This window comes from Paenibacillus terricola, assembly GCF_014779765.1.
Taxonomy (GTDB): Bacteria; Bacillota; Bacilli; order Paenibacillales; family Paenibacillaceae; genus Paenibacillus_T; species Paenibacillus_T terricola.
The window spans coordinates 403,701-519,043 of record NZ_JACXZA010000001.1 but is presented as its reverse complement, the minus strand read 5'-3'; the positions used below and the strand labels follow the sequence as shown (position 1 = coordinate 519,043).

The window sequence follows — 115,343 nt, the reverse complement described above, 5'->3', positions numbered from 1 at the left end:
TGCCAAGCGCCTGAATTAGCCCTTTCTGGCCATTCTTAAGCTCATAGAGACACGCAAGATCAAGATCGACGCCTTGACTTCCTCCGCCCCAGCTGCTCGACTTCTTCGGCTGTTGGTTCCAGTTCAGGTTGATCAGAATTTCACCGAGACCGCCGGATCTTTTCTGAAGATTGATTTTATCGCCTTTCTTCTTGAGCTCGATCTTGGTCAAGTTCAACTGAATCGGCTGTGACGGCACAACCGGCGGCGAGACTGGCACTGGAGATGGCGTCACAGGCTGCGCATTCACTGGCGGTGCTGCAGGTGCTTTCTCCTGCGTCTCGATGCCATAGGAAGCACACAATGCGCTCAAACCTCCTGAATAACCCGCTCCAATCGAGTTAAACTTCCATTCACCGTTATAACGGTATAGCTCACCAACGACAATGGCTGTCTCGACAGAGAATGAATTGCCAAGCTCATAGCGCAGCAGCCCTTGACCTGTCGCAGCATTCGCGAATAGAATGTATGCGCCATTCACTTGGCTGAAGTTCTGGCGGCGCTGCTCGCCTTCGTATATCGTAAGGGTGAACGCGATTTTATCCACTTGCGGGTTGATTTTATCAAGACCAATCATGAGCTGCCTCTCCGTCGCCCCTACCTCTGAGTAAGAGATAAAGGTGTTAGAGGGATTGCCGTAGAAGATCAAATCGCTGTCTCCGGTCACTTTGCCTCCAGGCGCAAGCAGGAATGCGGAGCAATCAAGTTCAATATTCGCGGACGATGCCCAGCCTATCGTAACCTTGAGATTAGATAGATTAGGATTGCCCTTCGTAATGTCAGCCTTTTGACCCTTCACCACAGAAATAGACAACAAGGTTCATCCTTTCTTTATATGCTGGATCGAGCAAAGACAGATCTTCGCAGCTCTAGCTATTTCAAATACTCTTGTTCAATTACACATATTGTAATATCGGTCAAACGATTATTCCACTATAGTTTCTATTACAAAACGATGATCACAACAAATAAGCTTCCACTAAGAGAATCATTTCTCTCCATGGAAGCTTTATTCGTACATCTAGATAAACTTTTCTCGCAGCACCAGAATCGTCTGCTCATCCACTCCGCAAGCCTGTATGAGGTACCCTTCGATCGATCCGTATTGTGCGAGCAATTCGTCCAATACTTCCTCCAAATATTCGCTCCGTACTTCTAACAGTGGCAGCAGCCGTTCCCTTGATATACGGAAACCGCTTAGAAGCCTTAACAGTCTGATGGCTCTCTCGGTCTCACTCTTGTTCAGAGGATTCGAGAGCAAATAATCGGATACGACCTCTTTACGAGGCACACCGGCAATCAACTGCACAATAGCAACGATCATCCCTGTCCGATCCTTGCCGCTTGCGCAATGAATGAGGGTTGGCGCAGCTTCCTGCTCCGCGAGCAGCGTTAGAACATTCCGGATCTGATCCGTACTTTCGAATAACACCTTCCTATAGAAGTCCTTCATGATCTGATAAAAGTCAACCGTCCGGATATTACTCATGATTTGCCTATAGATCTGGAACCTCGTGAAATCCTCATCATTCTGATAGAACGGCACATTCACCGTCATCGTCTTCCCGCTTTCAACGAAACGCGGAAGTCTCGACTTTCTCTCGTTAGGCGTACGAAGATCGCAGATTAACTTCAGGTTCAGCCCATTAAACTTGTCGAGATCTTTCAAACTCAGCTTATGCGGTTCATTCGAACGATACACGATCCCTGTCTTCATCACGCGTCCATCCGTTACCGGCAAACCGCCGATGTCTCGAAAATTGATAAGGCTCCCCATCTTCCCAATACCCCGACCCACATGAACTGCAGCCACACTATTCAAATTCATACCTCCCCGACGACTCCGCCTGACTCCCTCTATCAATCTATTATTATCAATTACACATCATGTAAAACAGGCGAAACCATTTAAACATCGAATCTTCTCACTCCACAGACAAATTCAATGTCTATTTTCCCCATAGCCTTCAGATTGTAGAATCCTAACCCTTCCTGTATTGGTACAGGTTATCTTGTTTCTCCAATTGTGTCTATTCTATTATTATGAAAAAAGATCATCGGATACAACAACTGGAGGAGGAACCCGCAATGTCTGGGCAACACGACAATTTCGAGACAGCTATCGCGCCTTATTATGATCGGATTCGAAGATACCTTTCGCTCCGTGTCGACAGTCAGACGGCTGAGGACTTAACCCAGGTCACCTTCATCCGGGCATTCGAGCATTATGAATCATTTCGAGGCGAATCCAGTCCCCTGACATGGCTTATGCGCATCGCGAACAATACATTGAAGAACGAATATCGGCGTAAACATCGAATCAAGGAATCGGCTGTACCATTGGATCGGCTGGACAGCCGGTTTATAGCAGCAGAGTTTACGAAGAATGTTGAGATTCGAGTCGATATCTCGCAAGCACTTGCAAGTCTGAACGACATCGACCGCGAAATCATTGCGCTTCATTATGATGTAGGCTGTACATTGCTTGAGGTATCGGAGATCGTCGGCAAGAAATTAAGCGCGGTGAAAAATCGGCTGTACCGAGCATTAGACACAATGAGAACGGTGCTTCGCGAGGCCGGTGAAACAAATAGCGACGTTCTGACGTTTATTGAACATATCATCCTTCGCCATGCAGGCGGCCTGAGCAGCAAGAGCAGTACACATTCCGATGCTAAGATCCGCCGAGATATTGTGGATCATTTGAACGCACACATTACTCGGGTATGCACGCTTGTCCGCCATGAACCGTCTACGAGAATCTCGATCGAGATCTATCCGGACCTCCCAACGTTTCACGAGGCAGTTGGCGAGCACGATGCACCTGATTGGTTCATGGGCACAATCGAAAGCAACACGATTAAGATTGCTTCCCCGCTGCATCCTGGACCGGCGCATACCTACGAATCGATTCTGAAATCGACGGTTCACCTGTTTACGATGTGGCTGGTGCAAGATCGCAACCCCGCAGCGCCGAAGTGGCTCTATCAAGGGGTTGGCGGATATGCAGCCGAACTGATGACGCGTAGTTATATTAATGCGATGATCACTGATCCGGTACAGCGCGGGCAGTTTCCAACCTTCGCTGACTTTGAAGATCACTCATGGGATTTCGAAACGAAACGAGGGTTCGAATTCAGCTGCACGCTCGCAGAGTTCATTCTGGAGCGCTACGGCACGGGGGCGCTGCATGCGATTATAGCGAATCCGCAATCATTCGAGCGGACATTCCGATGTTCAGCGGAGGAGCTGCATCGGCAGTGGAGGGACATGCTCGCAGCTAGAATTAGCGAGATATCGTAGTTATTTTACACAAGATAAGAACAAGGACAAGCAGATGCTGATGCATAACTTCAACCAATGGGAGTGTAGTTCACTCATGCGATATCTGATTCTATGGTTTGTATCTGTCATCCTGTTCAATGGAGCCTTCCTTGGGCTAGAGCTGCTGGAGGGTAACAAAATTACGACAACGGAATATTACGGACTGCGCAACATCGGTGTGACTTTCTTGTTCATCACCTTCTTCTTATCCATTATCGTCTCAGCAGTATTCCTGATTATTACAGCCGTGCTGCATCGATGGGCTCGCCGCATCTGGCCTCTTCACTACGCGCTTTACTGTGGTTTGGGGATATACGCGGGGTGGCGATTCTTCTACACGTTGTACAATGAATCCTTCGTCAGTGAGTTTCATCTCAACATGAGCACTGCTTATATGGTATTCGGAGCAGCCGGACTGCTGTACAGCATTATGGATACGGTATTGGGGAGGGTACAGCCGAGGCCGGCACATTAACCCCCCGACCGCAATTATCGCAGCCCCACATCATGGAACCGGTTATCTAATGTCTCACGAACAAGCAGCCGAAGCGCTTCGACCGCCTGCGTCTCGGCTTGCTTGGCCTCTCGGAAAAACCCGCATAACTCATCCACTTGATCAACACCAACAGCTGCAACAGACCCGAACAGCTCAGCGACACGTACATAATGCTTAGCAGCCTCGCCTGCCGCAGGCCAGCGGCGTTCTGCTTCGGCCATGTACACGGCAAGATCCTGCTTCGCAGCCGCCATGCACTTGAAAGTCTCACTTGCCCCCACTCGATCATAATCACCGCTGCTGAGCGCATGAACAATGGCATCGTACACCGCTTCTCCACATGCATAGTCCGTTACGGGCAGCGTGCCGTCATGCATCTCCCATTTGAAGATCGCCTGCAGGAACGACTCTTTCATCACAGCCGCCTCATCCATCGGAATGTATCCTTCAAAAATCTGATAGTACCAATGCGGAGAAGGGTTCGCGCGATCTTCGCCGATTCCGAAATCCATATAGTCGAAAGATTGAACCTCGTCAGACCGTCCGTCCACATAGTACAACCTGCCAGAGCACGAACCATTATCGACCTGTTCATAACCAACAATCGCAACGAACTGTCCATTATGCCAGCAGATAGCAGCGACACCACGGTCTATCGAAGCACATATATCTGCTAGCGCCTCTTTGCGATACAGCGGGAACGTTCGTCTGAAGGTGAATTCAGCCTTGGAGCTGACCAATATCCCAATGAAATCCGCCGCGAGAAAATGCTCCGCATGCCAGTTATACGCGGTCACAGACTCCGCCGTCAGTCTGCGATGGACCGCCATGCGGAATCCGTTCACCGTCATCCCTGCCAGCATCGGCTTGAACAGCGTTGTCCAGCCTGCATGTGTCAGTACCGCATGCATCGCATCGAGATAAGGCCTCGACTCGGCTTTCATCTGAATTCCTTGAAGTGTGTTAACCATAAGAGATGTCATAGATCTCCTGCTCCTCCGATCCGCTACCTTGCTGAATGAGTGATCCATCTGGTTACAGTCGTCCGCGACGGATCGGCATAACGCGCCGACAGCTTGTTAAACTGCTGAATCGCCTGATCTTCCAGCTGTGCCGCTGCGGTAAGCTTGTCTATCATCTCTGGAATACCGCCGCTATAATCAAAGCTCAGCTCCGCGATATGATGGCCAAGCTCCTCATAATACAGGTGAGCCTCTGCAAGCTCAGGCCACAGACCCTTTACGTCTGACAAGTAATCGCGAATTTCATGACGGGCATAACGATATGAATCGAGTATGTACCTCCCTCCGTTCTCGTCGTATATGCCGCTGCGCAGCGCTTGAATGAAGAAGTCATACGCAAGCTTACCGGATGCAATCTCTTTGTCTGGCAGCAGTTTGAATGGCGTCTGCCAATCATGTACGGCTGACCGCACGGATTCCAGCACTTGCTCTTCCAGCGGCACATCGACTTTCTGCCCAATCATTTGCACATTCCAGAAAGGTGTAAAATTCAGACCCAGATTGTCATACAGCACAATATGATCCTCGCGCGACCAGCCATCCTGGATGAAGAAGACGCCATCTTCATCATCGTAGCCATGAATGACGCCAAACTCTGGAATCCAATAGATAAGGCCTACTCCTCGATCAAGGCTCTGCTTAATCCAGCGAATGGCTTCTTGTTGGTAACGTCGGAACGTCAGATGGCGGGTGCGGCCCCCGTCAGATATGGATAAATAGCCAAGGTTGTCTATTGCAGCTGCGTGTTCGAGACCCCATTGACCGTACGCTGTTACCGACAGTGGCAGCAGTCGTTCATGCACTGCGAATTTGAAAGCCATGCCTGATAAACCCGATAGCCGATATTTCGGTCCTTCGAACAGATCCGCTGCCGTTAGAATGGCATATAAGCTGTCCGTGAACGATTGGGATTCCCGCTTCATGCGAATATTGTCCAGGTATACGCTCGACATCGTTACCGCTCCTTATCCAATCGCGTCAGCACATCCGAGCAGTGGAGACGCAGCTTCTCCCGCAGCCACTTCGGCCCGAGCAGTTCTTCCCAGTCGGACATCATCAAGTGCCGCAGAAACGTATTCGTATCGTAAAAATCAACCCCATACAGCAGCGAATCATCGCCTATGCATGTCGCTGCAAACCCGTTCCAAGTTCCGCCGTGCTCAAGCGGCTGCGTTAGACGCACCTTCGCCGTGTATGGCTTCCGTGCGGGCGCCCCGCTCTCATCTTGAAAGGCAGCTGGATTACCTGTCGCCGCTAACGTTGCCGTCTGTTCAACAATCGCAGCATGTGCAATCGATAACAATCGGAATTGACACTGCTCCTGTCCGTTATCACAAGAAGCCGCTACGTAATCATCGTTATAGCGGGTTAGCAGACGAGTTGGGTGAATCGTGAGCTGCTCACCTTCATAAACGATTTGAACGGCTTTCCAATGCTTGATCGCCTCAGTGAGCAGCAGCACCAGTTGCATCAATCGCGGATCAGCATTGAACATCGGCAGACGATCATACAGCTCCGATTCCGTATCATCGGTAAATCGGTCAAGCAATCGCGCCACGCGATGCGCCGTTTCCGCGTTATCGTAGTCGTATTGGCTGTACCGATGGACGAGATACCGCAGCACTCGCTTCTCGTCCTCGGACATGAATAGATGCGGCAGCACATAAGCCGAATCATCGTAACCATATCCGCGGCGCTTCGCATCATACACCAGCGGTGCGCGTAACGAAGCAACCATATATTCAATATCGCGCTGCGCCTGTCGCTTCGATATTTCAAACCGCTCCGCCAGATGGTTGCTGTTCGGATAGCGGGCTTCTCTTATTTGCTGATCGAACCATTGAATCCGGTGCGTGTTGCTCATTCCGTCACCTCATCGCATAAGCTGTTCTTTATTCTATTAAGCGTAACGGAAGCTAGAAAAGCTTGGCAACTATTTTTCCAGCAGAGAAAAGAGCCCTTCCTCCTATGAATCCGAAGAAGGACTCCTTACTGGTTAGCGGTCGTTCAGACCGGAATGCGATCGATTGCTTCAACCGCTGCGTTCTGGCATCTCTTGCATACTTTCACGGATTTACCGTTCGTTTGAGAACGTGTATACAGCAGCTTAGTGCGCGTCGCTTGGCATACCGGGCAAGTACCGCGACCGCGTGATGGCAAGCTCCAGAGAACGCGGCCTCTTTTTGTTTTGACCATTGTGTTTGACAACCCCTTGTTCGATGTGATGTGCGTCATAGGTGTAGGTCGTGGTGTACATCCTCATCATAAGGGAGTTGGTACGACATAGAATGTCGTACCAGTTTGAAGTCACTTATAAATGCTCAGAACAAATAAAATGAGGGAGATCGCTCTCCCTCATTCCCAATCTACGGCTTCAATACAACCTTCACGCAGCCGTCCTCATGATTATTAAAGATGCGGTAAGCATGTGCGGCCTCTTCAAGCGGAAGCCGGTGGGTGATAATCGCTTTCGGGTCGAATTCACCATTCACGATTCGCTTATACAGCTCGGGCATATAATGAATGACCGGCGCTTGTCCCATCTTCAACGTAATATTACGTGCGAAGAAGGCGCCAAGCGGGAACAAATTATAGTTACCTCCGTATACGCCAGTCAACTGTACCGTCCCACACTTACGGGCGGCTTTCGTTGCAATCTGGATTGGACCAAGCGTTCCTCCCTGCAGCTTAATCTTCTGCTCCAGCCATTCGAGCGGCGACTTCTTCCCATCCATCCCCACGCAATCAATAACAACGTCCGCTCCGCCATGCGTAATCTCTTTGAGGTACTCGCCCATATCCGCATCTTTCGTGAAATCATACGTTTCAACCTTATTGATCTCCTTCGCATGTTTCAGCCGATAATCCAAATGATCGACGGCAATGACGCGTTTCGCCCCTTTCATCCAGGCAAACTTCTGCGCCATCAAGCCAACCGGGCCACAGCCGAGCACGATGACGGTATCGCCGGACTTCACCCCAGCGTTGTCCACGCTCCAATAGGCTGTCGGGAGCACATCCGATAAGAAGAGCAGCGACTCGTCCTCCAGCTCGCAATCCTTCGGAATGACGAAGGGAGCATAATTACCGAACGGCACCCGCAAATATTGCGCCTGCCCGCCTGGATAATTGCCGAATTTCTCCGAGTAACCCAGATAACCGCCCGAATCATAATGAGGGTTGCTGTTATCGCATTGACTCTCCATCTGATGCTGACAGTAATGGCATTGACCGCATGACACGTTGAATGGGATAACGACACGGTCGCCTTTTGAAACCTTCGTTACGCCTGATCCTACTTCCTCGACGATTCCCATCGGCTCGTGCCCAATAACATAACCCGGCGGAAGCGGGATGCTTCCTTCGTACAAATGCAGGTCCGAACCGCAAATCGCTGTACTTGTGATGCGAACAACAATATCTTCTTTGTCTTCAATGGCGGCATCCCGCACTTCTTGTACTTCAACCCGCTGCACCTCTTGGAACGTGACGGCTTTCATTGATACACCTCGCTTTGATGGTTAACATCAGTAGTATCAGAATAATGAGATGCGTTATGCTCAAGCCTGTCATAAGATTATGGATCGAATGGCATGATATAGAAAAAACAATGAACTAGGAGACTGCATCTCAATGACGAATGATCAATCCCTATCCTATGCTGGACTGCCCGAGGCGCCAAGCTCCTATTGGCTTGAGTCGACTGAACGCAAGCAATTTGATTCCCTCAAAGAAGATATAGAAGTTGATGTTGCCGTCGTCGGCGGCGGCATTACCGGAATCACACTCGCCTGCTTGCTCGCAGAGGAAGGCAAGCGTGTAGCGCTGCTCGAAGCAGGGCGGCTTGTTACGGGCACTACAGGGCATACGACGGCCAAAATCTCCGCCCAACACGATCTCATCTACGACGAGCTCATCCACCATATCGGCGAAGAGAAAGCCCGCCTATATTATGAGGCGAATAGCGAGGCGCTCGCCTTCATCCGGGAGCGGGTCAGCAAGCATCATATCGAATGCGATCTGGTTAGGGAGGATGCTTACGTCTACACGACAACGGTAGACAATATCGAGAAGATCGATAAGGAGTGGGCAGCTTATCAGCAGCTTGGCATTCCAGGCGAACGTGTCGAGCGAATTCCTTTTGCTATTGATACGAAAGCCGCAATCGTCATGCGCGATCAAGCGCGTTTTCACCCTGTCGCGTACCTACAGCACCTGCTCACATCATTCGTCGAACGTGGCGGTATCGTATTCGAGAACACGACTGCGCTAAGTGTTGATCACGGCGATCCGACCAGCATAGTGAAAACAGCCGCAGGACATACCGTAACTTGCCGCAATGTCGTGTCCTGCTCGCATTTTCCTTTTTACAGTGTGCAAGGGTTCTACTTCGCCCGTATGTATGCAGAACGGTCTTATGTGCTCGCGCTGCGCATGAAGGATGAATATCCCGGCGGCGTATATCTAAGCTGCGATGACCCGCCACGTTCGATCCGGGAGGTTACTTATAACGGAGAAAAATTGCTCATAGTGGGCGGCGAGAAGCACAAAACAGGCCAAGGGATTTGCACGATTAAACACTATGAGGCGCTGGAGCAGTTCGCGCGGGAGACGTTCGGCGATCTGGAAATTGCCTACCGTTGGTCTGCACAGGATTTGACGACACTGGACAACATCCCCTACATCGGGCATGTCACCCAGAACGATCCGCATGCTTTAATCGCTACCGGTTATCGCAAATGGGGGATGTCCACCGGTACAGCTGCAGCCCTTCTGTTGAAAGACATGATTCTAGGCGCGGAGAACCGATATGAAGAACTTTACTCGCCATCGCGTTTCTACTCCGACCCTTCATTCCGCAACTTCCTGTCGACCAATGCCGATGTCGCCAAGCATCTGCTTGCTGGCAAGTTGGAGATGGTTCGCCGCCATCCGGATACGGTTGAACCTGGCGAGGGCAGCGTCGTGCAGGTCAACGGCAAGCGCGCAGGCGCTTATCGCGAGGATGATGGAACGCTCCATCTAGTCGACACAACTTGCACCCATATGGGCTGCGAGGTGGAATGGAACGAAGGTGACCGAACTTGGGACTGCCCATGCCACGGCTCCCGCTTCTCCTTCAAGGGCGAGGTACTCGATGGCCCGGCGAAGAAACCGTTGAAGTCTTATACGGAGTAACTAAGCAGGGTGTTTTTGTGCAAAAATGATGCTCCGTACGCTTCATGCGACGTGGGAACCACATGCGTAGGTGCAGATATGCACCTTCAACATACATGGCGTACATCGATACCGATTGCAGGTGCAATACAACACCTTCAGTCGGTCCATGTACGCCGCTTTTGCGTTTGTAGGTAATATCTACACCTTCATTGCGTGAATCAAACGAGTGGGCAACTCAAACACGAACAAACCCCGCCCCACACGAGCAACTTTCGTGTAGGACGGAGCTTCATATTCCCTTACTTCTCCTTCGCAGCAGCTTCGCCCATCTGCTTCGGCCGGATCGAGAACAGCGCGAGGGCACAGCTGACGATGCTGACCCCGGCGAAGATCCAGAACATCAGCCGCTCGCGATCAAGCATGACCGAGGCGATCAGCGGTCCGGCCGCAACTCCAATAAACCGCATGCTGCTGTAGAGTGACGTGATGGTCCCCCGCTGCTTTTTGTCGATCCCTTCAGTAATGAGGGCATCCAGACTCGGCAGCACGAGCCCTATGCCCGCTCCGGCAATCGAGATCAGCAGCATCAGCATGAACAAGCCCTTCGGGGCGATCATCGCAATCGCCGCCATGGCAGCAGCCGCTGCAGCTGTACCGATTACCGTCAGCCATTTCATTGCGGTCTTATTGTTCCCGATCTTCTTGCCGACAATAAACGAGGCGAGACATATAGCGCCAAGCGGAATCGCCAGCAGAAGGCCTTTAATTACTCCATCGATATGATGTTTCTTCTCCAGCACCGACGACAAATCGTACAAGAAGCCGAACATGATGTACATGCCAAGGCAGCCAATCGCGAATATCGCATACAGCCATCGGCCGTTCTTAGACAGTATTGCTCGTACGCCTTTAATGAATTCCCGCACAGATACAGGCGGTTGCTGCTGACCCTTCGGCTTATTCACGAATACGGCAACCGCTATGATGGAGATTAGACAAATAAACGGAATAACGATCAACGGCAGAAACCACACAATTAATGCCAACGCCGAGCCGGCAATCGGACTAACGACCTTCCCTAGTGTGTTCGAGCTCTCGATCATGCCGAGCCCACTGCTCACCTGCTCCTCGTCCTTCAACATATCGCCGACGAGCGGGAGTACGATCGGGAAAGCGCCAGCCGCGCCAATGCCTTGAATGAATCGCCCCGCAATGATCCACCAGTATGCAGCATGTCCTTCCATCAGCCAAGCCGCACATCCTGATACGACACCTCCGGCCGCTGCGATAGAAAGCCCGATAATAATAATCAGCTTCCGGCCGAAACGATCAGACAGAAACCCTGCAATAGGAATACAAATTATCGACACAGCGGCATACACGGTAATGATAAGGCTTGACTGAAGCGACGTAATGCTCAGCTTGCGCTGCATTAACGGCAGGACAGGAATGAGCATTGAATTGGCCAATGTCATAATTAACGGAATCGTTGCCAGTGCGGCCAAATCCCGTTTTTTCTTCTCGTGCAAGGAGGTCCACCTTCTGCCTTCATATGCTGCATACTCCGTTTAGACTGCCACCAATCTAACATCCCAATACGCTTCGGGCACAAGGTAACTTCTATAGGTTTTGGTTCACTTCGGCAGCACCTGCGCTAACTCGTCCATTAGGCGATTAACCCAGCTTCTTATAATCCCCTGGCGTCATCCCATAGGCTTTCTTGAACATGCGAGTGAAGTAAGTCAAACTCTTATAGCCGACCAGATCCGCTACTTCATAAATCTTGAAACGCTGAGTCGCAAGCATCTCCTTCGCCCGCTTCATGCGCATATCAACAAGGAAATCATTAAAGCTAACCCCTACCTGATCCCTGAACAATACGCCAAAATAATTCGGGGAATACGCGAATCGGTTCGCCAGTTCCTTCAATGTTATGTCCCGCGACAGATGCTCGCTTACATACCGTTCAATATCCGTATATAATCGCCATGTCGGTTGTTGGCAGCATGGACAAGCTAAATCAGACAACTCTACAGCGCACATGATTGCACCTTCTCCTTTCTTACGCGACCCCTCATTCCTGATCTGCTATGCAAAAGGGCACTGACACTCGATTTCCCATCGATCGTCAATGCCCGTTCAACTATTCCACTACGATCGACAAGGCATCGCCGCTGCTCGCGTTCGGACCTACCCATATCGTGAAGCGTCCAGGTTCAACTGCCCGCTTCATATCTTTATCAAGGATCGCCAGCTGCTGCTCGCCGATTACGAACGTCGCGCAGCCGGATTCGCCTGGTGCCAGCTGCAAACGGCTGAAGCCGATCAGCTTCTTCAATGGCTGTGTAACGCTCGCGACCTCGTCACGTATGTAGCATTGCACGACCTCAGTCCCTGCAGCATCACCCGTATTGGTCACCGTAACAGACACAGTCAATTGACCGTCTGCGCTAATCGAACCCACCGAAGCCGTAACCGCGCTATATTGGAAATTGGTGTAGCTCAAGCCATAGCCGAACGGATACAGCGGTTCAGTTGTTGAATCGATATAGTATGAAGAGTAGACGCCACCCGGAGGTCTGCCCGTCTTCTTGCGGTAGTAATAGATCGGCACTTGCCCGACGCTGCGCGGAACCGTTACAGGCAGACGACCGCTCGGATTATAGTCCCCGAACAGCACATCTGCAACTGCGTTCCCGCTCTGGACACCAAGGTGCCATGCTTGCACAATGGCCGACGCATATTGCTCCAGCCAAGGCAGCGCAAGCGGGCGACCGCTCATGAGCACAGCGACGATCGGCTTACCCAGCGCTGCGACAGCTTCAACCAACTGGCGCTGTGCGCCTGGCAGATCAAGCGATGTACGAGAACGCGACTCTCCGCTCATCTCAAGCGATTCGCCGAGCGCCAGCACAACAACATCAGACTGATGTACAGCTGCCATTACTTGTTCAATATCCGCTTCGGACAACTCATCGAAAGCCATATTATCGACGCTTACGCCACAGCCTTCCGCATAGTGAACGGCTGCGACTTCGCCTACTGCCTGACGGATGCCGGCTAACAGGCTGACAACGTCCTCTGGCTTGCCATCGAACGCCCAGCAGCCCAGCGGATCCTTCTGATTGTCCGCGAGCGGACCAATAACCGCAATTGCACCGCCCTTGCGAAGCGGCAGCACTTGCGCCTCGTTGCGCAGCAGCACGATCGACTGCTGGGCAGCCTCGCGAGCGAGCGCTGTGTACGAAGCGCGTGCAGTTGCGGCAGTCTCGGCCGATGGCACTTTCACGAATGGCTGCTCCAGCAAGCCAAGCTTGATTTTTACCGCAAGAATACGAAGAACAGACAAATCGACTACCGATTCCGGCACGCGTCCTTCTCGAACAAGCTTCGGCAGATGGCGCATGTAGAAGCCCGAATGCATATCCATGTCGCAGCCCGCTAACACAGCACGCTCGCACGCTTCTTCTTCGCTGCCGGCAACGCCATGAACAATGAGCTCCTGCAGCGCGTTATAGTCGCTTGCTACGATTCCCTCGAAGCCCCACTCATCTCGCAAAATGGTCTTCAGCAGGTATTCGTTCGCACAAGCCGGAATCCCATTAATTTCGTTAAAGGATGCCATGATGCTAAGCGCGCCCGCTTCAACAGCCTCACGGAATGGCGGCAGGATGACATCGCGAAGCTCGCGGTCAGATAGGTCGACCGTATTATAGTCGCGTCCTGCCTCGGCCAGCCCATATCCTGCGTAATGCTTCGGACAGCTTGCCGTTGCTTGACCTGGCGCATCTGCAATCTGCGCACCTTCAACCCATGCTCTGCTGTACTGCGACGTCAGCAGCGGATCTTCGCCGATGCTCTCTGCAATCCGTCCCCAACGCGGATCACGGCTTACGTCGATCATCGGTGCGAATACCCAAGCGACGCCATCAGCCATCGACTCACGCGAAGCTGCTTCGGCCGTACGATAAGCAAGCGCCGGATTCCAAGCAGATGCTTGTGCCAGCGGAATCGGGAACACGGTCTTGTAGCCATGAATGACATCACGGCCGATAAGCAGCGGGATGCGATGCTCCGTATGCTCAGCAATAAGCTGCTGCAGCTCATTGGCTTCCTCTGCTCCCGACAAGTTGAAGATTGAACCGACTCGTCCTTGACGGATCTCATCGCGCAGCAAGTCCCTTACCGATACGCCCGTTTCCGGGTTGATCGGATTAAAGCCCCAATCGTATTGCGTCATCTGCCCAACCTTCTCTTCAAGCGACATGCTGGCAATGATCTGCTTCGCCTGATGCCTGATCTCAGGCGTCAGCCATGCTTGAGACATACGTTCTGTCATCGCTATCGCCTCCTCTTATAGACTTGGGAACAGCAGCGTCTGGATGCCGTGCGCCGGGATGCTGCCTTCTGCTACTTGCTCACGGTTGCGCAGCACATAGGGTTGCTGCTCGTCCGTACGGTTAAGAATAACAACAACGATCTGGCCGTCTGGATTACGGAATGCGGATGTCTGAAGATGCTCCGTATATTTCGTGCAGCCTATACGAACGGCACCCGGACGAATATATTTGCTGAAATGTCCGATGTAATAGTACGACGACTGGAACGTCAGCGAATCATTCTTCGTGTCCGCAATGATCGGTGCATCGCAGTAGTTCGCAACATGGTTCGGTCCGCCCTGCTCATCAAGTACGATGTTCCAGTCCGTCCAGCCTTCCATGCCATTATTCAGATTGCCGATAATGTCATGCGCATAACGTTCGCCGCTCTTCCAAGAGCCGATCTGTACGCCGCCTTCATGACAGCCTTCCGTGAAAATAAGACCCTTCGTCGGATAGCGGTGTTTAACTGCCTGCAGCGCTTCAAAGTGATCGCCGGAGTACCAGTGGAAGCCAAGGCCCCAGATGTACTTGGACGCTTCTGCATCCTCGAATGCCGTTCTTGCACGATCATAGACGCGCTCTTTGTTATGATCCCAGATCATCACTTTCACATCTGCACGACCTGCGCGGTGCAGTTCAGGTCCGAGGTAGTCACGAACGAAATCACGCTCTTCTTCTGCCGTGTAGATGCACGAATCCCAGATCTGAACCGCTTTTGCTTCATTCTGAACCGTAAGCCCCCATACCGGCAGACCTTCTGCTTCGTATGCTTCAATGAATTTGACATAGTAACGCGCCCAAGCATTGCGATACTCCGGCTTCAGCTTGCCGCCGTTGTTCATCTCCCCGTTCGTCTTCATCCAAGCCGGCGGGCTCCATGGCGAGGCATAGAACGTAAAGCTGTCCCCCGCTAGCTCCTTGGCTTGTTGAATGTATGGAATCATCAGCTCGCGGTCATGGCTGATATCGAAGGTTTCCAGCTCTGCATCGTTACCCTGTACATACGTGTAATTGCCGAGAGAGAAATCGCAGCTATTAATGTGCGTACGGCAAATTGTGTAGCCGATGCCGTCCTTCTGATCGTAGTAGGCATCCAGAATTCGCTTGCTGTTCGCAGGGCCGAGCTTCGATGCCGTTACGACGGAAGCTTCTGTAATTGCACCGCCGAAGCCGATAATGGATTGGAATTCTATATCTTCATATACGTTAATGATTCTATTCTCAATACCTTGTACATCATCGCGCAGCTCGATTGGAAGCGCCTCTGATAACCGGTCCTGCGTGCCTTGTGCCGTTTGAATCGTTCTTACTTTACGAGTCGTCATTTGTCCTGCTCCCTTTCCTAAATCGTCATGCTTTTATTATAATAGGAGCCAGTTATTCGGTTGAAGAAACAATATGCTTGAAAACATCAACAATCTGATTGAACTTAGATCATTCACATCGATAGGGGAGCGAAACTGGCATGCAGGAGATCCATGTTCACCTCAGCGAATATTCGAAACATCAACATCCATTTCACCACTTGTTTGATCAGGGCCTAGATACTTATATCATTCGCCTTCAGATTGAAGGCATTTGCCAAGCATTGGTGAATGGCGCCATTCGCGATATTAAACCTGGCGACCTGTTAATGTTCAAACCGGGTGATATCTACGATCTGCGCATCGGCTATGGACAGGAAACGTTTACACAATCCGGTGATTATTTCGTGATGAGCAATGGTCCAGGCATGCGGGAATGGTGGGAGCTGAAGCCGCGCCCAACGCTGACGAAGATCGCTGAAGATAATCGGCTGCAGGCAGTGTGGCGTCAGATCATTTTGGAGAAAAGAAGATTGGATGGCGGCAATCCTGCGATCGTAACCGCCCTCGTCTGGTCGCTGCTCCTGCTGATCGACCGCGCGATCGAGGAAGCGCCAGAGGATCAGTCGCCCGCCGCGTATCATGCGCTTCGGATGCGTCAGTATATCGAGGAGCATGCAGCAGGCGAGCTTACGCTCGCTGATGTCGCCCATCATACGGGCTTGAGTGTGTCGCGGGCCGTCTATTTGTTCAAACAACATTTTGGCACATCAATCATTCATTATACGCAGCAGCTCCGACTCGCGCATGCGGTGAAGCTGATGGATCACAGCGCCTTGTCGCTTGAGCAGATCGCTTCAGAAACAGGACTCGGCAGCTATGCCTACTTCCATCGTCTGTTTCGCGAGCGATATGGCATCTCGCCCGGTGCCTATCGGAAGAAGAACTAGCTCAGCACCAGCGTACACAGCAAAAAAGGACAAACCGCGCTCTTCTGTGCAGCGGCTTGTCCTTCTTTCAACCATTATTAGCGCAGCGGCGCTGTTACGGCATTACCAATATCGGAGATAATGTCGCGAATATCATTGCCAAGCGTACGAATTGGGTGGCGCAGTCCGTCGGTACCATTCGTACCGTACAAGTTATACGATCCGTTCGTACCTAATGACTGGTAGGAGTTGTTCAGACGATTGTTCAATCCGAGCGCTCCCTCTGTGCCATTGTGCGTGCTATTGAACGTGCCATTGCCAAGTCCGTAGGAATTCGTGTTCTCATAACGGCCGTTCATGCCTAGACCATTATACGTTCCAGTCGTTCCGTAAGGACGTACGGAGGAGGCACCGTTGTTAAGGCCCGTTCCAGTCCCCGTACCCGTCAACTGCGTCTGCAGGGAGCGGATACGCGTGTGAATGTTTTTGTCACCTGTAATGTGAACCTTCAAGCCTTTTGCTTCCGCACGCACACTTTCATGTACCTTCTTCTCGACGTTGCGCGTGTTCATGCCCTGTTTCACATCGATACCGATAATTGCATCATTGCCGTAAACAACTGCCGTTGCTTGGCTTACTCCTCTGACAGCCGCAGCTTTCTTCGAAAGCTTCTCAGCCAACGCCCGGTTGTACGAGCTTGCATTAAAGCTCGTCGTACCGTTTGTCGTACCGTTCGTACCGGTGAACGTACGGTTTGTCGTGCCATTCGCCGTGCCGCGGTAGTTGTCCATACCGGTAATGCTGTTTAATCGATGAACATTGGCGTCATTGTTGTACGTTCTATAACCGTCAGTCGTATTGTACGTTCTGTACCCGTCAGTGGAGTAGTTCCGGACCGATTGTGACTGATAACGATTCGTTGTTACCCCGTTTTTGTTACGGTCATGGTTATACGTACCGCAAGCCGTCGTGGTTACCATCATCAAAGAAAGCAGCAGCACTGCGCCAGTTGTTTTGCGCAAGCTCAATCACCTCCGCACCATATGATGCGAGGATGAAGCCGAAGTTAATCAGGTAATAGGTTACTTTGCTGGTTACTTTGTTGAGGCACGCTCGCATCCTTCATAAGCTCCGATACGGTAACGAACTGAAACCCTCTTCGAGTTAGCTCAGGCAGAATCGTTGCAAGCGCTTGAATCGTCTGAGACTTCCCCTCGATATGATCATGGAACAGCACAATGTCCCCATTATGAGCATTTCGCAGCACTTTGTTCGTAATTTGCGCTACACCAGGTCGAACCCAATCCTTCGTATCCTGATGCCATGACCAAAGAATAGGTTTCAAGCCCATTGAATTGGCGGTAGCGACGAGCTTCTCGTTAAACATTCCCCCAGGCGGTCGGAAGAGAACGGAATGCTCCCCTGTCGCTCGTTGGATGGCCTCTTCCGTTTTTTTCAGATCTGCTTGAATTTGCTGAGGAGAACTGTTCTGGAAATACGTATGGTTATACGTATGATTCGCGATCTCATGCCCTTCGGACACGATGCGGAACGCTGTCTCCGGGAATGCATCCACTCTTTTGCCAATAACAAAAAACGTACAGCGCGCGCCATACTGCTTCAACAAATCGAGAATAGCATTCGTTTGCTTTGGATCAGGGCCGTCATCGAACGTAAGCGCAATGAGCGGACGGTCGGTTTTGACCTCCCACACGACGTCGCCGCGCTTCTCATAATAATAACGATCCTTCTTCACGGGCGCTTCAGCCGAATGAGCATGAGCGGTTATCGAATGAACGGGCGTCGAATATGGAACAAAGAACTGCGGAACAAGCAGAGCGATGCATGCCGCAGTGGCAGCCCATGGATGTATTGGCATGTCAGTCTCCCTTTTTTTCTTTCAGGTTGCCCGTCCCACCCCGCAATTATTCTCTTTACGCAATAAGCCTTCATCCCGCCGCAAGGCATCGATGAAGGCTCTGATTTTTATAGTACGTATTCAAAATGGCTTCGTGATCAAAAGCGGAACCAAGCTATTCGTCAACTTTTCGAACATCCACCGTGACTTGCAGCCGCTGCTCGCCGGTCCCGTGATAAATGCCTTTCACAGGCACAATATCCTTATAGTCGCGTCCATGACCAAGCTTCACGTATCGCTCGCCGATTGGCGACTCGTTCGTCGGATCAAAGCCGCACCAGCCAAGCTTCGGCACGTAGGCCTCTACCCACGCGTGCGATGCCTGTTCGAAGTCTGCGCTGCCGCCCTGCAAGTCGCCGACGAAGTGATATCCACTCACATAGCGGGCAGGAACGCCGCGCGCCCGACATACGGCCAGCATCAGATGGGCAAAATCCTGACATACCCCTCGTCGCTTCGTTATCATCTCCGACGCCTTCGTCCGAACGTTCGTCGCACTAGGGTCGTAGATAAAGCTGGTACGGATGTACTTGCTAAGCGCTGACAGCCATTCATAGACACCAACGGCCGGCGTCACATCTACCGTCACATTGCCTTCAGCCGCGATTGCAGTCTCTCGCACAGCGCCAACAACAGGCACCTGCTCCATCAAAGCTACAATATCAGGGGTAACTTCCGTGTATGCGGTTGGAAGCAGAAACTCAATGAATCGGTCGATCGATTCATCCGAGGTCAACTTCGCCCACGCCTCCGCTGGTTTTAACTGCTGCTTATGTGCGCTTTCTTCTTTATTGAAGGACTCTGTCGTCACAACGGTCAGATTCGTCCGGATGGTTAGCTTCGTATGAGGGGCATTAACGGAGAATGCATGCACGCGGTTGCCGAAACAGTCTTCATATGTGAACAATGAAGCATTAGGTTCGATAGCGATCGAGTGATTGTAACATGCTTGGCGTTCATTCGTGCTCGGGGTCAGCCGGATTTCATTGACACTGTCGGTGATCGGCTCCGCATAGCTGTACTGCGTCATGTGAGAGATTTGCAGCTTCATGCGCTGACTTCCCCCATTCGAAAGAACGTCTTGGCGAATGCCACGCCAAGCGATTCACATGCGCTGAGCAGATGTGCCGTGATATGGCCTTCACGATCCAGCACCAGATCGTCCCGTTCCAAGCAGCCAATATCAGCAATCACTTTGCCAACTTGCCTTATGATACGATCGTGTGCCGCACGCAGCTGTTTATCCTGCAGATCCAGGGCACGAATATGCTCAACAAGCTCTTGTAAGGCAAAATGAACCGAGCGCGGAAATGTCGGATTGAGGACAACGAATTCTACGATTGCCTCAACAGCGACGCTGTCCAGATAATATCGGCGGAACGATTGATAACCACTCACCGATTTGAGTACTGCATTCAGATACGGATAGGCATTGGCACTGTTCCAACCCTCGCCTTCCGCTGCATGCTCAACAGCCTGCAGAATACGGAGCGTATTCTCCGCACGCTCTAGGTACCGGCCGCACTCGATGAAATGCCATTCATTCTCCCGAGGCATCACCGATTGGCTGTAGCCTTGGAACAAGGCCGTCCAATCCTTCGTCTGGCCGAAAAACTGATGGGGCGACTCGCGGGTCAAATCCTTCGCTTGCTTCTCGCGGAGCCATAGGTAGAAGCCGTTGATCGTATCCCATAGCTCGCTAGGCACCTTCTCCCGCAATGTTCTAAGATTGTTCCGTGCATGATTAACGCAGGAGACGAGCGAATTCGGATTGTCGCGATCGAGCGTTACATACATGAGCACTTCCTGCTCATCGTATGAATCATACTGCTGCTCGAATGCATGCCTGCTGCCAAGCGCATCAACGATGCGAGCCCATTTGCACATCGTCTCAACCGGTTCCTCGCCTGTGGTTAAGATCAGCTCTTCCTGCTGCAAATGATAGTGAACATCAATGAGCCTCGCATGGTTCTCTGCACGTTCCATATAACGGCCGATCCAGAACAGCGCTTCGGCATTACGGTTCAACACGTCAATCCCTCCATTCTAAAATGTTGCGTAAATACGCATGGTGCGACAGCACCTTGTGTATGCAGCAACATCACATCGGAAGCGTTACTAATGTTGCGTAAATACGCATGCAGCCCTGCTGCTTGCGGATATAGCAACATTACATCGGAAGCATACTTAACGACTGAGCACCCACGTATCTTTCACGCCGCCGCCCTGCGAAGAGTTGACGACGAGTGATCCCTCATTCATTGCAACACGCGTGAGACCGCCCGGAATAACATGAGACTCCGTCCCTTTCAATACGAATGCCCGCAAATCAATATGCCTCGGCACCATCGCGCCACCCTGCATAATCGGTGCACGTGAAAGCTGCATCGTCGTCTGTGCGACATACTTCTCAGGCGTTTTGCGGATCGCATCAGCGAATGCGGCAATTTCTTTCGGAGATGCTGCAGGACCGATCAGCATACCGTAACCACCCGACAGCGATGTTTCCTTCACGACAAGTTCATCTAGATGAGCAAGCGCGTATTCCCTATCTTCTTTGCGCGTCAGAATATACGTTGGTACGTTAAGCAGTATCGGCTCCTCGCCGAGGTAATAACGAATCATGTCCGGGACATAAGCATACACCGCTTTATCGTCCGCAACGCCAGTACCTGGCGCATTCGCTATCGCGACGTTGCCTGCCCGATAAGCATTCATTAATCCCGGCACCCCTAACAACGAGGTCGGATTAAACGCCAACGGATCCAGGAAATCGTCATCAATGCGACGATAGATGACATCTACCTGCCGTAAGCCGTTCAAGCTGCGGATATAGATTTTATGGTCCATATAGACAAGATCGCGTCCCTCAACAAGATGAAGGCCCATCTGCTGTGCTAGAAATGTATGCTCGAAGTAGGCGGAATTATAAGGGCCTGGGCTAAGAAGTGCGATAACAGGATCTTTTTTGCCCGTTGGACTGAGCGATTTGAGCGCGCTAAGAAATACGTTCAAGCTGCGTTCAACATCCTGCACCGAGGAAGACAGGTACAAATCGTGGAATAGCTCACTCATCATCGTACGCCCCTTATACAAATAAGAGAATCCCGATGGTGAGCGCAAATTATCTTCAAGCACAAAGTATCGTCCGCGCTCATCGCGAATGAGGTCTATACCTGATGCTGTTATATAGATGCCGCCGGGAACGTCCACCCCGACCATCTCCGGACGAAAATACGTATTCGATACAATCATCCGGCGTGGAATGACGCCATCCTTCACAATATGCTGCTCATGGTACACATCATGCAAGAAAGCATTGAGCGCTTGCACCCGCTGGCGAAGACCTCGCTCGATTGCTTCCCATTCATGCTTCGGAATAACACGTGGAATAAAGTCGAATGGTATCGTCCGCTCGAGCGGTTCCTGTTGATTCGGTTCATACAGCGTGAAAGTAATGCCCTCTTCCAGCATTCTCTGATTCAGCGCTTGCTGCCGAGCGGCCAGGTCTGCTGGCTTCATTCGGGAAAACAGCCGATAAACAGGGTCGTAATGCGGACGAACGGTGAAATCCGTGTCGAACATTTCGTCGTAGAACGATTGCGAATCATAATACGGTGTCTGCGACTGTCTGGCCGTCGACATGTCAACCGCCTCCTCCAAGGTGCTGCAGCAACCTTTCTCAATCGTGCCATTCGCCGTCACGCTAATTTATGTCACGAATTGTTACACAATAGCCGCAAATTGGGAATGAATTTAATTTGATCCTACTACATTCTTTCCTTTTGTGTCAACTTATATAACATTAGGTAGAAGATTCATGGTACAAGGAAGACAGGACCCAACGAATTGGATCCTGTCTTCTCGTTATCCGGGCTCCGTAATGCGCCTTCCACCACTGCTAAAGATTCGCCCAATCGCCTTCATTTTCCTTCTTAGAAGTTCGTCCGAGCATGCCTCGTTTTGGAGAAAGTACGCCTTACTGGAGTATATGTGAGCCCATATGGAAATATGCTTGCCTACCTGGCAATATTTTTGTCAAATGATGACGAAACCGAAAATTCGGTGCCGAAACGTCACTTTTACTAGTGCGCCGACGCCTCTTTCACCCGGATCAACGACCAATCCGTTCGGTAGAAGCGGATCATGACGGAGATCCCGAATACGGTCAAATAGAGATACAACGCCAGCCACGCACCCATGCTGCCCCAGTCGAATACGAACAAGAACAAGTAGGCAAGCGGTACGAACAGCGCCCACGAACATATGACGGAAACTCTCAGCAGGAAGGTTGTCTCACCCAAGCCGCGCATGCAGCCTGCGTATACATTAAGTAATCCATCGAAAATTTGCAGATAAGCTGACACGCTGATCAAGTGGGCCGCAAGTTTATACACTTCGGGATCGCTCGTATACACATGCGCGATTGGAACCGCGAATATAAGCTCAAGCGTACCGAGCGCAATAAGGAACAATGTGCAGAGTATCGCCACGTCGGTCCCCGCTCTTCGCCCAAGCTTCGTTTCGCCTTGTCCAACATAGCGGCCAACAAGAATCGTTGCGGTTGAACCGAAAGCAAAGGCTGGCATGAAACCGAATGACATAATGCTTAGCGCCACCTCATTCGCTGCCAGCGCCTGATCGCTAAGCCGTGCAACGAATGCGGTGAACAGGTACATCGCAAGACTAAGCGAGAATTCCTGTACGCCTAGCTTGCCGCTCTCTGCGGCGAGCAACTTCATCTCTCGCCAGTCGATACGTGCAGGGACGCGTGTACGATACTTCCGATGTAAAGGGAAGAAGAAGACGTAAGCACAGACAAGCGCTTGAATGCCCTCCCCAAGCAGCATCGCTATCCCCGCTCCCTTAAGTCCGAGCTCAGGCAGACCCCAATGACCATACGTAAGCGTATATGTACCAAGCAGCATGATGGCATTAGCTATAATTGACACCACCATGGACAGCCTAGTCGCTCCAATGCCCCGCAGGAAGCCATGGAAGGCGAAGTTGAAAATACCGAACGCCATCGCATAGAAGCGAAGCTCCGTGTAGAACGTACCGGCTTCGACTAACTCCTTAGAGCCCCCTGTTAATCGAAGCAGATCGTCCGCGAACAGCCACCCGACAGCGGCGAGGAACACAGCGAATAAGGCACATAAGTAGAAGGCGAAATAAGTGCGCTCAATCCCTTTGCGCATGTTGCCTGCACCGTCATTTTGCGCGACGAGATAGTTGACGGTGTGGCCAATGCCGGAGAAGATGGCGAATGCGTTGTACATGATGATATTAACGACACCAACAATTGCGATAAACAAAAAACCCAGCTTGCCGACGATGATAAGATTGAGCGTACCTGTCACCGTCTGTCCTGCGAATGCAACGAGCGAAGGGATCGCCAGCGCAAGAATCATTTTCCAGCTTCGTAACATGTTAGTCTCCTCTAGTGCTGAAGTTGCCCTAATTGTGCAGGAGGAAGCTCAGACCTGTCAACTATATTGATGTATGGAGATTTTGTAAGGATGAAGGGCAGAACAATAGCAGCCCATATCGGACCGCTATCTCCCATTAAACTATTTGCGTGTTGCCGTTACCCGCAGACGACGGTAATCCACATTCCACTCGCCATTGCTGTACAACGCCGGGCGAAGGCGTTCCTCCGCCCAGCGGACGACCGCATCCGCTTCTTCTGCCGGCAGTACAGACAGTATGCCATCCGCGAACGTTGCCAGCCACCCACGGAGCCCATTGTCTCCATTCGCCTGCTTCGTCGGACGATCGAACAAGATCGCCGAATTCACCTCGAAGCCTGCCTGCTGCAGCACCATCCCATACTCCCCAATCGTCGGGAAATACCAAGGGGATTGGTACGGCTGACTGACACCAATCGCATCGAATGCTTCGCGAAGAGCGTCTGTCACTGCTTGAATGTTGCCATGGCCGCCGAACTCGACGACGAGCCTGCCGCCAGGCTTGAGCGAAGCTGCCATGCTGGCAGCAACTCCCGCTGCATCAGTCATCCAATGAAGTGCAGCATTGCTGAATATTGCATCTACTGGTTCAGGGGCAACAAATCGCTGTCCGTCGGCCACCTCGAACTTCAGCGTTGGATATTTGGCACGAGCGCTGTCAATCATCGATGCCGAGAAGTCGATGCCTGCTACGTGAGCGCCTTTCTCTGCAATGGCTGAAGCAAGATCCCCTGATCCGCATCCCCAGTCAATAACCGTCTCGCCAGGCTTCACTTGGAGCAGATCGATTAATGGTGCGCCAAACGCCGATACGAATGCCATTTCCTTATCATAAACTTCCGGTTTCCACGTTTGCTGCTGTCCTGCCTTCTTCTCTCCATCCACACTTGGCTGATTCACGCCTACTCGTTCGTTAACCATCTCTCACACGCTCCTATCATTTACTGTTCAATTCCTTATAAAGGTTATATCACGCTTCACTTGATAACTGAAATATATAATGTCTATTTACTTGATAGATATAAACTATAAGCGGTCTGGCTATGATTTAGTTTAAAGAAGCATCAGCCACGACCGGCTCGCTGTACAAGTACACAGCACAGCCGCTCCATTGCCGATGCTTCTTTATTAATTTATACAATTAATAGTAAAAACCCGGCTGTTCAGCACCGTAGCGGAGTTCGAGGGTTGGATCAAAATTCGATGCCAAATAAGCTGCCCGAGCCCCTTCGTGATCAACGGACGGGTTTTTACTTACCTTAAGTCCATTCGATGCGTGCTGGCCATTGTTCGAACTCCAGCGTCATCCTCGTACCCGCTGCGTTTGACTCAACGGCGATTGATTCAAGCCGCTCGATCTCCCGATTATCTGATGACCAAGCACGTACTTGATTCAGCTGGTTGCGCAAGCCGTGGATCGTTAGGCTAACCGCTTGAGTCTGTTCTCCAAGACCTGCATGTACAACACGCGTCGAGAACGAAACGGAATGATGTGTCTCCTGCAAAATTAGCTCTCTATTCATATACTGGCCATTGCGGTATTGATCCGTCAAGCCATCATCCTCATAGTGAAGCTTCTGGTTCGTCTCGGCACTACTAGACGCAGACGCATACAGCTCAATGTGGCGGATCGCTGCTGCAGCAGGATCTGTTGTATGTTGTGCATTCTCACCTTGCTCAACGATAATGGCTCCCCCTCGAATATAGATTGGCATCGTCTCGAGCGGCGCATTCGCCAGAACATGCCGGCCGCCGCTTAGTCGCTCACCTGTCCAGTAGTCATACCATTGTCCTTCTGGCAGGTAGACCGAGCGGCACGCAACGCCTGGCTTCAATACTGGCGCCAAGAGGATATCCGTTCCCAGCATATATTGATCATTCATATTCGTCACGAACGGATCATTCGGATATTCGAGCACGAGCGGTCGGACGATCGGTACACCTGTTTCATTCGCTTCCTTGAACAAGCTGTAGATCGTCGGCAAAAGGCGATATCGAAGAAGGATATATTCACGGCAGATCTGCTCAACAGCAGCTCCGAAAGCCCATGGCTCCTGCCGAATCGAGCCCAGCTCGCTATGATTGCGGAAGTAAGGAAGCAAGGCGCCAGCCTGCGTCCAACGCGCAAGCAGCTCGCCGCCGCTATGGGAGGCGAATCCGCCAACATCCGCTCCCGTGAATGCAACACCAGACATTCCGAGATTCATAATCATCGGAATCGACTGCGCCAAGTGCTCCCAGTAGCTGCGGTTGTCGCCTGTCCATACAGCAGCATACTTTTGAATACCGGCATAACCTGCACGGGTTAACACAAATGGCCGCTCGCCATCCAGCAGCCGCTCCAATCCAAGGTACGTCGCCTTCGACATCCACAAGCCATACAGATTGTGAAGCTCGCCATGCGTCCTCGGCTGGCCATCATTGTTATGCATAACCTCGGCATCCATTGTCTTGGACTCCGAATCGAAAACCGACGGTTCATTCATATCGTTCCAGATGCCGCTGATGCCAATCTCGGTATAGAAGGCGTGAAGATCGCCCCACCACGCTGCCGCCGCTGGGTCAGAGAAATCCGGGAATACACTCTCGCCTGGCCAGACCTTCCCAGAGAACAACTCGCCTTCAATGAAACGGCAGAAGTAATCGTTCGCAAGCCCTTCCCGATAAACGGCGTCGGAAGCCGTTTTCTTCACGCCAGGATCGACGATTGGGACAATGCGTATGCCCATTTCCTTAAGTTCGGCCATCATCGCCTTCGGATCCGGGAAGCGGATCGGATCGAATGTGAAGACGCGATAGCTCTCCATATAATGAATATCGAGATAGATGGCATCGCAAGGAATACCCTTCTCACGGAATGTACGCGCGAGCGTCAGCACTTCCTCTTGATCCATATAGCTGTAACGGGATTGGTGATAACCAAGTGACCACTTGGGCGGCATCGGGGCACGTCCGGTCAACTGCGTGTAGCGGCTTACGACGGATTTAAGATCCGGACCTGTAATGACGTAATAACGCAGTGCGCCTGCTGCACAGCCGAAGCTGAATGAATCCGCAAAAGATCGCATATCAACGAATGTTCGGCCCGGATTGTCGAGGAAAATACCATATGCACCTTCCTTATCTGCATGAATAACGAACGGAATCGATTGGTACAACGCATCGATGTCTTGCACATGCGGCGAATAAACGTCCGTATTCCACATTTCATACCGTTCGCCAGCCTTGTTAAGGAATCCAGCTTTCTCGCCAAGCCCATAGAAACGAGAGGCAGCAGTTTTCGCAAAATACGCACTCGCCTTCCATTGGGCATTCCAAGACAGCCCCGATTGACGTGCAAATGCACCATCCTTCGTACCGAAGGTGATCCACGATGACTGCAAATCAATCTCGACGACCTGCTTATTGCCCTGCAGCGTCAGCTTCTGTCCATCTATTACATACTCTGCAGGCAGTACAGCGGGCAGCTCGACTTCTTTCGTTCCGGCCACAGCGTTTGAATCGCCCGTTCCGAGCAGTGTAACTTGTATGAAATCATCGCCATACAATGCAAAGTCCAGCGTGCCCTGTGTATAATGAAGTCGGATCGCGCCATTGCTCTCCTCCGTCACTTTCTTCACTTCTCCAAGCGGACGGTCGCCCTCCGCACGTGGTGCGTGATGATGATCCGGGTGAATCGTTTCACTATTAAGCATCGTCGTTGCACTCCCTCCAATAGTTGCAGCTGCGACAGCAGCCCAAAGCCAACAAATACGAACAGGCCAATACCGTAGTGGGTATTGACCCCCGCTGTGTTTGATCTGCCTTCATTATCGGAGATTTAGCAGTTGGTGACGATGTTCGATCTTACGCTAGATCCGTCGTATATTACGCATCTCTAAACTTGTGCCGCATTAAGATGCCGTATCCTCTTGGAACACAACCACCTTTTCCCCTTGCTTAACGAATGCATCGTTGATCCACTCGAACGTCGATTCGAATGTTTCTCCTCGGCTGTTATCGTAATAACGATTGAGCAACGAGCTCGGCGGCTTCTTCGCATAGCGGGTCGAATAATAGCCGTCTCGGTCAGACGTGAAGATCGGGCCTCCGATTCGAGAGATGCCTTCCGGCTGAATCGTATAGATGTTGAAGATATTGCCGTTGCTCGTTGCATATTGTCCGACTGTAAAATCCGGATAACCGTCTCCATTGTAATCATCGAACGGTATAGAGAATGGCAGCATGCCTCTGCGGAAAGTCATACTTCCATCGGATTCGAATTCCACCCCAATATCATGCGTCTGCAGTACATTCCCCGCCGCATCCGTCAATTCAGCAGCGAATTGTCCGACATAACAATCACCCATGATCGGACCTGGATCCGGGTATTTCACAAGTTTTCCTTCGGTCATCTTAATAAGAAGCTTCTCCATTGTTCCATCATTATTCCAATCGACTGTTTCCTCCGATATTGTCACGTCGGTTAGCCTGCCGCTATCATCATCGGCCGTAGTTTCTACATTCTCAACGCCCTGCGAACTTGCCAATGTTGATGGTGGTTCTCCTCCGTTATCGTCGGCAGCCTGACATGCCGCCAAAGACAGCGACAATAAGATTACACATACGGCGATCCCTGTAATTCGACTAAGATGCATCGATCCCTCTCCGATCTCTTGACCATTCATTTCATGCTGCCTATATGGACGCTGAAGACGTATGGAAAGTTACGGATAATCCGCTGCTGCATCCACGATTTTCTGTGGTACAATAGCTTGTCCAAACATACTTCATTGGAGGTGTAGAATGATCTATTTTGAGACAGCAAGATTACAATTACGCGACTGGGAGGAAACAGATCTGGAGCCATTTCGTCGACTCAATGCGGACGAAGAGGTTATGACGTATTTTCCCAAAACTTTATCCAACGAAGAAACAGATGTGTTCTATCAATCAATCATGTCCGAGTTTCAGGAATGCGGATTTGGGTTATACGCCGTAGAAGTCAAAGAAAGCAAAGCGTTTATTGGCTTTATCGGCTTTCACCGGCCAACATTCGAAGCTGACTTTACACCATGCATAGAGATTGGCTGGAGGCTGAAGAAAGAAGCCTGGGGAAAAGGGTATGCAACGGAGGGCGCGAAAGCTTGTCTGCAATATGGATTTAACCAATTGGGATTTACTGACGTTTATAGCTTTACGGCCGAGGTGAACACCCCTTCGAAGAATGTGATGTCCAAAATCGGCATGCGTTTTATTCGGACCTTCGAGCATCCTAGAGTCGAGGAAGGCAGTCCTTTAAAGAAACATGTCCTATTCCATATCGATCGAACTCTAATTGGATAAAAGAAAAGCCGTCCGAACCCCATCCTGTCGATGGATTCGAACGGCTTCTCTCACAGCTCATTGCGCCCAAGCTTATCGGTTCAACAGACTTCCCACATAACGCAGCAGCTCATTCGCGCACACCGGGCAGTAGTGGTGGTCGTCGATCAGACGTTTCGTGACTTCGTTCATGCGTTTGAGCTGCGTCTCATCCGGCGTCTTCGTAGAAGTCGTGATCTTCACGATGTCCTTCAGATCGGCGAACAGCTTCTTCTCAACTGCTTCGCGCAGACGCTCGTGGCTGGAGTAGTCGAACTTCTTGCCTTTGCGTGAGTAGGAAGATATACGAATGAGAATCTCTTCACGGAACGCTTTCTTCGCATTCTCCGATACGCCGATTTGCTCCTCAATGGAGCGCATCAGTCTTTCATCTGGATCAAGCTCCTCGCCCGTGAGCGGATCTTTGATTTTCGTCCAATTGCAGTACGCTTCGATGTTGTCGAGATAGTTCTCGAACAACGTGCGAGCAGACTCTTCGAACGAGTAAACGAACGCCTTCTGGATTTCCTTCTTGGCGAGCGCATCATACTCCTTGCGCGCAATCGAGATGAAGTTCAAGTACTTCTCACGCTCATCCTTCGTAATAGAAGGATGCTGATCAAGTCCTTCCTTCATTGCACGCAGCACGTCGAGTGCATTAATGCACTGCAGGTCTTGACGGATCAGTGCGCTCGAGATGCGGTTAATGACATAACGAGGGTCGATGCCGGACATGCCTTCTTCGATAAACTCGCTTTGCATCTCCTTCAGATCGGCTTCTTTGAAGCCTTCGACCTCTTCGCCATCGTACATGCGCATTTTCTTCACAATGTCGATGCCCTGTTTCTTCGTTTCTTTCAGACGGGTAAGTATCGAGAAAATCGCCGCGGCCCGCAAAGCATGCGGCGCAATATGAATATGCTTCATGTCGCTCTGTGCAATGAGCTTCGTATAAATCTTCTCTTCGTCCGTCACGCGCAGGTTGTATGGAATCGGCATGACGATCATCCGAGATTGGAGCGCTTCATTCTTCTTGTTGCTGATGAACGCTTTATACTCCGATTCGTTCGTGTGAGCGATGATGAGCTCGTCGGCCGAAATGAGCGCGAACCGTCCAGCTTTGAAGTTGCCTTCCTGCGTCAGCGAGAGGAGGTTCCATAGGAACTTCTCATCGCACTTCAGCATCTCTTGGAACTCCATCAGGCCGCGGTTTGCTTTATTCAGCTCACCGTCAAACCGATAGGCGCGCGGATCAGACTCCGAACCGAATTCCGTAATCGTCGAGAAGTCGATGCTGCCCGTCAGGTCTGCAATATCTTGCGATTTCGGGTCCGAAGGGCTGAACGTGCCGATGCCGATGCGATTTTCCTCCGAAACGATGACCCGCTCCACCTGTACGTTCTCGATGTCGTTGTTGAATTCCGTCCTCAGCCTCATCTGGCATGACGGGCACAGATTTCCTTCAATGCGTACACCAAGCTCACGCTCTACCTCTTGACGAAGCTCATTCGGGATAAGATGCAGCGGATCTTCATGCATCGGGCACCCTTTGATTGCGAAGACGGCACCGCGCTGTTCGCGCGAATATTGCTCTAAGCCGCGTTTGAGCATTGTGACAATCGTTGATTTGCCACCACTGACGGGTCCCATCAGCAGCAGAATTCTTTTGCGAACATCCAGTCGTCTGGCAGCTGAATGAAAATACTCCTCAACCAGCTTCTCGATCGCACGATCGAGGCCGAATATCTCCTGCTCGAAGAAGCGGTATCGCTTATGCCCGCCTGCTTCCTCGACGCCATACGATTCAATCATATCGTACACTCTGGCGTGCGCGGTCATGGCCGGTGTCGGATCATTTCTCAACAGATCAACATAATCTTTGAATGTCCCTGTCCAGGCAAGCTTATCACTCTCTGCTCGATACTCTGATAACCGTTTGAATATATCCATGCCTTGCCTCCTCCCATCGCTCGCGATCTGCCCTATCCCTACTTCCGCCTTTGGGATTTCTCTGTATCGCCCGCCGTGCCTTGGAGCTGATTTTGAAGTATTACATTCCTATGCGTTGCCGAGCAGGAAATTGACCAATTTTTTAGACGACTATTCGCTAACGCTCGACACGCCGCATCCATTCTCCTATAATGAAACACAACTAATACGAATGGGTGTTCCTGCATCGGACATCAACGGCTTCATGGGGAACGGGGAGGACAACGGGATGGCTGTAAAGGAAGAAGCGGAATTGTACGAGCCGGTTAAGCGGTATTTCGAGACGCAAGGTTACGAAGTGAAAGGCGAAGTGCTCCATTGCGATCTCGTTGCGATTAAGCCTAGAGCCGACACCGAAGACGGCATCGGTATTGAGGAAGAAGTTATTATTGTAGAAATGAAACGAACCTTCAATCTCGCCTTGCTGTTGCAAGGGGTGGAACGACTGCGGATGAATCCGCTGGTCACACTCGTCGTGGAGCGAAATCGGAAGAAAAGCGGTGCGGTCAACCAACGTTTCGGCGATATTACCGAGCTGTGCCGGATGCTGGGACTTGGACTGATGACCGTTACGTTATTCAAAACAAAACCAGCGCTCGTCGAAATGTTGTGCGAACCGGGTGATCCACCCCGTGCCCGTTACCGAGCAAAGCGGCATGATCGGCTGCTCCGCGAGTTCCGCGAGCGCTCAGGCGACTACAACGTCGGCGGCAGCACGAAGCGCAAGCTGATGACGGCCTACCGCGAGAAGTGCCTCCGCATGGCTGACGTACTGCGCCATGGTCCAGCCTCGCCCGCGACGCTCGCAAGGATGACGAGCAATAGCAAAGCGGGCGATATGCTGCGGACGAATTATTATGGCTGGTTCGAGAGGGCGGAACGAGGCATATACCGGCTCACCGCGCAAGGTACAGCCGCGCTGACCGAGCATGCGGAAGTAATTGCAGGGTGGCCGGTGCAGGAGACTGCAGTGACTGCTGATGAGAATGAAGTTGTAAGTTATACAACTAGTGCAAATGGTAAAGCAGGGGCAAAAGGTAAGGCGAGTTCAAATGATAGTGAGAGTAAGCCGAAGAAGAGGAGCAGGAAGAAAAAGCCGGAGCGGGTTTGATGGATTGAAAGATTAGTTACTTGCGGTAAAGATACGGTTGAGCTATAGATCGCTGCGGTGCGGAATGTTCTTACGATCGCTGTTGTCCTCGGATTGTTCTGATCTTATGAATTCAGAAGCGGTAACAATTCGAGTGACAAAGGCGAACGCTCCGCTTCTCCAGAACAATTCCGCCCCTCCGCTTTACGTCCGCCTCCATGCCTCGTTTCTAAAGGAAGTTTGTTCGCTCGTCTCAGAAACTGACTCGCGTAATTGCAAACCATTTGTAAGCGCTTCGCGCTTTTCAACGCGGTATACGGCCTTATTGATTAGTTATTAGTTAGTTGCCAGATGACATACGTTTGATCGTTAGCCCGCTGCGGTGCGGAATGGTCTTACGATCGCTGTTGTCCTCGGATTGTTCTGATCCTATGAATTCAAAGTATCATACCAACCAATAAATACGGCCCCTACCTTAACGGTTGTCACAATGCTTATTTCATTAAAATAGCCCATTCCACACGCTAACGGTTGCGGACGGGCTTATTCGCTTGTTTTATAAGTAAAAGCACCATCTAGAGTAGGATAACCACAATAGCAACCGCTAAGCATGCAGCAAGCTACTAGTTTTACGAAATAGCCACGAAGGTAACCGTTTGCTTCCGGTCCCTCCGGCTCAGTCGCCCTCGTATCTGTCCGGTTCGTGGCGCCGCGTCAATTGGTCGTTTTATGAGCAAGTTTCTCTTTGACCAGAGGCAGCAAAGCGTTGAACATCTCAGTCGCTTGTTCTATTTTCAGTCCGATTTCCTCTGCTGAATTCACTTTATATAGGGGTTCCAATTCAGCTAGCACATCTTGTGGGATGTCACGGGAGATGTGTATGAGATGCATGTAATAACCGATTGGCGTATGGTAGATTCGAATTAATTCAACTAGTGGCTGCAGTACATACCTTTGATAATAAGCGAATGACTCAAGGAACAGCCCCCTGTCCGTATATTTCTTGGCGCGGGCTTGCTGATTGAAAGTTTGTTCAATATGATACAGCTTGGACAATAATTCTTTCTCTAACTTCAAATGATCGAGATGACAATAGCGAACCACATTCTTTTTATCAAAAATAATGGTAGGCACAGTTCCAAGATCTTCTATGACAAACTCGTATTTTCTACTATGGCTTTGAACCGTAATGTCCAAGAGCAGCGTGCTCGGCGTACCTTCAATATGATAAACGATGTAACGGAGCAGCTCATCAGGCTTGTCTCCTTCATATTTGTAGTCGAGCGGACCAATAATGGTTAAAGTCCTTTCTAACATCTCAAGCAACCGGTCCTCATTACCGTCCTCCACATCAAAAACAATGTCCAAATCGGATAAATGATCAACGCTGCCAGTACCGTCCGAGCCTTCTAGCCACATTGCATAAATCCATTCTTGTTCCATATAAGTATACCGCAATAAATGTACGATGCGCTCTCGAATATCCATCTCAGTCCTCCTGCAAGGTTGTACTAATAATATAATCAATTCAATAACTCTCTCAAATCACCTTCTTTAATGTTAAAATAAGTAAAACCAATGGAGGGAAAAGTGATGACGGAAGATTTTTATTGCGAGGAAGTATTAAGTGGTCGTACAGCGGTACAGAAGGTATGGGAAACGGATAACGTTCTCGCCTATCATCATACTCGTCCTTTCTATCCCGTTCACATCGTGACGATCCCGAAGAGGCACATTTCTTCATTACTTACACTGGAACATAGCGAAAATGATCTCTTGATCGAGTTGATGGATGTTGTGAAGGAGGTAGCGTCCCAAGTTCAGGCCGAGCATGGAGCATGTCGTGTACTAACGAATTTGGGTAAGTATCAGGACTCGAAGCATCTTCACTTTCATGTCTTTTATGGCGAACCACTGCGTTGATTGCGTGAACTAAACATCGTCGGGAGAGGTAATATGAGCGTACATTCGGTTGTTGTAAACGAAAGACATCACTTACTTATCAATATCGTTATGGATTACATAGAGGAGCATTGCAGCCGCAAACTTTCGTTGCAAGAAACATCAGCAATTATTTCCTATTCTCCTTATCACTTTCATCGCCTTTTTAAAGGGGTAACCGGCGAGAAGCCCAATGATTACATCAAGAGAATTCGACTTGAGAAAGCACTGATGAAGATCATTAATGTTCAAGAACTTACGCTTTCTGAAATTGCAATCGACTGCGGCTTCTCTTCCCTCGGCGATTTCTCCCGGGCATTCAAAAATTATTATGGGAGAAATGCCTCCGAGGTTAGGACGCTTTTGCTCAGCAACCATGATCGCAAGATTTGTGAAATAGATCGCAAGATTTCCGAAAGCTATTTTGACACCAAATACTATAATCAAATTAGTCCGGACGGTTCTTCCCGCATTGAAGCAAACCGAACATTAAAGGTTACGATCAAGCAGCTGCCTTCCTATCGCGTAGTCTACGAACGCTGCATCGGAAGACAAGATCCTTTCTCTGATCAAGAAAGGATTCTCAAGGCGTTTGAGAACGTTTCGACTTGGACCAAATCGAATTCGAACGCCATCTATCAATCGATGTACATCGGTATTCCTAATTACCACCCGATTCTCGGGGACATGCTTAAGTGGAGCTATGACGCTTGCCGAACCGTTCCTATGAATCTGGATGTCGAGGCAGGAATCAACAGCCGCCAACTTGCTGGCGGAACATATGCCGTGATTCAGGTAGAGAAACAATCTAATATGCTTGATGCTATCATGACTATTGTTTGGTCCAAATGGCTGCCTGATAATGGCTGCGTCCTTGACGATAGCCGGCCATTCCTGGAGCTATACCCTGTGTCCGATATCGGGCACGCTGTTTATATGGATTGCTGTATACCCATTATTCCACGAAGGTAGGATGGTTGTTCATGAATGTTCAAATCGCGATCCACGACGAACTGACTCTACTTGGGATTTCGACGGAAACAACGGACACAAGCGTCAGCGCTTCTTTACAATTGGCCCGTGCATTATACAAGCGGATGAATGATATTCCGGACCGCAACAACGATAAACTATTTATAGTGTCTCTGTTTTCTGAGGACTACATGCCTGGACGTGCGTACATGCTTTTTGCAGGGTTCGAATCAGATGGCAGTGTTACACAACCACCTGAAGGCATGATCACTCAGAAAATACAAGCTCATCAGTATGCCGTCATTACCCACAATGGATCTCTACAGACTTCGAACAACTCAGTTATAACATTTCGCAATCAATGGTTGTCTCGATCTGATTATGCCGAAGCTGCCTCCTATCATTTTCAGATTGTTGACAGTAATGATATTGAGAAACCGTCGCCGGCTATCGACATATGGTTCCCTATCCAAATGAAGAAAGAGAAACAAGCAGCAATGCCGATTGCTCTGCCTTCCTTGAAGTACGACGGAGGATTCATACAAGTACTATGGGATTATCATGAGGCTGCAACAGAATGGTATTCGAAGCACTTTATCTGGACAAGCGGCGAGACCCATACGTCACGAACAGAGAAGCTGACTCGCCATGCTTTTGGAACGTGGATAAAGTCTGTGCTTTCCGAGAATGGACCTCACCCGGAACTGGCGGATCGCGGAGTGGATCCTAACGTGCGTTGGTGCTGGGATACGAAAGATATTGTGGAAGCGCATACGTATTTCCAAGAGAATCATATTCGCGTCTCGGACATTTATTTAGGACCAGGGAATCGTTATTATTTTGATCTGTGGACGACCTATGAGGGGACGCGACTGACGGTTTGCGGATATCCCGAACTCGAACAAGATTATGGAGCAAGACTGTGTCCGGGATCGGTTCGAATCGGAGTAAGCAATATCGAGGACGCCAAGCAGTGGTACCAGAAGTACACCGGGATGTCCGTTCTGGAGGAACACTTGGAACATGGCTGCGTCCTAATGGGACTTGGGGTAGAGCATCATCCAGGAACATCGTTATGGTGGTTAGAAACATTGCCCCCGAATGCTTATACGAGACCCATTAACGGAACGGCTGCACCTTACTGCGTCCTTCATGATAAATGGGCATTTCAAAATTATCATCAATACTTGATCGAGAGCGGCGTCACGGTTTCCAGCATTACGGGAAATTTGGATGGGTTTGCACGATTCCACTTCTTCGATCCGGACGGCAATCGTTTTAATATTCAGAAGTATTAGGCCTCCTTCAAGGTTCCAGCTGCGGGATGTCTCAATGGTCTTCCCTAAGGTTCATTGAGAGGCATCCCGCTTCATCTTGTGTGTTCTCTCGAATGTTCACTCTCTCAAAGCCGTCGCTTGCCATTCAATCATCACTCCATCGCGCCATAAACCCACGAATCGCTTCAGCGATAATCGCCACTCCTTGTTCCATCTCCTCCATGCTGCAGCTTGTAAAATACAGCCGCACCGTGTTCCGCTGCGGCTCTTCTGCATAGAAGAGACTACCCGGCGCGATATCCATGCCCATCATCCGCGTCAACCGACTAAGCGCATCGCCGTCCAATCCGTCCGGCAGCCTCAACCAGAGCGATCTACCGCCTTCCGGCTCCGTCCATTTCACGCCTGCGAGCTGTTGAATGCGCAGCTGTCGCTGCATTGCGTACATTCGCTCCCGATATACGTCTGCAACACGCCTCATATGTGCATCGAGATCAATATTACGGAGCAGTTCAGCCAGCACCAGCTGGTCGAACACATCACTCCGTGCATCCCCTATCTCATCTGACTCATCCCTACTTACATCTTCCTCCCCAACTAATTCATTCTGGGCATTGGCTGCATCTCCACCTCCATCCTTTCCGTCCCCAACATCATCTGCTTCTCCACCATTATTCGTCCTAACCCTTGTCATCATCGACCGCTCTCCCGCAATCCATCCCACTCGCAGCGAAGGTGCGATCATATGCTCATAGCTGTTCACATACATCACGCCACCCGCTTCGCCTGCCAACTCATATAGCGTCGACAGATCAGCTGCATCCGTATGAAACTTCAATTCCCCGCATGTATCGTCCTCTACAATGACTACGCCATGCGCCCGGCATAACGCAAGCACTTCCTGCCGCCGATCCACGCTCCACACACGTCCCGTCGGGTCACCATATGTCGGCGCAGCATATAACAACCGCGGTTTCTTCGCAGCGGCACTTTCATTTTCACTTTCACTTTCCCTCTTACTCTCATCTTCACCTTGCACCACACCTACCAGCAACTTCTCCAGCTCTTCCGCCAGCGGTCCTTGTTCATCGCATTCCACCCCAATCACCTGCACCCCACACCGTGCCAACACCGACAGCCCGGCCAATCCTGTTGGCCGCTCAACTAACACCGTGTCCCCTGACTCGGTCAGCTCGCGAACCACCCAATCGAGCGATTGCTCCAATCCGCCGGTCAGCACAATCCCATCTCTAAACGCCGAAGTCATTCCCTGTCTCCGCATCCGCTCCGCAATCATCTCGCGCAGAGAGACCAAACTCTCCACAACTTCCTCTCCGAGCAACTCTCCTCGCAGGACACCTTCACCATACTTTGCATTCACACTCGCCTCAGCAGCCCGCAGCGCCTCCTTCGGAACGAGTTCCTCCGTTATCCCATCATTCGTAAATGGAATCATCTCTTCCGCTTCGCCCATCGAGAACCGATCCATCACACCCATCTCCCCTCCAACCTACACACTGAAAACGCCCCGTCACCGCATCATATGCGGCAACGGAGCGTCTTCAGCAATTCACCTTATTTATTTCTTCGCCAGATTGCTCCAGCTCTTATCCACTGCTTCGAAGAATGCCGCTTTGTCCAGCTTCTTCGCAATGTATGCCTGCATCGCGGAGCCAAGCTCTTGCGTCAGACCTTCAGGGTAGCGGAACCAGTTCCAGCTCTTCGTTTTGCCTTCTTTGCTGTAGGCAATAACGTCATTGGCAATGTCGCCGAGGATTGCAGGGTCTTTCACTTCAACCGATTTGAACGCAGGGATGAACTTGAACTCTTCAACCGTATACTTTTTGCCGATATCCGATGTTGCGAGCCAGTTCAGGAACTCCTTCGCTTCTGCTTTCACTTTCGAGTTGTTGTTGATTACCCAGTTGTTCGGAACGCCAACATACAGGTTGTCGTTCTTCGCTGCATCATCGCTAATAGGCATTGGCATGAGGCCCAAGTTCAGGTCCGGGTTTATGCCGTCGATTTGCACTTGCGTCCAGTTGCCTTGCTGCATCATCGCAGCTTTGCCGGAAGCGAACAGCGTCACTTGCGTGTTGTAGTCCGTCGTCAGCGGGTTCGGATTGCTGTACTCAAGCGTCAGATCCAACAAGTTCGTCCATTGGTCGAATACAGGGTTACCCGCAACTTTGCCCGTGCCTGCATTCATGGCATCCACGAAGCCCTTCGGATCATCTTGGTTCGCAACTGCAACGTTGAAGTTATGAATACCGAGAATCCACCATTCTTGATAGCCGTTAGCAAAAGGCGTAATGCCCGCATCTTTCAGCTTCTTCGCTGCATCCGCAAGTTCTGAGATCGTCTTCGGAACCGTCGTGATGCCCGCTTTGTTGAACAGATCTTTGTTATACACGAAGCCATAGCCTTCGAGATTCATTGGCATGCCGTAGATTTTGCCGTCCTTCGTCATCGGCTCTTTCGCAACGTCAAGCGCGTCGGATACCCAAGGCTGATCGGACAGATCTTCCAGATGGCTGAGCCACGTTTCCATTTCATTAAAGCCGCCGTTGTTGAAAATATCCGGTTCTTCGCCGGAAGCGAATTTCGCTTTAAGCGCCGCGCCATAGTCTGCACCGCCGCCAACCGTCTCGATATCGAGCTTGACGTTCGGATGCGTTTTCTCATATTCGCCTTTCAAACGATTAAGCGCTTCCGCAATTTCTACCTTGAATTGGAACATATGAATCGTAACCGGTTCGCTGCTAGCTTTGTTATCCGTCTCCGTCTGATTCGTTGTTGTGCCATTGCTTGTGTCTGTGCTCGTATCATTCTTCTTGGATGAATCGCCACATGCAGCCAAAGCACCAGCCAGTACGCAGGACATCAGGATAAGCGATGTTTTTCTCATAGAAAGAGCCTCCCTTTTTTTCTTCACAAATCCAAGAACGTTTGGTCTCACGTTTGTTCGAACATCCTCAGTATAGCGAACCGGTTTCCTCGGTCACACCGACCACATTGAACAAAAAGGTGGAATTTGTTGATATTTGATCCGACTATCCCTTAACCGAACCTGCTGTGATCCCTTCGATGATGTGCTTCTGCAGGAACAGGAAGAAGATCACAATCGGCAGTACGCCCATTACTAGACCCGCCAGCGCAAGATCCCACTGCTTCGTATATTGACCGAAGAAAGAGAAAGTCGAGAGCGGGATCGTCCGCAGTCCTGCACGGCTGAGCATCAGCTGCGGAAGCAGGAAGTCATTCCAGATCCATAGGCTGTTCAGGATAATGATGGTCATCGTCATTGGCTTGAGCAGCGGGAAGACGATACGCCAGAATACGCCGTACGGCGAGCATCCATCTACAACAGCAGCTTCTTCAATCTCCAGCGGGATCGATTTCACGAATCCATGATACAAGAAGATCGTCATGGACGAGCCGAAGCCGATATAGCATACCCAGATTCCAGGAATACTGTTCACAAGATGGAACCAGCTGCCGACTTTCATAAGCGGAATCATGATCGATTGGAACGGAATAACCATTGCTGCAACAAACACAGCGAACAGAATGCGGTTGTACAAGCTTGGCTTGCGAACCATCCGGTAAGCGGCCATGGAGCCGAACAGTGTCAGCCCAAGAATGCTGCTAACCGTAATGACGATCGAATTGCGGAACGCTCGAGGGAAATTCATCACATCGAACGCCTTCGAATAATTATGCCAGTTCAGCGCTTTCGGCAGCGCAGCCGCATCTAGCAATATATCGGCATAAGGCTTGACCGAATTGACGAGTAGAAAATAAAACGGAACCAAGAACACGAGCGCGAGCAGGATGGCTGCTCCCTCCAGCGTCCACGTACGTGCACGCAAGGTACGATTGATTGTCTTCATCTTAAGCCTGCACCTCCCGCTTCTTCGTCAGCTGGACTTGAACCGTCGTAATCGCAGCGACAATAAGGAAGAAGATGAGCGCTTTCGCTGTACCTAGTCCATAACGGTTGTTCTGGAATGCCTCTGCGTAGATGTTAAGAGCAACCGATTGCGTCGAATTGAAAGGTCCGCCTTTCGTGAGCGACAGGATGACGTCGAATGCTTTGAACGACCAGGAGAGCGATAAGAACAAACCAATCGTGATAGCAGGCATAACAAGCGGAAGCGTAATGTGACGCAATCTCGTCAGCGCATTCGCACCATCGATCGATGCCGCTTCATTCAGCTCCTTCGGCACGTTGATCATCGCCGCAATGTAGATGACCATCAGATAACCGGCACCGCTCCACATACTTACGATGACGATTGCCCAGAAGGAAGTCGATTCATCACCGAGCCACGGCAGATTAAACAGATGCCAGTTCGTTGCTGAACCGATTGCCGCAAACCCTTTGACGAAGATAAACTGCCAGATGAAGCCGAGCAGCAATCCCCCGATTACGTTCGGCAAGAAAAATATGGTCCGGAGCGCTCCACGCATCCGAAGCGGCTGCGTAAGCAGCAAAGCGAGCAGGAAAGCCAACACATTCGTTAACAGTACAGCCGCCGCCGTGAGCTTGGCCGTAAATAGGAATGAATGGCGGAACCCTTCATCGTGAAACGCAGCTTTGAAGTTGTCGAAGCCAACGAAGGACGCCGTGTCGGCAACACCATTCCAATCCGTAAAGGCATAATACATACCCAAGAAGAACGGAAGCAGCACTATAATTGCAAAAGCCGCTGTCGCAGGTCCCGTAAACACAAGCTGCTGCAGCCAGCTGGACAGCCACCATTTTCTAGTCATTGTCAATGTCCCCCTATCCCGTACTTTGTAAACTTAGTATAGGGAATGTGCAACAACGTGCACACCGACGACAATGACTTCAAAGGTGGAACATATTGATATCTGACTCCACCTTCACTATAATAGCCAATATTCCTACCGTTGTCCTAAAGTACGACACCAATTCGCTCAAGAGGGAGACTATTGAATGCGGTTACACGCTCTAAGACGCAGTCTGCGCGCCAAGCTTGTCATCTTCCTGCTGCTTGCTATCACCCTGCCGCTGACTGCTTCCATCATCATAACGAACATGCGAACATCGTCCATCGTAACCGAAGACAAGGTGAAAACCGCAGCGAATTTGTTGTATCAGGGCAAGACGAATCTCGAGCACTATATGACAACCGTGACGCAAGCATCGCTGCTCGTGTATAACGGAACGTCCGGCGGCGATACGCTGTATCGGATTCTCGAGCAAGGGCGCGAAGACTACTTGTCCGAGCAAGAAATTTACACGAGTCTTCAGAATATCGCCATCGCTGTAAAGGAAGTGCATCAAGTCTATCTACATGCGGCCAAGGCTGGGCGCGGTTACGTCATTGTCGGGGGCAACAAAAAGAAAATGGATCAGACGCAGCCCAGCAATGGAAACTTCCTGGAGCACGTGAGCGTCGCTCCCGTCTTCGAACCGACTCACAAGAGCGGTGATTATGGCATACTGCTGCCACCTTATTCGGTTAGCAAACGCGTCGTTTCGATCCATCGCAAAATCATTGCCATTCCGTCCGACGTGCAAATCGGAACATTATCCATTGATATTAATACATCCATTATCGACGCTATCTGTCAGCAGCTCTACGACAACGAGAAGGAGCAGCTGTACCTGCTCTCCAAGGACGGCACCGTTGTATACGGACCAACCTCCGCCGAAATCGGCTTAAGCTGGCAGGATACAGAAGGCAGAGCGCTGCTGCAGACGATCAAAGGCAGCGGCTCCTTGATATCCCGCAGCGATACGTTCCACGGTGTTTATGTGTACGATCAATTGGAGCTGAATGGACTCGATTGGACACTCGTCAAGCTTATTCCGAACTCGACGCTGCAAGCGGGTACACGTCAAGTCACGATGGTCAACACCGTCGTACTGACGATCTCCGCTATAATAGTAGCGATCGTTGCGGTGCTTATCTCCTTCTGGATTACATCGCCAATCCGCAAGCTGACCGAATATGCCAACCGTATTCAATCCGGCGAGCTCGACATCGACATTCGGCTCAATCGAACCGATGAGATTGGTGCACTCGCGCGTCGTTTCCGCCTGATGATGGAGACAATCAATAATCTCGTCCTGCGCGAATACCGGCTCGAGATCGCGAACAAGACCAACGAGCTGAAGGCGCTGCAGGCGCAGGTTCAGCCGCACTTCCTATATAATGCGCTGCAGATGATCGGAACCTCCGCGCTTCAGAGCGGTGCGCCTGGTGTGTACCAGCTCGTCATGCTGCTTGGCAAGCTGATGCGCTACTCCATGAGCGGCTCGAACAAGCCGGTCGCGTTGGCGCAAGAGATTGAACACACAACAGCCTATCTGGAGCTGCAGCAGCAGCGGTTCGGCGATAAGCTGCAATATGAGATCGATATGGCGCCAGAAACGGGGATGCTTCCCGTTCCACGCATGATTTTACAGCCGCTAGCAGAAAATGTGTTTAAGCACGCCTTCGATCCTGCGGGCGGCGTCATGCGGGTGACTGTTCAAACGAAACGCCGCGATGAGCAGCTGCTCATCAGCGTCGAGAATGATGGGCCTTCAATTCCAGCCAGTCGATTGGATGAGCTTCGCAGCCTAATCGATCAGCAATCGGAACGAAGCGATCAGGAGCATATCGGCTTGTCCAATGTGCTGTCGCGGCTGCGGCTTAATTGTGGGGAAGATGCTAGCATGACGCTCGATGGCGGTATGAACGGCGGACTTCGTGTCACGCTGCACGTGCCGATTGGGCAGGATTCAGATGAGGAGGCGCAGCTATGATCGTATTAATCGTTGATGATGAACAGCATGCACGTGAAGCTGCGAAGCTGCTCGTCCCTTGGGAGCAGCTCGGCGTAACCGAACTGCTCGAAGCAGAGAATGGCGCGGAAGCACAGCAGATTATTGCACGGAAGCATCCCGCCATTATTGTAACGGATATGCATATGCCGTTAACGGACGGTATGCAGCTTATCGAGTGGCTCGGCAGCAATGAGCCTGATGCCAAGCTTATCGTCATTAGCGGATATAACGACTTTAAGTATGTCCGCCATACACTGAAGCACGGCGGCATTGATTATTTGTTAAAGCCAATTGATCCCGCTCAGCTATTGACTGCCGTACATCGCGCCATTGAGATGCGGCAGCTGGAAGATCAGGAACGGCTCAAACAAATCGAACAAGGCATTGCAATGAATCAATACAAGCCGGTATATCGCGACTATCTCTTCGGCCAGCTTATCACGCCTCAGCATTGCGAGACGGAGCCGATCATAAGACAGCTAGTGGATCAGTTCTCGGGTATTGCCGACACTGACCAATGCCGCGCTGCGCTGTTCCCGCTTCAAGCTATTATGCATCGGCTGCTCCGCAGATTCGGCGGCGATAGGGATCTAGCCGTCTTCGCGCTTCAGAACGTTCTCAACGACTTTATTGTGAACGAATGGGGCATCGGCTGCGCATTCCGTTCCCCTACTGACCCGGAAGAGCTCATCGTGCTCTACTGGTTGCATGCCGGCGACGACCAAGCTTGTACAAAACGTACCGAGCAGTTGGTTGAGGCACTTCGCCGCACGTTTGATTTGCCTTTCTATGCTGGGTTAAGCCGTGTGGTGACATTCCCGCAAGAAACAGCAAGCGCCGTTGACTCCGCTCGCCGCGGCTGTCTAAACCGCAACCTGCTTGCGGAAGGACACCCTGCTGTCTGGCTAGACACCTCTACTGTCGCCAACCCTCAGGATACTTCTGTCCTGCCGGATCTGGCGGCGCTTGCCGAGCCTATCCGACTGGCGCTGCTAGGACGGGACGAGCCTTCCCTGCGCGCTGCATTGGAGCCCTGGTTCCAGGCTGCCAGCAAGCTTGTCTCCATATCGCCGATCCAAGTGGAGCGCTGGCAGAAGCAGTTGGACATCGCAGCACTCCGCTGGCAGCAGCGGGAGAGCGAAGAGCAAGGAAATCCGCTCGTTCAACCGTTCACGCTTCATTTCGTGTATGAAGACAACGGCGCATTGTCGCTGGAACGGACGAAGCAGCATTGGCTTGAACGATTGATTGAGCATGCCGAAGCAATGGCGCGGTTGCAACGTCAGGAACGTAGTGTCATCGCTGATATGATCGACTATATCGAACGGCATTTGCAGGAAGATCTGTCGCTGCAGCAGCTTGCCGCACGATTTTTTTTAAGCCGGGAATATGTATCCAGAAGGTTCCGTCAGGAAACCGGCGTAACCTTGTCTGAATATGTTGAGCGACACCGTATGGAGCATGCGACGAAGTTGCTGGCGAATCGCTCCTACAAAGTAGCGGACATCGCGGAGCTCGTCGGCTATACGGATGAGAAGTATTTTAGCAAAGTGTTCAAGAAGCATACTGGTTTATCGCCGCAGCAATATCGTAAATCCGATTCGTAACAAGTTGTTCACAATTATAATCGTTTTCTTTTGCCATTAGGTTGGTTATAATAAAAGCAATAATTGGAGGTGTGCGTGATGTCGATTAAATTCCTTATCGTACTCACTGTCATGGTGCTGTTCGTTGTAGCGATCCTGACAGCGTCTTACAATGACGATAAAACGAAAGGCTTGTAATCCGGCCTTCCGAATGCTTTCATAAGGTACCACACGCAAAAAAGCGGTGCAGAAGCTTAAGCTTCCTGCACCGCTTTTTTGCATTTCCCTATCCCCGAGTAACAACGTTCTCTTTTTTATCGGCGAAGCTGACTCATTTCTGTTGTGCATTCCGCACACAGGTAACGTTCTTTGAACTCACGTACTTCTTCCATGCTGCCGCAGAATACGCATCTTGGACGGTACCGCTCCAAAATGATATGGTCACCCTGCACCAAAATTTCGACAGGATCTCCCTCGTTCATAGAATACCGTTTACGCAGCGATTTAGGCAGTACAATACGGCCCAATTGGTCAACTTTCCGAACAACACCTGCCGGTTTCATGTTCACTCACCCCTAATGTCTTCATTCGCAACCAGCTTTGAGAAACCTATGCTTTATTAACTTTCGATGGTTTTCGAGCTTTTCCTTCCCACATCCGTTATTTCTTAAAATCATGCAATAATTATTATAATCTAGCGCTTTCGAAACCTATTTATCGAACAATCCCGGAAAATCATTTTGCCGGAGCGCTTCATACACGACGATCGCAGCCGAGTTCGCCAGATTGAGCGAACGCACTTTATCTGTCATCGGCATCCGAATAAGCGTATCGGGATGATCGTCGAGCAGCTGCTGCGGAAGACCTTTCGTTTCTTTACCGAAAACAAACAAATCGCCGTCTTTATATTCGAAGTCGCTGTAACGGTGTGTTGCCCGTGTGCTCGCCATAAAGAAACGATGTCCTTGGAACCGTTCCTTCACTTCTTCGAAGCTGTCGTAATACGTCAAATTTACAGCATACCAATAATCCAGGCCTGCGCGCTTCAGTGTCGCGTCGTCTGTACGGAAGCCAAGCGGACGGACCAAATGCAGATGCGTGCCCGTAGCGGCGCATGTTCTTGCGATATTGCCCGTATTTGCCGGAATCTCCGGCTCAACTAATACGATATGAAATGGCATTGGAAGGTTGTCCCCTTTCACTATTCGTTTACAATTTCCGAGTAACATTTTTACATACGGTTTACGTTACCATAATGCTGCGCGTACGGTACTGCTTCATAATGAAGCAACATAACCGATCATTTCACCGACTTTTTCATTAACGAATGAACTGAAATCCAATATAACAGTAAGCGAAGGAGCCTACGCCGATGACCAAGAAGAAAATATTGATCGTCGATGACGAACCATCCATCTCGATGCTTATCGAGTTCAATCTGAAGCTGGCGGGATATGAAGTACGCTGCGTTCACGACGGAGAAGCGGTATTCGAACTGCTCAAGCCATTCCGTCCTGACCTTATTGTACTCGATCTGATGCTGCCGAAGATGGACGGCATTCAAGTATGCCGCGAGCTTCGTCGTCAGAATAACGCAGTTCCCATCATTATGCTCACTGCGCTGCAGGATGTTACGGACAAAATCGCAGGCCTCGATAATGGTGCCGATGATTACATGACCAAGCCGTTCAGCCCACAGGAGCTGATCTCACGCATTCAAGCGATCTTTCGTCGCACGCAGTCACTCCCTGGCGCAGGCGAGCCTGTTACCTACGAATACGGCCGGCTGACCGTACTTCCCGAGCAGCGTGAAGTACGCATCGACGGCAAGCCGATCGAACTGACGCCCAAAGAATTCGAACTGCTGCTGTTCCTGTGCCGTCACCGCGGCAAAGTGCTCAGCCGCCAGCAGCTGCTGCACGGCGTATGGGATTATCATTTCCTCGGCGATACGCGTATCGTCGACGTACATGTCAGCCATCTGCGCGACAAAATCGAGCGTAATGCCCGCAGCCCGGAATACATCATTACGATCCGTAATGTCGGTTACAAGCTGACAGGGCCGCAATCGGTAGAGCCGGCTTCGCCATCGCAAGCGACTGTATAGACGATGCATGACAGAAGACCGCCCTTTTCTCCTGGTTGGGAGAAAAGGGCGGTTATTGTCGTTATGAGAAAACCTCTATCGAAGCCACTCGAAGATGAGCGACCGCGCTCATAGGTAGGTTTTATCGCCAATAGGAAAGTTCTCTCACTTTAATGCTTAGTTATAGATTGCTTTCCTATGTGGAGAGTGAAGCTTGTCGGCTTAGCCGTGGCGCTTCTGGAATTCAGCCATAAATTGCACAAGTGCTTGGCAGCTTTCGAGTGGAACCGCGTTGTATGTCGAAGCGCGGAGTCCTCCTACGCTGCGGTGGCCTTTGAGACCAACGAAGCCTTCTGCTTCCGATTCCTTGGCGAACAGCTTCTCGAGCTCTTCGGATTGGAGACGGAACGTGAGGTTCATGATCGAACGGCTCTCGGGTTGTGCAAAACCACGGTAAAAGCCGCCGCTGTTGTCGATCGCGTTATAGATAAGGTTCGTTTTGTTGCGGTTGTACTGCTCCATCGCAGCAACTCCGCCTCTTTCTTTCAGCCATTTCAGTACAAGACTAACCATGTATACGGAGAACGATGGCGGCGTGTTGTACAGCGAATCATTCTTCGCATGCGTATCGTAGCGCAGCATCGTTGGAATTGTTTTAGGGCTGTCTTGCGCAAGGTCTTCGCGGAGAATAACGATCGTTACGCCCGATGGACCAAGGTTTTTCTGAGCGCCTGCGTAAATCATACCGAATTTCGACACGTCAACCGGACGACACAGGATGTCACTCGACATATCCGCGATCAATGGAACGTTGCCCGAATCAGGGTACGATTGATATTGCGTACCTTCGATTGTTTCGTTCGACGTAACGTGCAGGTAAGCTGCGTTCTCAGGCAGTACGATCGAGGATACGTCTGGAATGCGGTTGAATTTGTCCGCTTCCGATGATGCAACGATTGCCGTCTCACCGAACAGCTTCGCTTCTTTATATGCTTTCTCAGCCCAGCTGCCCGTCGCCACATAAGCGCCTGTCGTGCCTGGACGAAGGAAGTTCATTGGAATGGAAGCGAATTGCGTGCTTGCTCCACCTTGAAGCAGCAGCACTTTGTAATTGTTCGGAATATTGAACAATTTGCGAAGCAGCGATTGCGCCTCATTGTTCACTTGCTCGTACAGCGCGCCGCGGTGTGACATCTCCATAATGGACATGCCTGCTCCATGGTAATCTACGAATTGCTCCTGCGCCTGCTGCAGTACCTCAAGCGGCAGTGCTGCTGGTCCAGCGTTAAAGTTAAATGCGCGTTTCGTCACCGTACACACTCCTGTCATCATTTTCAGAAATGAAAGCCTCTCCCCTTGTTTCTTGCCGAGATGAAGCATGTCCGTTTCCGTTCGGATATGGTTATGATAGCAAGTTTAAGCCCACGCATCAAGTGTCTAAAAGTCGAACAAACTATATTATTTCAGAAAAAATATTCGTGTTTTGAGTTTCTACCCGCCTAAATCCTCCCTCAAGGGAGGACTTTCAGGGGCTCCGCCCCTATGACCCCGAATCCTTGCTTATTAATTAATTTTTTCAACACTTTCTACATTTCTTATAAACGCATTTAAAACCAATTTTTCTACCCACCTAAATCCTCCCTGCTAGGGAGGACCCCCGGGGTTTCCAACCCCGGGACCCCGGAATGGGGCGTTGGGGCTACTGAATAGTCAGTAAGTTTCTCCGTGCTAAGAGCCGCGTGACCCTCTGGGTCACAACTTTTGTTCGAGCGGGACTAAGGCGGAACTTCGGCGCGTGTTAGGTTTATATGCTTGGAGCCGAACGACCGGTCACAACTCTTGTTCGAACATAAGATACTGCGTGCTTAGAGACATGTCTCCTAATGTGGCCTGTCGGTTGCAAGGAATCCGCACATCGCTATTTGTGTTTGGTTCACCTGATTTACTTTTAACGAATCAGAGAAACTTTATTTGCTGCGAATTTACTGATTGCGCTCCAAAATGCTGCCAATAGCACTTCTTAGGTTCGTTAGCATCAGAAGTTGAGCTAAACTCCGTAAATAGCGATTCGTCAGTTCGTTACACTGTGGTTAGCACTCGCACTACACCACACTACGCCTTGTCGCAGCCGAACCAACCGTTACGAAAAACCGTCAACCGTTTGGCGGCGGTACCAGTGCGACAAAAAAAGCGGACCCCGAAGGGTCCGCTTGGAATAACGTATGATTGCGTTAAGATTAGCAGCCGAAATACAGTTCGTACTCGTGTGGGTGAATGCGTACCGCTACTGCTTGAGCTTCTTTGCGTTTAACCGCTACATAGTTGTCGATGAAATCTTTCGTGAAGACATCGCCTTCCGTCAAGAACTCATAGTCTGCCTCGAGAGCGTTGAGCGCTTCGTCGAGCGTACCTGGAACGCTGCGGATTTCACGTTTCTCTTCATCCGACAGGTGGTAGATGTTTGTATCGAAAGGACCATAGCCAAGAGCGACTGGATCGATTTTGCGTTTGATACCGTCGAGACCTGCGAGCAGCATTGCTGCGAAGCAGAGGTATGGGTTAGCCGTGGAGTCCGGCGTACGGAACTCGATGCGGCAGCCTTTTGGCGTAACAGCAGCGATTGGAATACGAACTGCTGCGGAACGGTTACCTTTGGAGAATACAAGGTTAACTGGTGCTTCATAGCCTGGAACCAGACGTTTGAACGAGTTCGTCGAAGGGTTCGTCAGCGCGATCAGTGCTGGTGCATGGTGCAAGATACCGCCCATGTAGTGCATAGCGAGCGGGCTCAAGTTAGCATAAGCACCTTTCTCGTAGAACAGCGGGGAATCGCCATTGAAAATCGACATATGCACATGCATACCGCTGCCATTGTCGCCGAAGAGCGGTTTAGGCATGAACGTTGCTACTTTGCCGTATTGGTTAGCTACGTTGTGAACGATATATTTATATTTCAAGAGGTTATCAGCCGTTTTCGTCAGCGTATCGAAGCGGAAGTTGATCTCGCCTGCGCCAGCCGTGGATACTTCGTGGTGATGACGTTCTACACGAAGGCCCGACTCTTGCATAACTTTAACCATCTCGCTGCGAATGTCTTGTTGGGAGTCAACCGGTTGTACAGGCACATAACCGCCCTTAACAGGTACTTTGAAGCCCAGGTTGCCGCCTTCTTCTTTACGTCCCGTGTTCCAAGCTGCTTCTTCCGAATCAACTTCGAAGTACGATTTGTTCATGCCGCTCTCGTAACGAACATCGTCGAAGATGAAGAACTCGGACTCAGGTGCGAAGAATGCCGTCGTGCCGATTCCTGTCGTTTGAAGGTACTCTTCTGCTTTCTGTGCGATCGAACGCGGGTCGCGGTCGTAACGCTCGCCTTCCGGCGTATGGATGTTGCTCATAATGATCAGTGTAGGGTGAGCAGTGAACGGATCGATGTAGGCCGTTTCAGTGTCAGGAATCATTACCATATCCGAACTTTCAATACCACGGAAACCAGTGATAGAGGAGCCGTCAAATGCTACACCATTTACAAAAGTCTCAGCTTCTACCTCAGTCGACGGCAGCGTAATGTGGTGAGCGCGGCCTGCAAGGTCAACAAAGCGGAAGTCTACGAACTGGATGTTGTTTTCTTTAATCGTGTTCAATACGTTTTGAACTGACATGATAAAATCCTCCCATTTCCGAACATTAAAGTTGGTCTAATCTGTAATCGTTCAAGTTTTCTTGAGTTCCATGTGGTTATTATAAGACCGCCAGATTTACATGGTCAATAGTTATGTCAGGTATTTTTTGCACTTATGTTAGGTTTGCTCACAAGTTTTTACGAAAGTTCACACGTACGCCACGATTCTTGCTTAACAAAAAACCACGAACCCCTTGTCTTATAAGGGTTTCGCGGTTCTTGGCGCATGCGCCTTCGGTATTATTTGGTCCATGTAGCAAATGCTTCTGCAGGCTCTTTCTGAGTATCAAAACGCTTGCCTACGATAGGCGCGAGCTTCTCTAGATCCTTCAGAAGGTTTGCGAATTGATCCGGAAATAGCGATTGCACGCCGTCTCCCGTCATCGAATTGTCTGGATCTGTATGCATTTCAACAATAAGGCCGTTTGCACCAGCTGCTACCGAAGCTTTCGACATCGGCTCGACTAGCTCTCTGCGTCCTGTACCATGACTTGGGTCCGAGATTACCGGCAGATGGCTAAGCGACTGCAATACTGGAATAGCTGACAAGTCTAACGTATTGCGTGTGTACGTCTCGAATGTTCGGATTCCACGTTCGCACAACATAACGTTCGGATTGCCGCCAGCGAGAATGTACTCTGCTGCATTGAGGAATTCATCGTACGTTGCACTGAAGCCGCGTTTCAGTAGAACAGGCTTGTTCGTCGTACCTAATTTGCGAAGCAGATCGAAGTTCTGCATGTTACGCGTACCAACCTGCAGGATATCTGCGTATTCCGCGCATACATCTACGTATTCCGGCGTCATGACTTCTGTAATCGTCAGCAGACCATGTTTCTTGCCTGCCTCTGCCATCATAATAAGTCCTTCAACGCCAATGCCTTGGAAGCTGTATGGTCCTGTGCGAGGCTTGAAAGCACCACCGCGAAGCACTTGGGCGCCTGCCGTCTTCACCAGACGAGCGATCTCGTCGATCTGCTGCGGCGATTCGACTGCGCAAGGACCACCCATAATAACGAGATTGTCTCCGCCGATCTTCACGCCTTTAATATCAATGACCGTATCTTCTGGATGGAACTCGCGGCTTGCGAGCTTGTAAGACTTCGAAATCTTGATGACGTTGTCGACGTCTTTCATCTGACGCAGATGCTCGCCAAGAGTTGGCTCTGCTTTACCGATAATGCCGATGACTGTACGATCCGTTCCGCGTGATACATGAGCTTGAACACCTGTTTTCTCAATCACTTGAACCAACTCCTGAATTCGTTCTTCTGTAATGCTCGATTTCGTAATGACGATCATGATTCATCTCTCCCTTATATTTAATAGCCTGCGGGACAGGCGTTTTCACACTGCAACGCTTTTTAGCTTTTATGCTTTTATGCTTTTTAGCTTTTACGCTTTTAACCGCTAAAGTGAATATACAGCACTCTCCCGCTTTCCGTCAACCCTATCTTATGAAATTAATATTAATACACCTTTTGAACTAGGCTTTGGAAATTGTTTCTACAACTACCGTTATGTCAAGGATACTGCCATCATTAAACAACAAAAAAGCTGCAACCAAATGCGAACATTGGTTGCAGCCTCGGAGCTTATTGTTCGGTAACTGATTTAGAAGGCGGTGATTCGCCGCCCCGCTTCAGCTTCCGTTTCTTGCGTCTGCGCTCCGTGAAGAAAGCCAAGGTGTATTTCACTGGGAAGTAGAACAGAATACCGAGCAAGATCCCGTTAATTGATCCACCTACGATCAACTTCAGGTTGATCGTAATGAACTTATTGATGAAATGCGGCAGGAACGGAATATGGACTCTTAGATGATCTGGCAGAATCCAGCTGCCGATCATACCGCTGATGAAAGCTATCGGAATAAAGATGATCTTACCAACGACGAACCCAACCAGCGCTCCTGCCATACTCGCACGCAGCAGATAGACGATCGGAAACATCAAGAAGAACGCAAGACCAAACGTCGGCAGCGTAATCATCTCAATTGCAATCCCAATCGAGAATCCGAGCGCGACGATGGACGACCCGCCTGGCGCGCGCATCAGCTTAATAAAGTTATGGCGGATCCATCGTTTCAAATGCAGCGGCTTGCGTGCGCGCTTACCCCGGTCGGCTTCAACGGTTCCAGACTTTTGCACACGGCGATTCGCGGCGCTCATTAGGCACCTGCCGATTTAGTACGGATCGTTGGAAGCAGCTTGTTCATGTTGATTGTGCGCTGCTTCTCCCAAGTTGAAGGATCGTTGTTGTCGAATTGTTCAATAAACGCAATAACTTCCTTCGTGATCGGAGTCGGCGTTGAAGCGCCGGACGTAACGGCTACACGTTCTAAGCCCTTGAGCCACTCAACATCCAGTTCACCCAAATCCGCAATGCGATACGCTTTGACACCTGCGATTTCTTCCGACACTTGTGCCAGACGGTTCGAGTTGTTGCTTCGCGGATCACCTACTACAATAACGAGCTGCGCTTGGTTCGCTTGCCCTGCCACCGCCTCTTGACGCACTTGCGTTGCAAGACAAATCTCGTTATGCACTTCAGCCTGCGGGAATTTCTCCTGCAGCTTCGCAATAATCGTACGGATATCCCATTGCGACATCGTTGTTTGGTTCGTAATAAGCAGACGTTTATCATTCGTGAAGTTCAGCTTCTCAATGTCAGCTTCCTTCTCGATCAAATAAACATGCTCCGGCGCAATACCAATTGCACCTTCAGGTTCCGGATGCCCGTTCTTACCAATATAAATAATTTCGAAACCTTCCGCTGTCTTCGTCCGGATAAGGTCATGCGTCTTCGTTACATCAGGGCAGGTTGCATCAACAACTGTCAGCCCTTTCTCGGCAGCACGCTTTCTTACTTCAGGCGAAACGCCATGTGCTGTGAAAATAACCGTTCCTTGCTCGATCTGATCGAGAATCTCTAGACGATTCGGACCGTCGAGCGTAATAACGCCCTCTTGCTTGAATGCTTCCGTGACATGTGCATTATGAACAATCATTCCTAATATGTGAATAGGTTTCGGAAGATTCTCATTTTTGGCGGTTTGCAACGCAAGCACCATTGCATCAACGACGCCATAGCAGTACCCTCGGGGTGATATTTTGACTACTTCCATACTCAAGCACCTGCTTTCTGCCGAAACCCGCTAGATTGGTCGGCGATCCATTCCCTCCATTATAACCGAATCAGCGTGTCGAGAAAAGGCGACCGGTAACCAGACCGTAAAGGTGCTTCCTTCCCCTTCGCGGGTCATCACTTCGACGAAGCCGTTGTGCTCATCAATAATCCATTTGGCGATCGACAATCCAAGCCCGGTTCCCGCTGTTTTGCCCCGCGAGATGTCTGCCCGATAGAACCGCTCGAATATTTTCGGTACCTCTTCGCGATTCATGCCTATGCCTGTATCACGAATCATAATGCCTGCTCGATCCTCGCGACATACAGCACTTACTTCGACGGTACCGCTTGGTGTGTATTTGAATGCATTCTCGATAAAAATAAACAGCAGCTGGCGCAAATAGTCCGCACTGCCGTATACCTGTACCCCTTCGAGAATTGCAAAATCATTAACAATCCATTCCGCTTTCCGTGGCAAATGCTGCGCTCGCCGGCACACATCCTCCACGATCGGCAGCAGGTCGAGATTGGATTTATCCATCACAATGCCTGCGTCCGCTCGCGCCAGCGACAGCAAATCGTTAACGAGCCGGCTCATGCGAGTCGCCTCTTCGGAAATATCGCGCATCGCTTCGCGGGACATCTCTTCGCGCGCAGCTTCTACCTCGCTAAGCACAGCCGAAGGATTGTCGCCATCCAGAGCAGGACGCCACATCCGCTCCAGCAGTTCAATGTTGCCGCGAATCGTCGTGAGCGGCGTGCGAAGCTCATGCGAGGCATCCGATACGAAGCGGCGCTGCGAATGGTAGGCATCGTCCAGCTCATTGTATGCTGTCTCCAACCGCTCAAGCATCCCGTTGAGCGTGTCGGTCAATTTTCCGATTTCGTCATTCGGCGTTTCTCTCGGAATACGGTAACTTAGGTCAGAACCCGTTGCGATTTTGCGTGAAGCCTGAATGACATTCTCGATTGGCCGCAATGCCTTACGCGCAAGGAATAGACCGGTGGTGAATGCAATTAGCACCGCCGCAAGGGAAGCAATGATCAATATTGTACGCAGATCATACAAATAGTCTGCCTGGCTGCCTGTGAATGCACCAATCTGAACGACCCATACATTGTTATCCCGATCGAGAAGCGCAAGTTCACAAAGCATGAAAGGATAACCTTTTACCGTTACATTGCGATACACCGGTTGCTTCTTATCCACCTTGTCCGGCAATGGAAAACTCAGTTGTCTTACAGTCATGTTTGTCGTTTTGTCAAAGACAAAGCCTGCCGTCTTATTAACTACTTGTACATATAATTCGCTCTGAATAGAGGTATTTGTTAATGCATTTAAATAGATTTGTCCATCCCAACCGCCTCTACTTTCGGCTATCAGCTGTTTGTATCCATCCTCTAACCAATTCTTAACTTCGCCGTACGAATTCATATAAGTAAAGAAGTAAATGGCGCCGCCAAGCAGGATGAGCGTCACCGTAAGCAGCCCGGAATACCACAGCGTTAATCGAAGCCGAATCGACATGTTGTTAGCCGCCTTCCCCTCGGAGCACATAGCCCGTACCACGAACGGTCTGTATAATCCGTTTCTCCGATCCAACCTCCGTCTTCTGCCGCAGCATGGCAATATAGACCTCTAGTACGTTGGATTCTCCGCTGTAGTCGTAACCCCAGATCTTGTCCATAATCGAATCTCTTGTCAGTACACGCCGCGGGTTCTGCATGAACAGATGGAGCAGATCGAATTCCTTCGCAGTCAATTCAATTCGTCTGCCTGCCCGGAGCGCCTCCCGCGAATCGAGATCAAGCGTCAAATCTTCGAATTGAAGACGATTATCCGACTCCTGCTTGTCCGGTTTACGACGAAGCAGCGCACGAACGCGCGCGAGCAGCTCCTCGAGCGCGAACGGTTTAATGAGGTAATCGTCAGCGCCCAGATCAAGTCCTTTGACCCGATCTTGAATGTCGTCCTTCGCTGTAAGCATCAGTACGGGCACATTGCTTCCCGCTTCACGGACGCGTCGGCACACTTCCCAGCCGTCCATGATCGGCATCATAACGTCCAGAATGAGCAGGTCAGGATCGTCCTGCTGCAGCAGCTTCAAACCGCTCTGTCCGTCGTTCGCAATATGTACCTCATAACCTTCGAACGCTAGACTGCGGCGAAGCAGCGACGTTATTTTCTCATCATCGTCTACGACAAATATCCGTTGTCTCATCCTATCCAGCCCCCATTACAGAAGAAAAACGCAGGCGGTTATTCGCCGGCCTGCGTTCATCTCTTATGATTGATTATGGTTGTTGTTGTTGTTGTTGTTGTTGTTGTTGTTGTTGCAAATCGGTCGAGTTTTTGTCGCCAATCTTAATCGTCAGGTCAATCGACTTGCCGTCACGGATGACGTTCAGTACCACATTATCGCCAACCTTATGACCTTGTATCGCCTCGACGAGCTTATCTGATGTAGCTATTTTCTTGCCGTCGACGCCTGTAATGACGTCATATTGACGAACATCCGCAGAATAAGCTGGCGATTTATAGTATACACCAGTTACGAGCACGCCGTCAGTGGAATTGAGACCAAGCTGCTTCGCATATTGCTGGTTCAGATTCTCAAGCGTTACGCCGATGTACGGCACTGGCGCTTTCGGAATCTCTTGATTGTTCTTCAGGCTGTCGAGCACTTCTTTGATCGTACTTGTCGGAATCGCAAAGCCGATGCCTTGCGCCTGCGAGCTTACTGCCGTATTAATGCCGACAACCTCACCCTGCAGGTTCAGCAGCGGACCGCCGGAGTTGCCTGGGTTGATGGAAGCATCCGTCTGCAGCAAGTGTTTGTATTCACGGGTACCATTCTCGTCCGGAATGTCGATCGGACGCTCTTTGGCGCTTAATACGCCAATCGTTACCGTGTGATCGAAACCGTATGGGTTGCCGATTGCAACAACCCAATCCCCGATGTTAATGCTGTCCGAGCTGCCGAGCGCAAGCGTCGGGAATGCTTTCGTTCCTTCTACCTTCAGGACTGCCAAGTCGAGATCATAGCTTGAGCCAAGCAGTTTTGCCTTAAATGGCTTATCGTAGCCTTGAACCGTTACTTCGATTTCATCCGAGTCCGCAACGACGTGCTGATTCGTCAGAATATAACCGCTCTCATCGAAGAAGAAGCCCGTACCGATACCCGCTGGCGTCAATTGCTGTTGCGTGCTATTGTCCTGTTTGCCGTTACCCTGACCATTCGAGTCATCCCCGAAGAACTGGCGGAAGAAAGGATCATCGAAAATTCCGCTGCTCGAGCTAGACCGTTGCTGTTGCTTTACGTACGTCTCGATTTTAACTACTGCCGGACTTGCTTGCTCGAAGATTTTCGCAATATTATTTGGTCTTACAACATCCGCCGCATTCGACACGCCGCCATTATTGTCAGCATTAGCCGAAGCTGTAATAGCGTTGTTCGAACCGCTTCCGCCGCTCAGTGCGGAGGAGCCGTTCTTCGTAAACCAGTTATTCGTATCCGCTGCATACATGAGAGCACCGATTGTTATGACCCCTGCTAGATATGCGGCGAACATGCTTCTCCATCTGCTGCGGCGTTTCTCTTTCATTTGCCAGCCGCTGCGAACTTGCGCTGCAGCAGACACAGGTGCAAGACGAAGATGTTGAGGCTGTTCAATCTCTGCATATTCGACTTGGTCATCAACTGGCTGAGATTCTTCGAATCTTTCTCCATCTTGCTGCGAATTCGAAGCTTGATAGTCTGTGTTCACCGTACGCTCTTCGCCGCGCTCACCTTCTTCAGGCTGCTGGCGGAAGCTGTTGTAACGTCCGTCATGACCGCCTGGCTTGTAAGGACCATAGGAATAATAGTACGTTGATTTATTGGAATTCGGATCGCCGCTCGCGCCGCCATCCTGGTCATATTCGCGTTCATGCTGATCGTTTGTCGAATAGTGGTCGTCGGCCAGCGCGTCGCTGCCCTTGTTACCTTCTGGTTTGTCTTCAAAAAACTCGTCAAAAGGATTTTTTTTGTTCTGATCGTCCACTTTGCTTCCCCTCCACATCTTTAACTGCCGTTTCGATAGTTCTATCATGCACATTCTACCTTAAAACAAACTTAAAAAGAATTAAAACGATCATGAAATACTAACGATAAATGAGAAAAAACCTCTTTCAACAGCATATTTCTAGCTGTTTAGTAGAGGTTTCTTTCTATCTACTATTCACGAGAGAAGCTCACGCTCTGCTTCAGCCAGCACATCCTTTGCCTTATCAATCCACTTCGGATCGATATTCGCATCAGGATCAGTGGGCGATTGGAATTGGTCGAACAAGCTGCCAACAACACGGACAGACGCCTCCTGGTCATTCCCTTCCTGATACAGATGCCTCAGCACGTAAGGCTGGCCAATGCGAATCGTTGCATTGTTATCCGCCCGTTCACTATCGATTGACCCTACTGTCGCGACGAAAGGCAGCCGAAGCCACACTTTATGCGAATCGTCTAATGCACGGTCAAATGAACCTCGATCATATTCCCAGTTGCCGCCAAGCGAGAACTGCGCATTGCTCAACTTCTCCTTAGCTTCGGCAAATTCATATTCTCTCGATTCAATATCGGATTGCAGCGTAATCATGGCTTTTATCCCCTTTGCACTGCGCGGCGGCTCATAGAAGCCGCTCTTGGTCAGCTATTGATAGCACTAGCTTTCCCAGCATGTACAGGGATTATGCCAATGTGGAAACGCTGGAAACTTCTTTATAAGAATGTTCAAAAAGACCGTTATTGAAAACGCACTTTAAGCCTGCGGCTTTGCCCAGCCTTTGCGATGCGTATAGACCGCAAGCTGTGTCCGATCTTCAAGCTCGCATTTCATCAGCAGATTACTCACATGCGTCTTTACAGTCTTCACGCTAATATGAAGCTCTTCTGCAATCTCCTTATTCGACATTCCGTCTGCAATAAGCAGCAGCACTTCCTTCTCCCGATCCGTCAGACCTTCGTCTGCGCCTTGCGCGGAACGCTGACGAAGCCCGCGTGTTAGCGCCTGGGATACATCGCCCGTCATAACCGGCATGCCTTTGGCCGCGCCCATCAACGCATAGATCAGCTCTTCGGCCGACACCGTCTTGAGCACGTAGCTAACAGCGCCCGCTTCAACGGCAGCGAGCACTTTATCATCCTCTAGGAAGCTCGTAAGCATAACAATCTTCAGCTCCGGGTAGCGCTGCATCAAGGCCCCAGTCGTCTGCACACCATCCATCACCGGCATCATCAAATCCATAAGAACGAGATCTGGCCGCTTCTCCATGCGCTCCATAAGCGCGATTGCTTCGCTGCCGTTGCTCGCTTCTGCTACAACTTCAAATTTGGGCTCCAGCATCAAATACGTTTTCAAACCAGCCCGTACCATATCGTGATCATCTACGATCATAATGGAATAATTCGTATTCCCTGACATTTGCTTAACCTCGCTTATCCGTATATTTCGGAATGGTAACGCGTATCCGTGTTCCTCCACCTGGCTTGCTGAACAAAATAACATCGCCGCTCAGCTTCTGCGCCCTCTCGCGCATCGTCGACAGACCATAAGAGCCGACTCGAACCTCTCCAGGACGGAAGCCTACGCCATCATCCTGCAGTGTCATCATAATCTGGTGCTCCGTCTCCGATATAGACAGCACCGCATGCTGTGCATGAGCATGCTTCACAATGTTAGCCATTGCCTCTTGGATAATAAGGAACAATTGATGCTCCTTCGCCTCCGACAAGGGCTCCTGCAGACGCCAATCAAGCTCGCCTTGCAATCTATTCTGGCGGCAGTAATCCGGAAACCATCGATCAAGCGCCTGCTGCAACGAACGCCCTTCCAGCTCCATCGGCCTCAACTGTGCGATGAACCCTCGCATTTGCTTCTGCGCCAGCGTGGACATCTCAATGAGCTGACCCATCACATCGGCCGCTCGATCCGGATTAAGCTCCAGCAGCTTCGGCAGCGAGGAAGCCGACATATGTATGGCGAATAGCTGCTGGCTGACCGTGTCATGCAGGTCGCGTGCAAGCCGCTTCCGCTCTTCCTGTACAGCCTCTTCATTGGAAGCTTTCTCCCGCATCACTTGCTCTTCACCTGCAAGCTGCGCGACCTTCAGACGTTCTTCAACCGCAGCGGCCATCTCATTGAATTCCACATTCACCGCTTCAAACGATCGGGCGCCGCTTATCGGCATCCGAATCGCCCAATTACCGTTGTTCGCTTGTTTGAGCGCGATGTGCAGCGCATCGACCCTCCGCTGAATCGTCTGAGCGGTCCAATACCCGAAGCATGCGCTGACGAGCAGCAAGACGAAGATGACGCACAGCCCGAACTCAATCGGCGGCATATCACCCTCGTAGACGAGCCACTCCCATAACGCATATACGCTTCCGGCGGACAGCAGCGCGGAGACCGAGAACATCGCGATGATTTCCAGCTTCCCGCTTCGCAGCAATCGAACCATCATCGCGAATCACCCAACCTTCGTAACCCGCACATCACCGATAAACGTGCTGCACACCAGTTTTATTTTTTTATCCATATCCCTATAGGCCGGCGTCTCGACATCCATGTTGCGGAACAATCGGCTGTCTCTCATATCGAGTACGCGTGCATCGCCAATGAATGCACTCGACACGACGTGAATGCCAACCTCGTAATCGTTCGGCAGGTAGATCTTGACGTCACCGATGAAAGAGGAGATCGTAATGCGCGTCTCGCCGAACGGAATATGCGCCTTCGTCAAGTCGATCACCGTGTCTCCGATAAAATGCGAAATATTAAGCGGCTTCAACTCCCAATGATCGTTGCCGATATGAATGTCGCCGATGAATCCGGAACGATTCTGTGCGTTCGGGTTGTTCTCCCACCATTCCACTCGTTCCCAAGGATTCGAGTGACGACGATGGTGATCCATCTTCTCTTCAATTTTGTCGCGGCGCATCTGATGTTTCTCCCGACGCTCCTCATGCTTCTCGCGGCGCATCTGGTGCTTCATCTCAATATGCTGTTCATGCTTGGACAGATTCGGACGAAACGGCGGTACAGGCGGAACTGATTGCTGCGGATCGACCGTCTCATTAGAAGCTGAATCCCCAGACACATTCGTCGGATCAGGATGCAGCGGCGGAGCCGGCGGAACATAACCTCCTGGACGATAGGCCTGCCAATCGTCCCGACGTTCGTTATTCGAATTGTGATGGTGATGTCTTGAACCGCCGCGAGGACGGAACACCATATTGAGACCGAACAAAATCAATGCGACTGGTCCAACAAACCGAATGATGTCGCCGATCGACCAGTCAAACCAATCAAGGCTGCGGCCTAAGAAAACAAATCCGATCGTAATGAGAATGCATGCACCGAATGCATTGCCTCCATGGCGCGCAGTTAGCAAATTATTCAAGCCGGCGACAATCAGAATAACCGGCCAGAAGGTGGAAACGATATCACCGATGTCGAGCGAGACGATGCCGAGCTGATTCAATAGAAAGCCCGCTCCTATCGCAACGATGAATAACCCCCACAAGATACGGCTTGCATAATGACGATTCATCCTAAGTCAACTCCTAATTGTGCCTTGTGTACGATTGAAGAACTTGTCGGTTTCCCGATTTAATAAGTTCATTATAACGAAAGCTTTACATCGTTTTAACCGTCAATTGATTGAATCTGATATCCGTCTAGAGACCGAGCTGTGCCTCCATTTACGTCTCCCAAAACGAATGTTATATATTGTGACATAATGCGTTGACATAGTTAACTTCATCTCCTTATAATGAAGGACGACTGGCGTTTTTACGACTATTTTTCGACGTTATCCGCGTACGTCTTTAGGAGTGAGTGAATGAATATAGCCACGCTATCACAAGGACTCGATACCATCTGGCTCGTCCTTACGGCAGCAATGATTCTGCTAATGGAAGGCGGCTTCGCCTTGCTGGAGGCTGGTTTCGTCCGGCAAAAGAATGCGGTCAGCATCATTATGAAGGTGTTCGCCGATATTACGTTTGGAGCTCTAATTTATTTCGCGTTCGGGTTCGCTCTTATGCACGGCAAAGATATCGGGGGATGGATCGGCACAACTGGTTTCTTCCTAAAAGGCAATCTCGAACATATATCACTGAATGTCTCAATGGATACCTTCTGGTTGTTCCAGAGCGCTTTCGTTATTGCTGTTATCTCCATCGTATCAGGCGCAGTCGCTGAACGCATTAACTTTAGCGCCTATCTGCTCTATGCCATCGCAATGACCGGATTGATCTATCCGATTGCCGGACACTGGGTATGGGGCGGCGGCTGGCTGGCCAAGCTTGGCATGATCGACTTCGCAGGCTCTGCCGTCATCCATGGTCTCGGCGGTTTCGCAGCACTAGCCGCAGCGCTCTTCATCGGTCCGCGAATCGGCAAATTCACGCCGGATGGACAAGCCAACATCGTCCCGCCTTCCAATCTCCCGCTTGCTTCTGTAGGCGCATTCATTCTATGGTTCGGTTGGTTCGGCTTCAACTCCGGTAGTACACTGAGTGCCACAAACAGCTCCATTGGCCATATTGCGGTTACGACAATGCTGTCAGCAGCAGCCGGCGGAGCCGTCTCCATCCTGTTCACAATGCTGCGATACAAGAAGGCAGATCCTCCTATGGTCATCAATGGCGCATTAGCGGGATTGGTCGGCATAACAGCAGGCTGCGCATTTGTTACGAATGAAGCTGCAATATTGATCGGCATGATATGCGGTATTGTCATGATACTAGTCTCCGAGCTGCTGGAACGGCTGCAAATCGATGACCCCGTTGGCGCATTCGCCGTACATGGTGTAAGCGGAAGCATCGGTACGCTCGCACTCGGATTGTTCGCTACCCAAGATCTGGCTGCCGCAACAGGGCAAGGCTACTACGGTCTCTTCTACGGCGGCGGATGGGAGTTGCTAGGCATCCAATTCCTCGGACTAATTTCAATTGCGATCTGGGGCTTCGTTCTCACATGGCTGGCCCTGAAGCTGATCAACCGTTTCGTACGCGTGCGCGTCAGCCGTGACGAAGAGCTTGTCGGACTCGATGTCGGCATTCACGGCGTACCTGCTTACAGCCAAGCACATGATTTTCTAGATATCAATGAATTGACGAAGAACGATCGATAATACACAACACAAAAACGCCCTGACTGATCAATCGATCAGATACAGGGCGTTTATTCATTAACGAAAGGATTCTAACTCCGATAGTTTGGCCGCCTCCGGAACTGCGCTGTCACGCAAAGCTCGAGCTCGCTCGATCTCATGGCGAAGCATCCGGGCACGTTCCATTGGCTGCTTGATGTAATGAATATATTCGACCGCTAGGTGATGAGCCGGCTTCCTGCCTGACAGCAGCTTCCGCAGCGAAGACATCGCTTGGTACGCTCGTTCTTCCTTCAGACGGCGCTCCTCATAACGGCTGACCATCTGCTCAATCTCTGCGATCTCTTCTTCTTTCTTGGCGATATACGCTTCTAGAAACGGCACAACATCTGCAGGCTTATGAGGCGCGCTGCTAAGCCGCTCCTCATTCATGATCGTCATTGGATCAGCCATCATTCATCACCATACTTTGCTTCATGTAATAAAATATAACATGCAATCAATAAAACTATTGTACATGAACGATTCCGATTTGAACACCCCCAAATCGACGAAAATTTGTGAACGGTTTGCGGAGGATTAGAACAGTTTGCATTTTTCACTCGTCAATGTATTTCCAAACGACTTCTTTTATGTTATGTTTTATTACATATAAAAGGAGAGGTGACGGCTTATGGTGCTTCCCCACTTGGATGAAATCGATCAACGCATTGTCAATCTGCTTCTGGAGAATGGTCGATTGCCATATGCGAAGATCGGTGAAACGCTTAGTCTTTCCCGTGTTGCCATTCAGAAACGGGTAGAATCGCTCATCGAAGACGGCATTATCGAACATTTCACGATCCGCGTCAATGTCGCGAAGCTAGGCAAGCCAGTCGCCGTCTTTTTCGAGATCGTCGTAGAACCGCGCCTAGCGGAGCAGATCGGCTATCGGCTGGCGGAGCTGCCTGACGTCATAAGCATTTATCAAATGACAGGGCCAAGCACCCTTCACATGCAGGCCCATCTAAGAGATGAAGAAGAGCTGGAGAAATTCTTATATGAGAAAATATTTGCTCTCGAAGGCGTCGTCAGTGTCGATACACAGCTTGTTATCCGCAATTTCAAGCCTGCAGGACTGTAAAACCGTTCTAAACATTCGCACAGTTACAAACACAAACAAGCATCCTCATACCGGTTATCGGTACAGGGATGCTTGTTCCGTTCTTACACGTATACATAGGACGCAGCTAATGGGTAGGCGTCAGGATTCCAAGTACGCCTGAGGGATAGAATGACTGACTGCGAGTGCTTCGTTGACTGAATTGAGCCAAGCCTGCGACAACTTGCCATTCCCTTTCTTAAGCACCTTCACTTGAACCTTGCGTTTGCCCCATTGGTCGTATACTTGCTTAATGGTGTCGAAGTAGAGATCGATTCGCTTCCCCTTGATCGCAGATCCGGTATCCGCCACGACCCCGTATCCGTAATCCGGAATATAGAGAAGCGTCCCAATCGGGAACACCTTCGGATCAGCCGCAATAGTTGACAGCCTACCCCGCTTTACTTTCACGCCCGAATACGTAATGCCGTACTGAGGGTGACCTGGACGTTTGCCGGTCGACTCTACGCCAGCTGTATATCCAGTCGCGATTACTTCAATTGTTGTAATCTCTTTCCCGTCCGGTATAACGGGGGCTGCCTCAGCTGCAGCAGGTGCGGCCTGGCGCCCATCTGCGGCTTCTGCTCCGTACAAGAGTACGGAGAGGCCGATGAACGCGCTGACGCAGCTCCGCTGCAGCATAGGTAAGCTTGATAACATACGTTAACTCCTTACATCAGGATCTTTGAGCGTGTCATAGGGATCTTTGCGCTTTCGCAAAGTCTCTCTGTCACTCCGCTACTGCATCAGGATCTTTGAGCACGACATAGGATCTTTGCGCCCCGCGCAAAGTCACTCTGCCTATTCAAAGTCACACATGCTCCTGAGTAGGAGGTTGCCCCGTCCTTCGAAAGACTATACCGTTTTTGCAGCAATTTCTCCGCTCAGCATTTCGATCAGTTCAGCGACCGATTTCACGCCGATATCGCCTTCACCGCGTTTACGCACCGATACTGTGCCAGCTTGTGCTTCATTATCGCCGACAATGAGCATGTAAGGCATCTTCTCAAGCTGCGCTTCACGAATCTTATAACCCAATTTCTCGTTGCGGAGATCCGATTCCGCGCGGATACCTGCCGCAAGCAGCTGCTCTTCCACTTGGCGCGCATATTCGTCATATGCGGACGATACTGGAATAATGCGAGCATGCGTAGGCGACAACCAGAGCGGCAGTGCGCCTGCGAAGTTCTCGATCAGGTAAGCCGTCATGCGCTCCATTGTACTGATGATGCCGCGGTGAATAACGACTGGACGGTGCTTCTTGCCGTCATCGCCTACATATTCAAGCTCGAAACGTTCAGGGAGCAGGAAGTCCAGCTGAGCCGTCGAGAGCGTCTCTTCTTTGCCAAGCGCCGTCTTGATCTGCACGTCGAGCTTCGGTCCGTAGAAGGCAGCTTCGCCTTCCGCTTCGAAGAATGGCAGGTCAAGCTCCTCTACAACCTCACGCAGCATACGCTGCGACATTTCCCACATGTTGTCGTCCGGGAAGTATTTCTCCGTGTCCTTCGGGTCGCGGTACGACAGACGGAAACGGTATTCCTTAATGCCGAAGTCAGCGTAAACTTGACGAATCAAGTTAATAACGCGAGCGAATTCATCTTTGATCTGATCCGGACGCGCGAAGATATGAGCATCGTTCAGCGTCATTGCACGAACGCGGTGAAGACCCGTCAGTGCGCCTGACATCTCGTAGCGGTGCATCGTGCCAAGCTCGGCTACGCGGATCGGCAGATCGCGGTAGCTGCGCATGTCGCTTTTGTATACCATCATATGGTGCGGGCAGTTCATCGGACGGAGGACGAGCTCCTCGTTGTCCAATGCCATCAGCGGGAACATATCCTCGGAGTAGTGTTCCCAGTGACCCGAGATTTTGTACAGTTCAACGTTCGCCAGTACTGGCGTATAAACGTGCTGATAGCCCAGACGTTCCTCGAGATCGACGATGTAGCGTTCCATCGTACGGCGAACGCGCGCGCCGTTCGGCAGCCATAGCGGCAAGCCTTGGCCAACCTCTTTGGAGAACGTGAACATTTTCAGCTCTTTGCCGAGCTTGCGGTGGTCACGTTTCTTCGCTTCCTCCAGGAAGTGTAGATGCTCATCAAGCTGCGCTTGTTTCGGGAACGCCGTTCCGTAAATGCGCTGCAGCATTTTGTTCTTCGAATCGCCGCGCCAGTATGCGCCTGCGATGCTAAGCAGCTTGAACGCTTTGATACGGCCCGTCGACGGAAGGTGAGGTCCGCGGCAAAGGTCGAAGAACTCGCCTTGATCGTAGATCGTCAGTTGAACGTCTTCTGGCAGGTCGCGAATCAGCTCCAACTTGAGTGGATCACCTAGCTCAGTGAACGTAGCGATCGCGTCGTCACGGCTTATAACACGGCGGCGGATTGGCAGATCTTCTTTGATGATCTTCGCCATTTCTTTCTCGATTTTCTCGAGATCCTCAGGCGTGAGCGATTGCTCCAGATCAATATCATAGTAGAAGCCGTCCTCGATAACTGGACCGATCCCGAGTTTAACAGCTGTATTGCCGTACAAACGTTTGATCGCTTGCGCCATCAAGTGCGCCGTACTGTGACGGTACACTTCTACGCCATCTGCCGAGTCAAGCGTAACGATCTCAACGTTCGCATCTTCGTTCAGCGCCGTGTAGATATCGACGACTTTACCGTTGATTTTACCTGCAACTGCATTTTTCTGAAGCCCTTTGCTAATAGAGGCTGCAACATCATCGATCGTTGCGCCAGCTTCGTATTCCCGGACAGCTCCGTCCGGCAGCGTAACTTTAATCGCCATCGTTTATTCTCCTTTGTAATTCGACTATTCCTTCGATTAGTAAGCAAGCGGGCAAACGCACTTCTTCTGTTGACCTTCTTATATCGGACAATGGCCAGACAACAAAAAAAGCACGCGTCCCCGCAAAGGGACGAGTGCTTGTATACTCGTGGTTCCACCCTCATTCGAACGCAATCGCCTGCATAACGCAGCACGTGCGAACCTCATGACATCCGGTAACGGGGAAGTTCCGTTACGGCTTACGCACCTCCTGCTTCTGCTTAGAAACATTTGGATTCAACCGTAAAGCTCCGAAGGGGTATATTCTCCGCCGCCTCGGAAGAAGCTTACAGCCTAGGCTTCTCTCTCTGGTCCGTGCACATTCGGGGAATCATTGTCTTCGTCGACGCTTTTAACGCATTTGTACCCCATTATAACAATTACCGCGGTGGACGGTCAATAGGACATCAAATCCGGTTCTCGAACGAAGCATGACAGGATACGCAGCCAACGCAAACGGACACTCGAAGCCCGAAGATTGATTCAATCGTCCGAATAATTTGCAATTCCGGCTGTCGCGTATGAATGACGATCTGCTTCGGCGCAATTGTCACCAGCGTGCTGATGACCATATCCTCCACATTCATCTCATACTCCACCATCTCTGCAACGATCCGATCGACCGGTTTATGCTCAAGCGGCTGGAGGCGTTCATCGCAGACGATAAACTCATGTCCTGTTTTGTGCAGCAAATGAACAAGCGGCAGCTTCGGATCCTGAAGATCGACGAAATAACGGAGCAGCGAGATGAATTCTTGATATTGCTTATCCATCACGAACTCATCAACCGCATATTCCGCTGCATCCCGAAGCTCGTTCCAGTACGCTTGCAGCCGGAACGTCACGAAGCCAGTCAAATTAAGCTCGGTATTGTCCTGAAGGAACAATTCCAGCTCGTCCGTTATTTTCTGTTTTCTGCGCTTTCTGTCAGCTTCACTGAATGGATCGCGTTCTGTCGGATCAGCCTGGATAGAGCCCAGCATCTCGAGGCAGAATCGGACGATCGTTTCCAGCTCCTCTTCCCGCTCGATTCGGTATTGCTTGCGAATAATGGAAGACAGCAGCTGCTGCTCCAGCTCAGATACGATATATTCAGCAAGCGCGATAGCTGTTTGACGATACAACGGCGGGCCATGCTCAATTAACGAAAACTGAGGGACTGTATCGATTCTGCCTGTTAACCGATTCAGCTCGTTGCTCCACTCAAGCCGCGGGATAACAGGAAAGTTATGTAGCAGCGTATACTCCTGAAGCAATAAATCATGCAATTTCTGCCGCTGACTTTGTTCAGCGTCGTGCAAGGATATGGAAAAAAGCTCCATGCGCTCACCCCTTTCCTTCCTTAAAAGTATATGCCGCTGGCTCACGTATATACGAGGAGCAAATTGGGATGGGCAATTGCGATGAGGCTTGGGTTGAGGTGATTGTCTTGGTTGTATCATGTTAATAAAAGAAATTAAGGCTCGTGCAGTCACTACGCAGACGAATGTTCTTCCGATTGCTGTTGTGTCCAGATTGTTCTGATTTTCTAAATTCAGAATAGGAAACAATCCGGACACAAAGGCAAACGCTAACGCTTCTCCAGAATCATTCGTCCGCTTCGTTCCTACGGTCACCCTATCCCAATTTAGGGATGGAACTTGATTCTTGTCGCCGTAATATTGGCTCCAGGCATTTGTGATTAGTTAGTTAAAGACTATAGAGCTAGCCGCTCCATTCAACCCCGTCGATTAAAATGAATATTAGTTTTTATCGTCACTGTCAGCTTATTTAGTTTGTTTATTATCTCTATATCGCATAATCGCGATGGGCAAGTTCGTAATACCTATAAGAAAACAGCCGACCGTCGATATCGAATTCGGATAATGTGGTTTGCCATCTCCAACAGGACCCACGGATGATGCGCATCCAGTAACCATATAACACAAAAATGATCGGCAGGATCATACATACAATCGACATCATGATATGAAATTGATACCTATTCAATAGCGCCTACCTCCTCCTCCTACAAAAACGACACGATTAAATTTGTATCTTTATTGATACGCTTCCTTATTTTAAAAGTTACGTTCACTGCGACTTGCACACGAGATGAAGCAAAGTGATCGCAACAGAAAGTAAAAAAGCCATCACATATGTGATGGCCCTAAGTTCAATCCACTTACAAGGCTGAAATATGGCAGCCTTGTAACTATCGGAATGGAACTAATCTAACTAATTCACTCCTCAACTATGGAGTGAATTAGTTTTGCATAATAAAGTCTTTATCAGCTGTTTCGTTCTCTTCGTACACTTTGAGGATCTCGTACTTCGTGTTGCGTTGGGCTGGGATTTTGCCAGCTTCGCGGATAAGTTTGAGCGACAGGTCGATGTTGACCTTGTGCGTCGTGCCCGCCGCAGAGACGACGTTCTCTTCCATCATCGTGCTGCCGAAGTCGTTGCAGCCGTATTGGAGCGACAGCTTGCCGTATTCTGGACCCATCGTAACCCATGACGATTGGAGATTGTCGATGTTGTCCAGGAAGATGCGGCTGACCGCAACCATCTTGAGATACTCTTCCGGTTTCGATTTCTCTACGCGCATGTTCGTATTGTCCGGCTGAAGCGGCCACGAGATGAAGGCGAGGAAGCCCTTCGAGTCGTAGTTGTTCGCAATGCACTCATCCTGCGCATCGCGTACGCGAAGCAGGTGAAGCGCACGCTCTTCCATCGTCTCGCCGAAGCCATACACCATCGTCGCTGTCGTGTTCATGCCGTGCTTATGCGCCGATTTCATGACGTCCATCCAGTCCGTCCACGAACCTTTCAGCTTACTTACTTTGCGGCGCGTACGATCATCGAGAATTTCCGCGCCGCCGCCTGGCAGCGAATCAAGTCCCGCTTCATGAAGCTGTTGAATGACCTCGTCAAGCGACAAGCCTTCCGATACATCCTTCATCTTCATAATCTCGGCTGGCGAGAAAGAGTGCATCGTGATGTTCGGGAAACGCTCTTTAATTTTACGAAGAACATCGGTGTAGTATGTGAATGGCAGATTCGGGTTCGTACCGCCCTGCATCAAGATTTCAGTGCCGCCAACATCTTCGGTCTCTTGGATTTTCTGCAGAATGGTATCGTCCGAAAGCACGTAGCCTTCCGGCGAACCCGGTGCGCGGTAGAACGCGCAGAAACGGCAATAAACGTCACAGACGTTCGTATAGTTTACGTTACGTCCAACGACGAATGTTGTAATTGGTTCAGGATGCTTACGCAGCATGAGCTCGTTCGCAACTTTCCCCATTTTCTCAATTTCATCAGACTCCAAGAGAACGACACATTCTTCGAATGTAATGCGTTCGCCGCGAAGCGCTTTATCTAATACGGAATCAACTGTTAGCATGCTGGATCCCTCCTGAAGTAAATAATGATTAGACCGATCAAAAGCTATCAACTTATCCTAACATAAAAAGACCACGGCAGTCACTCGACAGAAATGTGACTACCGCGGCAGTTTGATCCATATGCCCTATGAAATTGCTTATGAAGCTCCTATTGGCGCGACTCAATCGCTTGCGCGAAACGCTCAAGCGCTTCAACGAGAATCGAGCGCGGGCACGCCAAGTTAACGCGCAGGTAACCTTCACCCTGCTTGCCGAACACCGAACCTTCGCTGAACGCGATGCCCGCTTCTTCGAACATCAGCTTCTTCAACACCTTCGGGTCCTCTGAAATTGCACGGCAGTCAAGCCATACCATATAAGTACCTTCAGGGCGCATCGCTTTGATCTGCGGCAGTCGCTGTGCAACGAAATCAAGCAGTGTATTCAGGTTGCCCTCCAGATACACCATGAGCTGATCAAGCCAGTCATCGCCGTGATTGTAGCTGCTCTCAACCGCTGTCAAGCCGAAGTAGCTCTCCATGTGGATCGACAACGTCTTCAGCAGGAAATTGTACTTGCGGCGGATCTCATCGTTCGGGATGATGATCGTTGCGGCTTGCAAGCCTGCAAGGTTGAACGTTTTGCTCGTTGCGATACATGTAATCGACTGCTGCTCGAACGCCTTAGACAGACCAGCGAACGGATAATGCTTATATCCCGGATACACGAGGTCATGGTGAATTTCGTCCGCGACGATCAGCACGTTATGCTTCACGCAAATTTCGCCTACGCGCTCCAATTCTTCACGCGTCCATACGCGTCCGCCCGGGTTGTGCGGCGTGCAGAGCAGCAGCAGCTTCGCGCCGTCAGCCGCTTGTTTCTCCAGCAGGTCGAAGTCCATTTTATAACGGCCATCCGTATCAAGAATAAGCGCGTTGTCGACCACGACGCGGTCGTTCATCTTAATGACATCATAGAACGGATAATAAACGGGCGATTGCAGGATGACCTTGTCGCCTGGTTTCGTGAACGCTTGAACGGCAAGGCTCAGCGCAGGAACGATGCCTGGGCTCGATGTGATCCACTCGTCCTTGATCTCCCAGCCGTGACGGCGGGATAGCCATCCGCGTACCGCATCTAGGTAACCTTGCGTCCGAATCGTATACCCGTAAATCCCTTGATTAGCCCGCTCCTTAATCGCCTCAACGACTTCATGCGGCGGCTGAAAATCCATATCCGCTACCCACAGCGGCAATATATCTGCACGTCCGAACAGCTTCTCCGATTGATCCCATTTGTACGAGGCTGTGCCGAAACGGTCAATGACTTTGTCAAAATCGTAAGTGATCTTCGATGTTTTTGACGTGCTCATCTGTATCTTACGCCTCCTTAATTTCGCGCTTTGCCGCTTCCAGCGCTTGTGCCAGATCCGCAATCAGATCATCCACATGCTCGATACCGACGGAGAAGCGGAGAAGACGCTCGTCCACACCGATCTTCTGGCGAATCTCGAGCGGAATATCCGCATGCGTCTGAACCGCCGGATAGGTCATCAACGATTCAACACCGCCGAGGCTTTCTGCGAAAGCAATCAGCTTAATGTTGCGAAGAATCGGCTCAATGTAACGTGCATCCTTCACTTTGAAGGAGAAAATCCCCGTGTTGCCGGACGATTGACGACTTTGAATCTCATGACCCGGGTGATGCGGAAGCGCAGGATAATACACTTCTTCAATCGCATCATGCTCAAGCAAATATTCAGCGATCTTCGTCGCGTTATATTGATGACGCTCCATACGCAGCGCCAACGTCTTCATGCCGCGCATCAGCAGCCAAGAATCCTGCGCGCCAAGCACTGCTCCGATCGAGTTGTGCAGGAAGCCGATCTGCTCCGATAGCTCCTTGCCTTTCGTCACGATCAGACCGGCAAGAACGTCGTTGTGGCCGCCGAGATACTTGGTCGCGCTATGAACGACGATGTCTGCGCCAAGCTCGAGCGGGCGTTGGAAGAACGGCGTAAGAAGCGTATTATCCACAATCGTGAGCAGTCCCTTCGCCTTTGCCCACGCGCTAACGCGTTCTATGTCGGTAATCATCATGAGGGGATTCGTTGGCGTTTCGATCAGGATCGCTTTCGTATTCGGCGTACACAACTCGTTAATGCCGTCGAGATCGTTCGTGTCTACATAAGATGCCGTTACGCCAAAACGGGACATAATCCGTTCCAGCAGACGGTACGTACCACCGTACAGGTCAAGCGATACGATGAGGTGATCGCCTTGGCTGAACATGGAGAAGACAACTTGCAGCGCGGCCATACCCGTGCTGCAAGCAAATGCAGCGTCACCGGATTCCAGCTCAGCAGCCGCTTCCTCCAATACGGAGCGCGTAGGATTCTTGGTACGGGAGTAGTCGAAGCCTGTGCTTTCACCAAGCTTAGGGTGGCGGAATGCAGTAGAATTGTAGATAGGGAAGCTTACTGCGCCAGTCTTAGGTTCTTTGATCGATCCGATCTGTGCCAAACGGCTTTCAATGTTCATGAACGATTACTCCTTTATATAGACATCGATTAATACTGCCGGTGAGAAAACCTCTATCAGATCCTGCTTGCTTGCAGAGGTTTAGATATATGCACCCATGTCGATATCATAGGGCGTCTCTTGGTACACGTAGTAATTCAGCCAGTTCGAGAACAGCAGGTTCGCATGCGCTCTCCAAGAAGATCTCGGCAAACGTGAAGGATCGTTGTTCGGGAAGTAGTTGACCGGCACCTCGATGTCCATCCCTTTGGACACGTCGCGATCGTATTCCCACTTCAGTGTCAGCGGATCATATTCCGAGTGGCCGGACACGAAGACCTGCTTGCCGTCCTTGCTCGCTACAAGATAGATACCCGATTCATCCGATTCGGATAAAATCACAAGCTCCGGCACCTTCTCAATGTCTTCGCGGCGAACTTCGGTATGACGTGATTGCGGAACGAAGAACAGTTCGTCGAAGCCGCGCAGCAGCGGAACATTTTGTTTCTCCGTCGTGTGCGGGAATACGCCGAATATTTTCTTATCCACATCATGTTTCGGTACACCGTAGTGATGGTACAGTCCCGCCTGCGAGCCCCAACAAATATGAAGCGTCGAAGTAACGCGGCGTTTCGACCAGTCCATAATACGCGTAAGCTCTTCCCAATAGTTGACGTCCTCGAATGGCATATGCTCCACCGGAGCACCCGTTATAATAAGCCCATCATACCACTGGTCTTCAATTTCATCGAATGTTTTATAGAACATCTCCAGATGCTCGGCAGACGTGTTCTTCGACACATGCGTTGCTGGATGCAGCAGCACAACTTCAATCTGCAGCGGCGTATTGCCAATGAGACGCAGCAGCTGCGTTTCGGTCGTTTCCTTCGTTGGCATCAGGTTCAGGATCGCAATGCGAAGAGGTCGAATATCTTGATGATACGCTCTGCTTTCGTCCATTACAAAAATGTTCTCTTCAGCCAAAATCTCTCTAGCCGGCAAATGATCAGGTACTTTAATCGGCATGTTCATTCACTCCTTCTGTCCTGCACGATTGTCGTGCAATGTTATGATCAGTACAGCTGCAGCATGTTGAACAGCGGGGTATCGATAACGTAAAAAACCCGCTCGTCAAAAATGAGAGGGGTTTATTGATATATCCATAAACTCTCTCATCTCCCAGAATTGAAACAAATGTCTCAAATCCGCAAGAATTAGCACCGTGCATAAATGCCGGTTGCCGGGCTTCATCGGGCTAGTCCCTCCGCCTGCTCTTGATAAGAAAGATCCATATTCAATTGATGAACCTTGCGCTTGACCTATGCTCGATGTACCGGTTCATTAACAATCACCGTTACACTCATACACAGCTTCAATATAGTCTATACTATAGATTATTTCCCATGGGTGCGTCAAGCCGAATTTAGCCCGTCCTAATTGGCAAAACATGCCGTATTCATCATACTATAAACCGTAGTGCGAGGCGGCTCAAGAAGCGATGCACCGCGCGTGAATTCCCCCATTCTAAGGCCGCTTACAATCCCTCTTGTACGGGTACCCTTGCAGGAGTATACTAGACAAGAATTAAACAGACTATACCAAACAATTGTCCATTCGTAAGGGGGTAAAGGCATGGAAGGCGATGGGTCTAGTCCGCAGATGATTGATTCGCGCAATGCGATCCGACGGCCGAATTGGCGTCCCGTTTCCGCCTGCCATGCGTGATGAGCTGTAAGCTCCGGATAACCGGTATGCTTAAGCCGTCTACCCGGCGTGGCTATTACGGCGCGCTTGTTCGTCATGGCCGTCCGGTATCGGATGACATGACGAGAGGAGAGAATGCGGCATGAAAATCCGCCACGTTCACAACGGTGTATTCACCCCGACTGATGAAATACAATCCGTTCTTGCACCACCAGACAAAGGCTTTTATTGGATCGATGCCGATCTGGAGGATCTGGTTATTCTGCAGCCGCTGTTCGGCCTGCATGATCTGTCCGTAGAAGACTGCCTCAGCGAAGAGGAGCAGCGGCCGAAGATCGAGATCCATGAAGGCCATTATTTTATCGTTATTAACAGCATTCGATTTGATGACGAAGAAATTTTCCTTCGCGCACTTAATATTTTTCTCGGACGTCATTACATCATTACCGTTACGAAACAAAAGATTAACGAGCTTCGCTCCTTGAAGCCTGTCTTGTGGGAACAAGAGGTCGATAAGCCTGACCGCTTCTTGTACCATCTCGTCGACTTAGTCGTCGACAACTACTTCTTCGTCGGTGATCGGATCGAGGTTCGGATCGAGAATCTTGAGGAAGACATTCTGATGCATACGAAGAAGACGCATCTTAACGAGATTATCGGTCTCCGAAGCGAGATTCTGTGGCTGAAGAAAGTACTCGGTCCACAGCGCGACGTTATCGCAACGCTCAACAAGAAAGATCTGAAGCTCATCGATGATCAACTCCAGAAGTACTTCAGCGATATTTATGAGAATGCCGTGAAGATATCCGAGACATTCGATACGTACCGCGATCTGATGAGCAACTTACGAGAGGCTTACCAGTCGAGTCTATCGAACCGCGCCAACGAAATCATGCGCGTGTTCACCGCGTTGACGACGATCTTCATGCCACTGACGTTTATTACGGGTATATATGGAATGAACTTCGATTTCATCCCTGGCATGCATCTCCACAATGGCTCTTACATCGTATTGAGCTTCATGATCTTGCTCGGGCTTGGAATGTTCTATTTCTTCCGCAAGAAGGATTGGCTGTGAATGGAGCTGCATTCTTGATATGACAAAGGCGGCGCGCAATCGGCATATTGGATATGCCGTGCGCACCGCCTTTTATTGTGTACGCTTGTTTAAACCCTTTCCTCAGCAAGCGCCTCTTGCTTTCCTTTATTCAAGTTTACATATCGCAGCAGGACAATACCGATAATGAAGAATGCAATCAATGACAGGATGCCGATACGGCTGGAGTCCGTGTTACCCGCAACGAGCGCGAATACGAATGGCCCAGCTACGGACGAGAATTTGCTCGAAATCGTCAAGAAGCCGAAGAACTCTGCCGCTCGAACCTGCGGCACGAGATCCGCGTAGATGGAACGCGCAATCGCCTGACTGCCGCCTTGCACGAGACCCACCATCGTTGCGAGGATGTAGAAGTGTGTGGCATTCTCCATGAAGAAGCCGAGCGTAACAATAAAGATATATACAGCAAGTGAAAAGTACAGGAGCTTCTTGGCCCCAAGCTTAGCCGCGTATCGACCGAAGAGCAGCGTACTTGGGAACCCGACAATTTGGGTTATAAGCAGCGCTGCAATGAGATCTGTCATCTCGATGCCGATGCTGCTGCCATAGGCCGTCGCCATTACGATAACGGTGTTGATCCCGTCATTGAAGAACCAGAAAGCGATCATATACTTGAGCAGCTCGGGATAATGCTTGATCCGGCGGAATGTCTGAGCGAGCCTTGTGAAAGCTTGTTTGATGGCTTGACCAGCAGATGTGCCGACTTCCGGCTTACGCTCCTTCACGTTACGCACAATTGGAATAGCGAATAACAGCCACCATACACCAACCGTAACAAAGACCGTTCGCGTTGCGCTTTCGCTGCTTGAGAAACCAAACGTGTCCCACGCTTGAATCATTGCAACGTTAATTCCAAGCAGCACGCCGCCTCCAAGGTAGCCCCATGCATAACCCTGGGCACTAACCTTATCCCGTTCTTGCGGAGCTGCGACATCGACCAACAGCGCATCGTAGAACGTGTTGCCGGCAGCGAAGCCAATTGTGCCAATAATGACGAGCACGGAAGCGAGCAGCCAATCTCCTTCACCGACCAACGCGGACAATAAGCAGGCGATTGATCCTAGAATAGCGAAGAAGCTGACAAACTTAACTTTCGAGCCCGTGAAATCAGCTATCGCGCCTAATATTGGCGAAAGAATTGCGACGATGAGCGCCGCAATGCTCTGCGTATTTGCCCAATAGACGGTCGTTACATTGTCTCCTAGACCTTTTCCCGCAACTTTATCGTAATAAACGGGCATAACAGCCGCAATCATCGTTGTTACAAAAGCCGAATTCGCCCAGTCGTACATCAGCCAACCGCGAACTGCTTTCTTATCGCTCAATGGGTAACCCCCTTCATAATGCCAATTCACACAGAATATACGTGATCATTTCGACAATGTACATCCTTCTCCTCCTTAAAGTTACGTAAAGAACTGCTTCTCGGTGCTGAAAACCGTACTTTTTGAACACGAACTATACTTACACCTTTGCCTCATTCGGTTATTTCCTTTATAATAAAAATAAATGTGATAAATATCTCTTATCATCAGTGCATAAATTGCTTATTAAACCTAAGTAAAACCTACAGACAAGGAGGCTGTTCATGAATATAAACCAGCTTGAAACGCTCCTTACGATCTCTAAGACGATGAGCTTTCGTAAAGCAGGCGAAATACTCAACCTGACGCAGCCCGCCGTTTCCGCTCAGATCAAAAGTCTTGAGGATGAGTTCAAAACGGTGCTTATTGACCGCAATCAGCCTGTAACGCTCACAGACCGCGGAGTGGTTTTTCTCGAGCATGCCGAGCGCATACTAAACATAGTTGAGGAATTAAAGCAGAAGCTGCTCGATCTGAACCAAATTCCGCAAGGTCATATCGTCCTCGGTACTACAAGTACGATTGCTGTTCAGATTTTGCCGCGCGTTCTAACGTATTTCCAGAACCAATTCCCTATGATCAAGACGACCATTCACTCCATGCCCTCCTCGCAAATAACGCCTGCAGTCGAACAAGGCACGCTCGATATCGGTATTACGTATATCCCCGAGAAAAACAACAATATCGAGACCTCTACCTTGTATTACGACACGTATGAGCTTGTTGTATCGCCTTCGCATCCTATGTCTCATCTCAAGCATACAACCGTTGATGCCCTCAAGGACGTTCCGATGATCATGTTGTCTCCCGACACTTTCGGCCGAAGATTCGTCGATCAACTGTTTAACAAGTACGGTTTTCAACCAAACATTGTCATGGAGTTGTCTAGCAGTGAGGAAGTAAAGCGGATGGTCGAGCTGAATCTAGGCGCTGCCGTCGTATCCAAGCTATCCATCTCGAACGAATTGAAACTCGGAACACTGCGAATGATCAAAGTGAATGAGCTGGAGCTCGCACATCCGGTTGGTGTTGTTTATCGCAGCGGGCGTTACTTGAATTCGGCAATCAAACAGTTTATTAGCGACCTGAAGGGTATGCCGGAAAATCAATTTATTAGCACGGAATAGTCAGGAGGCAAAGCCGATGAAATTCGATCTTCACACACACCATTATCGTTGTGGACATGCTGATGGAACAATCGAGGATTACATTAAAGCCGGAATTGATGCAGGACTTCAGGTCATCGGCATTTCCGATCACTCTCCTTACTTTGGACACGAAGAAGAACAGCCCTTTCCGAAAATAGCGATGGCGCGCAGCGAGCTGACTCATTACATCGAAGAAGTTCTTCGACTGAAAGCCAAGTATGAAGGTACAATCGATGTGCTGCTCGGCATGGAGTCGGATTATTTCCCGGAAGTGTTCGAAGCTTACCGTAATGTGTATGCGAATCTCCCGTTTGATTATCTTATCGGATCGGTACATCAGACGAGCGGCGTCAGCATCTTCAACCGCAATCGTTGGAAACATCTGAACAAAGAGCAGCAGATCGAGGAGAAGCGACTTTATTATAAGCTCATTGCAGATTCTGCTCGCACGGGCGTTTTCCAAATTCTCGGCCATATTGATGCCATGAAGGGCTACTATCCCGATTTCTCTGACCTGCCTGCACAAGATTCGATCGATGAGGCGCTTCGTGTCATTGCCGAGTGCGGTGTAGCAATCGAGATTAATACGTCGGGCAAAACCAAAGACGTTGGCGGCTGGTATCCGTCCCAAGCGATCTTGGAGCGCGCTCTTCATTATGGCGTTGATGTTACCTTTGGATCAGATGCGCATGTACCTTCCCGCGTCGGTGATGATTGGGAGCTCGTACGAACGAAGCTGAAGGAAATTGGATTTAAACATTGGGTGTATTACAAGAATAAGAAGCGTATCGAGGTTAGCCTGTAGGCTTAAGTGTCGAGGCAGCCAGCATTGATTTTACGATATAGAGAGAAAAAAAGGAGCCTTCCCTAGGGAAGGCTCAAAATTTTATATTAAAAAAGGGGGTCTTGCTTATTATACTAGCCGACTTATGTAATGGGACCGTAACAGGAACATTACACTTGTATTACAAAATATCCCGAGCAAGCACCTCCCTTAAGGAGCAAATACGAGCATGTGGCTACTAACGGCAATTGGCAGCGCTATCCTATTCGGTCTGGCCGGCTGGTGGATGAAGGTCAGTCAGATGAAGGGCGGCTCGTCGAACGGCCTGCTGTACGGACTTTATGTATCCGGTACACTCGGCTTCGGCATTCACAGCCTTGCTGAAGGAACACTGGGCAAGCTGGTCGATTGGCGGCTGTTGCTTGCTGGTATCATCATCGGCGCAGGTTCAGCTTGGGGCAATGCTGTATTCATGAAAGCACTCGAATGCGGTCCTGCCAGCCTGACATCGCCTTTAACCAATATGAACATCGCCCTCGTGATCGGCATGGGCATTGTTGTCTATGGAGAGCCTGTCTCGGCAGCAGAAGCCGTCGGCATCGCATTGCTGCTCTTCTCTGTTGTTCTCATCTCGATCCGCTTCCGGGAATCGATGAGCGTCACGCAGCGCCGATGGTTCTTACTCGTCGCCGCTGCCGTCTTGCTGTTCGCCATCCGCAATGGCGGGCTGAAAGTTACCGAACAGCTGGATCTTCCAAGCGCGCCCGTTCTTCTCGTCGGTTACGCGTTATCCATGCTTTGGTTCGGCCTTCTCGACCGCTCTGAGCGAAGAGGGATCGTTACAGCTTCAGCACCGGATCCAGCCATTTCAAGCCGAGTCGGCTTCCGTTGGGGACTGCTTGCAGGCATCTTCTCCTATGCTGGACTTCAGCTCTACGCCATTGCGCTGGAGACTGGCAAAGCAAGCATCGCCGCACCGATCTTCGCAACGAACAGCCTGATCGTTGCGCTCGGCTCTATCGTGCTGTACCGCGAGCGGTTAACCAAACAGCAGTGGATTGCTTTTGCAATGACGCTTGCAGGGCTTATTGTTATTAGGCTGTGAGGAAGAGCAGATTGGCTGCTATATGAAATTACGTTTCTTTATGACAAAACGGTTATTCTACACTGCAGACCGACGTCTGTGTGCGGAATAACCGTTTTGTGTGTGAAGAAGACAACTCTCAGGCCGAGCATACGTTTACTTGGGCAGCCCACTGCGTTTGCCGCTCGCGGCGCCTCCCCAAAAGCGTCGAACCGCTGCGCGAATGCGAGCTGACAGCGACAACTGCATTGCCGAACCCCAGCCATCATACTTGCCTTCCGTTCCCTTGAGCAGCCGATACAGCTCATCGACGCGACGATTGAGCGTATCCAACCGCACATCGTCGGTCCGGCTAATAACGAGCGGATACGGGTAGTCCGGCTCAGGATCGCCCTTCTTCCCCTCTTCAATCCGATAGCCCATATTTTCCAGCGTCCCTTTGATACCAATACGATCATCGTTGCGCCGGAACAAGAGCCAATGATACACCGTCCGTTGACGGTTGATTTGATCGCCATGATGCGCGAGGGCATAAACCATTTGCGCATTATGAATGAGAAGCTGCTCCCTGTCGTCGGGCAGCATGAACGCATAAAACTCCCATTCGGGATCGGGCTTGCGGTACATCTGCGCCCGTACATCCTGTTGGCTGTTAATATGTGCTCGAATGGAGCTCTCATCAAACGATTCGTTCACGTAGTAATAAAATTCAAGCTTCGACTCGGTATGAAGTCGTCCTACGTAATAATAATTGCCCGTATTCCGCATAACGCCTTCGAGCCGTGCAGTCCAGCGCTCCAGTTCTGCTATTGCATCCATCTTCCGCTTGCCGCTGTGCGACAACCGATATACATTCACCGTAATGGACATTAATTCATCATACTTGTGTATAGGATAAGCGTCTTTGTAGCCGGAATTGACAAGCAGCCGCAGATGCTCACCGTTCGCCCGACGCTCAAAAAATCCCCAGTCCTCTTCCGCCATCTCCCGACTATTCCCTCTCTATCCAGCCATGATGTCGCTCAAGTGTTAGTTAAGCCGCTGAGCCTATTATACTGCACGCCGACGCGAAGAACCAACCTACGTTTTGCCTAGTTTATGATGCAGACGCATGATTGGGCACACAGACAAGGAAAAAGACTGCACTTGAAACAGCAGTTTCGAGGTGCAGTCCATTTTATCTAGGTTGGAAAATAGTGGATGAATAAATTTTATGGCAAATCAATCAGCAGCACTCGACCGCTATCGCCCGATTGACCTGTAATCGTAAGATTAGCTTGGCCTTCGATGCGGGCTGAATCTCGACGTCCAAGCGATGCCGATTCCGATCCGCCCTCCACTTTGACGCTGCCCTCCAGTACGAACAGAAACACACGACGTCTTTCACCTTGCTTGAACTGTACCGATTGGCCATCTGCCAATTCGGTCAAATACATCGTCATGTCTTGATGGATGACAGCTACTGTGCCGGCTTGCTGCAGATCCGAACTGCCGCTCACAATCGGTACAAGCTGACCGTGCAGCGACTGCGGGTCGAACGATGATGTCTCATAGGAAGGCTCGATCCCTTGCTCCGACGGCATAAACCACATTTGCAGCAGTTGGACGGCTTCCTCCTCCGATGGATTCATTTCCGAATGGAAGACGCCGGTTCCGGCAGACATGCGTTGGATACCACCCCATGTCGTATTCGCTCGATTCCCCATACTGTCTTGATGCTCAAGCCGCCCGCTAAGCACGAGAGTAACGATCTCCATCTCACGGTGCGGATGCATCCCGAATCCTTCGCTTGCTGCAATATAATCATCATTCAAGACGCGCATCGGTCCAAACTGCATGTTGTCCGGATCGTAATAATCGGCGAACGAGTAGCTGAAGTATGATTCGAGCCAGCCGTGGCTGGCATGATAACGTTGTTCTGCTGGATAGATCGCGATCATAATGGTTGCATCTCCTTAGTTAATGTTGTAGTCGTCGTGTTGTCCCTATCTATTATTTCAACAAATGGTCGATTGAATATTCGCCTGCTCCGATGAAGGCAATGCCAAGAGCAACGACGATGAGCACCAGATTGTACTCGTAACCATTCTGCGTAACCCAGAGGCCGTTAGGCAAATGCACTTTTACAGCAGCCATTAACATCGTAATGATCAATAGTGCAGCTCCCAGCCATGTCACCAGCCCTAAGCCGAACAGCAAGCCGCCCGCCAGTTCCGATACACCTGCTGCCAATGCCATCAGTACGCCGGGTTTCATCCCGATCGATTCCAGCCAACCGCCTGTACCTTTCAACCCGTGTCCGCCGAACCATCCGAACAGCTTCTGCGCACCGTGCCCAATAAACAATAAGCCAATTACTACCCGAATAATGAGAAGTCCTGTATCTACCATCTTTAACCCCGCCCTTTCTGTTCCGCTTGGAGACTTTATGAACTCTCACTTGCAGGAACGTAAGAAGTTTGTTTTGTTCGATGGACCAATCATAATATAGTTACTTACTTGAGTCAAGTGTATATAAAATATAAAGAGAAAATCATATTCCACCCTAATCTCACTTACCTTTCCTTAGTACATATGGTACAATAGAAGCAGAAGAGGGGTGATACGGTTGGATTACTCGAAAATGTGCCCAAAATACGAATCCGCCGCCGAACTGCTCGGCAAGAAATGGACAGGCCTGATAATAAGGGTACTGCTGGGCGGACCAAAAAGATTTAAAGAGATTAAAGAGCAAATTCCTGATATGAGCGATAAGATGCTGACCGACCGCATGAAGGAGCTTGAAGCGATTCATATCGTGAAACGAACCGTTTATCCAGAGATGCCGGTCCGTATTGAATATGAGCTTACGGATAGAGGCCATGATCTCGAACCAGTCATTCTATCCATACAAGACTGGGGCGAGAAATGGATGTAAGGCCAGCTCACAGCTCAAAATGAACAAAAGCCATCATCACCCACTGTGTGGGGATGATGGCTTTTGTTGTGTAACACGACACTTACCCGAATATTTTAATGACCACACCCTCAGATAACCACACCCTCCCAAACCCTCCCTCTCCAAAGAGGGAGGGCCCCAAAGGCCTCCGCCCTCTGGACTCCTGGATACGCAGTCTAGTTACGGCTGGTGGTAAGAGTCGCTTTCGTCCCTCCTCGGGACACGCTTTACTTCGAGTGTATCTAATTACGGATTATTTATGGAGTTAATGTATCGATGCTCGTCCCTAGGTATGTGTAATTTAGCCGCTTGTCGTCCCTCCGGGACACGCTCTTATTTAGCGCTCGACCATGAGTCTCCTCATAGCAAGCTCGACTCGCCATTTTATAACGGAGCCCTGACATAGTCACTGAACCATAGTGACTATTTATCTGTCGTTACAAACCACCAAGGGGCGTAGCCCCCCCTAGAAAAAGTATCCCTAAGGGGCGTAGCCCCTTTATATGGTCGAGCATCAACCAAGAGCGTGTCCCGAAGGGGACGACAAACGGCTTAATTGCACACAATGATGGTCGAGCTGAGAATCCCCACTCTGTCATCAACCGTACCTAGGTACATTCGACGTAAAGCGTGTCCCGATCAGGGACGAAAAGCGAGCACACGCTCCAATGCATCTATACCTGTCCTGCGGGATTCCAAAGGGTGCAACCCTTGGAGCCCTCCCTCTCGGGAGAGGGAGGGTTTGGGTGGGTGTGCGAAAAAGGTGTAAAAAACAAGGGGTTCTTAAGGGGCACAGCCCCTTTATCCGGTCGAGCATCGACCAAGAGCGTGTCCCGCAGGGGACGACAAGCGGCTTAATTGCACACAATGATGGTCGAGCTGAGAATCCCCCACTCTATCATCAACCGTACCTAGGTACATTCGGCGTTAAGCGTGTCCCGATCAGACGAAAGCGATCCCTCGCTCCAACGTATCTAGACCAGTCCTGCGGGATTCCAAAGGGTGCAACCCTTGGAGCCCTCCCTCTCGGGAGAGGGAGGGTTTGGGTGGGTGTGCGAAAAGCAAGTAAACAATGTAAGCAATAAAATTAGGGGTTCTTAAAGGGGCGCAGCTCCAATAACACTGGGGTCAGAAGGGGCCAGCCCCTTTATCCGGTCGAGCATCGACCAAGAGCGTGTCCCGCAGGGGACGACAAGCGGCTTAATTGCACACAATGATTGTCGAGCTGAGAATCCCCCACTCTATCATCAACCGTACCTAGGTACATTCGACGTAAAGCGTGTCCCGACCAGGGACGAAAAGCGAGCACACGCTCCAACATCTCTAGACCAGTCCTGCGGGATTCCAAAGGGTGCAACCCTTGGAGCCCTCCCTCTCGGGAGAGGGAGGGTTTGGGTGGGTGTGCGAAAAAGAAGTAAGCAATTAAATTAGAGGGTTCTTAAAGGGGCGAAGCCCCAATAACACTGGGGTTAGAAGGGGCGAAGCCCCTACTTATGCTTCTTCCAGTCGAGCTTGCTGTTGTTCAGCAAGTACTCGAAATCATTATCCAGACGCTTCTGCTCAGCTTTACGCGCTTCCTCTACTCGAATACGCTCGTCTTCCTTGCGTTTATCCTCATCAGCCTTCAGCTGGTCCTGCTGCTGTTTCAGCTTGCTGAGTACGTCAGCTCCGAGCAAATCCTTCAGTGTTGCCGGCTTATCCGACTGCTGTTGTTGATTGTTTTGCTGTCTCTGCTGCTTCTTCATTCGTGTATCCTCTCCTTCCCTTTGCACTCCCCAGGGTTAATTCAAGTCTGGCAAGCCTTACTTCGCAAGCAATCCCATCTGCTCCCGCTGCGACTTCGTCAAGCCGCGTACGACGAGATCGTACGAGTGGTCAATCATATCTTGAATCTCTTCTTCTGAGATATTCGGGCCAAACATCACGGTATTCCAATGCTTTTTGTTCAAATGGTACCCCGGCTTGATCGCCTCTGGATTCTGTTCCCGAAGGTTCAGTGCAATCGCTGGATCACACTTCAGTGAGATGGAATCCGGCGAGATCAGCGCAAACATTTTGCCCCCGACCTTTACCACAAGCGGTTCGGGACCAAACGGATATGTTTCCTCTGTATACGGCTTTGACAAACCGTACGTCTTCACAAGCTCATAATCGATCATATTGCCTCTCCTCGTGAACGACATGACTATCTTTTCCCGGGAAATATTTGTCGAACGTACATCGACTCTTAGGTGTGCAAAAACGCCGGCAGTTATTCTGCCGGCGCTTCAAGGCTTATGCGCATGTGCAATTGTGCATTACATGCCGAGCCATTTTTTGAACAGATGCTTCGTCGTATCCTTGTTGATTGCAGCGATGGAAGTCGTCAGCGGAATGCCCTTCGGACATGCGCGTACACAGTTCTGCGAGTTACCGCAACCTTCGATGCCGCCATCCTCCATCAGTGCATCCAGACGCTCTTCCTTGTGCATCTCACCCGTTGGGTGCGTATTGAACAAGCGAGCCTGCGAGATCGCAGCTGGGCCGATAAAGCTGCTGCGGTCATTCACGTTCGGGCAAGACTCAAGGCAAACGCCGCAAGTCATGCATTTGGACAACTCGTATGCCCATTGACGTTTCGTCTCTGCCATACGAGGACCAGGACCCAGATCGTACGTACCGTCGATTGGAATCCAAGCTTTCACACGTTTAAGGGCGTTAAACATACGCTCGCGGTTAATAACCAAGTCACGTACAACTGGGAACGTGCGCATTGGTTCCAGACGGATTGGCTGCTCGAGCTTATCGATCAGCGCACTGCATGCTTGGCGCGGTTTGCCGTTGATAACCATCGAGCAAGCGCCGCACACTTCCTCGAGACAGTTCGATTCCCAGCATACCGGCGCCGTGCCGGAACCGTCCGCTTTCGTCGGATTACGCTGAATTTCCATCAGCGCGCTTATGACGTTCATATTGTTACGGTATGGCACTTCGAACTCTTCCGTGTACGGTGCCGCATCCGGACCGTCCTGACGGGAGATGATAAGTTTTACCGTTTTGGCTGCAACAGATGTTTCCGCCATCGTTATCCCCTCCTAAAATGCTTCGCAAGCATTCGCTTGACTTAGTGCTTGTTGCTCGAATAGTCGCGTTTACGCGGCTTGATCAGCGAAGTATCGACATCTTCGTATGAGATCTTCGGACCTTCCGCTGTCCAGGACGCGATCGTCGTCTTCAAGAACTGCTCGTCGTCGCGTTCCGGGAATTCTGGCTTGTAGTGAGCGCCGCGGCTTTCGTTGCGCAGCAATGCGCCAAGCGTCATCGACTCAGCAAGCTCGAGCATGTTCCACAGCTGACGCGTGAACGCAACGCCTGCGTTGTTCCAACGCGCCGTATCGTTGATGTTGATTTTTGTGTAACGCTGCTTCAGTTCTTTGATCTTATCGATCGTTTGCTGCAGACGGTCGTTGTAGCGAACAACGGTCATGTTGTTCGTCATCCATTCGCCGAGCTCTTTGTGCAGAACGTAGCTATTCTCCGTGCCATCCATCTTGAGGATGCTCTCGTACTTAGCAGCTTGCTCATTCTTCGCGCGATCGAAGACGGACGATGCAATATCTTCTGCCGACTTCTTCAGACCTTTAATGTACTCGACCGCTTTAGGTCCCGTAACCATACCTCCGAAGATTGCCGACAACAGCGAGTTCGCGCCCAGACGGTTCGCGCCGTGGTACTGGTATTCGCATTCGCCGCAAGCGAACAGACCCGGAATGTTCGTCATCTGGTTGTAGTCAACCCACAGACCGCCCATCGAGTAGTGTACAGCCGGGAAAATCTTCATTGGCAGTTTGCGTGGATCATCGCCAACGAACTTCTCATAAATCTCGATGATGCCGCCGAGCTTAACGTCCAGCTCCTTCGGATCCTTATGAGACAGGTCAAGGTATACCATGTTCTCGCCGTTGATGCCGAGCTTCTGGTCAACGCAGACGCTGAAGATCTCGCGCGTAGCGATATCCCGCGGCACGAGGTTACCGTATGCAGGATATTTCTCCTCGAGGAAGTACCAAGGCTTACCGTCTTTGTACGTCCAGATCCGTCCGCCCTCGCCACGTGCCGATTCCGACATCAGACGGTTTTTGTCATCGCCCGGAATAGCCGTAGGGTGAATCTGAATCATCTCACCGTTCGCGTAGTTAACGCCTTGTTGGTACACAGCGCTTGCTGCCGTACCTGTATTGATAACCGAGTTCGTCGTTTTGCCGAAAATAATACCAGGGCCGCCCGTTGCAAGAATAACTGCATCCGCGCGCATCGTAACGACTTCCATCGTACGCAGGTCCTGCGCCGATACGCCGCGGCATACGCCGTCGTCGTCCAGCACCGCACCGAGGAATTCCCAGTGCTCGTACTTCGTTACGAGGCCCGCTGTTTCCCAGCGGCGGACTTGCTCGTCCAAAGCGTACAGCAGCTGTTGGCCTGTCGTAGCGCCTGCAAAAGCCGTACGGTGGTATTGCGTGCCGCCGAAGCGGCGGAAGTCAAGCAGACCCTCTGGCGTACGGCTGAACATAACGCCCATACGGTCCATCAAGTGAATGATGCCAGGTGCTGCATCGCACATTGCTTTAACTGGCGGTTGGTTCGCCAAGAAGTCGCCGCCGTATACCGTATCGTCAAAGTGCTCCCATGGGGAGTCGCCTTCACCCTTCGTATTAACCGCGCCGTTGATGCCGCCTTGCGCGCACACCGAGTGCGAACGCTTAACAGGCACGAGCGAGAACAGGTCGACGTGAACGCCGGCCTCTGCTGCTTTAATCGTCGCCATGAGGCCAGCGAGACCGCCGCCGACGACAATGATTTTATTTTTAGCCATATCGAATCGCTCTCCTTATCGTGTTCCTAGCCGATCGGATTCCAAGTAGTCGTTACCGCTGCTGCCGCTTCCTTAAATTCGTCGCCCGTGAATGCTACGATCGACAACAGGAAGAGCACCGAGATAATGACGAAAATACCCATGCAAATCGCAGACGATACACGCTGCGCACGTGGGCCGACCGTAATGCCCCAGCTAATCAGGAATGCCCACAGACCGTTGCTGAAGTGGAATACAGCTGCCAATACGCCAATTACGTATAGGATCAAGCTGACCGGATGCGTGAAAATATCATGCATATGCGCGCCAAGCTCTTCGTGCGTCAAGTTACCGACCGCTACTTGGAAACGCGTCTCGTACAGATGCCAGATAATGAAGATGAACGTAATCACACCCGTTACACGTTGTGCAACGAATGCCCAGTTGCGGCCGTAGCTGAAGCGGCCTGCATTCATGTTCGATTGATAAGCCATGTAGAGGCCGTATACGCCATGGAACAATATCGGCAAGAAGATGCCGAAGATCTCCAAGAAGTACACGAGCGGCAGATCGTTCAGGAATTTGACGCTCTTGTTGAAGCCCTCTGCCCCGCTCTCGAACGCGGAATAGTTCGTGATGGCATGCTCAATGATGAACAAGCCGAGCGGAATGACCCCAAGCAGGGAATGCAGCTTCCGCCAATGGTACGAATTTGCTTTCATAAGTGGTGCGTTCTCCTTTCATAACTTCCCTTGTGGATTACGGTTAACAAAACATTTTCCATTGTACTCCTGAGCCCGTACAGCGTCAACAAAAGTCGACACAACTTAGCCACACTTTCAATCCTACTCCTTTTGAGCTTATAATGGAATTGCGTATTGTTGATAATTCCTTATAACAATATTGCATAAGGCCTCACCTACCATTGATTTCACCAGAATTGAGGGGTTCAATTGCTCGAAGATATGCTTGCATTCGCCATTGTCGTTGAACAATCGAGCATGAATAAAGCGTCTGTACAATTAAATTTGTCACAGCCCGCGCTGTCTCGCCGAATCGCCAAATTAGAAGAAGAGCTTGGCGTTGAGCTGTTCCGCCGGATCGGCAAACGCCTGGAACTGACGCGTGTCGGCCAACTGACTTACGAATACGCCTTGGAGCTTCGCACCCTGCACCAGCGTTATTTGCACACCGTATCCGGGTTTCGTTCGGAAGGCGTAACGGAAGTGACGATCGGCGCGAGTTTAACAACACTTCAAACAACGCTGCCCGATTTCATCCGGTTAATGAATGAGGAGCGTCCTGACCTCGACATCAAGGCGGTAACCGGCAAGACGCACGAGATCGTATCCCTCGTTCGAGAGCGCAAGGTAGACTTCGGCATAGTCGCCTCCCGCATCCAGGACCCGCAGCTTCACTGCGTACCGCTGTTCGATGACCATCTTGTCCTCGTCGCTCCGCGCAATCAGATTGTAACGGACCGGTGGCCGCTTACAATCGAACAGTTGAACGGACTGCCCATCATTTTGTTTACCAAAGGCACATGGTACCGCTCGCTTACCGATGAAGTGTTCGAGAAGTATAAGCTGGAGCCGGACGTCCGCATGGAGATCGATTCCTTCGAAGCGATCTTGCGGCTTCTCGTTACTTGTAGAGCGGCCACCCTGCTGCCGCAGTCTTATGTACGCCCGCAAATGCTTGACGCCAACGAGCTTACCATCGTTCCGGTACGCGAGCTTGCAGAAACGAAGCGGACAACATCGCTTATATACGCTGCTCCATCTGGTCTAAGCCCAGCCGTCCGACTATGGATCGATAATCTTGCAGCGACTTACCCGACTCGGATTTGATTATCCCTGAAAAGAAATTTTTAAAGATAAGAAATCGCGGCTGCAACGCACCGAGCCGCGATTTTTATATGCATATAGTATAGCACTGCAATGTTGTCGTTATCCGATCATGCAAGGAATAAACCGCAAACATCTTCCTCATACTGGATAATTAAGAACAGGAGGATTGATGAGAATGACGATTGCATACCATTACCGATTCCTCTCCCTATTTACCGCTATGCTGCTTTCATTTATTTTGCCGAATGAAACAGCAACGGCTCAACGCGCTGTTGGGCAAGCAGTCTCTCCCGCTAAAGAAAGATTCAAAGGGTCAATCATCAGGATGAACGAGGCAACTGGAACGCCTTCCTTGATGACAGGAACGTTGTCCAAACCATCGAAGCATTCGCCAGGATGGATTGCCTACGAGTTCGTTATAGCCCACAAGAAATTATACGGTCTGCGAAACCCCAAACAAAACCTAGTTATCGTCCATGCGACAAAGTCTGATGCCGGCGAATCGATTGTCGAGTTCAAACATCTTCTATTCGGAACACCAGTATGGGGGGATATACTCACTATAACCATTGATTCAACCGGTATCGTACGACGAGCGGAAGGAACCATCCATCCGAAGCTCGAGAAGCGTCTGTTTCATCGGGCCCATCATGCCGCCGTTTCGCCGCAACAAGCGCTCTCGATCGCAATGAAGCAAGAACTTCCTGTTGCCTGCACTTTACAGCCGGAGGTACAAGCCTACTATAATCCGAGGCAACCAGGCGTCCCGCTTATTTACGCTGTATCCTTATGCGACAGCGGCCCGCACAATCCGTCTTACACGCTCATCCACAGCTTATCGGGCCGAGTCATTGCCCAGCCATCCAAATAACGGGAAGCGGCTCATCGGCCCTTCCCGTTATTCTTTGCCCCAAACGAACGTCTAGCCTGCTACTCCTTCCATTGCACCTGCTCGACGAGCCGATGCTTCATCAGTTGAAGCACGAACTCGACATAATAATCCGAACGTACGATAACCCGATATTCATGATTCTCATAAGCATAGAACAGAGCGTCCGTATAAACCTCATTGTCTTCAAAATAATGCTGAACCTCTTTGAATTTCTCCAAATGCGGCGCTTCTACAACAAAGCGAATGAAAAATTCAACATCTCCATCGTTATTCGATTCCGTAATGTAGATGATATCCGGATTAAATGCATATGTCAGCATGGCAAACCGCCTCCAGCCTCGTAATTGTTCTTACATCTTTTGGACCTTTCTTTAAATCAAATATCTCAAATAAATGTACGCGCTGGACAGAACGATGGAAAGCAGCATGAGCGGAAAAGCAACCTTCATAAACTTCACGAAACTGATTGGATGCCCTTCTTTCCCTGCCATTCCTGCAGCAATCAGGTTCGCGCTTGCGCCAATAAGCGTACCGTTGCCTCCCAAGCATGCACCAAGGGCGAGGCTCCACCATAACGGCTCCAGATTATCGATGCCCATATTTCCCATCTCTTGGATCATCGGAATCATCGTAGCAACGAACGGGATATTATCCAGGAACGCAGAAGCGATTGCGCTCATCCATAGAATGAGCATGGAGGCAGCCGTCACATTGCCTCCCGTCCACTCTATTGCCTGCGCCGCAAGTTTTGCAATCACGTCCGTTTCGACGAGGCCTGCAACGAGCACGAACAGACCTACGAAGAAGAAGATCGTCGTCCATTCCACCTTGCGGAACGCTTCCTCCATTGTATGCTCGCCTGTTAATACGAGCAGCAGAAACGCACCGGCGAGCGCTACGGTCGCCGACTCTAGATGGAGCGCTTGATGCAAGAAGAAGCCTATTATCGTAAGACCAAGGGCAGTCAAACTCTTGTACATCAGCTTGCGGTCGGTGATGAGTTCCCGTTCATCCATTCTCATAATGCTGCTGCGAAGCTCCGGTGTCGTCTTAAGCTGCTTCCGAAAAATGAGAATAAACAACGGAATGTAGACGATCAGCACAATAGCAGCAATGGGAGCTAGGTTGTTGATAAAGGCCATGAACGTCAGCTCGCTGACCGCGCTGCCGATCATAATGTTCGGCGGATCCCCGATCAGCGTCGCAGTACCGCCAACGTTCGAAGCGATAATTTGCGTCATGATATAAGGCAACGGCGATACCTTCAACTGTCTTGTAATGCTGAAGGTCACTGGGACCATCAATAAGATCGTTGTTACGTTATCCAGAAAAGCAGAGCCAATCGCGGTAATAAGCATTAACACGATGAGTATATTTACCGGACTGCCCTTGGCTTTCTTCGCTGCCCAAACGGCGATATACTTGAACAACCCTGTCTCCGCCGTTACGGAGACGATGATCATCATGCCGATCAGCAGCCCGAGCGTATTGAAATCGATGTGGTGAAGCGCCGCCTCCTGATCGACAATCCCTACGGCGACCATAATGATGCCGCCAACCATCGCTATGATGGTTCGGTGTATTTTCTCCGAAATAATAAGTGCATAGATGACAAGAAAGATCGCGATTGCAGCAATTGCTTGAGATTCCATCGATTGCCCCCCGTTCATTTTTGACCGGGCGAATCGTCACTTGCCGGAAAAAAGACAAAGAGAGCCCGTCAAGTGACAGACTCCCCCAATAAAACGAAATTATGTGAAAACCCTATGTTCATTATTCATTGTACTTCAGCTATCTTGGTTATGTAAAGCCTTAGCAAGCTTACGCAAGATAGCGCAAATAAACGTAGATGCTTGATAATGCGACAGAAACGAGCATAAGCGGCAACCCATATTTCAAGTACTGCAAGAACCGAATCGGATGTCCCTCTTTGGCCGCCAAGCCCGCTGTTATCAGATTGGCGCTAGCACCAATCAGGGTCCCGTTGCCTCCTAAGCAAGCGCCGAGCGCTAAACTCCACCAGAGCGGCTCCAGATTCGCAACGCCCATGCTGCCCATTTCCTGGATCATCGGAATCATCGTAGCGACGAATGGGATGTTGTCGACGAAGGCCGAAGCAATTGCGCTCATCCACATGATCAGCATGGATGCGGCGACTGGATCTCCGCCCGTCAAATCGATGGCGCGAGCCGCTAAATCAGCGATGACACCTGTCTCAACAAGCCCGGATACGAGCACGAACAACCCGATAAAGAAGAAAATCGTCGTCCATTCCACCTTGCTGATCGCATGCTCCATCTGATGTTCACCCGAAATCAACAGCAAGATGAACGCACCGGCAAGCGCAACTGTCGCGGATTCGAAATGAAATGCTTGATGCAGGAAGAAACCAATAATCGTAACCGCTAGCACGGATAAACATTTGACAAGCAGGCGGCTATCGGTAATGAGTCCGTTAACATTCAGTTCCATGATGGATCGTTTACGTTCCTCTGACGTTTGCAGTTGCTTTCTGAACATAAACACGAATAAAGGAATATAACTTGCCATAACGATCACAACGATTGGCGCCAAATTCGTTATGAATGCCATAAACGTCAGTTCTTTCACAGCGCTGCCAATCATAATATTCGGCGGATCGCCAATAAGCGTAGCCGTCCCGCCTACATTGGAAGCCACGATCTGACTGATGAGAAACGGAAAAGGAGATACGCCAAGCTGGCGCGTAATGCTAAAGGTTACCGGAACGATTAACAATACAGTCGTCACGTTATCAAGAAAAGCGGATGCAATCGCAGTGATGACCGCAAGCGAAATCATTATTCGAACCGGACTGCCCTGCGCTCTCTTCGCAGCCTTGATCGCAACATATCTGAACAGACCGGTATCAGCGGTAATAGAGACGATTATCATCATTCCGATAAGAAGCCCCAGCGTGTTAAAGTCGATATGATGAATCGCCGTCTCTTGGTCGACAATGCCACAAGCAACCATCAATAATCCGCCGATCATGGCGAGAATCGTCCGATGAATTTTTTCCGAAATAATAAAGCCGTATGCGAATAGAAAGATTGCAATTGCAAGCAATGCTTGATGCGACATAATTACCCCCAGAAGCATATGTGCCAGTGATTGCGCAAAATATGGCTATCGTACAATTGCCTCTTCGAATTGTTCGATTTGTTTGTTCGTGCCGATAACGACCATTACATCCTTCTCCGCCAGCACTTCGTTGGCAGTAGGGGCAATAATAACGCCGCCCTTTGGCTTATTTATCGCTACAATGCTGCAGCCATATCTTGCCCTTGTGTTGATATCCTGCAGTGATTTACCGTTCAGGCAGTTCGGTACTGCAAGTTCTGCAATCGTATAATCTTTGGATAACTCAATGTAATCAAGCAGGTTCGGTGACACCAGCTGATGCGCTACGCGAATACCCATATCCCGCTCTGGATATATAACGCGATCAACGCCCAGCTTCTCCAATACGCGTCCGTGCAGCTCGCTAAGCGCCTTCGCGACGACCGATTTCACGCCAATGTCCTTCAATTGAATGGTGGCTAGAATACTCGATTGAATATCATCGCCAATCGCAACGATGCCACAGTCGAAGTTGCGAACGCCCAGTGCGCGCAGCGTTTCTTCGTCTGTTGCATCCGCTGCAACCACATGCGTCAATACGCGGCTCATATCGTCGACCGTTTCTTCATTCTTGTCGATGCCAAGCACCTCATAGCCAAGCTGGACAAGCTCCTTGCCAAGGCTGGAGCCGAAACGGCCCAGACCGATAATGACGAATTGTTTCATTGGTTTCTCCTACCTCTTATCTTCTCTATTTATTATCCAATAATGATTTTGCCTTCAGGGTACCGATATAGATCCTTCTCCGCCTTCGGACCAAGCGCGTATGCAAGGGTGAGCGGCCCAAGCCGTCCGGCAAACATCGTGAAGCATAGGATGATTTTGCCGAAATCGGTGAGCGAAGGCGTAATGCCCGTAGACAAGCCTACCGTGCCAAAAGCCGAAGTCGCCTCGAACAGCAGCCTTAGGAATTCACGATCTTCAGTAGCGGAGAGTATCATCGTAACGACTATGACAAGCACTAGCGACAGCATCGTAATGGTTAACGCTTTGAAAATCCTTTCCCGGGGTAGACGGTATTTGAACATTACGATATCCTCTTTGCCCCGAATCATCGCAATAACTGCTCCGATAAGCGTCATAAATGTCGTCGTCTTAATGCCGCCGCCGGTCGAGCCAGGCGATGCGCCGATAAACATCAGAATGACCATGAAGAAAAGCGTTGCTTGCCGCATCATACCGATATCGATCGTATTGGCGCCTGCTGTACGCGGCGTCACCGACTGGAACATAGCCGCCCATATTTTGGCCCCCCAATCGAGCGATCCTAACGTCTGCTTATTCGAGAACTCGAAGATAAAGATAACAATCGTCCCAATGACGAGCAGAAACCCCGTCATCGTCAGTACAACCTTGGAATGAAGCGACAGCTTTCTGTGCTTCCGGAATTCAATTAGGTCAGACATTACAATAAAGCCAAGACCACCAAGAATAATAAGTCCCATTGCGGTTATATTCACAATCGGATCCCCAACATAGGTTGTTAAGCTGCGGAACCCGCCGAATAAGTCGAAGCCAGCGTTGTTGAACATGGAAACAGCATGCCAGATACCGAAATAAATGGCTTGGCCAAGCGGCATGTCAAAGGTAAAGCGACTCGCGAACAGCAGCGCACCTGTACCCTCAATCGCAAGTGAATAAACGATAACTTTGCGAATCAGCCTAACGATGCCTTCCATGTTCGTTTGATTCATCGCTTCTTGGAGAACAAGTCGTTCCTTAAGCGATATCCGCTTGCGCAGAACAAGCGCGATCAGCGTCGCCATCGTCATGAAGCCTAAACCGCCGATTTGGATTAATACCATTAGAACAAGCTGACCGAATGTCGTAAAATGAGTTCCGGTATCTACAACGACGAGACCTGTCACACAGGTCGCGGACGTTGCGGTGAATACGGCGTCTATATAACGTAGATATTGACCGTCCGTATTCGAGATCGGAAGCGAAAGCAGCAAGCCTCCTAGCAAAATAATGAGTCCAAATCCTGACACCAGAATTCGCGGCGGCGACCAGCTGAACAGTTTTCGTTTGTTAACATTGATCATCGTATGTCCCTCTCCATATCCATTGTACAGACTCGTCTAAACGCACAAAAAAAGACATTGGAAACCCAATGCCGTCTGCGATGAGTTCTGTCCATGCAGCCTACGAGGTTAGCTGTCGGATTCGGGCCCGGATAGATCGCCCTATCAGCGCAGGGGAGGCATCCCCCATCTTGCTGAATTCACCCCAAGTTGCCGCGTACGGCCGATGCGATCGGCAGCGTCTGCATAGACGGCAACAATATGGTTCCCCCGTTTTCCTTCGGAAATTCGGCTGTTGAATATTCGGTTATTGTCCAGCAACTCATCAAATTATATAGCGAAAAGGAGAACGACACCAACAAGGATTTGTCTCCAATTGAGACGATTTAAACCGAAAAATATCGAATCTATGTGGCAAGCTTGTCATTAGCTGGACGCTGATCGTTATTTTACGCGCTTGCGACTATTCTCTACCTTTTTGTAAGGTCGCGATCGAGACATTGGCTCGGCCAAGCGATCATATGCTAAAGTAGCAGAGGTACAAACTTATATTGAAGAACAAGCTGTTGCCGCGTTCGGCATACAAGGAGGGCCTTATGTCTGATTATCCGCTGCTGCCTCAGCGCATCCCGCGCTCCATTATGTTCGTTGGCCTGCTCGGCCTCATTATCTTCTTGCTGCTGCAAATCGTGCCGATCTTTATCTCCCCTTCCGAGAGCGGCAGCGCGGAGTCATCTTCTGTTATTACACGCGAGGAGGCAGCAGCCAAGGCAGCCGCTTTCGCCAAATCTCGGTTTAAAGAACCGATTAGCGCAACGCATACCGTTCATCAGTCTGATAGTATGCTGTATGGCTATCTGTCGAAAGAACACAAGCTAAACGTCTACTCGAAAACGTACGATTCCAAATTTCCGACAGATACGTTCCAGACTGAAGTCAGGATGAAATCCGGCACGTTATTCGTGCAGGTTCATATGGAGAACGGACAAGTAACAAGCTGGATCTACTTGCCTGCCAATACCGGAGAGAAGACGAGAAACAATTACATGTCCGACTGGTCACGATTGATGGCCGCCAGACAGGCGGCTGTTTCAGCGAGCGGCTTCCGTCTGTCGGATCTGAAAGATGCAAGCGTAGCAGGCAATGTTGTGACCATTCGGCCCAAAGGTTATGCAATCGGGGATGCCGCATTAACGATCAAAATTACGGTCGATTGGCCCGCCTCTGCTTCCAATCCGGTTATTTTGAAATATGAGCCCAAATTCAATGCTCCCGACAGCTACACGACTTATGTACAGAAGCAGAAGAACTTGGCGAGCACCTTATCATTGTACGGCAGCATGCTGATGAATGCCCTGTTGTTCCTGCTTGCCATTGTTTACGCGATACGTATTCGCAAAATCGCGTTGTTCCGGCGCGGCCTCGTCCTGTGCCTGCTGTTCCTCGGCTTCTATATTGTTAACAACTACAACATGGCAGACGGCATCCGCGCGACGCTTGGCGTACGTTCGAATACAGACAGTTTGACGGCTGGCGGCGTCATTATCTCGAACATTTTCACCGTGTTCATGGGTCTTGCCATCTGGTTCAGCCTCGTCAGCGGGGACGGACTATGGCGTAGGATCGGCAAGCCGCTGTGGCTCCGATTCGGCGAACCTGCTTATGGAAACCACGTGTGGAGTTCGATGAAAATTTCGTATCCGCTCTCCTTCGCTCTGCTTGGTGCGCAGACGATTCTGCTGCTTGGGCTCGATCAGTTCATCGGCTCTTGGTCGACCACAAGCGTGGACTCATCGACGTATAATATGGCGCTGCCGTTGCTGTTCCCGCTTCTCGCATGGTGCGCAGCGATATCGGAGGAAGCGCTGTACCGGTTGTTTGGTATAGCCGTATTCGAGCGGCTGTTCCGCCGCCGTTTCCTGGCGTGTCTGGTGCCGACGGTCATCTGGGCGCTCGGGCACGTATCGTATCCGGTGTTTCCGGCGTACAGCCGGTTGATTGAGCTGACGATTGTGGGTCTCCTCTTCTGTTGGATTTTTATACGCTTCGGCTTTATTACGGCGGTTTTCACGCATGCGATATTGGACACGGTGCTGATGTCGTTCGATCTGTTGATGATGGGAACGGCTATTAATATAATCGCCGCGCTTGTATATCTGGCGCTGCCGGTGGCGGTCGCTTGGGTAATCATGAAGGTGGCGGGACGGCGTGAGGCTGTGGGTTGAGGAATGTGTTTAAGGGCTTAAGGACGAAGGCTTAAGCAGAATATAAAACTTAAAGGACTTAACGGCTTATGAGATAAATTGCTGGTGCGTGCGGTCGCTCCGCGGGTGAATGTTCTAAAAGCTTTCCGGAGGAAAGCTACATCGGAAGCATTCACTCTGCTTCTTCAGAACAATTCACCCACTCCGTTCCGTATCGCTGCGTATAAGTTGAGTCCCATCGAGTTGGGCTAGTGGGCTGTCCTAAAAGCTACTACACATACACAGTGATGCGGGAATTCTGCGTCGCTTTTTTTATTGGAAAATAAGGTTGACTCTCCTGTTAGGAGAGACTTTATGCTACTTGTGCGGAGGTGAACATGCGATGCTGTACACGGTGAAGGAAGTGTCGGAGCTCTCGAATGTGACGATTAAGACGCTGCATCATTATCACAAGATTGGGCTGTAATATCCGAGCAAGGTGAGTGAAGCTGGGTATCGGTTGTATGGAGCCCGGGAGCTGGAACGGCTGCAGGAAATTTTATTTTACAGAGAGCTGGACTTCTCCCTGGATCGGATTAAGGAGTTATTCGCGAACCTTACGGATCGACACTCCATTCTATCGGAGCAGCAGAAGCTGATCGCAGACCGTCAGCGGAGACTAGACACAATCGCACATACGCTGCAGAAGTCGATTACTTCAATTCAGGAGGGTGCAACGATGGATGATAAGGAAATGTTCAAAGGCTTCAACAATGAGGAAGAGTGGAGCAAAGCGTTAACGGAGCACAATCAGCATCTGGCAGATAAGTACGGAATGGAACCCTCAGAGGTAACTGCAGACCAGGTGTCACAGATGAATGAGCAGGCAATTGAAGCGATGGCTTTCATGAATGAAATGAGCGCTTCGCTTAAGGAAGGCGTGAAGCATAACGATGACGTTATCATCAACCGGATCGAACGCCATCTTGCGTTTCTGAATTCGCATGGGCATGCAGCATCGCCACAAGACTTCGCCGCTCAGACACAGTTCTTCCTGCAGGATGATTTTCACTTGTCCATGCTCGAAGGTCAGCAGACGGGATTAGCTTATTATCTGTCTGCAGCGGCGGGAGCTTATGCGGCGTTGAAACAATAGGTTTTCTTCATTTAAAAAGAAGCTGGTTGCCCTGTTTATACAAGGCCACCAGCTTCTTTCGTCATTATTATGGAAGTACAATCGCAATGAGTTCCTCTAGATCATCGATGATAGCAACGGCATGCTCGGCGGATTCATAATGAGGGGATCGCTTCCAGACCGCTCTCATACCAACCTCACGGCTTGCCCGGACATCGTAGTCCGGATGATCGCCTACGAACAACGCACGCTCTGCAGCGACGCCTAGCTTCGTTAACGCACGGTTGAAGATCGCCGGATCCGGTTTCCGCAGTCCCTCCCACTCCGATATGAGCACTTCATCAAATAGATGCGCTATATCAAGAGCCATGAAGTTATCGTGTTGGAACTGTCCGAACCCATTGGAAATGAGCGCTACCTTAATGTCTTGCTCCTTCAGCTTCGTCAGCATGCTGTGCAGATTCGCGAAGCCGATGCAGTGCTGTTGAAAGCCGCTCACATAGTCGTGCAAGCAATCCTCCCAATCCAAGTCTGCAATCCCAAACTCCTCGATCAACTGCTGATACACTTTGTCTTTCCATACATAACCGTGATTATCGAGCTCAATAAACCGCTGAACAAACCGTTCCTTCTCTACAACCTGAAAAGCCGGAATTCGATCATGCTGATGACTCACAAATGCAAGCAGAGATGAATCCCGATCAAGCAATGTTCCATCTAGATCAAAGAGTACCGCTTGGATCGTCATTCGATTCATCTTCCTCTCGCAGCGCCTGCAGAATTTGTGTCGCAAGCTTCTCGCCGATCGAGAGCGTCTTGAAGTCCTCGACGGAAGCCTCGCGGATTTTCTTCAGCGAGCCAAAATGTTTAAGCAGCGCTTTACGACGCTTCTCGCCAATCCCCGGAATCGAGTCGAGACGCGAAGCGACCATCGACTTGCCGCGTTGCTCGCGGTGGAACGTGATCGCGAAGCGGTGAACCTCGTCCTGGATGCGCTGCAGCAGGTAGAACTCTTGGCTGTCGCGCGGCAGCGGCACGACCTCTGGCGGATCGCCGGTCATGAGCTGCGCCGTGCGGTGCTTCGCATCCTTGACGAGACCGCATACCGGAATGGATAGACCAAGCTCGTTCTCCAATACGTCAAGCGCTACAGCAATCTGGCCTCGGCCACCGTCGACAACGATAAGATCCGGCCGCTGCAAATCTTCCTTAAGCACCCGTTCGTATCGACGACGGATAACTTCTCGCATCGTCTCATAATCGTCTGCGCCAACGACGGTGCGCACTTTATATTTGCGGTACTCCTTCCGATCCGGCTTGCCGTCCGTGAAGACGACCATCGCCGATACCGGGTTCGTACCTTGAATGTTCGAGTTATCGAATGCTTCAATGCGGTGAACGGATTCAAGGCCAAGCCAGCCTGCAAGCGATTCGGTTGCTTTCACGCTGCGCTCCTCATCCCGCTCGATCAGCTTGAACTTCTCGTCCAGCGATACCTTGGCATTGTTGCAAGCCATCCGTACAACATCCCGCTTCTTGCCGCGCTGCGGTACGAATACTTTGACGTTCAGCCACTTCTGCAGCGATTCACGGATCTCATTCGCCCGAGAACCTACAGGAGCCTGATCCTCGCCTTCCTCGGCTTCTACAACAGCGGAGACTCCCTCCACAGGGACTGCATCCTCTGCTTGCTCGTCTACACCTGCCTCGGTCTGTGCAGCGGCATCTTCCACAGCAGAAGCATCTGATGTTATCGTTGCTTCCTCAACCTGCTCTTCCGGTGGCGAAGGCAGTAGAATCTCACGCGGCAGCGCCGGGTTGTCGCTGTAATACTGCGCCACGAACGTAACGAAGTCGTCATACGCTTCACCGTAATACGGGAAGGACGAGGAGCGGCGCTCTACCATTTTGCCCGAACGCATGTACAGAATCTGCACGCTCATCCAGCCCTTATCGGTCGAATAGCCGAATACATCGCGATCGACCGCATCTGCCAGCGTAATCTTCTGCTTCTCGACGATGGCGTCGATCGCCATAATCTGATCGCGGTACTCCTTCGCACGTTCGAACTCAAGCGATTCGGCCGCTTCTTCCATTTTGCGTTGAAGCTCCGCCTTAACCTCGTCCTGCCCGCCATTGAGAAACTTCGTAATTGCCTGCACCATTCGATCATACTCGGATGTCTCTACTGGATATTCGCACGGCGCAATGCATTGGCCGATATGATAATACAGACAGACCTTGTCCGGCAGCGTGTTACATTTGCGAAGCGGATATAGGCGATCAAGCAGCTTCTTGGTCTGCTGGGCCGCGAACGCATTCGGATACGGGCCAAAATATTTAGCTTTGTCCTTCAGCACTCTGCGCGTAACTTCCAGCTTCGGATGGCGCTCGCTTGTTATTTTGATATAAGGAAATGTCTTGTCGTCCTTAAGCAATACGTTGTAACGCGGATGATACTGTTTAATCAGATTGCACTCGAGAATGAGTGACTCCATGTTGCTGCCAACCACAATATATTCAAAATCGCGGATTTCGGAGACGAGTCGCTGCGTCTTGCCATTATGCGAGCCGTTGAAGTAGGAGCGAACCCGGTTCTTCAACACCTTCGCCTTGCCGACGTAGATGATCGTCCCTTCGCCGTTCTTCATTAGATAACAGCCCGGTGCATCTGGCAGCAGCGCCAGTTTGCTCCGGATCAATTCCGCAGCCGCATCCCGTTCCCCACTATTTCCTCGCCGATCCATCGGTCTCCCTCCGAACATGTAATCATGCATGAATTCGGGCGCAATGCGCCATCCTGTCTATTGTAGCATACGATTGACCGAAGGTTTGTCTGGTTTTTGCTTCATGTTTAGCAAGTACGGTTTTCGTACTTTTTGAACCACCTCTTTACAATTGTTTACGTGGTTGGTTATACTACAACTATATATTTATGGTAACGTACGAGGGGGATTTGAAAGCGATGAACAACACGCAATATGCAGCGGAAGACCCGCGCGCACACGTGAACCAAGAGCCGCGCGATGACCTGAAGGACGTCGTATTCGGCTTTGGCGGTATGCTTGCATTCATGACCATCGTATTCTTCGGTATGGTCATCATCAAGTTCGTTCAATCCTAGTTGATGAATGTGAAGGCTCCGATCGGCTTACGCCGGTGCGGAGCCTTTTGCATTTATAGCGGATATACACCAATCGCCTCGTACGAAGGCTTCACCCGTGTATTACTTTTATATAACGTAATCGAATCTGCCCGCCAGTTCCACTCTGTGCTAGACACATCTTCCCCAATCGATAATGTCTCCTGTTCAAAAGGCATGGCCCCCGCATAGTTGCGAGCGAGTGTCAGGTGCGGACTGTAAGGCCGCTGCTCTGGCTCAAAACCTACCGTTATCATCGACTCAACAACTGCTTGGTACAATCCGTCAAGCACGGTCCGATCCGCCTCAATGCCTGCCCACAGCACTGAAGGCCTTTCCGGTCGCCCGAACACTCCCAGCCCCTTGACCCCTACATTCAGCCCTGGCCAGCTAATTCGAGAGGCACGCGCGCGCAGAGCAGCATCAATGTCCCTGATACGCTCCTTCGGCACATCGCCGAGAAACTGCAGCGTCACATGCATATCCATCGGATGCACCCAACGCTTGAATGGCAGCTGCTCCTTAATCCGCTCCATCTTCTCCCCGAACGCCTGCTTCATGGACTCAGGCAGCGCCAACGCGATAAACAAACGCTCCTGTTCCTGCAGCTGCGATTGGTCTATGCTCAACTGATTCTCTTTCATCTGGTACGCCTCCAAGCCTCCATGCATGTCTCATCACCCATATTGTACCCGATTCAAGAAACAAACGAACACAAAGAGCCACTCCGCCCATCAGCATGCCGCTGGATGGACAGAATGGCTCTATGCCCTTATGAATCAAATGTTTGCTCTTGTATTAGAGGCTCATCAAGCACTTTGTTATGCCACAACTCCTCCTTCGCTATACGATAGGAAGGTGCTTCGTACCGATAATGATAGTCGATGACACCAAGTACGTCGTTTCCCTTGACACCTGGAATATTCGTAGATGCAATGATTTCATCGACACCGTCCTTATCCGTATCTTCCGCAACGATTTTATAAAACTGTTTATTCGCCATTGCGCTCGGTATATTCAAGCTATCCAGAATCTGGAACAATTTCTCCGATTCATCTTTGTCCACCTCGGAGACATAGGCCTTATAATCAGAGGTAAAGCCGGTAGCATGATCCACCAGATGAATGTTACTATCACCTACATACTTCAGTTCATAATTATTCTCATTACGATATGGCGCCTCGAACAAATTTAACGCAAGTTCGATTTTCTTATCGAGGTAAGTAACGACCACACCTGAGAAATCCCCGCTGTATAAATCGTTTTTATTTCGATTCTGTTCCTCTTCCTCACTGTAAAAAAGAATCAACAGACCTTTGTTGCCATTATTCAGATTTACAGATTTGATTGGGGCAATGCTCGTTAGTTTTCTCGGATTATGGATCTCGAAATGCTGCTCTCCCTCATCGATGCGGATTTTCAACGATAATTTCTGATTCGCATCGTCCCACATCGTATAAGTACTTACCTCCTCCTTACTGCCATCATGATTTAGATCAGCCGAGGTTTCTTCTACTAGAGTATATGGGTCGATCTTCTCTAGATCGGGATCCTTCGTCTCAGTAGAGACAGGTAAGACAGATTCAGAAACGGCAGATCCATGCCGAGCTGCATTCTTATCCGAATGCGACTCACCACAAGCCGTTAATAGGAGCAACGGCAAAACTGCAGTCAAAAGTATCGAAAAACGCTTCATTTCTTCCTCCTAAACACAATAGGAAGCGAGTAAGCACCCCGCTCCCTTTGTGTAATTAATCCCCTTAAGGATTCATTATTAAATAAAGATTACCATTCTTGAAATTGGAATGTAAACTTAATTTTTGTTAAATCTTCCATAAACCTTCATTAAAAAGCCCGGCTACGGCAAACGCAGCAATTGCGTTATTTCCGTTCCGGGCAAGTTGTTTATCTACCGCTGCTGTAATTCTTAACCGTTCGCAACTTTGTTGTTACGCGACGCGGCTTTAAGCGGTTGAGCCGCTTTCTTCTCAGATGTTGCATCCGGTTTCGCCACTGCAGGCGTCACGCCTGCGGAAGGGTCGAAACGTTTGCGCTCCGTCCGGTCGATCTGGACGATGCGCCCGTCATGTACGGTGATGAGCACAGAACCGTATTCCATTCCTTCTAATTGATCCGAGATGCGCTCCTGCCACCATTCATTCAGTTCTACTTGCTTTGCCATTTCGATCCCCTCCACTCAATCAATTTTTTAGCTACCAATGTTATGAGCGCCAGCATGACAAGCAGTGACGCAACAGCGAACGACGCGGAAAACTGATATTCGTTATACAAAATTTCAATATGCAGCGGGAGAGTGTTCGTCTCGCCGCGGATGTGGCCGGAGATGACCGACACCGCACCGAATTCGCCCATTGCCCTCGCGTTGCACAAGATAATACCGTAGAGCAAGCCCCACTTAATATTCGGCAGCGTTACATGCCAGAACAGCTTAAAGCCTTTAGCTCCCAAACTGACTGCAGCTTCTTCCTCCTGTACGCCTTGAGCATCCATCAGCGGAATAAGCTCGCGCGCCACGAATGGGAAAGTGACGAATATCGTCGCCAGAACGATACCCGGCAGTGCGAATACGATCTGAATGCCATGCTCATCGAGCCATGGACCGAGAAACCCTTGAGCGCCAAATAAGAGCACATAGATAAGACCTGATATAACCGGCGATACCGCAAAAGGCAAATCGATCAGCGTAATAAGAAAATTACGGCCGCGGAACTTGAATTTCGTAATGGCCCAAGCTGCCATTATACCGAATACGGTGTTGAGCGGAATCGCGATCAGCGACACGATGAGCGTCAGCTTGAGCGCCGACTTCGCATCCGAATCGGTCAACGCGGCAACGTAAACATCCCACCCTTTCTTCAGCCCCTCGTAGAACACGGTGACGAGAGGCAATACGACCATCAAGGTCAGAAATAAGAGCGCAATGCCTATTAACACGAAACGAACAAAACCAGACTCATTAATATGCTTCGGCCTTACCGATGCTTCTTCCGACAGATGTGCAGTAATCGCTCCAGCCATTGTACAATCCCTCCCCTTCTCCTATTGGTTTAAGCTGATGTCGTCCGTTTACTAATTCTCGACTGCAGGACGTTAATGATCAGCAGCGCAATAAAGGAGAAGACGAGCATGACAAGGGCAATTGCTGTCGCACCAGCGTAGTCGAACTGTTCCAGCTTCGTCATAATGAGCAGCGGCGTAATCTCTGTCCTCAGCGGCATGTTGCCGGAGATAAACACAACCGAGCCATATTCGCCGATACCACGAGCAAACGCAAGCGCGAAGCCCGTCAGCAGCGCCGGCGCAATCTCCGGCAGGATAATGCGGCTGAACGTCCGCCAGCGGTGAGCGCCCAACATGACGGCCGCTTCCTCCGTATCCTTCTCAAGATCCTGTAGAATCGGCTGTACCGTCCTAACGACGAAGGGAAGTCCGATGAAAACAAGTGCGATCGTAATCCCTAGCGGCGTGAACGCAACCTTAATCCCGAGCGGTTCCAGCTTTGAACCAATCAAGCCATTCTGCGCATAGATCGTCGTCAATGCGATACCCGCAACCGCTGTTGGCAGTGCAAAAGGCAAATCAACGAGGCTGTCGACGATGGACTTGCCCGGGAACTTATAACGTACAAGCACCCAAGCGATCAACAGTCCGAACACGGCGTTAATGCCTGCTGCGGACAATGCAGTGAGGAAACTAATCTTGTACGCCGCAATAACACGCGTATTCCAGATCGTATGCCAGAAGTCCGACCATCCCATTCCGGCGGTCTTGATGAACACGCCGGAGAGCGGGATGAGGACGATGACGCTCAAGTAGAAGATCGTATAGCCGAGTGATAAACCGAATCCCGGAAGAACCCGGCGGATAGCGGAACCTTTCATGTGAAGTCAGCTCCTTGCAAAATCTGTAAGATCAATGTCATGCTTATTTCCCTGGAACGTAGATTTTATCGAAAATGCCGTTATCAGCAAAATGCTTCTTCTGTGCTTCCTGCCAGCCGCCGAAATCCTTATCGATCGTCAACAGCTCAAGCGATTTGAATTGATCCTTGAACTCATCCGCTACCGATTGCAGACGCGGACGGTAGTAGTTCTGAGCCGCAATGCGTTGGCCTTCTTCCGAATACAAGTATTTCAGATACGCTTCCGATACTTCGCGTGTACCGCGGGAGTCCGCAACTTTATCGACAACAGCGACTGGCGGTTCAGCCAAGATGCTGAGCGATGGGTATACGATTTCGAATTTGTCCGGGCCGAGCTCATTGATGGACAGGAACGCTTCGTTCTCCCAAGCAAGCAGCACGTCGCCAATTCCGCGCTCTACGAACGTCGTCGTGGAGCCGCGTGCGCCGGAGTCGAGCACCGGAACGTTTTTATACAGCTTCTGTACGAACTCTTGCGCCTTCGTTTCATCGTTGTTGTTATGCTTCAGTGCATAACCCCAAGCTGCGAGATAGTTCCAACGTGCACCGCCGGACGTCTTCGGATTCGGTGTAATAACCTCTACGCCATCCTTCACCAGATCATCCCAGTCCTTGATGCCCTTCGGATTGCCTTTGCGAACGAGGAAGACGATCGTCGACGTGTACGGCGAGCTGTTGCTCTCGAACTTGCTCTGCCAGCCTTGATTGATCAGGCCTTTGTTCTGAATCGCATCGATATCATAACCTAGCGCAAGCGTTACGACGTCAGCCTTCAATCCATCGATAACAGCCAAGCTTTGTTTGCCCGAACCGCCGTGCGACTGCTTGATCGTCACCTCTTGGCCCGTCTCTTGCTTCCAATGCGCAGCGAACGCTTTGTTATAAGCTTCATACAGCTCACGAGTTGGATCATACGATACGTTCAGGAGTTCGACCGGCTTAAGCGGCTCTTTCTTCTCCGTATCTGTCGTTTGCTCTGTAGTCGTCGAACCTGTCGATGTCGATTTATCCGTGCTTGCTTTATCTTCTTTATCTTTCGATCCGCAAGCTGTCAGCACCAGTGATACTGCGAGAATAATCGAGAACCATTTCAAAGTAGACCGTTTTGCCATAGATCATGCACCCCTTAAGAAGATTCCAACTAATCCCTACCTGTTTAGTTGGTTATGATTTGATGTTCTGATTCTATCAGGGAACAAATGCCAGTGTCAACGATTAATTTCAATAAATCTGATAAGGATTATAAGATTTAATTATTCAGACGATTCAAGGCATGCAAAAAGCAGGCCTTCAAGCGGCTTTACCACTGCCGTGAAGGTCTGCTTGTAAGTGTTTAAATGCTCGCTGCTAGCGGCTTTTTACGCTTAGCGGCTTATCAGCCTTCGGTGATACGACGCTGACATAATCAAGCGGAATCGCATTATTCGTACGTGTTGGCTTCGGCGTCGTATAAGCGAATTTCAGCTGATATGGTCCTCTTTTGTACAAGAGAATCGTCTTCTTGCCCGATTTGCGCATCGAGAATGGTTTGCCGAGCGTCGAGCGTACCTCTGATGATGTAATCTTCGCGCCATCCTTGATCGGGTCAAGGCCCGTCTCCGAAATACGGATCTCCTTCAGCACGCCGCCTCGGCCGGGGCTGAATGCGATCGTCCCTTTCATCATGCCTGGCATGTACTGATGAAATCCGCCTTCCTTGCGGTTAGGCTCGCCCCAAGCCTTATGCACTTCATCAATTTTCGTTTTTCCCACCGCAAAATTGTCCGCGTTCACCATCTGCCCCTGCTTCGCAAGCTCGCTGATCCGTTCAATGAACTGATGGTGAATTTGCTTATTCGTCGGTTCGCTCGTTTGATAGCTGCGGCTTCGGCTGACGATATTCGTAGGCGGAGTCGACTGATACGCATTCATATTAATCCGATGCGCTGTTTTCCCCTTGGAATGAACCGTATTTGGACTTGGCCCTTTGATCGACTGCGCCGTGGAATGCTTCTGCGGCTCATTAGGCTTTACGTTCTCACCGCATGCCGATAGCATTAGTGCGACCGACGCTGCCACAGCCGTCTTCACAATCTTATGTTTGCTTATACGATGTACCTGCATTGGACCGGCTCCTTTATCGCATTTGTTATGCGTAACCCGTCCTTAGTATGAACATAATTGAACCGTTTCCCTCACGATTCGCAATGTCGGTTGCTGCCAGCAGACACCAAAAAAGCCAGGCGAAGAACATATCAGTGTCCCTCGCCTGGCTCGATTATAGGAATAACTTTATTAGCGTTTCCGCTTATTGGTACCTGTCACACGAACGACGTCCACATAAGATCGAATTCGCTCCATAATCCGCTCGCCCTTATGACGGTCGTCGCCTTCCTTGCTCGTAAAGCTAAAATGCTGCTCCAGTGCTTCGAGATCAAGGTTCGATGTGTAGAACGTAGGCTTCCGCTGCATCCGATAGTTCAGAATGCCGCCCATCACATGATCGCGCACCCAAGGACTTAAATTCTCGGCCCCGATATCGTCGAAAATAAGCAGGTCGGTCTCCTTCATCATGTCGACCGTTTCCTTCAGCTTGCCTGGCTCATGCATCATCGCCTTCAAATCTTCTACGAAGTCCGGCATGTACACGATCACGCCGGAATAGCCCGCCTTCGCAAGCTCATGCAGCAGATAGCACATAAGGAATGTCTTCCCGGTGCCGAAATGGCCTTCCAGATATAAACCGGAAGTCTGCAGCCCCTGCTCTTTGGTCCGGTCGATATACTCCAGCAGATGTCCGACAGCTTCCATTCGGCCTAAGTCATTCGTTAGAATCTCATCGGCCGAATAGCCGTTACGCAGCGCCGTCTCGTCGATGTAGAAGCTTCGGACACGGCTGCGGATTTGCTCTTCATTCTGACGGGCAATAAACTTCTTGCAGGAAACCTTACGATCATATAGACGCACTTCGCCGTTCACGTTGTCACAAGAAAGCATCGTATAATGGCCCTCGAAATCATTGGGGCACAGATCAAGCCCTGGACACCGCTCGCAATTGCGGTATTCCTTCACATATTGATAGAACCGATTCAGATTAAGACGGATCGTATTGGTGTCCAGCTCTGGGTTCTTCGCCCGGAACCGCTCCACGAGCGGGTCCGCAAGCAGCTCGTCCATTAATTCAGCGGAACGCCGCAGGGCTTCGTTCCCCATTGGCGTTCTTTTTAGCAATTCGCCAAGCGATTCCATACTGATTCATCATCTCCATCGTCGCCGTCAATGTTCTTATTTCTTACCATCCAGCTTTCGCGCTAACCGCCGCAGCTCCTCCAGCTTCTCAGCTGACGGTGCGCCGCTCTGCTCTTGCGCTTGTACAATCGGAATCGCCGGTTTCCGCGCCGCTCCTGCCCCGGCTCGGCCTCTTCCGCGTCCGCCCCCAGCTCCGCCTGCGCGCGAAGGCGCCGCTGCGCCAACCTGCTGCTGGCGTGCCTTGTCCGCTTCCAATTGCTGCTGTTCACGCACATAACCGACTGCCTTCTCGAACGTATCGATACCTTTCAACAACATGTTGGAGGCAACCGCCTCGATGAATGTTTTGGTAACGCGCTGTGAATCATTCGTTCCAATAACATAATGAATAAGTACGTTAATAACAGAAGGAGGAAGCTTATAATTCAGATCGATTCGCTCGAAAGTCCGATCGATCCATTCAGGAACGGCCCCAGGGAAATAGCGCTGTAAGAACCGGGTATGCGGCTCATTGCGCATAAGCATATTGTACTGAGGCACATCACAACGCCCTTCGAGCTGCTTCGGCACCGGCATAAACAACTCCTCCGGCACGCCGAACTCATCTTCTTCATCCTGATCGACCGATTCGTCTGAAGCAGACATCATGTTCGATCTAGCCGTTATGCGCTGTCGGTCCGCTTCGCGTTTCTTATCTTGTCGGTACATCTGGTTCGCTCGCAGCTGAAGCTCGTCCACCAGCAGTTCCCCTTGCGAGGTGAATACGCCATCCTCATCGAGCAACCGGCAAATATCCGCCGCTCCGATATTGTATTTGTAAGCAACATAATTAAGTTGTGCCATCGTATCGTCGTCGCCGCGCAGCCGCTCGACATACTTGCGATTGGCCGCCCCGCGCGGGAATCGCATCAACAGCTCGCCAACGGTGAGGCCTGCCGTTTCGGACGGCGGCGGCTTCGGTACCGATGGCTGTCGAGATGGCGCTACCTCGCTGAGCGCCTGCTCCAACTCATCATCGACCTTTGAAGTGTTAAGACGGAACAGCTCGTAGAATGGCACCGAAACATTTTCCTTATTCCAACGCGCTTCTGCCAGCTCGTCCGGTTCCTTGCTGTTAAACGATTCACGAAGCGCGATAACGGCATATTTGCCGATCTGATCCCGAAGCAGCAGCGCCAGATGCTGATTGCGGAAAAATTCTTCCGGAGACAGCGGTGCCAGCAGCTCGTATTCATAAACATAATCATCATTGTCCGGCACAGCAAGGCGAGATGTCTGCAGCAGACCTACCGCTTCCAACCGAGACGTATCGTTCAGCAGTCTCTTCCGTCCGTCCTCATTCATCTGCAGTCCAAGCGCCAGAAACAGCATCCGATGCGGCTCAACCGACGAATAGCCAGTCCGTCCTTCCATAACGCCGTGGTACAGCAATTGATAGAGACCGATCGCTGAAGCGCCAATCATTGGCTGATAAATAAGCGAGAGCATCCGCATATCCAGCGGACTTAGCGAAAAGCCGCGAAATGTGTAGTATCGGTGGTGTTCCGTAAACTGCATCAAATGACCGATGCGCATTGCATCCACCCCATCCGTTCTATGTTTCCTCTCATTCTATCACAAATGATGTGCCGCTTGGCAGATGTCGAAAAATGAAAAAACCTCCATCATGACCTCACGATAGGTAAAAAAAATTCCCCCGATGTACACATCAGGGGAATCCATAAGCATTTGTAATGATTTAGAACATTTTGTACCCGCCGCGGCGAAGCGCTTGAATCGTCCAACCGCTCACATACGCACCTACAAGTGCCGTAATCGCAGGCAGCACATCTACGAATGTGAAGGATGTGAAGTTGTCGCTGAACGAAATGCTCTTATCCCATGTTCCCCAGATCATAAGCGGCAGCAGCACGATAATGAACAAATAAATAGGGAACCAGGTCGTCTTCATAAGCATATTCAGAATGAACCCGATGCCGAACATCATTATAAAGAACAGCACCATTGCCACAATCAATTGAACCATATGCCGTCTAACTCCTTTACTCTCCGTGAACGGACGTACGTAACGTCCATATTCTAGTACATATCGTTTTTATTCTAATGAAAGCGTGTCCTTAAGTCAATTTACTATGATCAAATGTCACAAGTCCGCCATTTGCCGTCGACTATTCGTTACGCTACAATGAAAACAATGAAAGGCAATGCGAAGATGAATCATGCGATTGCAACAAATAGATAGCAGCGGAGGTTATGAACAATGAGTGAAGCAGCACAAACATTAGAGGGCTGGTACGCCCTTCACGATTTTCGTTCTATCGACTGGCAGGCTTGGAAAGCAGCAAGCGCTGCGGAGCGCGCTGCAGCAGCGGACGAGTTCCAATCGTTCCTCGCCGCTTGGGAGCAAACAGGCGAGCAGAAGCAAGGCAGTACTGCATTCTATTCGATCGTCGGCCAGAAAGCCGATTTCGTTATTATGCATCTGCGCGAGACGCTTGAAGAGCTCAACGAGCTGGAAACGGTATTCAACAAGTCGGCGTTCGCCGCTTTCACGAAGTCAACGTACTCGTACGTCAGCATCGTAGAGCTTAGCAACTACATGGGACAACCTGGCGTCGACCCTCTGCAAATTCCTGAAGTTGTTGCACGTCTGAAGCCAGCGCTGCCGAAGTCGAAGCATATTTGCTTCTACCCGATGAACAAGCGCCGCGACGGCGGCGACAACTGGTACATGCTCAGCATGGACGACCGCAAAGGCATGATGCGCAGCCACGGCATGATCGGCCGTCAATACGCTGGCAAAGTGAAACAGATCATTACCGGTTCCGTTGGCTTCGACAACTGGGAATGGGGCGTTACGCTGTTCGCAGACGATGCGCTTCAATTCAAGAAGCTCGTGTACGAAATGCGTTTCGACGAAGTAAGCGCACGTTTCGGTGAATTCGGCGACTTCTACGTCGGCAATCTGCTGGATGCAGAGAAACTGGCTAAACTGCTATCTGTATAAAAGATAAGAGGACGGGGGCATGTTGCCCACGTCCTCTTATTTATTACGGCTGACTCATCGGAACTGTTCCTTATGCTTTGAACTTCGCTATCATATCCGTCACCTGATTCGCCATGCCAGAGAGCGATTCCGATGAGGCGAAAATCTGGCGCATCGACGCAGACTGCTCCTCTGCCGATGCCGTGACGCGGGCAAATTGCTGCGATGCATGCTGTATGCTGCTCGCAAGCTCCGCTCCAGCAGCATTAGCCTCCTTCGAGCCTGCTGCCATTCGCGCAGCTACGCTAGACAGCTCGTCCATCTGCAACGACACCTTGCCAATCTCTTCTATAATGGATTCAAACGACAGCTCCGCCCGGCGTGCAATGATTAGCCCTTGCTCTGCCTCTTGATTCCCAGTGTTGACCGATTCAACGATACGCTCAATGCGTCCCAGCATCTCGGTAATCAGCTCCGCAACAACGCGTGACGATTCTTCCGATTGCACAGCCAGCTTGCGCACTTGCTCGGCGACAACGGCGAAGCCGCGGCCTTCCTCTCCTGCTCTAGCCGCCTCAATCGCAGCGTTGAGTGACAGCAGATTCGTCTGTGAAGCGATCGACCCGATCATCTCCATGACCGAGCGGATTTGATCCGAGCGCTCCGACAGCTTCTCTACATCTTCCTTCATCAACGCAGTGTTGCGATGAATCGACTCCATCTGTGTGAGCGCCTGTTGAACCGACTGACCACCTGCTGCTGCCTCTGCTGCTGTGTCATGGGATGCTGCTGCCACTACATTCGCAGCGCTTGCGATCCGCTGCACGGAGTTGTCCGTCTCCATGATCGCCGACATGACCTCCTCCGAGCGACTGGTCTGTCTAACGCTCTCGGCTTCGGTTACGCGGATTAAGTCTGCAATCTGATCCGCATTATACTGCGTATGCTCTGCGCTTGCCGTCAGCTCCTGCGACGCAGAGTGCAGCTGTGTAGCATTATCGTTCAAGCGGGATATCATTACCCTTAGATCGTCCACCATCGATTGGAAGGCGCCTGCCAGCCTGCCTGTCTCGTCGTTGCCGCCTGCTGTTACACGCACGGTCAGATCCCCCTGCTGCACGCGCGACATCTCATGCGTCAGCCGTTTCAAAGGGCCAACAAGACGCTTCGCGAATAGCATCGTGAAGGTGAGCGAGATGACCAGAACGCCGATTCCTATAATAAGCGCCGTCGCCCGGTTGCGCTTCATAAGCGCATACACATCCGTCGCATCAAAGTCCGCCCCAACTACGCCAATCATATCGCCTGCTTCGTTACGAATCGGAATATAGGCCGTAACGGTTGCCCCATACTCTTCATCATCGGTCAGCTCACCAACGATTGACCGCTTATCATCAAATGCCTGAACAAGACCTTGGAACTGCTCCTCTTCCACCTCGCCAAGCGCAGATACATCCTCCGTCCGATCAAGTGGCGCTCCGTCCACCATGTAATAATATTCTGATTGTCCATCCTTCACATTTCTGCCCATTGTGTATAGATATTTCAGTCCGTATGCCTGCTTCATTTCATCTAACTTCACACGAAGCTCCGCATAATACCCATCTGTGCCGCTCTCCGGCGTCAGCGCCTCGTACTTCGTTGTATCAATTATACTGGCAGCATGCTCGGCAATGGTCTGTGCTTGTGTTCCAAGCGAATGCACAACAAGCCGCTGCGCATCATTCACAATGGTGAATCCTAGCACCGCGGCGGAAATCGTAATAATAACGGAGAATACAAGTACGATGCGTGTCTGTAAGCTGTTCATCCATGAAACCCCTTCCAAGGTATGTGCGCACAAAAAGAGCGCTCGCCCTACAACATAACAAAGTCATGCTGTAGGCGAGCGCTCTTGATGTATCGTTACAAGTTGTTGTGATCATTACAGGTTGTTATGATCGTCAGTCATCGTCTTCGTTATCGAGTTCCGCAAGCTCCGCAGCAAGCTGCTGACGGCGCTTCTCTTCCAAATACTCGGCTGTTGCCCGGTCTCGCTCGCGGCCTTTATCCTTCAGCCGTTCGATGGCAGGCATAATGAGCAGATCCACTTCCTTCTGGACATGATAGGCCAGATCGTAGCGATCATTGGATTCAAGAAAGGAACCAACTTCCATAAGCGAATTATATCGATCGAGCTCGTCTCTTGTCAATAAACCTCGAACTTGCACACTGCAATGCCGCATTATAGGAATTTGCCTTTACGGAACACAAGCGGCAAACCGCCGATAATGAACAGGTAACGGATATCGATCAACTTCTTCAGCCATGCTGCAACGCGGCCTTTGTATTTCTTGCCGAAAGCAATGCCGACAGCTTCGCCCTTACCAAGCGATGCAACCGTCCCTTTGTTGCTGAACGCGAAGTTTTTCAACGGCTGATTACGAATGGAGGCAACCAAGTTGTGTGCGCACACTACGCCTTGCTGCATCGCAATTTGGGCCGTTGGCGGATATGGGCGACCTTCAGGATTGAACATAAGCGAGTTATCGCCTACTACATAGACATGATCGCTGCCTGGCACGCGCAGCTGGTCGTCAACCTTCACGCGGCCGCGCATCGTTTCGAAGCCCGCTTCCTCAATCAAGCGGTTGCCGCGAACGCCGCCGGACCAGATAACGGTCTGCGAACGGATCTCTTCTTGTGGATCTTCGCCCTTCTGAACGACAACGCCGTCTTGGGAGCACGACTTGATCGCCGTACCGATCTTGAACGTAACGCCCTTCTTCGTCAGGACGTTCATCGCGTACTCGACAAGCTCCGGATCGAAGCCCGGAAGCGCAGACGGGCCCGCCTCGACGTTGTAAATCTTCACCAGGTTCGGGTCGACGTCAAACTCTTTGCACAGCTCCGGAATACGGTC

Annotated in this window: 101 protein-coding genes, 1 pseudogene and 2 riboswitches (2 of these 104 cut by a window edge); of the genes and pseudogenes, 25 read left to right on the top strand and 77 right to left on the bottom strand. The window is 50.5% G+C overall.

The genetic code is table 11. The annotated features are described in order from the left end of the window. On the bottom strand, positions 1 to 853 hold the 5' portion of the coding sequence (locus H8B09_RS02320) for a TerD family protein (protein ID WP_191201861.1). It extends 389 nt beyond the left edge of the window; only the first 853 of its 1,242 coding nucleotides appear in the window; the start codon lies at positions 851 to 853; its stop codon lies off the left edge, out of view. A gap of 207 nt (positions 854 to 1,060) precedes the next feature. Continuing rightward, a complete protein-coding gene (locus tag H8B09_RS02315; protein WP_318152548.1) occupies positions 1,061 to 1,852 on the bottom strand; it encodes a tyrosine-protein phosphatase in 792 nt (263 codons plus the stop codon). Positions 1,853 to 2,127: 275 nt separating this feature from the next. Between H8B09_RS02315 and H8B09_RS02310 the strand changes: the two genes are divergently transcribed. Beyond that, positions 2,128 to 3,342 carry an RNA polymerase sigma factor gene (locus H8B09_RS02310; RefSeq protein WP_191201859.1) on the top strand — a complete coding sequence of 405 codons (1,215 nt, stop codon included), beginning with the start codon at positions 2,128 to 2,130 and terminating at the stop codon, positions 3,340 to 3,342. A gap of 76 nt (positions 3,343 to 3,418) precedes the next feature. Beyond that, positions 3,419 to 3,838, top strand: a complete 420-nt coding sequence (locus H8B09_RS02305) for a hypothetical protein (protein WP_191201858.1) — start codon at positions 3,419 to 3,421, stop codon at positions 3,836 to 3,838. A gap of 14 nt (positions 3,839 to 3,852) precedes the next feature. On the opposite strand, the gene H8B09_RS02300 is transcribed toward H8B09_RS02305, so the two are convergent. The 5 genes from H8B09_RS02300 to H8B09_RS02280 form a co-directional block, all read right to left on the bottom strand. Beyond that, positions 3,853 to 4,842 (bottom strand): hypothetical protein, encoded by a 990-nt coding sequence (locus H8B09_RS02300; RefSeq protein ID WP_191201857.1) that lies wholly within the window; start codon positions 4,840 to 4,842, stop codon positions 3,853 to 3,855. Between the two features lie 23 nt (positions 4,843 to 4,865). Beyond that, positions 4,866 to 5,834, bottom strand: coding sequence for a cysteine peptidase family C39 domain-containing protein (locus tag H8B09_RS02295; protein WP_191201856.1), 969 nt, complete (start codon positions 5,832 to 5,834; stop codon positions 4,866 to 4,868). A gap of 2 nt (positions 5,835 to 5,836) precedes the next feature. After that, positions 5,837 to 6,745, bottom strand: a complete 909-nt coding sequence (locus H8B09_RS02290; RefSeq protein WP_191201855.1) for a helix-turn-helix transcriptional regulator — start codon at positions 6,743 to 6,745, stop codon at positions 5,837 to 5,839. Positions 6,746 to 6,888: 143 nt separating this feature from the next. Then, positions 6,889 to 7,077 carry a hypothetical protein gene (locus H8B09_RS02285; protein WP_191201854.1) on the bottom strand — a complete coding sequence of 63 codons (189 nt, stop codon included), beginning with the start codon at positions 7,075 to 7,077 and terminating at the stop codon, positions 6,889 to 6,891. Positions 7,078 to 7,247: 170 nt separating this feature from the next. Further along, a complete protein-coding gene (locus H8B09_RS02280) occupies positions 7,248 to 8,381 on the bottom strand; it encodes a zinc-dependent alcohol dehydrogenase (RefSeq protein ID WP_191201853.1) in 1,134 nt (377 codons plus the stop codon). Between the two features lie 133 nt (positions 8,382 to 8,514). Here H8B09_RS02280 and H8B09_RS02275 point away from each other — a divergent pair, with 133 nt between their 5' ends. Then, complete coding sequence (locus tag H8B09_RS02275) at positions 8,515 to 10,059, top strand: FAD-dependent oxidoreductase (RefSeq protein ID WP_191201852.1); 1,545 nt, start codon at positions 8,515 to 8,517, stop codon at positions 10,057 to 10,059. A 281-nt stretch (positions 10,060 to 10,340) separates the two neighbouring features. Here H8B09_RS02275 and H8B09_RS02270 read toward each other — a convergent pair whose 3' ends face one another. The 4 genes from H8B09_RS02270 to H8B09_RS02255 all read right to left on the bottom strand — a co-directional run bounded on the left by H8B09_RS02270 (position 10,341) and on the right by H8B09_RS02255 (position 15,748). Then, positions 10,341 to 11,570, bottom strand: a complete 1,230-nt coding sequence (locus H8B09_RS02270) for an MFS transporter (protein ID WP_224753207.1) — start codon at positions 11,568 to 11,570, stop codon at positions 10,341 to 10,343. Positions 11,571 to 11,715: 145 nt separating this feature from the next. After that, entirely contained in the window at positions 11,716 to 12,084 is a 369-nt protein-coding gene (locus H8B09_RS02265; RefSeq protein WP_191201851.1) for a helix-turn-helix domain-containing protein, read from the bottom strand. 100 nt (positions 12,085 to 12,184) lie between these two features. Beyond that, complete coding sequence (gene bglX, locus H8B09_RS02260) at positions 12,185 to 14,380, bottom strand: beta-glucosidase BglX (protein ID WP_191201850.1); 2,196 nt, start codon at positions 14,378 to 14,380, stop codon at positions 12,185 to 12,187. A 15-nt stretch (positions 14,381 to 14,395) separates the two neighbouring features. Beyond that, positions 14,396 to 15,748, bottom strand: a complete 1,353-nt coding sequence (locus tag H8B09_RS02255) for a glycoside hydrolase family 30 protein (RefSeq protein WP_191201849.1) — start codon at positions 15,746 to 15,748, stop codon at positions 14,396 to 14,398. 140 nt (positions 15,749 to 15,888) lie between these two features. Here H8B09_RS02255 and H8B09_RS02250 point away from each other — a divergent pair, with 140 nt between their 5' ends. Beyond that, on the top strand, positions 15,889 to 16,677 hold the full coding sequence (locus H8B09_RS02250; RefSeq protein WP_191201848.1) for an AraC family transcriptional regulator: 789 nt from the start codon (positions 15,889 to 15,891) through the stop codon (positions 16,675 to 16,677). 77 nt (positions 16,678 to 16,754) lie between these two features. Here the strand turns inward: H8B09_RS02250 and H8B09_RS02245 are convergent, their stop codons facing one another. The 9 genes from H8B09_RS02245 to H8B09_RS02205 all read right to left on the bottom strand — a co-directional run bounded on the left by H8B09_RS02245 (position 16,755) and on the right by H8B09_RS02205 (position 28,679). After that, a complete protein-coding gene (locus H8B09_RS02245; RefSeq protein WP_191201847.1) occupies positions 16,755 to 17,678 on the bottom strand; it encodes a YhcN/YlaJ family sporulation lipoprotein in 924 nt (307 codons plus the stop codon). Positions 17,679 to 17,722: 44 nt separating this feature from the next. Then, the gene (locus tag H8B09_RS02240; RefSeq protein ID WP_191201846.1) at positions 17,723 to 18,535 is read right to left on the bottom strand and encodes a polysaccharide deacetylase family protein; all 813 of its coding nucleotides are present in this window, start codon (positions 18,533 to 18,535) and stop codon (positions 17,723 to 17,725) included. Between the two features lie 154 nt (positions 18,536 to 18,689). Continuing rightward, on the bottom strand, positions 18,690 to 19,625 hold the full coding sequence (locus H8B09_RS02235; protein ID WP_191201845.1) for a transglutaminase family protein: 936 nt from the start codon (positions 19,623 to 19,625) through the stop codon (positions 18,690 to 18,692). Then, positions 19,622 to 20,605: an alpha-E domain-containing protein gene (locus H8B09_RS02230; RefSeq protein WP_191201844.1), complete on the bottom strand. Its 984-nt coding sequence runs from the start codon at positions 20,603 to 20,605 to the stop codon at positions 19,622 to 19,624. The genes H8B09_RS02235 and H8B09_RS02230 overlap by 4 nt, the downstream gene beginning before the upstream one ends. 156 nt (positions 20,606 to 20,761) lie before the next feature. Further along, positions 20,762 to 22,219 (bottom strand): circularly permuted type 2 ATP-grasp protein, encoded by a 1,458-nt coding sequence (locus H8B09_RS02225; RefSeq protein WP_191201843.1) that lies wholly within the window; start codon positions 22,217 to 22,219, stop codon positions 20,762 to 20,764. 440 nt (positions 22,220 to 22,659) lie between these two features. Further along, a complete protein-coding gene (locus H8B09_RS02220) occupies positions 22,660 to 24,003 on the bottom strand; it encodes an MATE family efflux transporter (RefSeq protein WP_191201842.1) in 1,344 nt (447 codons plus the stop codon). A gap of 141 nt (positions 24,004 to 24,144) precedes the next feature. After that, positions 24,145 to 24,963 (bottom strand): class I SAM-dependent methyltransferase, encoded by an 819-nt coding sequence (locus tag H8B09_RS02215; protein ID WP_191201841.1) that lies wholly within the window; start codon positions 24,961 to 24,963, stop codon positions 24,145 to 24,147. A 338-nt stretch (positions 24,964 to 25,301) separates the two neighbouring features. Further along, the gene (locus H8B09_RS02210) at positions 25,302 to 27,737 is read right to left on the bottom strand and encodes a glycoside hydrolase family 31 protein (protein WP_191201840.1); all 2,436 of its coding nucleotides are present in this window, start codon (positions 27,735 to 27,737) and stop codon (positions 25,302 to 25,304) included. Between the two features lie 198 nt (positions 27,738 to 27,935). Beyond that, positions 27,936 to 28,679, bottom strand: coding sequence for a hypothetical protein (locus tag H8B09_RS02205; protein ID WP_191201839.1), 744 nt, complete (start codon positions 28,677 to 28,679; stop codon positions 27,936 to 27,938). 148 nt (positions 28,680 to 28,827) lie between these two features. Here H8B09_RS02205 and H8B09_RS02200 point away from each other — a divergent pair, with 148 nt between their 5' ends. Continuing rightward, a complete protein-coding gene (locus H8B09_RS02200) occupies positions 28,828 to 29,367 on the top strand; it encodes a GNAT family N-acetyltransferase (RefSeq protein WP_191201838.1) in 540 nt (179 codons plus the stop codon). 72 nt (positions 29,368 to 29,439) lie between these two features. On the opposite strand, the gene H8B09_RS02195 is transcribed toward H8B09_RS02200, so the two are convergent. Continuing rightward, positions 29,440 to 31,335 carry a PrkA family serine protein kinase gene (locus tag H8B09_RS02195; protein WP_191201837.1) on the bottom strand — a complete coding sequence of 632 codons (1,896 nt, stop codon included), beginning with the start codon at positions 31,333 to 31,335 and terminating at the stop codon, positions 29,440 to 29,442. Between the two features lie 268 nt (positions 31,336 to 31,603). On the opposite strand from H8B09_RS02195, the gene H8B09_RS02190 reads away from it, so the two are divergent. Next, entirely contained in the window at positions 31,604 to 32,485 is an 882-nt protein-coding gene (locus tag H8B09_RS02190; RefSeq protein WP_191202763.1) for a DUF2161 domain-containing phosphodiesterase, read from the top strand. 693 nt (positions 32,486 to 33,178) lie between these two features. On the opposite strand, the gene H8B09_RS02185 is transcribed toward H8B09_RS02190, so the two are convergent. Then, entirely contained in the window at positions 33,179 to 33,952 is a 774-nt protein-coding gene (locus H8B09_RS02185) for a hypothetical protein (protein WP_191201836.1), read from the bottom strand. Between the two features lie 105 nt (positions 33,953 to 34,057). On the opposite strand from H8B09_RS02185, the gene H8B09_RS02180 reads away from it, so the two are divergent. From H8B09_RS02180 to H8B09_RS02170, 3 genes are read left to right on the top strand one after another with little or no spacing between them, the layout of a single operon-like run. Beyond that, positions 34,058 to 34,387 (top strand): HIT domain-containing protein, encoded by a 330-nt coding sequence (locus tag H8B09_RS02180; RefSeq protein ID WP_191201835.1) that lies wholly within the window; start codon positions 34,058 to 34,060, stop codon positions 34,385 to 34,387. 33 nt (positions 34,388 to 34,420) lie between these two features. Continuing rightward, positions 34,421 to 35,377, top strand: coding sequence for an AraC family transcriptional regulator (locus H8B09_RS02175; RefSeq protein ID WP_191201834.1), 957 nt, complete (start codon positions 34,421 to 34,423; stop codon positions 35,375 to 35,377). Between the two features lie 11 nt (positions 35,378 to 35,388). Continuing rightward, positions 35,389 to 36,675 carry an effector binding domain-containing protein gene (locus H8B09_RS02170; protein WP_191201833.1) on the top strand — a complete coding sequence of 429 codons (1,287 nt, stop codon included), beginning with the start codon at positions 35,389 to 35,391 and terminating at the stop codon, positions 36,673 to 36,675. A gap of 124 nt (positions 36,676 to 36,799) precedes the next feature. Here the strand turns inward: H8B09_RS02170 and H8B09_RS02165 are convergent, their stop codons facing one another. From H8B09_RS02165 to H8B09_RS02150, 4 genes are all read right to left on the bottom strand, one after another. Continuing rightward, the gene (locus H8B09_RS02165; RefSeq protein ID WP_224753322.1) at positions 36,800 to 38,143 is read right to left on the bottom strand and encodes an aminotransferase-like domain-containing protein; all 1,344 of its coding nucleotides are present in this window, start codon (positions 38,141 to 38,143) and stop codon (positions 36,800 to 36,802) included. A gap of 90 nt (positions 38,144 to 38,233) precedes the next feature. After that, positions 38,234 to 39,562 carry an ABC transporter substrate-binding protein gene (locus tag H8B09_RS02160; protein WP_191201831.1) on the bottom strand — a complete coding sequence of 443 codons (1,329 nt, stop codon included), beginning with the start codon at positions 39,560 to 39,562 and terminating at the stop codon, positions 38,234 to 38,236. A 145-nt stretch (positions 39,563 to 39,707) separates the two neighbouring features. After that, positions 39,708 to 40,547: a carbohydrate ABC transporter permease gene (locus tag H8B09_RS02155; RefSeq protein ID WP_191201830.1), complete on the bottom strand. Its 840-nt coding sequence runs from the start codon at positions 40,545 to 40,547 to the stop codon at positions 39,708 to 39,710. 1 nt (position 40,548) lies between these two features. Then, entirely contained in the window at positions 40,549 to 41,430 is an 882-nt protein-coding gene (locus tag H8B09_RS02150) for a carbohydrate ABC transporter permease (RefSeq protein ID WP_191201829.1), read from the bottom strand. Positions 41,431 to 41,617: 187 nt separating this feature from the next. On the opposite strand from H8B09_RS02150, the gene H8B09_RS02145 reads away from it, so the two are divergent. Both H8B09_RS02145 and H8B09_RS02140 read left to right on the top strand, forming a co-directional pair. Further along, positions 41,618 to 43,438: a sensor histidine kinase gene (locus H8B09_RS02145; protein WP_191201828.1), complete on the top strand. Its 1,821-nt coding sequence runs from the start codon at positions 41,618 to 41,620 to the stop codon at positions 43,436 to 43,438. Continuing rightward, entirely contained in the window at positions 43,435 to 45,066 is a 1,632-nt protein-coding gene (locus tag H8B09_RS02140) for a helix-turn-helix domain-containing protein (RefSeq protein ID WP_191201827.1), read from the top strand. The genes H8B09_RS02145 and H8B09_RS02140 overlap by 4 nt, the downstream gene beginning before the upstream one ends. 293 nt (positions 45,067 to 45,359) lie before the next feature. Here H8B09_RS02140 and H8B09_RS02135 read toward each other — a convergent pair whose 3' ends face one another. Together H8B09_RS02135 and trmL are read right to left on the bottom strand one after the other, a co-directional pair. Then, complete coding sequence (locus tag H8B09_RS02135) at positions 45,360 to 45,608, bottom strand: AbrB/MazE/SpoVT family DNA-binding domain-containing protein (protein WP_191201826.1); 249 nt, start codon at positions 45,606 to 45,608, stop codon at positions 45,360 to 45,362. A gap of 147 nt (positions 45,609 to 45,755) precedes the next feature. Next, positions 45,756 to 46,226 carry a tRNA (uridine(34)/cytosine(34)/5-carboxymethylaminomethyluridine(34)-2'-O)-methyltransferase TrmL gene (gene trmL, locus H8B09_RS02130; RefSeq protein WP_191201825.1) on the bottom strand — a complete coding sequence of 157 codons (471 nt, stop codon included), beginning with the start codon at positions 46,224 to 46,226 and terminating at the stop codon, positions 45,756 to 45,758. 191 nt (positions 46,227 to 46,417) lie between these two features. Between trmL and H8B09_RS02125 the strand changes: the two genes are divergently transcribed. Continuing rightward, complete coding sequence (locus H8B09_RS02125; protein WP_191201824.1) at positions 46,418 to 47,152, top strand: response regulator transcription factor; 735 nt, start codon at positions 46,418 to 46,420, stop codon at positions 47,150 to 47,152. Between the two features lie 201 nt (positions 47,153 to 47,353). Here H8B09_RS02125 and serC read toward each other — a convergent pair whose 3' ends face one another. The 12 genes from serC to liaF all read right to left on the bottom strand — a co-directional run bounded on the left by serC (position 47,354) and on the right by liaF (position 61,527). Then, the gene (serC, locus tag H8B09_RS02120; RefSeq protein WP_191201823.1) at positions 47,354 to 48,442 is read right to left on the bottom strand and encodes a 3-phosphoserine/phosphohydroxythreonine transaminase; all 1,089 of its coding nucleotides are present in this window, start codon (positions 48,440 to 48,442) and stop codon (positions 47,354 to 47,356) included. A gap of 926 nt (positions 48,443 to 49,368) precedes the next feature. Further along, a complete protein-coding gene (gene glnA / locus H8B09_RS02115; protein ID WP_191201822.1) occupies positions 49,369 to 50,793 on the bottom strand; it encodes a type I glutamate--ammonia ligase in 1,425 nt (474 codons plus the stop codon). A 260-nt stretch (positions 50,794 to 51,053) separates the two neighbouring features. Then, on the bottom strand, positions 51,054 to 52,115 hold the full coding sequence (aroF, locus tag H8B09_RS02110; protein ID WP_191201821.1) for a 3-deoxy-7-phosphoheptulonate synthase: 1,062 nt from the start codon (positions 52,113 to 52,115) through the stop codon (positions 51,054 to 51,056). 293 nt (positions 52,116 to 52,408) lie between these two features. Beyond that, positions 52,409 to 52,981 (bottom strand): DUF2062 domain-containing protein, encoded by a 573-nt coding sequence (locus H8B09_RS02105; RefSeq protein ID WP_191201820.1) that lies wholly within the window; start codon positions 52,979 to 52,981, stop codon positions 52,409 to 52,411. Next, complete coding sequence (locus H8B09_RS02100; RefSeq protein WP_191201819.1) at positions 52,981 to 53,937, bottom strand: 4-hydroxy-3-methylbut-2-enyl diphosphate reductase; 957 nt, start codon at positions 53,935 to 53,937, stop codon at positions 52,981 to 52,983. The genes H8B09_RS02105 and H8B09_RS02100 overlap by 1 nt, the downstream gene beginning before the upstream one ends. 30 nt (positions 53,938 to 53,967) lie before the next feature. Further along, complete coding sequence (locus H8B09_RS02095) at positions 53,968 to 55,467, bottom strand: sensor histidine kinase (RefSeq protein WP_191201818.1); 1,500 nt, start codon at positions 55,465 to 55,467, stop codon at positions 53,968 to 53,970. Positions 55,468 to 55,471: 4 nt separating this feature from the next. Next, on the bottom strand, positions 55,472 to 56,161 hold the full coding sequence (locus H8B09_RS02090; protein WP_191201817.1) for a response regulator transcription factor: 690 nt from the start codon (positions 56,159 to 56,161) through the stop codon (positions 55,472 to 55,474). A 73-nt stretch (positions 56,162 to 56,234) separates the two neighbouring features. Further along, positions 56,235 to 58,031, bottom strand: coding sequence for a S1C family serine protease (locus H8B09_RS02085; protein ID WP_224753206.1), 1,797 nt, complete (start codon positions 58,029 to 58,031; stop codon positions 56,235 to 56,237). Between the two features lie 129 nt (positions 58,032 to 58,160). After that, positions 58,161 to 58,574 carry a YugN family protein gene (locus tag H8B09_RS02080; RefSeq protein ID WP_191201816.1) on the bottom strand — a complete coding sequence of 138 codons (414 nt, stop codon included), beginning with the start codon at positions 58,572 to 58,574 and terminating at the stop codon, positions 58,161 to 58,163. Positions 58,575 to 58,736: 162 nt separating this feature from the next. Further along, entirely contained in the window at positions 58,737 to 59,399 is a 663-nt protein-coding gene (locus H8B09_RS02075) for a response regulator (RefSeq protein ID WP_191201815.1), read from the bottom strand. A gap of 4 nt (positions 59,400 to 59,403) precedes the next feature. After that, on the bottom strand, positions 59,404 to 60,438 hold the full coding sequence (locus H8B09_RS02070; RefSeq protein ID WP_191201814.1) for a sensor histidine kinase: 1,035 nt from the start codon (positions 60,436 to 60,438) through the stop codon (positions 59,404 to 59,406). A gap of 6 nt (positions 60,439 to 60,444) precedes the next feature. Beyond that, positions 60,445 to 61,527 carry a cell wall-active antibiotics response protein LiaF gene (liaF, locus tag H8B09_RS02065; protein WP_191201813.1) on the bottom strand — a complete coding sequence of 361 codons (1,083 nt, stop codon included), beginning with the start codon at positions 61,525 to 61,527 and terminating at the stop codon, positions 60,445 to 60,447. Positions 61,528 to 61,818: 291 nt separating this feature from the next. Here liaF and H8B09_RS02060 point away from each other — a divergent pair, with 291 nt between their 5' ends. Beyond that, positions 61,819 to 63,114 (top strand): ammonium transporter, encoded by a 1,296-nt coding sequence (locus H8B09_RS02060; RefSeq protein WP_191201812.1) that lies wholly within the window; start codon positions 61,819 to 61,821, stop codon positions 63,112 to 63,114. Between the two features lie 57 nt (positions 63,115 to 63,171). Here H8B09_RS02060 and H8B09_RS02055 read toward each other — a convergent pair whose 3' ends face one another. Further along, positions 63,172 to 63,534, bottom strand: coding sequence for a hypothetical protein (locus H8B09_RS02055; protein WP_191201811.1), 363 nt, complete (start codon positions 63,532 to 63,534; stop codon positions 63,172 to 63,174). A gap of 232 nt (positions 63,535 to 63,766) precedes the next feature. On the opposite strand from H8B09_RS02055, the gene H8B09_RS02050 reads away from it, so the two are divergent. Then, complete coding sequence (locus H8B09_RS02050) at positions 63,767 to 64,216, top strand: Lrp/AsnC family transcriptional regulator (protein ID WP_191201810.1); 450 nt, start codon at positions 63,767 to 63,769, stop codon at positions 64,214 to 64,216. 120 nt (positions 64,217 to 64,336) lie between these two features. On the opposite strand, the gene H8B09_RS02045 is transcribed toward H8B09_RS02050, so the two are convergent. The 7 genes from H8B09_RS02045 to metA all read right to left on the bottom strand — a co-directional run bounded on the left by H8B09_RS02045 (position 64,337) and on the right by metA (position 73,973). Next, the gene (locus H8B09_RS02045) at positions 64,337 to 64,894 is read right to left on the bottom strand and encodes a 3D domain-containing protein (RefSeq protein ID WP_191201809.1); all 558 of its coding nucleotides are present in this window, start codon (positions 64,892 to 64,894) and stop codon (positions 64,337 to 64,339) included. Between the two features lie 195 nt (positions 64,895 to 65,089). Continuing rightward, positions 65,090 to 67,027 carry a threonine--tRNA ligase gene (thrS, locus tag H8B09_RS02040; protein WP_191201808.1) on the bottom strand — a complete coding sequence of 646 codons (1,938 nt, stop codon included), beginning with the start codon at positions 67,025 to 67,027 and terminating at the stop codon, positions 65,090 to 65,092. 446 nt (positions 67,028 to 67,473) lie between these two features. After that, positions 67,474 to 68,388, bottom strand: a complete 915-nt coding sequence (locus H8B09_RS02035) for a putative sporulation protein YtxC (protein WP_191201807.1) — start codon at positions 68,386 to 68,388, stop codon at positions 67,474 to 67,476. Between the two features lie 923 nt (positions 68,389 to 69,311). After that, entirely contained in the window at positions 69,312 to 70,448 is a 1,137-nt protein-coding gene (gene mqnC / locus H8B09_RS02030; protein WP_191201806.1) for a cyclic dehypoxanthinyl futalosine synthase, read from the bottom strand. Between the two features lie 149 nt (positions 70,449 to 70,597). Continuing rightward, positions 70,598 to 71,800 (bottom strand): MalY/PatB family protein, encoded by a 1,203-nt coding sequence (locus H8B09_RS02025; RefSeq protein ID WP_224753205.1) that lies wholly within the window; start codon positions 71,798 to 71,800, stop codon positions 70,598 to 70,600. A 7-nt stretch (positions 71,801 to 71,807) separates the two neighbouring features. Continuing rightward, a complete protein-coding gene (locus H8B09_RS02020; protein ID WP_191201805.1) occupies positions 71,808 to 72,968 on the bottom strand; it encodes a PLP-dependent transferase in 1,161 nt (386 codons plus the stop codon). An 81-nt stretch (positions 72,969 to 73,049) separates the two neighbouring features. Beyond that, complete coding sequence (metA, locus tag H8B09_RS02015) at positions 73,050 to 73,973, bottom strand: homoserine O-acetyltransferase MetA (protein ID WP_191201804.1); 924 nt, start codon at positions 73,971 to 73,973, stop codon at positions 73,050 to 73,052. A 143-nt stretch (positions 73,974 to 74,116) separates the two neighbouring features. Continuing rightward, a riboswitch (SAM riboswitch) is annotated at positions 74,117 to 74,231 on the bottom strand. 562 nt (positions 74,232 to 74,793) lie between these two features. Between metA and corA the strand changes: the two genes are divergently transcribed. Continuing rightward, positions 74,794 to 75,729 carry a magnesium/cobalt transporter CorA gene (corA, locus tag H8B09_RS02010; protein ID WP_191201803.1) on the top strand — a complete coding sequence of 312 codons (936 nt, stop codon included), beginning with the start codon at positions 74,794 to 74,796 and terminating at the stop codon, positions 75,727 to 75,729. A gap of 89 nt (positions 75,730 to 75,818) precedes the next feature. Here the strand turns inward: corA and H8B09_RS02005 are convergent, their stop codons facing one another. Continuing rightward, positions 75,819 to 77,093, bottom strand: a complete 1,275-nt coding sequence (locus H8B09_RS02005; RefSeq protein ID WP_224753204.1) for an MFS transporter — start codon at positions 77,091 to 77,093, stop codon at positions 75,819 to 75,821. A 263-nt stretch (positions 77,094 to 77,356) separates the two neighbouring features. Here H8B09_RS02005 and H8B09_RS02000 point away from each other — a divergent pair, with 263 nt between their 5' ends. The 3 genes from H8B09_RS02000 (at position 77,357) to H8B09_RS01990 (ending at position 80,169) form a co-directional block, all read left to right on the top strand. Continuing rightward, positions 77,357 to 78,259: a LysR family transcriptional regulator gene (locus tag H8B09_RS02000; protein WP_191201802.1), complete on the top strand. Its 903-nt coding sequence runs from the start codon at positions 77,357 to 77,359 to the stop codon at positions 78,257 to 78,259. A 16-nt stretch (positions 78,260 to 78,275) separates the two neighbouring features. Continuing rightward, entirely contained in the window at positions 78,276 to 79,085 is an 810-nt protein-coding gene (locus H8B09_RS01995; RefSeq protein ID WP_191201801.1) for a histidinol-phosphatase, read from the top strand. A gap of 208 nt (positions 79,086 to 79,293) precedes the next feature. Next, positions 79,294 to 80,169 (top strand): EamA family transporter, encoded by an 876-nt coding sequence (locus tag H8B09_RS01990; RefSeq protein WP_191201800.1) that lies wholly within the window; start codon positions 79,294 to 79,296, stop codon positions 80,167 to 80,169. A gap of 135 nt (positions 80,170 to 80,304) precedes the next feature. On the opposite strand, the gene H8B09_RS01985 is transcribed toward H8B09_RS01990, so the two are convergent. From H8B09_RS01985 to H8B09_RS01975, 3 genes are all read right to left on the bottom strand, one after another. Beyond that, positions 80,305 to 81,132, bottom strand: coding sequence for a DUF695 domain-containing protein (locus tag H8B09_RS01985; RefSeq protein ID WP_191201799.1), 828 nt, complete (start codon positions 81,130 to 81,132; stop codon positions 80,305 to 80,307). Positions 81,133 to 81,359: 227 nt separating this feature from the next. Beyond that, positions 81,360 to 82,088, bottom strand: coding sequence for a pirin family protein (locus H8B09_RS01980; RefSeq protein WP_191201798.1), 729 nt, complete (start codon positions 82,086 to 82,088; stop codon positions 81,360 to 81,362). Between the two features lie 52 nt (positions 82,089 to 82,140). Continuing rightward, positions 82,141 to 82,539: a DoxX family protein gene (locus tag H8B09_RS01975; protein WP_191201797.1), complete on the bottom strand. Its 399-nt coding sequence runs from the start codon at positions 82,537 to 82,539 to the stop codon at positions 82,141 to 82,143. 217 nt (positions 82,540 to 82,756) lie between these two features. Here H8B09_RS01975 and H8B09_RS01970 point away from each other — a divergent pair, with 217 nt between their 5' ends. Beyond that, positions 82,757 to 83,065, top strand: coding sequence for a winged helix-turn-helix transcriptional regulator (locus H8B09_RS01970; RefSeq protein ID WP_318152516.1), 309 nt, complete (start codon positions 82,757 to 82,759; stop codon positions 83,063 to 83,065). Positions 83,066 to 84,573: 1,508 nt separating this feature from the next. Here the strand turns inward: H8B09_RS01970 and H8B09_RS01965 are convergent. From H8B09_RS01965 to H8B09_RS01945, 5 genes are all read right to left on the bottom strand, one after another. Continuing rightward, a complete protein-coding gene (locus tag H8B09_RS01965; protein ID WP_191201795.1) occupies positions 84,574 to 84,831 on the bottom strand; it encodes a YqkE family protein in 258 nt (85 codons plus the stop codon). 57 nt (positions 84,832 to 84,888) lie between these two features. Further along, the gene (locus H8B09_RS01960; RefSeq protein ID WP_191201794.1) at positions 84,889 to 85,245 is read right to left on the bottom strand and encodes an MmcQ/YjbR family DNA-binding protein; all 357 of its coding nucleotides are present in this window, start codon (positions 85,243 to 85,245) and stop codon (positions 84,889 to 84,891) included. A 138-nt stretch (positions 85,246 to 85,383) separates the two neighbouring features. Then, positions 85,384 to 86,148, bottom strand: a complete 765-nt coding sequence (gene sdhB, locus H8B09_RS01955) for a succinate dehydrogenase iron-sulfur subunit (protein ID WP_191201793.1) — start codon at positions 86,146 to 86,148, stop codon at positions 85,384 to 85,386. A gap of 41 nt (positions 86,149 to 86,189) precedes the next feature. After that, the gene (sdhA, locus tag H8B09_RS01950; RefSeq protein WP_191201792.1) at positions 86,190 to 87,938 is read right to left on the bottom strand and encodes a succinate dehydrogenase flavoprotein subunit; all 1,749 of its coding nucleotides are present in this window, start codon (positions 87,936 to 87,938) and stop codon (positions 86,190 to 86,192) included. Between the two features lie 26 nt (positions 87,939 to 87,964). Next, entirely contained in the window at positions 87,965 to 88,639 is a 675-nt protein-coding gene (locus tag H8B09_RS01945; protein WP_191201791.1) for a succinate dehydrogenase cytochrome b558 subunit, read from the bottom strand. A gap of 231 nt (positions 88,640 to 88,870) precedes the next feature. On the opposite strand from H8B09_RS01945, the gene H8B09_RS01940 reads away from it, so the two are divergent. Both H8B09_RS01940 and H8B09_RS01935 read left to right on the top strand, forming a co-directional pair. Continuing rightward, positions 88,871 to 89,767, top strand: a complete 897-nt coding sequence (locus H8B09_RS01940) for a LysR family transcriptional regulator (RefSeq protein ID WP_191201790.1) — start codon at positions 88,871 to 88,873, stop codon at positions 89,765 to 89,767. A 175-nt stretch (positions 89,768 to 89,942) separates the two neighbouring features. Continuing rightward, complete coding sequence (locus H8B09_RS01935; RefSeq protein WP_191201789.1) at positions 89,943 to 90,638, top strand: hypothetical protein; 696 nt, start codon at positions 89,943 to 89,945, stop codon at positions 90,636 to 90,638. A gap of 59 nt (positions 90,639 to 90,697) precedes the next feature. Here H8B09_RS01935 and H8B09_RS01930 read toward each other — a convergent pair whose 3' ends face one another. From H8B09_RS01930 to H8B09_RS01910, 5 genes are all read right to left on the bottom strand, one after another. Then, positions 90,698 to 90,979 carry a hypothetical protein gene (locus H8B09_RS01930; RefSeq protein WP_191201788.1) on the bottom strand — a complete coding sequence of 94 codons (282 nt, stop codon included), beginning with the start codon at positions 90,977 to 90,979 and terminating at the stop codon, positions 90,698 to 90,700. Between the two features lie 51 nt (positions 90,980 to 91,030). Beyond that, positions 91,031 to 92,311 carry an ArsB/NhaD family transporter gene (locus tag H8B09_RS01925; RefSeq protein ID WP_191201787.1) on the bottom strand — a complete coding sequence of 427 codons (1,281 nt, stop codon included), beginning with the start codon at positions 92,309 to 92,311 and terminating at the stop codon, positions 91,031 to 91,033. A gap of 169 nt (positions 92,312 to 92,480) precedes the next feature. Continuing rightward, on the bottom strand, positions 92,481 to 93,761 hold the full coding sequence (locus H8B09_RS01920) for an ArsB/NhaD family transporter (RefSeq protein ID WP_191201786.1): 1,281 nt from the start codon (positions 93,759 to 93,761) through the stop codon (positions 92,481 to 92,483). A 45-nt stretch (positions 93,762 to 93,806) separates the two neighbouring features. Next, positions 93,807 to 94,466, bottom strand: coding sequence for a potassium channel family protein (locus H8B09_RS01915; protein ID WP_191201785.1), 660 nt, complete (start codon positions 94,464 to 94,466; stop codon positions 93,807 to 93,809). Between the two features lie 32 nt (positions 94,467 to 94,498). Continuing rightward, positions 94,499 to 95,845 carry a TrkH family potassium uptake protein gene (locus H8B09_RS01910; protein ID WP_191201784.1) on the bottom strand — a complete coding sequence of 449 codons (1,347 nt, stop codon included), beginning with the start codon at positions 95,843 to 95,845 and terminating at the stop codon, positions 94,499 to 94,501. Positions 95,846 to 95,927: 82 nt separating this feature from the next. Continuing rightward, positions 95,928 to 96,128, bottom strand: a riboswitch (cyclic di-AMP (ydaO/yuaA leader). A 292-nt stretch (positions 96,129 to 96,420) separates the two neighbouring features. Here H8B09_RS01910 and H8B09_RS01905 point away from each other — a divergent pair. After that, the gene (locus H8B09_RS01905) at positions 96,421 to 98,049 is read left to right on the top strand and encodes a CPBP family intramembrane glutamic endopeptidase (RefSeq protein ID WP_191201783.1); all 1,629 of its coding nucleotides are present in this window, start codon (positions 96,421 to 96,423) and stop codon (positions 98,047 to 98,049) included. 361 nt (positions 98,050 to 98,410) lie between these two features. Continuing rightward, a pseudogene (locus H8B09_RS01900) lies at positions 98,411 to 99,163 on the top strand (MerR family transcriptional regulator). 67 nt (positions 99,164 to 99,230) lie between these two features. Here H8B09_RS01900 and H8B09_RS01895 read toward each other — a convergent pair. Beyond that, positions 99,231 to 99,890 carry an HAD family hydrolase gene (locus tag H8B09_RS01895; RefSeq protein WP_191201782.1) on the bottom strand — a complete coding sequence of 220 codons (660 nt, stop codon included), beginning with the start codon at positions 99,888 to 99,890 and terminating at the stop codon, positions 99,231 to 99,233. Continuing rightward, complete coding sequence (gene uvrC / locus H8B09_RS01890; RefSeq protein ID WP_191201781.1) at positions 99,865 to 101,889, bottom strand: excinuclease ABC subunit UvrC; 2,025 nt, start codon at positions 101,887 to 101,889, stop codon at positions 99,865 to 99,867. The genes H8B09_RS01895 and uvrC overlap by 26 nt, the downstream gene beginning before the upstream one ends. Before the next feature lie 218 nt (positions 101,890 to 102,107). Here uvrC and H8B09_RS01885 point away from each other — a divergent pair, with 218 nt between their 5' ends. Next, positions 102,108 to 102,266: a YqzM family protein gene (locus tag H8B09_RS01885; protein WP_191201780.1), complete on the top strand. Its 159-nt coding sequence runs from the start codon at positions 102,108 to 102,110 to the stop codon at positions 102,264 to 102,266. Between the two features lie 53 nt (positions 102,267 to 102,319). Here the strand turns inward: H8B09_RS01885 and thpR are convergent, their stop codons facing one another. From thpR to H8B09_RS01835, 10 genes are all read right to left on the bottom strand, one after another. Next, positions 102,320 to 102,928, bottom strand: a complete 609-nt coding sequence (thpR, locus tag H8B09_RS01880; RefSeq protein WP_191201779.1) for an RNA 2',3'-cyclic phosphodiesterase — start codon at positions 102,926 to 102,928, stop codon at positions 102,320 to 102,322. A 128-nt stretch (positions 102,929 to 103,056) separates the two neighbouring features. Next, positions 103,057 to 103,980, bottom strand: a complete 924-nt coding sequence (locus tag H8B09_RS01875; RefSeq protein ID WP_191201778.1) for a hypothetical protein — start codon at positions 103,978 to 103,980, stop codon at positions 103,057 to 103,059. A 231-nt stretch (positions 103,981 to 104,211) separates the two neighbouring features. Further along, a complete protein-coding gene (locus tag H8B09_RS01870) occupies positions 104,212 to 104,466 on the bottom strand; it encodes a YezD family protein (RefSeq protein ID WP_191201777.1) in 255 nt (84 codons plus the stop codon). Then, on the bottom strand, positions 104,451 to 105,323 hold the full coding sequence (gene cysW, locus H8B09_RS01865; protein WP_191201776.1) for a sulfate ABC transporter permease subunit CysW: 873 nt from the start codon (positions 105,321 to 105,323) through the stop codon (positions 104,451 to 104,453). Before cysW ends, H8B09_RS01870 begins: the two co-directional genes overlap by 16 nt. 29 nt (positions 105,324 to 105,352) lie before the next feature. Further along, positions 105,353 to 106,186: a sulfate ABC transporter permease subunit CysT gene (cysT, locus tag H8B09_RS01860; RefSeq protein ID WP_191201775.1), complete on the bottom strand. Its 834-nt coding sequence runs from the start codon at positions 106,184 to 106,186 to the stop codon at positions 105,353 to 105,355. Positions 106,187 to 106,229: 43 nt separating this feature from the next. Beyond that, positions 106,230 to 107,339, bottom strand: a complete 1,110-nt coding sequence (locus H8B09_RS01855; protein ID WP_191201774.1) for a sulfate ABC transporter substrate-binding protein — start codon at positions 107,337 to 107,339, stop codon at positions 106,230 to 106,232. A gap of 235 nt (positions 107,340 to 107,574) precedes the next feature. Continuing rightward, positions 107,575 to 108,330 (bottom strand): YjgB family protein, encoded by a 756-nt coding sequence (locus H8B09_RS01850; RefSeq protein WP_191201773.1) that lies wholly within the window; start codon positions 108,328 to 108,330, stop codon positions 107,575 to 107,577. 171 nt (positions 108,331 to 108,501) lie between these two features. Continuing rightward, a complete protein-coding gene (gene dnaI / locus H8B09_RS01845; RefSeq protein WP_191201772.1) occupies positions 108,502 to 109,455 on the bottom strand; it encodes a primosomal protein DnaI in 954 nt (317 codons plus the stop codon). 36 nt (positions 109,456 to 109,491) lie between these two features. Beyond that, a complete protein-coding gene (locus H8B09_RS01840; protein WP_191201771.1) occupies positions 109,492 to 111,030 on the bottom strand; it encodes a DnaD domain protein in 1,539 nt (512 codons plus the stop codon). A gap of 163 nt (positions 111,031 to 111,193) precedes the next feature. After that, entirely contained in the window at positions 111,194 to 111,481 is a 288-nt protein-coding gene (locus H8B09_RS01835) for a YuiB family protein (RefSeq protein WP_191201770.1), read from the bottom strand. 234 nt (positions 111,482 to 111,715) lie between these two features. Between H8B09_RS01835 and hemQ the strand changes: the two genes are divergently transcribed. After that, complete coding sequence (gene hemQ, locus H8B09_RS01830; RefSeq protein ID WP_191201769.1) at positions 111,716 to 112,462, top strand: hydrogen peroxide-dependent heme synthase; 747 nt, start codon at positions 111,716 to 111,718, stop codon at positions 112,460 to 112,462. Positions 112,463 to 112,532: 70 nt separating this feature from the next. Here hemQ and H8B09_RS01825 read toward each other — a convergent pair whose 3' ends face one another. The 3 genes from H8B09_RS01825 to H8B09_RS01815 all read right to left on the bottom strand — a co-directional run. Continuing rightward, positions 112,533 to 114,251, bottom strand: a complete 1,719-nt coding sequence (locus H8B09_RS01825) for a methyl-accepting chemotaxis protein (RefSeq protein WP_191201768.1) — start codon at positions 114,249 to 114,251, stop codon at positions 112,533 to 112,535. Positions 114,252 to 114,384: 133 nt separating this feature from the next. Then, positions 114,385 to 114,666, bottom strand: a complete 282-nt coding sequence (locus tag H8B09_RS01820) for a hypothetical protein (protein ID WP_191201767.1) — start codon at positions 114,664 to 114,666, stop codon at positions 114,385 to 114,387. Then, positions 114,666 to 115,343 carry the 3' portion of an NAD(P)/FAD-dependent oxidoreductase gene (locus H8B09_RS01815; RefSeq protein ID WP_191201766.1) on the bottom strand. 528 nt of this gene lie beyond the right edge of the window, so only the last 678 of its 1,206 coding nucleotides appear in the window; its start codon lies off the right edge, out of view; its stop codon occupies positions 114,666 to 114,668. The genes H8B09_RS01820 and H8B09_RS01815 overlap by 1 nt, the downstream gene beginning before the upstream one ends.

Coding starts and splice junctions, on each gene's coding strand:
- H8B09_RS02310 (WP_191201859.1), top strand. CDS start 2,128: ATGTCTGGGCAACACGACAATTTCGAGACAGCTATCGCGCCTTATTAT.
- H8B09_RS02305 (WP_191201858.1), top strand. CDS start 3,419: ATGCGATATCTGATTCTATGGTTTGTATCTGTCATCCTGTTCAATGGA.
- H8B09_RS02300 (WP_191201857.1), bottom strand. CDS start 4,842: ATGACATCTCTTATGGTTAACACACTTCAAGGAATTCAGATGAAAGCC.
- H8B09_RS02295 (WP_191201856.1), bottom strand. CDS start 5,834: ATGTCGAGCGTATACCTGGACAATATTCGCATGAAGCGGGAATCCCAA.
- H8B09_RS02290 (WP_191201855.1), bottom strand. CDS start 6,745: ATGAGCAACACGCACCGGATTCAATGGTTCGATCAGCAAATAAGAGAA.
- H8B09_RS02285 (WP_191201854.1), bottom strand. CDS start 7,077: ATGGTCAAAACAAAAAGAGGCCGCGTTCTCTGGAGCTTGCCATCACGC.
- H8B09_RS02280 (WP_191201853.1), bottom strand. CDS start 8,381: ATGAAAGCCGTCACGTTCCAAGAGGTGCAGCGGGTTGAAGTACAAGAA.
- H8B09_RS02275 (WP_191201852.1), top strand. CDS start 8,515: ATGACGAATGATCAATCCCTATCCTATGCTGGACTGCCCGAGGCGCCA.
- H8B09_RS02265 (WP_191201851.1), bottom strand. CDS start 12,084: ATGTGCGCTGTAGAGTTGTCTGATTTAGCTTGTCCATGCTGCCAACAA.
- bglX (WP_191201850.1), bottom strand. CDS start 14,380: ATGACAGAACGTATGTCTCAAGCATGGCTGACGCCTGAGATCAGGCAT.
- H8B09_RS02255 (WP_191201849.1), bottom strand. CDS start 15,748: ATGACGACTCGTAAAGTAAGAACGATTCAAACGGCACAAGGCACGCAG.
- H8B09_RS02250 (WP_191201848.1), top strand. CDS start 15,889: ATGCAGGAGATCCATGTTCACCTCAGCGAATATTCGAAACATCAACAT.
- H8B09_RS02240 (WP_191201846.1), bottom strand. CDS start 18,535: ATGCCAATACATCCATGGGCTGCCACTGCGGCATGCATCGCTCTGCTT.
- H8B09_RS02235 (WP_191201845.1), bottom strand. CDS start 19,625: ATGAAGCTGCAAATCTCTCACATGACGCAGTACAGCTATGCGGAGCCG.
- H8B09_RS02225 (WP_191201843.1), bottom strand. CDS start 22,219: ATGTCGACGGCCAGACAGTCGCAGACACCGTATTATGATTCGCAATCG.
- H8B09_RS02220 (WP_191201842.1), bottom strand. CDS start 24,003: ATGTTACGAAGCTGGAAAATGATTCTTGCGCTGGCGATCCCTTCGCTC.
- H8B09_RS02215 (WP_191201841.1), bottom strand. CDS start 24,963: ATGGTTAACGAACGAGTAGGCGTGAATCAGCCAAGTGTGGATGGAGAG.
- H8B09_RS02210 (WP_191201840.1), bottom strand. CDS start 27,737: ATGCTTAATAGTGAAACGATTCACCCGGATCATCATCACGCACCACGT.
- H8B09_RS02205 (WP_191201839.1), bottom strand. CDS start 28,679: ATGCATCTTAGTCGAATTACAGGGATCGCCGTATGTGTAATCTTATTG.
- H8B09_RS02200 (WP_191201838.1), top strand. CDS start 28,828: ATGATCTATTTTGAGACAGCAAGATTACAATTACGCGACTGGGAGGAA.
- H8B09_RS02195 (WP_191201837.1), bottom strand. CDS start 31,335: ATGGATATATTCAAACGGTTATCAGAGTATCGAGCAGAGAGTGATAAG.
- H8B09_RS02190 (WP_191202763.1), top strand. CDS start 31,604: ATGGCTGTAAAGGAAGAAGCGGAATTGTACGAGCCGGTTAAGCGGTAT.
- H8B09_RS02185 (WP_191201836.1), bottom strand. CDS start 33,952: ATGGATATTCGAGAGCGCATCGTACATTTATTGCGGTATACTTATATG.
- H8B09_RS02180 (WP_191201835.1), top strand. CDS start 34,058: ATGACGGAAGATTTTTATTGCGAGGAAGTATTAAGTGGTCGTACAGCG.
- H8B09_RS02175 (WP_191201834.1), top strand. CDS start 34,421: ATGAGCGTACATTCGGTTGTTGTAAACGAAAGACATCACTTACTTATC.
- H8B09_RS02170 (WP_191201833.1), top strand. CDS start 35,389: ATGAATGTTCAAATCGCGATCCACGACGAACTGACTCTACTTGGGATT.
- H8B09_RS02165 (WP_224753322.1), bottom strand. CDS start 38,143: ATGGATCGGTTCTCGATGGGCGAAGCGGAAGAGATGATTCCATTTACG.
- H8B09_RS02160 (WP_191201831.1), bottom strand. CDS start 39,562: ATGAGAAAAACATCGCTTATCCTGATGTCCTGCGTACTGGCTGGTGCT.
- H8B09_RS02155 (WP_191201830.1), bottom strand. CDS start 40,547: ATGAAGACAATCAATCGTACCTTGCGTGCACGTACGTGGACGCTGGAG.
- H8B09_RS02150 (WP_191201829.1), bottom strand. CDS start 41,430: ATGACTAGAAAATGGTGGCTGTCCAGCTGGCTGCAGCAGCTTGTGTTT.
- H8B09_RS02145 (WP_191201828.1), top strand. CDS start 41,618: ATGCGGTTACACGCTCTAAGACGCAGTCTGCGCGCCAAGCTTGTCATC.
- H8B09_RS02140 (WP_191201827.1), top strand. CDS start 43,435: ATGATCGTATTAATCGTTGATGATGAACAGCATGCACGTGAAGCTGCG.
- H8B09_RS02135 (WP_191201826.1), bottom strand. CDS start 45,608: ATGAAACCGGCAGGTGTTGTTCGGAAAGTTGACCAATTGGGCCGTATT.
- trmL (WP_191201825.1), bottom strand. CDS start 46,226: ATGCCATTTCATATCGTATTAGTTGAGCCGGAGATTCCGGCAAATACG.
- H8B09_RS02125 (WP_191201824.1), top strand. CDS start 46,418: ATGACCAAGAAGAAAATATTGATCGTCGATGACGAACCATCCATCTCG.
- glnA (WP_191201822.1), bottom strand. CDS start 50,793: ATGTCAGTTCAAAACGTATTGAACACGATTAAAGAAAACAACATCCAG.
- aroF (WP_191201821.1), bottom strand. CDS start 52,115: ATGATCGTCATTACGAAATCGAGCATTACAGAAGAACGAATTCAGGAG.
- H8B09_RS02105 (WP_191201820.1), bottom strand. CDS start 52,981: ATGAGCGCCGCGAATCGCCGTGTGCAAAAGTCTGGAACCGTTGAAGCC.
- H8B09_RS02100 (WP_191201819.1), bottom strand. CDS start 53,937: ATGGAAGTAGTCAAAATATCACCCCGAGGGTACTGCTATGGCGTCGTT.
- H8B09_RS02095 (WP_191201818.1), bottom strand. CDS start 55,467: ATGTCGATTCGGCTTCGATTAACGCTGTGGTATTCCGGGCTGCTTACG.
- H8B09_RS02090 (WP_191201817.1), bottom strand. CDS start 56,161: ATGAGACAACGGATATTTGTCGTAGACGATGATGAGAAAATAACGTCG.
- H8B09_RS02085 (WP_224753206.1), bottom strand. CDS start 58,031: ATGATAGAACTATCGAAACGGCAGTTAAAGATGTGGAGGGGAAGCAAA.
- H8B09_RS02080 (WP_191201816.1), bottom strand. CDS start 58,574: ATGATTACGCTGCAATCCGATATTGAATCGAGAGAATATGAATTTGCC.
- H8B09_RS02075 (WP_191201815.1), bottom strand. CDS start 59,399: ATGTCAGGGAATACGAATTATTCCATTATGATCGTAGATGATCACGAT.
- H8B09_RS02070 (WP_191201814.1), bottom strand. CDS start 60,438: ATGATGGTTCGATTGCTGCGAAGCGGGAAGCTGGAAATCATCGCGATG.
- liaF (WP_191201813.1), bottom strand. CDS start 61,527: ATGAATCGTCATTATGCAAGCCGTATCTTGTGGGGGTTATTCATCGTT.
- H8B09_RS02060 (WP_191201812.1), top strand. CDS start 61,819: ATGAATATAGCCACGCTATCACAAGGACTCGATACCATCTGGCTCGTC.
- H8B09_RS02055 (WP_191201811.1), bottom strand. CDS start 63,534: ATGACGATCATGAATGAGGAGCGGCTTAGCAGCGCGCCTCATAAGCCT.
- H8B09_RS02050 (WP_191201810.1), top strand. CDS start 63,767: ATGGTGCTTCCCCACTTGGATGAAATCGATCAACGCATTGTCAATCTG.
- H8B09_RS02045 (WP_191201809.1), bottom strand. CDS start 64,894: ATGTTATCAAGCTTACCTATGCTGCAGCGGAGCTGCGTCAGCGCGTTC.
- thrS (WP_191201808.1), bottom strand. CDS start 67,027: ATGGCGATTAAAGTTACGCTGCCGGACGGAGCTGTCCGGGAATACGAA.
- H8B09_RS02035 (WP_191201807.1), bottom strand. CDS start 68,388: ATGGAGCTTTTTTCCATATCCTTGCACGACGCTGAACAAAGTCAGCGG.
- mqnC (WP_191201806.1), bottom strand. CDS start 70,448: ATGCTAACAGTTGATTCCGTATTAGATAAAGCGCTTCGCGGCGAACGC.
- H8B09_RS02025 (WP_224753205.1), bottom strand. CDS start 71,800: ATGAGCACGTCAAAAACATCGAAGATCACTTACGATTTTGACAAAGTC.
- H8B09_RS02020 (WP_191201805.1), bottom strand. CDS start 72,968: ATGAACATTGAAAGCCGTTTGGCACAGATCGGATCGATCAAAGAACCT.
- metA (WP_191201804.1), bottom strand. CDS start 73,973: ATGCCGATTAAAGTACCTGATCATTTGCCGGCTAGAGAGATTTTGGCT.
- corA (WP_191201803.1), top strand. CDS start 74,794: ATGAAAATCCGCCACGTTCACAACGGTGTATTCACCCCGACTGATGAA.
- H8B09_RS02000 (WP_191201802.1), top strand. CDS start 77,357: ATGAATATAAACCAGCTTGAAACGCTCCTTACGATCTCTAAGACGATG.
- H8B09_RS01995 (WP_191201801.1), top strand. CDS start 78,276: ATGAAATTCGATCTTCACACACACCATTATCGTTGTGGACATGCTGAT.
- H8B09_RS01990 (WP_191201800.1), top strand. CDS start 79,294: ATGTGGCTACTAACGGCAATTGGCAGCGCTATCCTATTCGGTCTGGCC.
- H8B09_RS01985 (WP_191201799.1), bottom strand. CDS start 81,132: ATGGCGGAAGAGGACTGGGGATTTTTTGAGCGTCGGGCGAACGGTGAG.
- H8B09_RS01980 (WP_191201798.1), bottom strand. CDS start 82,088: ATGATCGCGATCTATCCAGCAGAACAACGTTATCATGCCAGCCACGGC.
- H8B09_RS01975 (WP_191201797.1), bottom strand. CDS start 82,539: ATGGTAGATACAGGACTTCTCATTATTCGGGTAGTAATTGGCTTATTG.
- H8B09_RS01965 (WP_191201795.1), bottom strand. CDS start 84,831: ATGAAGAAGCAGCAGAGACAGCAAAACAATCAACAACAGCAGTCGGAT.
- H8B09_RS01960 (WP_191201794.1), bottom strand. CDS start 85,245: ATGATCGATTATGAGCTTGTGAAGACGTACGGTTTGTCAAAGCCGTAT.
- sdhB (WP_191201793.1), bottom strand. CDS start 86,148: ATGGCGGAAACATCTGTTGCAGCCAAAACGGTAAAACTTATCATCTCC.
- sdhA (WP_191201792.1), bottom strand. CDS start 87,938: ATGGCTAAAAATAAAATCATTGTCGTCGGCGGCGGTCTCGCTGGCCTC.
- H8B09_RS01945 (WP_191201791.1), bottom strand. CDS start 88,639: ATGAAAGCAAATTCGTACCATTGGCGGAAGCTGCATTCCCTGCTTGGG.
- H8B09_RS01935 (WP_191201789.1), top strand. CDS start 89,943: ATGACGATTGCATACCATTACCGATTCCTCTCCCTATTTACCGCTATG.
- H8B09_RS01930 (WP_191201788.1), bottom strand. CDS start 90,979: ATGCTGACATATGCATTTAATCCGGATATCATCTACATTACGGAATCG.
- H8B09_RS01925 (WP_191201787.1), bottom strand. CDS start 92,311: ATGGAATCTCAAGCAATTGCTGCAATCGCGATCTTTCTTGTCATCTAT.
- H8B09_RS01920 (WP_191201786.1), bottom strand. CDS start 93,761: ATGTCGCATCAAGCATTGCTTGCAATTGCAATCTTTCTATTCGCATAC.
- H8B09_RS01915 (WP_191201785.1), bottom strand. CDS start 94,466: ATGAAACAATTCGTCATTATCGGTCTGGGCCGTTTCGGCTCCAGCCTT.
- H8B09_RS01910 (WP_191201784.1), bottom strand. CDS start 95,845: ATGATCAATGTTAACAAACGAAAACTGTTCAGCTGGTCGCCGCCGCGA.
- H8B09_RS01905 (WP_191201783.1), top strand. CDS start 96,421: ATGTCTGATTATCCGCTGCTGCCTCAGCGCATCCCGCGCTCCATTATG.
- H8B09_RS01895 (WP_191201782.1), bottom strand. CDS start 99,890: ATGACGATCCAAGCGGTACTCTTTGATCTAGATGGAACATTGCTTGAT.
- uvrC (WP_191201781.1), bottom strand. CDS start 101,889: ATGGATCGGCGAGGAAATAGTGGGGAACGGGATGCGGCTGCGGAATTG.
- H8B09_RS01885 (WP_191201780.1), top strand. CDS start 102,108: ATGAACAACACGCAATATGCAGCGGAAGACCCGCGCGCACACGTGAAC.
- thpR (WP_191201779.1), bottom strand. CDS start 102,928: ATGAAAGAGAATCAGTTGAGCATAGACCAATCGCAGCTGCAGGAACAG.
- H8B09_RS01875 (WP_191201778.1), bottom strand. CDS start 103,980: ATGAAGCGTTTTTCGATACTTTTGACTGCAGTTTTGCCGTTGCTCCTA.
- H8B09_RS01870 (WP_191201777.1), bottom strand. CDS start 104,466: ATGGCAAAGCAAGTAGAACTGAATGAATGGTGGCAGGAGCGCATCTCG.
- cysW (WP_191201776.1), bottom strand. CDS start 105,323: ATGGCTGGAGCGATTACTGCACATCTGTCGGAAGAAGCATCGGTAAGG.
- cysT (WP_191201775.1), bottom strand. CDS start 106,186: ATGAAAGGTTCCGCTATCCGCCGGGTTCTTCCGGGATTCGGTTTATCA.
- H8B09_RS01855 (WP_191201774.1), bottom strand. CDS start 107,339: ATGGCAAAACGGTCTACTTTGAAATGGTTCTCGATTATTCTCGCAGTA.
- H8B09_RS01850 (WP_191201773.1), bottom strand. CDS start 108,330: ATGCAGGTACATCGTATAAGCAAACATAAGATTGTGAAGACGGCTGTG.
- dnaI (WP_191201772.1), bottom strand. CDS start 109,455: ATGGAATCGCTTGGCGAATTGCTAAAAAGAACGCCAATGGGGAACGAA.
- H8B09_RS01840 (WP_191201771.1), bottom strand. CDS start 111,030: ATGCGCATCGGTCATTTGATGCAGTTTACGGAACACCACCGATACTAC.
- H8B09_RS01835 (WP_191201770.1), bottom strand. CDS start 111,481: ATGGTTCAATTGATTGTGGCAATGGTGCTGTTCTTTATAATGATGTTC.
- hemQ (WP_191201769.1), top strand. CDS start 111,716: ATGAGTGAAGCAGCACAAACATTAGAGGGCTGGTACGCCCTTCACGAT.
- H8B09_RS01825 (WP_191201768.1), bottom strand. CDS start 114,251: ATGAACAGCTTACAGACACGCATCGTACTTGTATTCTCCGTTATTATT.
- H8B09_RS01820 (WP_191201767.1), bottom strand. CDS start 114,666: ATGCGGCATTGCAGTGTGCAAGTTCGAGGTTTATTGACAAGAGACGAG.